The organism is Convivina praedatoris, from assembly GCF_933208495.1.
Taxonomy (GTDB): Bacteria; Bacillota; Bacilli; order Lactobacillales; family Lactobacillaceae; genus Convivina; species Convivina praedatoris.
The window spans coordinates 115343-230685 of the sequence record NZ_CAKOET010000001.1 but is presented as its reverse complement, the minus strand read 5'-3'; the positions used below and the strand labels follow the sequence as shown (position 1 = coordinate 230685).

General features: G+C 40.9%; 107 protein-coding genes and 1 tRNA gene (2 of these 108 running past the window's edge). 10 read left to right on the top strand and 98 right to left on the bottom strand.

Annotated elements, in window-relative coordinates; translation table 11 throughout:
- The 7 genes from mutL to gatC form a co-directional block, all read right to left on the bottom strand.
- Window positions 1-1865, bottom strand: the 5' portion of a protein-coding gene (gene mutL, locus M4974_RS01110) for a DNA mismatch repair endonuclease MutL (protein WP_248705574.1). It extends 94 nt beyond the left edge of the window; the window shows 1865 of its 1959 coding nt (coding positions 1-1865); the start codon lies at window positions 1863-1865; the stop codon falls past the left edge of the window.
- The gene (mutS, locus tag M4974_RS01105; protein ID WP_248705575.1) at window positions 1858-4458 is read right to left on the bottom strand and encodes a DNA mismatch repair protein MutS; all 2601 of its coding nucleotides are present in this window, start codon (window positions 4456-4458) and stop codon (window positions 1858-1860) included. The genes mutL and mutS overlap by 8 nt, the downstream gene beginning before the upstream one ends.
- A gap of 19 nt (window positions 4459-4477) precedes the next feature.
- Window positions 4478-5866 carry a 23S rRNA (uracil(1939)-C(5))-methyltransferase RlmD gene (gene rlmD, locus M4974_RS01100; RefSeq protein WP_248705576.1) on the bottom strand — a complete coding sequence of 463 codons (1389 nt, stop codon included), beginning with the start codon at window positions 5864-5866 and terminating at the stop codon, window positions 4478-4480.
- Between the two features lie 7 nt (window positions 5867-5873).
- A complete protein-coding gene (locus tag M4974_RS01095; RefSeq protein ID WP_248705577.1) occupies window positions 5874-6878 on the bottom strand; it encodes a diacylglycerol kinase family lipid kinase in 1005 nt (334 codons plus the stop codon).
- An 88-nt stretch (window positions 6879-6966) separates the two neighbouring features.
- Window positions 6967-8406, bottom strand: coding sequence for an Asp-tRNA(Asn)/Glu-tRNA(Gln) amidotransferase subunit GatB (gene gatB / locus M4974_RS01090; RefSeq protein WP_248705578.1), 1440 nt, complete (start codon window positions 8404-8406; stop codon window positions 6967-6969).
- Window positions 8407-8416: 10 nt separating this feature from the next.
- Entirely contained in the window at window positions 8417-9883 is a 1467-nt protein-coding gene (gene gatA, locus M4974_RS01085) for an Asp-tRNA(Asn)/Glu-tRNA(Gln) amidotransferase subunit GatA (RefSeq protein WP_248715715.1), read from the bottom strand.
- Complete coding sequence (gene gatC, locus M4974_RS01080) at window positions 9883-10188, bottom strand: Asp-tRNA(Asn)/Glu-tRNA(Gln) amidotransferase subunit GatC (RefSeq protein WP_248705580.1); 306 nt, start codon at window positions 10186-10188, stop codon at window positions 9883-9885. Before gatC ends, gatA begins: the two co-directional genes overlap by 1 nt.
- A 232-nt stretch (window positions 10189-10420) precedes the next feature.
- Between gatC and rpsO the strand changes: the two genes are divergently transcribed.
- On the top strand, window positions 10421-10690 hold the full coding sequence (gene rpsO, locus M4974_RS01075; protein ID WP_248705581.1) for a 30S ribosomal protein S15: 270 nt from the start codon (window positions 10421-10423) through the stop codon (window positions 10688-10690).
- Window positions 10691-10738: 48 nt separating this feature from the next.
- On the top strand, window positions 10739-10990 hold the full coding sequence (gene rpsT, locus M4974_RS01070; protein ID WP_248705582.1) for a 30S ribosomal protein S20: 252 nt from the start codon (window positions 10739-10741) through the stop codon (window positions 10988-10990).
- A 38-nt stretch (window positions 10991-11028) separates the two neighbouring features.
- On the opposite strand, the gene M4974_RS01065 is transcribed toward rpsT, so the two are convergent.
- The 32 genes from M4974_RS01065 to pepA form a co-directional block, all read right to left on the bottom strand.
- Window positions 11029-11445 (bottom strand): GtrA family protein, encoded by a 417-nt coding sequence (locus tag M4974_RS01065; protein ID WP_331473726.1) that lies wholly within the window; start codon window positions 11443-11445, stop codon window positions 11029-11031.
- 67 nt (window positions 11446-11512) lie between these two features.
- Entirely contained in the window at window positions 11513-12415 is a 903-nt protein-coding gene (locus tag M4974_RS01060) for a glycosyltransferase family 2 protein (RefSeq protein ID WP_248705583.1), read from the bottom strand.
- A 22-nt stretch (window positions 12416-12437) separates the two neighbouring features.
- Window positions 12438-14201, bottom strand: a complete 1764-nt coding sequence (locus M4974_RS01055; protein ID WP_248705584.1) for a 6-pyruvoyl-tetrahydropterin synthase-related protein — start codon at window positions 14199-14201, stop codon at window positions 12438-12440.
- A 47-nt stretch (window positions 14202-14248) separates the two neighbouring features.
- The gene (locus M4974_RS01050) at window positions 14249-15886 is read right to left on the bottom strand and encodes a glycosyltransferase family protein (protein WP_248715714.1); all 1638 of its coding nucleotides are present in this window, start codon (window positions 15884-15886) and stop codon (window positions 14249-14251) included.
- A gap of 41 nt (window positions 15887-15927) precedes the next feature.
- Window positions 15928-18036 (bottom strand): hypothetical protein, encoded by a 2109-nt coding sequence (locus M4974_RS01045; RefSeq protein ID WP_248715713.1) that lies wholly within the window; start codon window positions 18034-18036, stop codon window positions 15928-15930.
- A 66-nt stretch (window positions 18037-18102) separates the two neighbouring features.
- Window positions 18103-19047, bottom strand: coding sequence for a glycosyltransferase family 2 protein (locus M4974_RS01040; protein ID WP_248705587.1), 945 nt, complete (start codon window positions 19045-19047; stop codon window positions 18103-18105).
- A gap of 48 nt (window positions 19048-19095) precedes the next feature.
- Window positions 19096-20286 (bottom strand): UDP-galactopyranose mutase, encoded by a 1191-nt coding sequence (gene glf, locus M4974_RS01035; protein WP_248715712.1) that lies wholly within the window; start codon window positions 20284-20286, stop codon window positions 19096-19098.
- A 1-nt stretch (window position 20287) separates the two neighbouring features.
- Entirely contained in the window at window positions 20288-21061 is a 774-nt protein-coding gene (locus tag M4974_RS01030) for a DUF4422 domain-containing protein (RefSeq protein ID WP_248705775.1), read from the bottom strand.
- An 8-nt stretch (window positions 21062-21069) separates the two neighbouring features.
- Window positions 21070-21696, bottom strand: a complete 627-nt coding sequence (locus M4974_RS01025) for a sugar transferase (protein ID WP_248705589.1) — start codon at window positions 21694-21696, stop codon at window positions 21070-21072.
- Window positions 21697-21738: 42 nt separating this feature from the next.
- Window positions 21739-22776 carry a glycosyltransferase family 2 protein gene (locus M4974_RS01020; RefSeq protein ID WP_371831384.1) on the bottom strand — a complete coding sequence of 346 codons (1038 nt, stop codon included), beginning with the start codon at window positions 22774-22776 and terminating at the stop codon, window positions 21739-21741.
- A 17-nt stretch (window positions 22777-22793) separates the two neighbouring features.
- Window positions 22794-23621 carry an ABC transporter permease gene (locus tag M4974_RS01015; protein ID WP_248705590.1) on the bottom strand — a complete coding sequence of 276 codons (828 nt, stop codon included), beginning with the start codon at window positions 23619-23621 and terminating at the stop codon, window positions 22794-22796.
- Window positions 23618-24607 (bottom strand): ABC transporter ATP-binding protein, encoded by a 990-nt coding sequence (locus tag M4974_RS01010; protein ID WP_248705591.1) that lies wholly within the window; start codon window positions 24605-24607, stop codon window positions 23618-23620. Before M4974_RS01010 ends, M4974_RS01015 begins: the two co-directional genes overlap by 4 nt.
- 151 nt (window positions 24608-24758) lie before the next feature.
- Window positions 24759-25217 carry a hypothetical protein gene (locus M4974_RS01005; protein ID WP_248705592.1) on the bottom strand — a complete coding sequence of 153 codons (459 nt, stop codon included), beginning with the start codon at window positions 25215-25217 and terminating at the stop codon, window positions 24759-24761.
- A gap of 242 nt (window positions 25218-25459) precedes the next feature.
- Window positions 25460-26827: a magnesium transporter gene (gene mgtE, locus M4974_RS01000; RefSeq protein WP_248705593.1), complete on the bottom strand. Its 1368-nt coding sequence runs from the start codon at window positions 26825-26827 to the stop codon at window positions 25460-25462.
- Between the two features lie 28 nt (window positions 26828-26855).
- The gene (locus M4974_RS00995; RefSeq protein WP_248705594.1) at window positions 26856-27755 is read right to left on the bottom strand and encodes an RluA family pseudouridine synthase; all 900 of its coding nucleotides are present in this window, start codon (window positions 27753-27755) and stop codon (window positions 26856-26858) included.
- Between the two features lie 38 nt (window positions 27756-27793).
- Window positions 27794-28585: an NAD kinase gene (locus M4974_RS00990; protein ID WP_248705595.1), complete on the bottom strand. Its 792-nt coding sequence runs from the start codon at window positions 28583-28585 to the stop codon at window positions 27794-27796.
- A 21-nt stretch (window positions 28586-28606) separates the two neighbouring features.
- The gene (locus M4974_RS00985; RefSeq protein ID WP_248705596.1) at window positions 28607-29185 is read right to left on the bottom strand and encodes a GTP pyrophosphokinase; all 579 of its coding nucleotides are present in this window, start codon (window positions 29183-29185) and stop codon (window positions 28607-28609) included.
- Window positions 29186-29318: 133 nt separating this feature from the next.
- Entirely contained in the window at window positions 29319-30275 is a 957-nt protein-coding gene (locus tag M4974_RS00980; protein WP_248705597.1) for an ROK family glucokinase, read from the bottom strand.
- A gap of 122 nt (window positions 30276-30397) precedes the next feature.
- On the bottom strand, window positions 30398-30604 hold the full coding sequence (locus tag M4974_RS00975) for a YqgQ family protein (protein ID WP_248705598.1): 207 nt from the start codon (window positions 30602-30604) through the stop codon (window positions 30398-30400).
- A gap of 18 nt (window positions 30605-30622) precedes the next feature.
- On the bottom strand, window positions 30623-31213 hold the full coding sequence (locus M4974_RS00970; protein WP_248705599.1) for a rhomboid family intramembrane serine protease: 591 nt from the start codon (window positions 31211-31213) through the stop codon (window positions 30623-30625).
- Between the two features lie 9 nt (window positions 31214-31222).
- The gene (gene addA / locus M4974_RS00965; protein WP_248715711.1) at window positions 31223-34948 is read right to left on the bottom strand and encodes a helicase-exonuclease AddAB subunit AddA; all 3726 of its coding nucleotides are present in this window, start codon (window positions 34946-34948) and stop codon (window positions 31223-31225) included.
- Complete coding sequence (locus tag M4974_RS00960; protein WP_248715710.1) at window positions 34941-38447, bottom strand: PD-(D/E)XK nuclease family protein; 3507 nt, start codon at window positions 38445-38447, stop codon at window positions 34941-34943. Before M4974_RS00960 ends, addA begins: the two co-directional genes overlap by 8 nt.
- A 50-nt stretch (window positions 38448-38497) precedes the next feature.
- The gene (gene ntdP / locus M4974_RS00955; RefSeq protein WP_248705602.1) at window positions 38498-39067 is read right to left on the bottom strand and encodes a nucleoside tri-diphosphate phosphatase; all 570 of its coding nucleotides are present in this window, start codon (window positions 39065-39067) and stop codon (window positions 38498-38500) included.
- 48 nt (window positions 39068-39115) lie between these two features.
- The gene (locus M4974_RS00950; protein WP_248705603.1) at window positions 39116-39922 is read right to left on the bottom strand and encodes a RecX family transcriptional regulator; all 807 of its coding nucleotides are present in this window, start codon (window positions 39920-39922) and stop codon (window positions 39116-39118) included.
- A gap of 20 nt (window positions 39923-39942) precedes the next feature.
- Window positions 39943-40947, bottom strand: coding sequence for a DNA polymerase III subunit delta (gene holA / locus M4974_RS00945; RefSeq protein WP_248705604.1), 1005 nt, complete (start codon window positions 40945-40947; stop codon window positions 39943-39945).
- Window positions 40916-43210, bottom strand: coding sequence for a DNA internalization-related competence protein ComEC/Rec2 (locus M4974_RS00940; RefSeq protein ID WP_248705605.1), 2295 nt, complete (start codon window positions 43208-43210; stop codon window positions 40916-40918). The genes holA and M4974_RS00940 overlap by 32 nt, the downstream gene beginning before the upstream one ends.
- Window positions 43207-43845 carry a ComEA family DNA-binding protein gene (locus M4974_RS00935; protein WP_248705606.1) on the bottom strand — a complete coding sequence of 213 codons (639 nt, stop codon included), beginning with the start codon at window positions 43843-43845 and terminating at the stop codon, window positions 43207-43209. Before M4974_RS00935 ends, M4974_RS00940 begins: the two co-directional genes overlap by 4 nt.
- A gap of 106 nt (window positions 43846-43951) precedes the next feature.
- Window positions 43952-44428 carry a pantetheine-phosphate adenylyltransferase gene (gene coaD / locus M4974_RS00930; protein ID WP_248705607.1) on the bottom strand — a complete coding sequence of 159 codons (477 nt, stop codon included), beginning with the start codon at window positions 44426-44428 and terminating at the stop codon, window positions 43952-43954.
- 11 nt (window positions 44429-44439) lie between these two features.
- A complete protein-coding gene (rsmD, locus tag M4974_RS00925; protein WP_248705608.1) occupies window positions 44440-45000 on the bottom strand; it encodes a 16S rRNA (guanine(966)-N(2))-methyltransferase RsmD in 561 nt (186 codons plus the stop codon).
- A gap of 1 nt (window position 45001) precedes the next feature.
- Window positions 45002-45304 (bottom strand): YlbG family protein, encoded by a 303-nt coding sequence (locus M4974_RS00920; RefSeq protein WP_248715709.1) that lies wholly within the window; start codon window positions 45302-45304, stop codon window positions 45002-45004.
- Window positions 45301-46476, bottom strand: coding sequence for an FtsW/RodA/SpoVE family cell cycle protein (locus tag M4974_RS00915; RefSeq protein WP_248705610.1), 1176 nt, complete (start codon window positions 46474-46476; stop codon window positions 45301-45303). Before M4974_RS00915 ends, M4974_RS00920 begins: the two co-directional genes overlap by 4 nt.
- Window positions 46476-47546, bottom strand: a complete 1071-nt coding sequence (pepA, locus tag M4974_RS00910; RefSeq protein WP_248705611.1) for a glutamyl aminopeptidase — start codon at window positions 47544-47546, stop codon at window positions 46476-46478. Before pepA ends, M4974_RS00915 begins: the two co-directional genes overlap by 1 nt.
- A gap of 280 nt (window positions 47547-47826) precedes the next feature.
- Between pepA and M4974_RS00905 the strand changes: the two genes are divergently transcribed.
- Window positions 47827-49134 carry an NCS2 family permease gene (locus M4974_RS00905; protein WP_248705612.1) on the top strand — a complete coding sequence of 436 codons (1308 nt, stop codon included), beginning with the start codon at window positions 47827-47829 and terminating at the stop codon, window positions 49132-49134.
- A 42-nt stretch (window positions 49135-49176) separates the two neighbouring features.
- Here M4974_RS00905 and recN read toward each other — a convergent pair whose 3' ends face one another.
- The 5 genes from recN to xseA all read right to left on the bottom strand — a co-directional run bounded on the left by recN (window position 49177) and on the right by xseA (window position 54092).
- Window positions 49177-50847 (bottom strand): DNA repair protein RecN, encoded by a 1671-nt coding sequence (recN, locus tag M4974_RS00900; protein WP_248705777.1) that lies wholly within the window; start codon window positions 50845-50847, stop codon window positions 49177-49179.
- A gap of 61 nt (window positions 50848-50908) precedes the next feature.
- Window positions 50909-51730, bottom strand: a complete 822-nt coding sequence (locus tag M4974_RS00895; RefSeq protein ID WP_248705613.1) for a TlyA family RNA methyltransferase — start codon at window positions 51728-51730, stop codon at window positions 50909-50911.
- Window positions 51727-52605, bottom strand: coding sequence for a polyprenyl synthetase family protein (locus M4974_RS00890; protein WP_248705614.1), 879 nt, complete (start codon window positions 52603-52605; stop codon window positions 51727-51729). The genes M4974_RS00895 and M4974_RS00890 overlap by 4 nt, the downstream gene beginning before the upstream one ends.
- Entirely contained in the window at window positions 52598-52822 is a 225-nt protein-coding gene (locus tag M4974_RS00885) for an exodeoxyribonuclease VII small subunit (RefSeq protein WP_248705615.1), read from the bottom strand. The genes M4974_RS00890 and M4974_RS00885 overlap by 8 nt, the downstream gene beginning before the upstream one ends.
- Window positions 52806-54092, bottom strand: a complete 1287-nt coding sequence (gene xseA, locus M4974_RS00880; protein ID WP_248705616.1) for an exodeoxyribonuclease VII large subunit — start codon at window positions 54090-54092, stop codon at window positions 52806-52808. Before xseA ends, M4974_RS00885 begins: the two co-directional genes overlap by 17 nt.
- A gap of 363 nt (window positions 54093-54455) precedes the next feature.
- Between xseA and M4974_RS00875 the strand changes: the two genes are divergently transcribed.
- Entirely contained in the window at window positions 54456-54713 is a 258-nt protein-coding gene (locus M4974_RS00875) for a hypothetical protein (protein WP_248705617.1), read from the top strand.
- A gap of 7 nt (window positions 54714-54720) precedes the next feature.
- Here the strand turns inward: M4974_RS00875 and M4974_RS00870 are convergent, their stop codons facing one another.
- From M4974_RS00870 to efp, 14 genes are all read right to left on the bottom strand, one after another.
- Complete coding sequence (locus M4974_RS00870) at window positions 54721-55221, bottom strand: hypothetical protein (protein ID WP_248705618.1); 501 nt, start codon at window positions 55219-55221, stop codon at window positions 54721-54723.
- Window positions 55222-55297: 76 nt separating this feature from the next.
- Window positions 55298-56641: a dihydrolipoyl dehydrogenase family protein gene (locus M4974_RS00865; protein ID WP_248705619.1), complete on the bottom strand. Its 1344-nt coding sequence runs from the start codon at window positions 56639-56641 to the stop codon at window positions 55298-55300.
- Between the two features lie 16 nt (window positions 56642-56657).
- Entirely contained in the window at window positions 56658-57263 is a 606-nt protein-coding gene (locus tag M4974_RS00860) for a YdhK family protein (RefSeq protein WP_248705620.1), read from the bottom strand.
- A 71-nt stretch (window positions 57264-57334) separates the two neighbouring features.
- Window positions 57335-58711, bottom strand: coding sequence for a bifunctional UDP-N-acetylglucosamine diphosphorylase/glucosamine-1-phosphate N-acetyltransferase GlmU (gene glmU, locus M4974_RS00855; RefSeq protein ID WP_248715708.1), 1377 nt, complete (start codon window positions 58709-58711; stop codon window positions 57335-57337).
- An 8-nt stretch (window positions 58712-58719) separates the two neighbouring features.
- Complete coding sequence (gene purR / locus M4974_RS00850) at window positions 58720-59544, bottom strand: pur operon repressor (RefSeq protein WP_248705622.1); 825 nt, start codon at window positions 59542-59544, stop codon at window positions 58720-58722.
- Window positions 59545-59652: 108 nt separating this feature from the next.
- Entirely contained in the window at window positions 59653-60444 is a 792-nt protein-coding gene (locus M4974_RS00845) for a metal ABC transporter permease (RefSeq protein ID WP_248705623.1), read from the bottom strand.
- Entirely contained in the window at window positions 60437-61129 is a 693-nt protein-coding gene (locus M4974_RS00840; protein ID WP_248705624.1) for a metal ABC transporter ATP-binding protein, read from the bottom strand. Before M4974_RS00840 ends, M4974_RS00845 begins: the two co-directional genes overlap by 8 nt.
- A gap of 73 nt (window positions 61130-61202) precedes the next feature.
- A complete protein-coding gene (locus M4974_RS00835) occupies window positions 61203-61433 on the bottom strand; it encodes a Veg family protein (RefSeq protein WP_248705625.1) in 231 nt (76 codons plus the stop codon).
- Between the two features lie 86 nt (window positions 61434-61519).
- Window positions 61520-62413 carry a 16S rRNA (adenine(1518)-N(6)/adenine(1519)-N(6))-dimethyltransferase RsmA gene (rsmA, locus tag M4974_RS00830; protein WP_248705626.1) on the bottom strand — a complete coding sequence of 298 codons (894 nt, stop codon included), beginning with the start codon at window positions 62411-62413 and terminating at the stop codon, window positions 61520-61522.
- On the bottom strand, window positions 62406-62975 hold the full coding sequence (gene rnmV / locus M4974_RS00825) for a ribonuclease M5 (protein ID WP_248705627.1): 570 nt from the start codon (window positions 62973-62975) through the stop codon (window positions 62406-62408). Before rnmV ends, rsmA begins: the two co-directional genes overlap by 8 nt.
- A complete protein-coding gene (locus tag M4974_RS00820) occupies window positions 62968-63762 on the bottom strand; it encodes a TatD family hydrolase (protein ID WP_248705628.1) in 795 nt (264 codons plus the stop codon). Before M4974_RS00820 ends, rnmV begins: the two co-directional genes overlap by 8 nt.
- A gap of 90 nt (window positions 63763-63852) precedes the next feature.
- Entirely contained in the window at window positions 63853-64263 is a 411-nt protein-coding gene (gene nusB / locus M4974_RS00815; protein WP_248705629.1) for a transcription antitermination factor NusB, read from the bottom strand.
- A 5-nt stretch (window positions 64264-64268) separates the two neighbouring features.
- On the bottom strand, window positions 64269-64697 hold the full coding sequence (locus tag M4974_RS00810; protein WP_248705630.1) for an Asp23/Gls24 family envelope stress response protein: 429 nt from the start codon (window positions 64695-64697) through the stop codon (window positions 64269-64271).
- A gap of 46 nt (window positions 64698-64743) precedes the next feature.
- On the bottom strand, window positions 64744-65304 hold the full coding sequence (gene efp, locus M4974_RS00805; RefSeq protein ID WP_248705631.1) for an elongation factor P: 561 nt from the start codon (window positions 65302-65304) through the stop codon (window positions 64744-64746).
- Window positions 65305-65482: 178 nt separating this feature from the next.
- On the opposite strand from efp, the gene M4974_RS00800 reads away from it, so the two are divergent.
- From M4974_RS00800 to M4974_RS00785, 4 genes are all read left to right on the top strand, one after another.
- Entirely contained in the window at window positions 65483-65695 is a 213-nt protein-coding gene (locus tag M4974_RS00800) for a DNA-directed RNA polymerase subunit epsilon (RefSeq protein WP_248705632.1), read from the top strand.
- Window positions 65696-65698: 3 nt separating this feature from the next.
- Window positions 65699-67381, top strand: a complete 1683-nt coding sequence (gene rnjA, locus M4974_RS00795; protein WP_248705633.1) for a ribonuclease J1 — start codon at window positions 65699-65701, stop codon at window positions 67379-67381.
- Window positions 67382-67480: 99 nt separating this feature from the next.
- Entirely contained in the window at window positions 67481-68998 is a 1518-nt protein-coding gene (gene ppcA, locus M4974_RS00790; RefSeq protein ID WP_248705634.1) for a phosphoenolpyruvate carboxylase, read from the top strand.
- 53 nt (window positions 68999-69051) lie between these two features.
- A complete protein-coding gene (locus M4974_RS00785) occupies window positions 69052-69942 on the top strand; it encodes a hypothetical protein (RefSeq protein ID WP_248705635.1) in 891 nt (296 codons plus the stop codon).
- Window positions 69943-69982: 40 nt separating this feature from the next.
- Here the strand turns inward: M4974_RS00785 and metK are convergent, their stop codons facing one another.
- The gene (gene metK / locus M4974_RS00780) at window positions 69983-71149 is read right to left on the bottom strand and encodes a methionine adenosyltransferase (protein WP_248705636.1); all 1167 of its coding nucleotides are present in this window, start codon (window positions 71147-71149) and stop codon (window positions 69983-69985) included.
- A gap of 238 nt (window positions 71150-71387) precedes the next feature.
- Between metK and M4974_RS00775 the strand changes: the two genes are divergently transcribed.
- A complete protein-coding gene (locus tag M4974_RS00775; RefSeq protein WP_248705637.1) occupies window positions 71388-72152 on the top strand; it encodes a hypothetical protein in 765 nt (254 codons plus the stop codon).
- Between the two features lie 30 nt (window positions 72153-72182).
- Here M4974_RS00775 and M4974_RS00770 read toward each other — a convergent pair whose 3' ends face one another.
- The 19 genes from M4974_RS00770 to gnd all read right to left on the bottom strand — a co-directional run bounded on the left by M4974_RS00770 (window position 72183) and on the right by gnd (window position 98561).
- Window positions 72183-73322, bottom strand: coding sequence for a CamS family sex pheromone protein (locus tag M4974_RS00770; protein ID WP_248705638.1), 1140 nt, complete (start codon window positions 73320-73322; stop codon window positions 72183-72185).
- 17 nt (window positions 73323-73339) lie between these two features.
- Entirely contained in the window at window positions 73340-75376 is a 2037-nt protein-coding gene (gene ligA / locus M4974_RS00765) for an NAD-dependent DNA ligase LigA (RefSeq protein ID WP_371831385.1), read from the bottom strand.
- Between the two features lie 14 nt (window positions 75377-75390).
- Window positions 75391-77628, bottom strand: coding sequence for a DNA helicase PcrA (pcrA, locus tag M4974_RS00760; RefSeq protein WP_248705640.1), 2238 nt, complete (start codon window positions 77626-77628; stop codon window positions 75391-75393).
- Between the two features lie 104 nt (window positions 77629-77732).
- Window positions 77733-78359 (bottom strand): glycoside hydrolase family 73 protein, encoded by a 627-nt coding sequence (locus M4974_RS00755; protein WP_248705641.1) that lies wholly within the window; start codon window positions 78357-78359, stop codon window positions 77733-77735.
- Window positions 78359-80083 carry a thiol reductant ABC exporter subunit CydC gene (cydC, locus tag M4974_RS00750; protein ID WP_248705642.1) on the bottom strand — a complete coding sequence of 575 codons (1725 nt, stop codon included), beginning with the start codon at window positions 80081-80083 and terminating at the stop codon, window positions 78359-78361. Before cydC ends, M4974_RS00755 begins: the two co-directional genes overlap by 1 nt.
- Complete coding sequence (cydD, locus tag M4974_RS00745; protein WP_248705643.1) at window positions 80080-81810, bottom strand: thiol reductant ABC exporter subunit CydD; 1731 nt, start codon at window positions 81808-81810, stop codon at window positions 80080-80082. The genes cydC and cydD overlap by 4 nt, the downstream gene beginning before the upstream one ends.
- 77 nt (window positions 81811-81887) lie before the next feature.
- Window positions 81888-82901: a cytochrome d ubiquinol oxidase subunit II gene (cydB, locus tag M4974_RS00740; protein ID WP_248705644.1), complete on the bottom strand. Its 1014-nt coding sequence runs from the start codon at window positions 82899-82901 to the stop codon at window positions 81888-81890.
- Window positions 82901-84376, bottom strand: a complete 1476-nt coding sequence (locus M4974_RS00735) for a cytochrome ubiquinol oxidase subunit I (RefSeq protein WP_248705645.1) — start codon at window positions 84374-84376, stop codon at window positions 82901-82903. Before M4974_RS00735 ends, cydB begins: the two co-directional genes overlap by 1 nt.
- A 148-nt stretch (window positions 84377-84524) precedes the next feature.
- Window positions 84525-84824, bottom strand: a complete 300-nt coding sequence (locus tag M4974_RS00730; RefSeq protein ID WP_089938108.1) for a DUF1292 domain-containing protein — start codon at window positions 84822-84824, stop codon at window positions 84525-84527.
- A gap of 79 nt (window positions 84825-84903) precedes the next feature.
- A complete protein-coding gene (gene hisC, locus M4974_RS00725; RefSeq protein ID WP_248705778.1) occupies window positions 84904-85977 on the bottom strand; it encodes a histidinol-phosphate transaminase in 1074 nt (357 codons plus the stop codon).
- A 190-nt stretch (window positions 85978-86167) separates the two neighbouring features.
- Window positions 86168-86602, bottom strand: coding sequence for a Holliday junction resolvase RuvX (ruvX, locus tag M4974_RS00720; protein ID WP_248705646.1), 435 nt, complete (start codon window positions 86600-86602; stop codon window positions 86168-86170).
- On the bottom strand, window positions 86599-86850 hold the full coding sequence (locus tag M4974_RS00715) for an IreB family regulatory phosphoprotein (protein ID WP_089938077.1): 252 nt from the start codon (window positions 86848-86850) through the stop codon (window positions 86599-86601). The genes ruvX and M4974_RS00715 overlap by 4 nt, the downstream gene beginning before the upstream one ends.
- A gap of 76 nt (window positions 86851-86926) precedes the next feature.
- The gene (alaS, locus tag M4974_RS00710) at window positions 86927-89608 is read right to left on the bottom strand and encodes an alanine--tRNA ligase (protein WP_248715707.1); all 2682 of its coding nucleotides are present in this window, start codon (window positions 89606-89608) and stop codon (window positions 86927-86929) included.
- 251 nt (window positions 89609-89859) lie between these two features.
- Complete coding sequence (locus M4974_RS00705; RefSeq protein WP_248705648.1) at window positions 89860-91194, bottom strand: aspartate aminotransferase family protein; 1335 nt, start codon at window positions 91192-91194, stop codon at window positions 89860-89862.
- Between the two features lie 62 nt (window positions 91195-91256).
- Window positions 91257-92684 (bottom strand): APC family permease, encoded by a 1428-nt coding sequence (locus tag M4974_RS00700; RefSeq protein WP_248705649.1) that lies wholly within the window; start codon window positions 92682-92684, stop codon window positions 91257-91259.
- 134 nt (window positions 92685-92818) lie between these two features.
- Entirely contained in the window at window positions 92819-94417 is a 1599-nt protein-coding gene (locus M4974_RS00695; RefSeq protein ID WP_248705650.1) for an APC family permease, read from the bottom strand.
- A gap of 140 nt (window positions 94418-94557) precedes the next feature.
- Window positions 94558-95940 carry a gluconate:H+ symporter gene (locus M4974_RS00690; RefSeq protein WP_248705651.1) on the bottom strand — a complete coding sequence of 461 codons (1383 nt, stop codon included), beginning with the start codon at window positions 95938-95940 and terminating at the stop codon, window positions 94558-94560.
- Between the two features lie 54 nt (window positions 95941-95994).
- Window positions 95995-97536, bottom strand: a complete 1542-nt coding sequence (gene gntK, locus M4974_RS00685; protein ID WP_248705652.1) for a gluconokinase — start codon at window positions 97534-97536, stop codon at window positions 95995-95997.
- Window positions 97537-97649: 113 nt separating this feature from the next.
- Window positions 97650-98561, bottom strand: a complete 912-nt coding sequence (gnd, locus tag M4974_RS00680; protein ID WP_248705653.1) for a phosphogluconate dehydrogenase (NAD(+)-dependent, decarboxylating) — start codon at window positions 98559-98561, stop codon at window positions 97650-97652.
- A gap of 145 nt (window positions 98562-98706) precedes the next feature.
- Here gnd and M4974_RS00675 point away from each other — a divergent pair, with 145 nt between their 5' ends.
- Complete coding sequence (locus M4974_RS00675) at window positions 98707-99558, top strand: MurR/RpiR family transcriptional regulator (RefSeq protein ID WP_248705654.1); 852 nt, start codon at window positions 98707-98709, stop codon at window positions 99556-99558.
- A 20-nt stretch (window positions 99559-99578) separates the two neighbouring features.
- Here M4974_RS00675 and udk read toward each other — a convergent pair whose 3' ends face one another.
- From udk to M4974_RS00580, 20 genes are all read right to left on the bottom strand, one after another.
- Entirely contained in the window at window positions 99579-100208 is a 630-nt protein-coding gene (udk, locus tag M4974_RS00670; protein WP_248705655.1) for a uridine kinase, read from the bottom strand.
- A gap of 157 nt (window positions 100209-100365) precedes the next feature.
- Window positions 100366-100500, bottom strand: coding sequence for a hypothetical protein (locus M4974_RS07860; RefSeq protein WP_256465504.1), 135 nt, complete (start codon window positions 100498-100500; stop codon window positions 100366-100368).
- A 5-nt stretch (window positions 100501-100505) separates the two neighbouring features.
- Window positions 100506-100697: a hypothetical protein gene (locus M4974_RS00665; RefSeq protein ID WP_248705656.1), complete on the bottom strand. Its 192-nt coding sequence runs from the start codon at window positions 100695-100697 to the stop codon at window positions 100506-100508.
- An 80-nt stretch (window positions 100698-100777) separates the two neighbouring features.
- Window positions 100778-102127, bottom strand: coding sequence for an MFS transporter (locus M4974_RS00660; RefSeq protein WP_248705657.1), 1350 nt, complete (start codon window positions 102125-102127; stop codon window positions 100778-100780).
- A gap of 62 nt (window positions 102128-102189) precedes the next feature.
- Window positions 102190-104109, bottom strand: a complete 1920-nt coding sequence (locus M4974_RS00655) for an acyltransferase family protein (protein ID WP_407065371.1) — start codon at window positions 104107-104109, stop codon at window positions 102190-102192.
- 7 nt (window positions 104110-104116) lie between these two features.
- On the bottom strand, window positions 104117-105130 hold the full coding sequence (locus tag M4974_RS00650) for a substrate-binding domain-containing protein (RefSeq protein WP_248705659.1): 1014 nt from the start codon (window positions 105128-105130) through the stop codon (window positions 104117-104119).
- A 105-nt stretch (window positions 105131-105235) separates the two neighbouring features.
- Window positions 105236-105433 (bottom strand): hypothetical protein, encoded by a 198-nt coding sequence (locus M4974_RS00645; RefSeq protein ID WP_248705660.1) that lies wholly within the window; start codon window positions 105431-105433, stop codon window positions 105236-105238.
- A gap of 16 nt (window positions 105434-105449) precedes the next feature.
- Window positions 105450-105896 (bottom strand): SprT family protein, encoded by a 447-nt coding sequence (locus M4974_RS00640; RefSeq protein ID WP_248705661.1) that lies wholly within the window; start codon window positions 105894-105896, stop codon window positions 105450-105452.
- A gap of 76 nt (window positions 105897-105972) precedes the next feature.
- Complete coding sequence (locus M4974_RS00635) at window positions 105973-106224, bottom strand: acyl carrier protein (protein ID WP_248705662.1); 252 nt, start codon at window positions 106222-106224, stop codon at window positions 105973-105975.
- 60 nt (window positions 106225-106284) lie between these two features.
- Entirely contained in the window at window positions 106285-107313 is a 1029-nt protein-coding gene (gene plsX / locus M4974_RS00630; RefSeq protein ID WP_248705779.1) for a phosphate acyltransferase PlsX, read from the bottom strand.
- Window positions 107314-107336: 23 nt separating this feature from the next.
- On the bottom strand, window positions 107337-109367 hold the full coding sequence (gene recG / locus M4974_RS00625; protein WP_248715706.1) for an ATP-dependent DNA helicase RecG: 2031 nt from the start codon (window positions 109365-109367) through the stop codon (window positions 107337-107339).
- Between the two features lie 107 nt (window positions 109368-109474).
- Complete coding sequence (locus M4974_RS00620; protein ID WP_248705664.1) at window positions 109475-109789, bottom strand: SemiSWEET family transporter; 315 nt, start codon at window positions 109787-109789, stop codon at window positions 109475-109477.
- A gap of 124 nt (window positions 109790-109913) precedes the next feature.
- A tRNA-Cys gene (locus M4974_RS00615) sits at window positions 109914-109984 on the bottom strand.
- Between the two features lie 65 nt (window positions 109985-110049).
- The gene (locus tag M4974_RS00610; protein WP_248705665.1) at window positions 110050-110352 is read right to left on the bottom strand and encodes a hypothetical protein; all 303 of its coding nucleotides are present in this window, start codon (window positions 110350-110352) and stop codon (window positions 110050-110052) included.
- Complete coding sequence (locus M4974_RS00605; protein ID WP_248705666.1) at window positions 110336-111115, bottom strand: YibE/F family protein; 780 nt, start codon at window positions 111113-111115, stop codon at window positions 110336-110338. The genes M4974_RS00610 and M4974_RS00605 overlap by 17 nt, the downstream gene beginning before the upstream one ends.
- Entirely contained in the window at window positions 111102-112184 is a 1083-nt protein-coding gene (locus tag M4974_RS00600) for a YibE/F family protein (RefSeq protein ID WP_248705667.1), read from the bottom strand. Before M4974_RS00600 ends, M4974_RS00605 begins: the two co-directional genes overlap by 14 nt.
- Window positions 112185-112188: 4 nt before the next feature.
- A complete protein-coding gene (dnaI, locus tag M4974_RS00595; protein WP_248705668.1) occupies window positions 112189-113127 on the bottom strand; it encodes a primosomal protein DnaI in 939 nt (312 codons plus the stop codon).
- An 8-nt stretch (window positions 113128-113135) separates the two neighbouring features.
- Window positions 113136-114449 carry a DnaD domain protein gene (locus tag M4974_RS00590; protein WP_248705669.1) on the bottom strand — a complete coding sequence of 438 codons (1314 nt, stop codon included), beginning with the start codon at window positions 114447-114449 and terminating at the stop codon, window positions 113136-113138.
- Window positions 114450-114451: 2 nt separating this feature from the next.
- Complete coding sequence (gene coaE / locus M4974_RS00585) at window positions 114452-115048, bottom strand: dephospho-CoA kinase (RefSeq protein WP_248705670.1); 597 nt, start codon at window positions 115046-115048, stop codon at window positions 114452-114454.
- Window positions 115045-115343, bottom strand: the end of a protein-coding gene (locus M4974_RS00580; RefSeq protein ID WP_248705671.1) for a DUF975 family protein. 412 nt of this gene lie beyond the right edge of the window; the window shows 299 of its 711 coding nt (coding positions 413-711); the start codon falls outside the window, past its right edge; its stop codon occupies window positions 115045-115047. Before M4974_RS00580 ends, coaE begins: the two co-directional genes overlap by 4 nt.

The following is a 115343-nucleotide window of genomic DNA, read 5'->3' as shown; positions in this document are numbered from 1 at the left end:
AAAACTGGCCGACCATGCGGACAGTTATAGGGATTTTCACACTGAGCTAAATGAACTAAGAGTTGCCGGGCCTGAGCATCATTTAAGGCCATATTCGCCTTTATAGCCCGCTTACAACTCATCATGATGGCTGCTTTTTCACGAAATTGAGCCACCGTCAAACTACCTTCCCGTAAAATCCAATCAATCATTTCCCGGACAGTTGCTTCTTCTTGGCCTTTGATAAACCAAGTTGGATGCTCACGTAAAATCAAGCTAGTTGGTCCAAAACTTTCTAACTGCAACCCCACTTCTTGAAGTTGCTGCTGATGATCCATAATTTTTAAAACATCTGCCGTTGAATAATGCAAAACCAATGGGGTCAATAGCTGTTGTTGGTCACGACTAACCTGCCCAATTACCTGACGGAAATGCTCATAATTAACCCGTTCTTGGGCCGCATGTTGGTCAATTAAATACAGGCCCTGAACCGATTGTGCAAATAAGAAAGTACCGTGCATTTGACCGATATAATCCAAGACTGGAAAACCCGTTTCCTTGCTGGTATTAAAATCCAAATCCAACTGTTCATTAGCAGGACTACCACTCTGATAAACTTTAGGTTCTTGGGCTAATTGGTGAGTAGTTGGTTCTGGATTCTCATCAAAAATTGGCTTCCAATCTTCTTCTTGATATTTTTTCGTAAAGACCTGAACGGCTGGTTGAGCTAACTGACTAGCGTGTTCAATCAAAATAGCCGCATTCTCTATAGCCATTTGTGGCTTGATTTCAGTAGTCACTACTGGTTGAACAACTGGGGATAAAGGCTTACTAACAGTTGGACGAGGTTGTGAATCCTTAGGCCCATACAAATTTTCAAAGGCATCTGGGATTAAATTTTCCTCTCCCAAAGTATCTCGGACTGCTTGAACCACTAGCTGCGTCAATTCTCCCTCTTCGGCCAAGCGAATTTCAGATTTTTGCGGATGTACATTAACATCAACCAAAAGCGGATCTAATTCAACATTAATCACACCAACTGGAAAACGGCCGACCATTAGCTTGGAGCCATAGCCCTGCACGACAGCATTGGTAATTGAAAAATTTTTAACAAAACGGTGATTCACCAAAACCGTGAGATAATCACGGGAACTACGAGTTAAATCAGGTCGAGAAACCCACCCATCAATTTTAAAATGCTCACTTTTCCCGCTAATTGAACGCATTTTTTGCGCAACATCACGACCGTAGATATTGGCAATCACCTGCTGCAAATTACCTTTTCCGGCCGATTGGAAAAGTACCTGGCCATTATGAGCTAGATGAAAGGCGATTTTCGGATAGGCGAGGGCTAAATGGTTAATATTTTCGACAATCTTAGCCAGTTCGGTACTCTTGCTTTTGAGGTATTTTAAACGAGCCGGCGTGTTATAAAACAAATCCCGTACCGAAACTGAGGTCCCTAATCGACCATTAGCAGACTGACTACCAATCACTTCGCCCCCTTTAACCTGGTAGGTTAAGCCCTGTTCTTCATCCTGAGACCGGGAAGCTAAGGTGACATCGGCTACGGCAGCAATTGACGGCAAAGCCTCACCCCGAAATCCCAAAGATAAAATTTGAAACAAGTCATGCCGATTGGAAATTTTACTAGTAGCATGCCGCACAAAAGCTAACGGAATATCTTCTTGCTCAATTCCCTGCCCATTGTCAACTACTCGAATTAATTTTTTACCACCATCTTCTACTAAAACATGAATTTGGGTAGCTTTGGCATCAATGGCATTTTCGACCAGCTCTTTCACCACACTGGCTGGCCGTTCAATTACTTCTCCCGCCGCAATTTGGTTGGCAAGTAAATTGGATAACTCATGAATTTTAGCCATTTTCTAACCTCATTTTCTGCAGCTGATTTAAAGTATTGAGTGCTTCTAAAGGTGTTAATTCGTTAATTTTCAATTCATCGAGTTGCTTTAAGACTTGCTGACTGGCGTCTGGCTCTTCTTGAATGTTAAAGAGCGGAATTTCTTCAGCAAGGTGATTAGCAGTTGGCATAACTGGTTTAGAAACTGGCACAGTTTGACTGCCACCCGACTCTAAATCCTTTAAAATAGTTGTCGCATTTTGAATCAGTGGCTGTGGTAAACCAGCTAGGGCCGCCACATGGATTCCATATGAACGGTCGGCCGGTCCTTTTTGAACTTGATGTAAAAAATGTAGTTTACCTTGATCATCAACTTCAGCACCCACATGAACATTTTCAATATCAGCATAACGGTCAGCTAAGACTGTTAATTCATGATAATGCGTTGAAAATAGGGTTTTGGCATGAATATGTTGATCTAAATATTCGATAATTGCCTGAGCTAAGGCCATCCCGTCATAGGTTGCCGTACCACGACCCAACTCATCAAACAAAATTAACGAATGGGCACTGGCTTCTTGCAAAGCTAAATTAGCTTCAGCCATTTCCACCATGAAAGTTGACTGGCCGTTGACCAAATCATCATTAGCCCCGATTCGAGTGAAAATCTGGTCAAAAATAGGCAATTGGGCTTGATCAGCCGGGACAAAACTACCAATTTGAGCCATGACCACAATCAGCGCCAATTCCCGCATATAGGTTGATTTACCAGCCATGTTGGGTCCAGTAATTAATTGAATGTTAGTTTTCTCATCAAAAATCACATCATTAGCCACAAATTCGCCCGGTCCCAAAAGAGCTTCAATTACTGGATGACGGCCCTGGCAAATATTAATTTGGGCATGGTTTTGATAAAATTTCGGCCGGACATAATTTCGCTGTTCAGCCACATCAGCCAGAGCGGCTAAGACATCTAAACGCGCCACCTGCCGGGCCAGCTGTTGGAGCCGTTTAATTTCGGCCTTAACTTGGTCTCGAACCGCAGTAAAGACTTGGTATTCCCGTTCAGTTCGTTTGGCCTGGGCTTCGACAATCAGGCTTTCATGCTCTTTTAATTCAGGAGTCACAAAGCGCTCGGCATTCGTTAAAGTCTGCCGACGTTCATAGCGATCCGGTGCTAGTTTAGAAATATTAGCCTTGGTTACTTCCAAGAAATAGCCAAAATTTTTATTGTAGCCGACTTTTAACGAAGAAATACCCGTGGCCTGTCGCTCACTTTTTTCAAAACTAGCCACCCAGTCCTGATTATCCTTAAGGACCGAACGGTACTGATCGATGGCTGGTTCATAGCCATCCTTAATCAAATCCCCTTCCCGCACACTAATTGGTGGATCGTCAACAATCGCTGCCTCAATTAAATCTGCTAAATCAACTAAACCATCCAGGCTAATACCAGCCTTCTTTAGCAGTGGACTATCCGCACTTTCCAAGGCAGTCTTCATCGCTGGGATTGACCGTAAAGAGCGTTTTAACTGGACTAATTCACGGGCATTCATACTGCCCATGGCCGCTCGAGCGGCCAAACGTTCTAAGTCATAAACCGACTTCAACTGGTCTTGAATGGTACCCCGTACAAAAAATTCTTCGGTAAAAGCAGTTAACAAATCCAAGCGTTCGTTAATCTTATCCACAGTTCGCAAGGGGCGTAAGAGCCACTGCTTGAGTAATCGGCCGCCCATCGCCGTTTTACTTTGGTCAATTAAACCTAATAAAGAACCAGTTTTTTTCTTGGTCCGAGCATTTTCAACTAAATCTAAATTCAAGCGGGTCGCTTGATTAAACCGTAAATAAGCCAAGCGTTCATAAGCTTGCGCAGGCACAATATGCTCTAAATTTCGTCGTTGTGTTTCAAACAGGTACTGGAGTAACAAAGTCGTCACTAAGCGTTGCTCACTGGAATCCAAGGAATTAATTAGATAGCTAATGGTTGCACTGGCTTCGCCTAATTCTTCATGCGAAACCACCATTCCCCGCTGACCCAATTGGTCAGCTAAGCGTAATTGTGTGGTTTGCTCATCATTACGTAAAAGAACAACCTCCTTAGCTTCAATCGAGCTTAATTCATCCAAAGCATCCGCCAAATGAGTCATACTGGTAACTTTCAGTTCCCCAGTTGATAAATCAAGATAGCTTAAAGAAAAACCAGTTGAATTGGGATACAACGCTGCCAGATAATTATTTTCCTTACCGTCTTGGCCTTGGCCATTTAATTTGGTTCCCGGCGTGACTAATTGAACGACATCTCGTTTAACCATTCCCTTAGCGGCCGCTGGATCTTCCATTTGTTCAACAATGGCGACCTTGTAGCCTTGGTCAACTAAAATGTCAATATAATTTTGAGCCGCATGATGAGGGATACCAGCCATTGGAACTGGATTTTTAGAGTTTTTATTACGGGAAGTTAGGGTTAATTCCAGTAACTTAGCACCTAAAATAGCATCATCTTCAAACAACTCAAAAAAGTCCCCAAGCCGATAGAAAACAAAGGCATCGGGGTACTGTTTTTTTATTCGATGGTATTGTTCCATCATTGGTGTATCAGCGTTCTTTGGCATAACAATCCTCTCTTATCTATTAGGATTTTACAAAAGTAACCACGCATTCAACATGTAAGGTCTGGGGGAATTGATCAACCGGCTGGACTGGATTTACAATTTGATAACCTTGTTTAGCTAACTGGGCTGCATCCCGGGCCAAAGTAGCTGGATTACAGCTCACATAAACAATTTTTTTCGGTTGCATACTGACCGAAGCATCAATCAATTCCGGCGTCAACCCCTTACGTGGTGGGTCAACAAAAATCACATCCGGTTGCAAACCAGCTTGCGACCAGGTAAACATCTGCTCGGGCGCATCAGCTGTCACAAAATCAACATTTTGCACATGATTTAACTGGGCATTATATTGGGCATCTTTAATTGCTTCAGGCACGACTTCAACGCCGTAAACCTGCTTGACCTGATCGGCAACCGTTAAGGCAATTGTCCCAATCCCACAGTAGGCATCAATAACAGTATCACTGGGCTTTAACTGGGCCGCCTGAACGGCTAATTGATAAACTGTGGCCGTCGTTTGCGGATTGACTTGATAAAAGGAATTCGGACCGATTACATAGCGCTTACCCAAAAGTTCATCTTCAATGGCTGGCTTACCCCACAAAACATGGTTTTTAGCCCCCATAATGACGTTGGTTGGTGCCCCATTAATATTTTGAATGACACTGGTTAACTGTGGTAATTGGGTCTGTAATTCTTCGACTAGTTGATCAGCTTGAGGTAACTTGGCGGTTCTAGTAACTACTACAACCATCAATTGATGGGAATGGTAACCCCAGCGAGCCATAATATGACGAACAACACCCTTTTTACTTTGTTCATCATAGGCACTAATGCCCAGGGAACGCAAAATATCACGGGTCACTCGAACTGCCTGATCAACGTGAGCATCTTGAATATAAAAGCTATCCGTTGGAATTAAACGATGGGACCCCCGCCGATAAAAACCGGTACTCAATTGACCATTAATCATCTGCACCGGCACCTGGGCTTTATTGCGGTAATGGGTAGGGTCTTCCATCCCAATCGTTGGGGCCACGGTGACGGATAAATGTTGCTTTTTAAAAACCTCCTCTACTTGCCGCGTTTTAAAATCTAATTGAGCTGGATAGGCCAAATTCGCTAAGGGTGCAATTCCAGAGCTCAAGGCTACCTGATCAGTTAGCTCAACTCGCTGAGGAGAATCCTGTAAACGTTGCAAAACGCGACCAAAAGCATAGTTCTTTAAGACCTTAGTAATCTGAATTTTAACTAACTCATCAGGCAAGGCATCTAACACAAAAATTGGGAAATGATCGACTTTGACCACTCCCATCCCCTGATAACTCAAGTCAACGACCTGGGCTTCTATCTCATCATTTTTTTGTACTGGCGCTTTTAACTGAATCAAACGATTTTTTTTTGCCATTATTTTCCTAATTTTCTTTTTGTTCTTGTGCTTCTAATTTTTCAACTTCTTCGACAAATTGCTGCTTGGCGTTTTCCTCGATAGCACGGACAGACATTGCCGAACGATTCGCTACAAAACGAATATGCTGTCTCAAATTTTTAAAACTCATCGGCGCATCACCACCGTATTCACCATCCAAGTTAACTTTTAACTGTTCATCACTTAGCGGTGTAATTTCAACTTTATTCGTCTTTTTATAAATTAAATTCTCATTATCAATGTGGCGCCCACCATTGAGCGTTTGCGCCACTAACTCCATAATTTGGAAAATATTGGCCGTTTTCACAATCAACAAGGTAAATTTACCATCATCAAGCTTAGCATCAGGCACAATTGACTCAAAACCACCGACTGAATTAGTCAAAGCTAGGAAAATCATTGAAATACTACCCGAATATTCACCGCCATCATAACTAACGTGGGCGTTGACATTTTTAACTCGGGCAATCAACTCGGTTCCCTTAATTAGGTAAGCTAAGTAACCATACAGAGACTTCATAATTGAAGGGACAGCATAAGTTACCTCGCTAATCGTCCCTAAAGCCGCAATATTCATAAAATACTTGCTTCCATTTAGATTGTTCACCTTGCCAATGTCCATTTTTATATTTTCATTTTTAAAAATAACCTTAGCAGCTTCCAAGGGCTCGTCTCGGGGAATTTTTAACGCCCGGGCATAATCATTGGTCGTCCCAGCTGGAATAATGGCAATCATCGGGCGCTTCCGTAAAGGAGCCACACCGTTGACCACTTCGTTAATGGTTCCATCGCCACCAGCAGCCACGATTAAATCGAATCCATCCTTAGCGGCTCGTTCCGCCTCTTTAGCGGCACTGAGCGGATCTGGTGTAGTAGCAAAAGCAGAGGTTTCATAGCCAGCCTTTTCATAGACCGCTAAAATATCGAGCATCTCGCGTTTAATTACTTCACGACCAGAGGTTGGATTATAAATAATTCGAGCTCTTTTCATCTTTACCTTGCCATCGCAGCTCTTGGCTGGACCTTTCTTTCATTCTTACTAATATGTACGTGAACCAGCACGGTTCACTTAAATAAAATTAACGTTGCTTTAATTCTTGCATCAAAAGTTGATTCAAGACACCTGGATTAGCTTGACCCTTAGATTTCTTCATTAATTGCCCAATCAAGAAACCAACGGCACGATCTTTACCACCCTTGAAGTCTTCGATTGACTGCGGATTAGCGTCCAAGACCTCGGTTACCCATGGTAACAAGATCGCTGTATCACTGATTTGCACCAAACCATTCTTCTTGGCAAAGGCTTCGGGTTCTTCCCCATCCATAATCGCCTCAAAGACCTTCTTGGCTTGCTTAGTTGAAATCGTACCATCTTCAATCAACTTAACCATACCAGCCAAGTTAGCTGGCGTTAGCTTAGTTTCTTGTAATTCCAGCTGGGTCTTATTCAAATAAGCATTCACATCCCCAATCAGGTAGTTAGCAGCTCGCTTAGGATCTGCGCCTGCTTGAACAGTTTGGTCATAAAAATCAGCCATGGCCAAAGTTTGCGTCAAAACTTCGGCATCATAAGGCTCAATCTCCAAATCATCAACATAGTACTGACGCCGTTGCGCCGCTGACTTAGGCAAATTAGCGGCCACTTCATCAATCCAATCCTGGCTAATTTCAATGGGCGACAAATCAGGTTCAGGGAAGTAACGATAATCATCGGCAACTTCCTTTACTCGCATCGAAATGGTTGACTTAGTCGGTTCATCGTAACGACGGGTTTCCTGAACTAACTTTTCACCAGCACGCAAAGCAGCAGCTTGACGCTTTTCTTCATAAATCAAAGCATTACGCACGTAGTTAAAGGAGTTGACGTTTTTCATTTCAACTCGAGTACCATATTCCTTGGCCCCGTATGGACGAATTGAAATGTTAACATCAGCTCGCATCTGTCCTTCTTGCATCTTGGCTTCTGAAACGCCAGTAAACAAGATAACTTGACGCAACTGTTCCAAATAAGCATAAGCTTCATCTGGTGAGTGCAAATCTGGTTCAGAAACAATTTCCACCAAAGGCGTTCCCTGACGGTTCAAATCGACATAAGAATTTCCATCGTTCCCATGGGTATTTTTACCAGCATCTTCTTCGACGTGCAATTCGTGAATCCGCACGCGCTTAGTTTCACCATTTTCTAGCTTAACATCTAAATAACCGTTAGTTCCCAATGGTGTTTGTGACTGAGTAGTCTGATAAGACTTAGGATTATCAGGATAGAAATAGTTCTTACGATCCCAGCGAATAAACGGTGAAATCTTCGCATTCAAGGCCAGAGCTACGCGCATTCCGTATTCCAAAGCACCCTTGTTAGCAACTGGCAAAACCCCTGGATAGGCCCAGTCAATTACATTGGTGTTAGCATTGGGTGAATCCCCGTAGTGTACCGGTGAGGGTGATAATAGTTTGGAATTGGTTTGCATTTCAACGTGAACTTCAAGTCCAATCGTTGTTTCAAAATTTCCGTTTGCCATTTTTTCCTCCTCAGTACTTTTCTGCGACAGCAGGTCGCTTTTCAAACCAACGGGTTGCATCTTCAAAGGCCTGGGCAGCTTGATAGATTGTAGCTTCATCAAATGGCTTACCAATTAATTGCAAGCCAACGGGCAATCCATCTACAAAACCAGCATTAATTGACAAGCCAGGCAAACCAGCTAGGTTAACTGGGATAGTCAAGGCATCAGCCAAATACATGGCCTTAGGATCATTGATTTCTTCGCCTAAGCCATAGGCTGTTGTTGGGGCGGTTGGGCCAACAATCAAATCATAATCATTAAAGACCTTGTTAAAGTCTTCAACAATCAAAGTCCGAACTTGCGCTGCCTTTTTAAAGAAGGCGTCATAAGCACCGGCTGATAATGAGAAAGTTCCTAGCATAATTCGGCGCTTAACTTCATCACCAAAGCCTTCCGAACGAGTTTTAACGTAAACATCTTCCAGACTCTTAGCATCGGGGGATCGGAAACCATATCGGATACCGTCATAGCGCTGCAAATTTGAAGAAGCTTCAGAAGACATGATAATGTAATAAGCCGCTACCCCGTAACGAGTATGAGGCAAAGAAACTTCATCAACTGTTGCGCCCAGCTCACGGAGTTGCTCAATGGCACTCTTAACTTGTTGAGCTACCTTAGGATCAATTCCTTCTTCAAAGTATTCCTTGGGAACAGCAATCCGCATCCCCTTGATTCCTTGGCCCAATCGAGCCGTGAAATCAGGTACTTCGGATTCAACTGAAGTTGAATCCATCTTATCAAAACCAGCAATGGCATTTAAAACCAAGGCATTATCCTTGACCGTCCGAGTTAGCGGTCCAATTTGATCTAACGATGAAGCCATCGCAAACAAACCAAAACGGGACACTCGACCATAGGTTGGCTTAAACCCAACGATACCATTAAAAGCGGCTGGCTGACGAATTGATCCACCGGTATCTGAACCAAGGGCGTAAGGAATTTGTCCAGCAGCGACTGCAGTTGCTGATCCACCAGAAGAACCACCCGGAACCTTGGTGTGATCCCAAGCGTTAGTTGTTTTTTGGTAAGCTGAATTTTCAGTAGACCCACCCATGGCAAATTCATCCATGTTGAGCTTTCCAACAGAAATGGCACCAGCTGCTTGCAACTTTTGGACTACTGTGGCGTCATAGACCGGTTTAAAGCCAGCCAAAATCTTAGAAGCACCACTTGTTTCTAGACCCTTAGTTGATAAGTTATCTTTTAGTCCCATGGGAATACCAGCCAATGGATTAGAAAAGTCACCCTTTTCATCCAATTCCTGAGCTTGTTGCAAGGCTTCAGGTCCATTAGTACCTAGAAAGGCCTGAACGTCACCATCACTAGCTGCGATGTTATCAAGCGTTGCCTGTGTTAATTCTTGGGCTGTTAGTTCATGATTAAGGAGCTTTTGATGTAAATCACTCAAATCATGATCAAAGTAATTAAATGTCATTAATCATCTTCCCCCTTAATGATGGCTGGAACCTTAATTAGGTCCGCTGCTTCTTCAGGTGAATTCGCCAATAGTTCTTGTTTTTGATGCCAATTATCGGCGACATCTTCACGCAAATGATTCACATTTGGTGTAACCGAATAAGTTGGCTCAACGGCACTCGTGTCGACTTCTGATAGGGTTTCAAAAAGGGTTAAAATATCAGTTAATTGATCAGTGAACTGGTCTAATTTAGCCTCATCAAAAGCCAACTTTGCCAAGCTGGCAACGTGGGCAACATCGTCTCTGGAAATTGTTTCCGCCATATTTACCACTTTCATTTGAACTTGCTTTAAAACAAGCCGAACTACTATCCTTTCTAGTTATTGTTATACCTATCTATTTTAACATAGATTAGTTTTGCCCTAATTTGCTTTTTAAGGAAAAGTCGGTATAATTGAGAGCGTTGTGATAACACAACCGTCCGTTACCTTAGCTTAGCGTCTCACCGTCGTTTCACTCAGCTAGCGGAGACAAATTAGAAAGGTGGATATGATTATGGCCCTTACACAAGAACGTAAGAACGAAATCATTAAGGAATATGCCCGTCAAGAAGGCGATACAGGTTCAGTTGAAGTTCAAGTTGCAGTTTTAACTGCTGACATCAACGAATTAAACGGACACATGGCAGCTCACAAGCATGATTTCCACTCACAACGTGGTTTGATGAAGAAGATCGGTCGCCGTCGTAACTTACTACGTTACCTACGCAACAACGATATTCAACGTTACCGTGAGTTGATCCAACGCCTAGGTTTGCGTCGTTAATCAGTGGATTAACTCAAAACCTCGTATCAAATTTAAGGAGAAAGACATATGCCTATTATTGAATCTTCAATTCAACGTGTGCGCTTAAACCAAAAGCAACACGATCGTAATGAGCCACTACGTAGTGCTTACCGGACGACTATCAAGCGTTTGGAAAAGGCCGCTACTGCTGGCGAAGGTGATTTAGAAAAGCTTTACCGCGAAGCTTCTGCGGCTATTGACCACGCCTACTCAAAGGGCTTGATCAAGAAGAACAAGGCTTCTCGTCAAAAGTCACGTTTGTCAAAGTACGTTAAGTAAGATTTAAAAAACCTGGTAATCAATGATTACCAGGTTTTTTATTTGTCTTTGAATATATAAATCTTACTTAAGGCATAGTTAGAAACGATTACAAAGATGTTTTGAATACCATTCCAAATAAGATCATTCTGATGTAACAAATGCACACCAAACATTAAAATTAACCAACCTAAAATTCCAGTGACAATCCGGGCAAGATAAAATTGCCAAATTTCTTGGATAACCCCCTGCCAATCTTTAATTTGAGAATGAAAGACCCAAATCCGATTAGTAACATAGGCAAAAAGTACAGATAAGAACCAAGAAAGTACATAAGAAACAGTAACTTCCCAGTGAAATATTGCTGAAAAAATTGTATAAGTAACAATACTAACAACGGTAGTGGCTCCGCCGAAAAAGAGATAGAAGATGGCTTCTCGGTATTTTTGGAACAGATCCTTTACTTTATCAATCATGTGAACTCCAAAATCTAAGATGTATTTGTTATTATGCTATCGTATCAAAATTAAAATTTAATAAAAATTATTTATCTTCTAAATCATTAGCATACTCTACCACCGGATTAAATGACTGACCAGCCTTGATACCGCTTTTAAAAACTGCTAAACGTTCTTTACGCTGAGGAACTCTTGAAAAGTATAATTGCAAATATTCGTACAACATTCTCGCCCGAGCCCGATTTTTACGATAAACATCTCGTCGATTGGCATAGTACATCTTATTACGGTAAGAATAAAAGTAGCGTGGTATCCGTGCTGGCACATCATTTAAAATACTACTACCAACATTAGTAGTCATTTTATGAACCACCTTTGCACTAGGTACAAAATATCCTGGCGCTATTCGTCCTGCCCTTTCCGTATATTCAATGTCATCACCCCAGATGAAAAATTCAGTGATAGGCAAGCCAATTTGTTTAACTACTGAGCGTTTTAACAGTAAAGACACGAAAGTAGCATTCTGAAGTTGTACTGGCTCTACCTGATTTTCTGGAATGACTTGTAGGCGATTCATCGGTGCTGGACGATTCATCTTGGCACGATGTCCATCAGTCCAACGTACATCACTGGCCAAAAAACCAAAGTTTTGTTGTTGCTGGGCAAAATTTAACAAAGCTGTTAAAGTGTCGGGATAAGGTACTGTGTCATCGTCCATGAGCCAGACATAATCATCGTCAGTATGCTCCATAAAATGACGTACACCTCGATTAAAGCCACCAGCCCCACCAATATTTTCAGGAAGACGTAGATAATCAATTTGATTTCCTAGTGATTCCAGATAATCCTGCGTGTCCTGCTTACTAGCATTATCCACCACAATGATGTGACTTAATGAAGTTTGTTGATTTTGCAGACTATTAATTACTTCTTTTAACAAGGACAAACGATTATAAGTGACAATTACTGCACTAACCTTAGATTCCATAACATGCTCCAGATTGTAAATATTAATGTTTAATTTTAATTGAATGATTTTTTCTAAACAATTGGTACCATACTAACAGGAACAACCCTACTAATACTGAAATAAAGCTAATCAGTTTGGCAATTTTATAAATTACAGGGCTTTTAAATTGAATACGAACAGTATTATTTCCCTTTTGCAATGTAGTCATTGTAGAAGCCACATTCGTTTTTGAGTTCAATATATGCTGTTCTCCGCCATTATTTATTGAAATTACATAATGGCCTTTATTATATGTCCAAAATGGCAAGGTTAATTTCCCTGTTTTTTGTTCCAAACTTTTAACCTGATAAACCATCCCATTAGGTATCGGCTGTCTAACTGTATCTTTTCCACTTATAACTTGCTGGTCAATTAAAATATCCCCCTGATTAACATGCCTTTTAACCGTTGTAGTAGCAGTTGGCAGATAATCATCATAAATACTACCCGACATACCAAACCAATTTGCTTGTGAATCTACTCGTTTCGCCCAGCTATAGGCAACACTTTTTCCCTTGGATGCCATCGGTACTGCATGTTGCTGCTGAAAATAAATCACACATGATCCCATTGCCAATAAAATTGGCATCAGCAAGAAAATTAGGTATGTCACTTTCTTTTTATTCCCCAGATATACTTTTAAAAATCTTCCTTGTTCTGAAACAATGACGTAAATTAAAAATAAATTAGCAAATGGAATAAAACGGCTAGGCATTTGTATAACCGATAACGGTGTTTTAGCCAACATAGCCCATGGCATAATATCCGTGGATAATATTAAAAAAAGCAGTCCCAACATGTACATCCACTTGTTTTTAGGCTGTAACTTATTAAAGTTAATCCCTAAAATAACAATTCCTGTTAATACCAATACACCCACGGTAACGCCATTATTTTGTATATGATTACTTAGCGATACTTTAATAATTTCATCAAAGGAAGGGTCGATAATACTTGGTAATCCAAACCCATAAGGTAATTCAGGGTGCATTATATGTGTACCAATCAATTGGTCCACTAGTGGTACCCAAAATCCTAATGTCATTAATATATAAGTAATTCCAGCTAGTAATAATTGACAGAAAATATTTTTTAAATTATTAAAACCATAATTTTTTATGAAATAAACAATCATTAAGAAAAACAAAATACAAACTGTCAAAACAGTAGTCAGAAGATGAGAATACGTTACTAGAGTCAAAGACACGGATAATACTAACCAAGCAAAAGGCGTGTTCCTCTTCGAATTTAACACTATATAGAAACTAGCAAAAACAAGTGGCAGGAATAAAACAGCCATTGCTTCTCCAAGATCAAATCTAGGAATAGCATTGTAAAGCAAATAGGTAGAAAAAATATATGAAACAGCAAAAAGGAACGAGATTTTATCGCTATATTTTAACAATTTCATTGCCATAATACTGGCAGCAAAACCAATTACTGTACGTAAAAACGTTCCCCAAAATAGAGCATGAATAGGATTTTTTATGAGCAACATTGACACTAAAAATGGCCACAAACTACCAGTCGGATAGAAAAAATTAATCCCCTGTCCAGCCGCGCCAAATGTTGTCGTCATAATATAAGTTAAACTATGTTGCCTTAAATTAGTGTAGTTTTCAACTAATCGCATTAAGTGAAATATTCTATCCGAAGCTCCGCCCTGAACATAATTAAGCGATACAGTGATTAGTGTATAACATAATGATAAAAGTAAAATCCATAAAAAAATTTTTAAAAAAGAAGAATTAAATTTCTTAGACATATTTGTTCAAATCCTATTTATGATAATTCAATTAATTTATTAATATTCTAAACAGATTTATCTTTAGTGAGTAAAATAATCTTCAAACATACAAACAACATAGATGTAATACTAATAGCAAATGGTACATAATTTCTTGAACTTTCAGATTCCAATTTCACTATATGATGCCCTCTACTCAAATCTACTTTTAAAAGATTATTAGATAAATTTGTTACTATATTTCCATCAACTGTCACTTTATATTTATAGTTATCATACATTACAGCAGGTAACACAACAGTCTCATCATCAAGAGAATTAACTTTAAAACTTATTGAATTGATATCTTTACTAGTCACAGATGCACGTTTAAATTTAATTTCTGAATTAATTGCTGGTTTATTATCTACTTTATTAATGGGAAGATAATCAGCAAAAGTGGGAATCTTTCCCATTAGTTGATAATAATTAGTGGATGTTAAAGCATGATGATATGTCTGTTCTCCCAAATAACTCTTGTGAAATTGATAAATACCAGCAACGGAAAAAGAAATAATTAAACAATTTAAAATAAGTAAATTACTGATTCTTAATTTCCCTTTATTATGAGCACAATATGAAATAAATCCAATAGCTAAAAATAGAACAATAAAAATTGTAAATCTACTTAAAAATTGGAAATTACTAATAAAAGTACTTACCAGTATTTGCCAAGGTAGCCAATCCATCATTAATAGTAAGATAACATCACTAGCAACAATCCAACCAGCCCACTTTAAATTCCCCTCAAAAAAATACAATATTGTCAGAGTTATCAATAATATGAATGATGGTAGTCCTATTGTCCATGCATCATGTTCTGCCATGCTATTATCAAGGAGGGCCTGAAATGCTGCACTTGGAATCATTCCAGCTATCCCTCTGCCAGGCCCTATTAATTTTGCATTAATAAAGATACTTATAATATTGTATAGGGAGTAGAATCCAACAAGAAAAGAAATAATTGCAGCATACAATAATTGAAGGAGTATTTTAAAATTAAATTTCCTTGTTATTACTTTAATTATTTCAAAAATAATAACAAAGATTGTTGCAAAAACAAGCGATAGAATATGGCTATTAGCCAAAAGTCCCATGCCTATTCCTAAAGTCCAAATACCCATTTTTTTATTCTTATGTATTTGTAGTAGACCCAAAACAACAAGTGGGAAAAAAGCATATCCGAGTGCTTCTCCAATAGCAGTTCTAGAATATAAATCAATAAAATGAAAATTATTAAATTGATAAATTATTGTCCCCGTATATATTAAGAAACGATTAGAAGTAATTTCTGACATCAAAAAATTACTATTGATTATAGTAATTATATTAAGCAGGAAAAATCCTCCAGCAAATGCCATTAATGGATTATTAAAGATAAATCTGGGGATTATAAATAAAATTCCGGTCAACCATGGATACATTCCATTAATGGCCACACCAGCAAAACTATTAACAGATACATAGGAAAAATTAAACAATGAAGGTAATTCTCTAAATTTTAATGCCTGATAAATATTTTCAAATCGACTAAGATGATATAAACCATCAGTTGATAGATTATAAAAATGCCCTTTAAAAACTATAAAAGTTGATAAAAAAGCCAATGACAATATAAAAATAAAATTCAATAAATAATAATAAACCATTTTTTTCTTTATCATTTATACTCCTCTACTATTTAAGTAGTTTTCTACTAAGTATTCTAATTATTTTTTATCTGATATATTACATATAAACGATGCCATAAAAATAGTATTATCAACAGAACTACCACATGAAGTAATATGTACAGTTTCATGGGTATGATACTAACTCGCAAACTATTTTTGAGATCAAATATTAATCTCATACCTGGTATTCTTCTACCATCTTTAAGAACTTGTGGTCCTTGTAAACTACTAATACCAGATTGCTCGAGTAAAAATGTTGATTCAACTGGTGAATTGCCAGTTATCAGATTGACGTAATATTTCCCGCTTGGAATGGCTTGAGGTAAATCTACTCCACCATTCTTAACTGGCAAGATAGTTTGTACACCAGTTTTACTGTTAACCAGTGTAAATACTAAGTCAGTCATTTCCTTAGTAGCAATTTGTCCAAAGAAGACCGAATTAACCTTATCACTTAATACAAATGAATCCGTTTGATATTGCTGATTAGGTTCAATTAATTGCCTTTTTTCTGTTGGTTCAGCATAAGGCAAAAATCCAGACGAATAAACTAACCCATCTTGACGTACACTTTTAGAAAATTGGTTAAACTGACTGACACCATTTATAACTATTAGTACCACAGCCAAAGCACTAGCAGTATGAAGTAACGTTATTTTTGATATAAAGTTTGGTATTGCCAGGCCATCTTTTTTCAAACTAGCAATGCCCATTGCTGATAATAAAATTACAAATGGGAATATAGGCAACGCATACCTATCACGCACTTCCCACAAAAGAGCATGAAACATAACTGTCCCCAGCACAGATACGGCTGCAAAGAATACTACATCACTATACAATCCATGTTTATTATTTTTAAAATTGTTAAAAACTGTATAACAGCTGAATAATAGCATCACTATATACAACGGTTGGAATAGGTTAGTTAATACAGCATAAAACTTTTTAACTTTCCATTGTGGCATTTTAACTATGGAAGTAAACTGGACATCTTCCATATCTTGATATGGTAAACCAATCGAGAACATATACGCTATTTTTTTAACCATATGTTTGACGATTCCTATCGGCCCCAACTCTTTCAGTCGATGCTTCAATTCATGACTAAGTGCCTTACTTCTTTCCGCCTTGGGAAGTTCACTCCAATGCCACGCATCATTAACATCAATTTCACCCGATGTACCAGGATTCCAGGACATATTAACATAACGCATTGTTGGAGTCTCTTGATTCACATTCGGATGAAAATCACTATGAGAAGCAGCTATTCGAAAACCTAAAATGAACACGGCGCAAGTAGCAATCAGACTGACAATTAATATTAGTTTTTGTAGTGGTAAATATCTTTTAGACAAACTAATAGTTAAAACTAACGCAATTAGAATTATTACTAGATTTTGTCGGATAGCAACACCTAGCGAAAGGCTCCCAAAAGTAACAATATAGTAAATAATCTGTTGCATGAAATTAGACGTTAAGTTTGCCAGTATAAAACACGAAATACCGATAATTAGTAACGATACCGCAAAAATATCATTATATGGAAAAATAACGTACATAACCAATGGTGCATAGGCAAATGATAAAGTAACTACATACTTTCCCAATCCAGCTTTTAACTTATTTGTTGCATTAGCAAAAAAAATTAAACTAAAGTCGAGGATAATCAACTGCAACCATGGATAAACTATTTCATGATTAGATAAACCAACAAAATTTAATATTTTGAAAATGAATGCCCAAAATATAGTTATATTAACGTTATTAGGATATATCGTAAAATAATGAAACCAATCAAAGTTCCCGTTAGCCAGTCGCTCGGACATTGTTATCACATAGGCTGTATCAGTATGTAGCGGCCTTTGGAAGGCTAAAATAAAACATAATTGTCCACCAATTAACAGCAATAATAATATATAAAATAGTATTTTTTTAGTTCTATCCGTTAATTGTTTAAACGATAACAATCCTAAAATTACAGTTAAAGTGGCCCCCACTCTAAAAAATCTAGAAAAAAAAGGAGCAGTTAACCTAGTACCATTATTTTCTGGATACAAGAAACTAGCTACCATTAATAATACAAATAATGAAAAAGCAGACAACAATAAAAAGCTATTTTGAGTTTTTTTCAATATCATTTCTCAAATTCCTTAAACTTGTACTAAAAAGTTTCAAAACGGTCAAGCAAGTCAACTCAAGTTTGTTTATTTTTCCTCACGGCTAATATAAATTGGTCGTTTTTTTGTTTCTAAGAAAATTGCCGCAATATATCGCCCGATTACTCCCAAACTCAAAAGTTGAATCCCGCCAATAAACAGAATGATAGTTACCATTGAGGGCCACCCAGCAACACTAGTATTACTGATTAATGCTCGTATTACAATAAAAATTGCGCTAATAATTGAAACGATAAAGGACAAAAATCCTAGTACCGTTACCACTGTCAGGGGCACGGTTGAAAAGGAGACAATTCCTTCAATAGCATACTTAGTTAATGACCAGAATGACCAAGACGTGTTACCGGCTACCCGTTCACGGTTTTCAAAAGGAATATACTTCGTTCGGAATCCTACCCAAGTAAAAATTCCCTTTGAAAAACGTTGATTTTCAGGCAAAGCTAAAATAGCATCCACCATTTGACGAGTCATTACCCGATAGTCTCGAGCTCCATCAACCAAGTGAGTTTGGCTAATTTTATTCATCCACTTATAAAACTGCTCTGAGAACCAAGAACGTATCTTCGATTCCCCATCACGATTTGAACGGCGGGTACCAACCGCATCATAGTCGCCATTTTGAACACCAGCTAACATTTCTGGTAGTAACTCTGGTGGATCTTGTAAATCCACATCCATTACCGCCACAAAATCACCATCAGCTTGTTTCAAACCAGCGTAAAGGCCCGCTTCTTTACCAAAATTTCTGGAAAAACTAATGTAATGAACGTTGGCATCCTTAGCTGCTAATTTACGTAAAATTGCTAGAGTATTATCCGTTGATCCATCATCTATAAAATGATAATGAATTGTAGCTGGTAATTGTGGAGAAATTTTTTGAAGCTCTTGATAAAAAATGTTGATTGTATCTTCTTCATTGTGCACTGGTACAACAAGAGATAAAATGCTCATTTCTTGTGTTTGAGTATCCATATATCTTTCCATCCCCTATAAACATTATGTACGCCCTAACGGGCTTTTTTAATCCACCGTATCATGGGCGAAGTTAAACTGGTCATCGACCTTAAATTCGTCCCGGACAGTGTTAAAGGCGTCGTTAAACACCTGATCCATATCAAAGTAACGGTACTTCCCTAAACGGCCACCAAAGATAACCTCAGGATGGTTTTGGCGAGCTTCCTTGGCATACTGTTTATAAATCTCAGTATTTCGCTCGTTATTAACAGGATAATAAGCTTCCTTGCTACGATCCCAATCTTGTGGATATTCTTTAGTGATGATGGTTTTACCTTCATCAGCCAAACCATCAAAATGACGCCACTCCATCACACGTGTATAAGGAGTCTGGGCATCAGTATAGTTAATAACAGCATTCCCTTGGTAGTTATCACTATTCTTTGTCTCGCTTTCAAAGCGCAAAGAACGATATTCCAATTCACCAAATTTATAGTCAAAGAATTGATCAATCATACCGGTATACAAAATACGAGGGAATTCATCCATCAAAACTTCACGATGTTCAAAGAAATCAGTATCAGTCATGACATCAATCAGACCGTTTGAACGCTCAATCATCTTTTCAAAGATTTGCGTATAACCACCAACTGGAATTCCTTGATAACGGTGATTAAAGTAGTTGTTGTCGTAAATAAAACGAACTGGTAAGCGCTTGATAATAAAGGCTGGCAATTCTGTCGCCTTACGACCCCACTGCTTTTCAGTGTAGCCTTTAATCAACTTTTGGTAAATGTCAGTCCCAATCAATGAAATAGCTTGCTCTTCCAAGTTACGAGGCTGACGATCACCGAGTTCACTCAAAGCGGCTGCCTTTTGCTCTTCAATCTTAGCCTTGGCTTCATCCGGCGTCTTGGTTCCCCACATTTGGTAGAAAGTATTCATGTTAAAGGGCAAGTTATACAAATCACCCTTATAATTAGCAATTACCTGATTTTGGAAGCCATTAAATTCAGCAAATTGACGAACATAATCCCAAACCTCTTTGTTGTCAGTATGAAAAATGTGAGCACCAAAATCGTGAATCGTAATCCCCTCTTCAGTATGAGTGTGCGTATTTCCACCAATAAATGCACGCTTTTCAATCACTAGCGAACGCTTACCTCGCTTAGCTGCTTCATAGGCAAAAGTCATGCCAAAAGGCCCCGCCCCCACTACCAAATAGTCGTAATTTTTTGTGTTAAATTGATTTGTCATTTTAAAAATGTACCTTCTTCTTTGTATTAGGTAAAAATTTACGCTTTAAAAACTGATACCCTTTATCCAACCAATTCGTTTTTTCTAGATTAATGACTGGACATTCAACCACTTTCAAGCCCTTGGTATTAACCCAGGTATCCATCAATAATTCGCTAAGAAAACCAAATACCCGTTTTTCTTGCCCTTCTAACTGTTCAATATCCACCTGCTGCTCAACTTCGGCCAAGACCGCAAACACAAAGGTAGCGTACTCGTCAAAATAAGCCCGTGGCATGATAAACATATTAAAAAGATGGGCTGAAGTTGATTTTTCTAGCGCTTGAAATGCCGGACAATATTTTGGAAATTGTTTGGCCAAGACCGTCTTCATTATCTCATAAGGTTGATGGGCATGGGCATGAAGATAATGATCCTCTTGATTTTCAATGTAGTAGTTGCGCGCCTTGGGCAAGATGATATCAGCTTGATTCAGCAAGTTGTCAATCTGTTCTGTCGTCAAGCGATCCGCTAACTGATGGCCAGCTTTAGCACCCAGATAACGCCGATAATGGTCTAAACCAATCACCCTGGAATTTTGATCATTTTTCCAAATCCAGTACAGAGCGGTTAACTCGTTGTAGTTTGGGTTTTTGTTGGAAATATTATCACCAGTATTGTCAGGCTGATAACCGGCCGGAACTCCATTTTTCAGACTACTCCCGACAAAAATTGGTTGATAGAGTGAATCTTGGGGCATAGCGTATTCTTTATGGCTGGCAACATAAATTTTTATTTTAGTCATTAGAATGCTCCATCTTGTTTAAAAACCATAATCACATTCTTAAACAAAACATAAAAATCAAAACCCAAACTGGCATGTTGTACATACTCAAGCTCAATGGCTGCGCGCTGCGGATAATGTATATTACTACGCCCTTTAGCCTGCCAGAGGCCAAAAACACCTGGTTTAACTGATAAGAAGGTATCAACCTGACTACCATATTCTTTTAACTCATCACGCACAATTGGTCGTGGCCCAATAATACTCATTTCTCCCCGTAAAACATTCATAAACTGAGGAAGTTCGTCCAAAGAGGTACGCCGTAAAAACTTACCATAGCTAGTGATACGAGGATCTTCTTTGGTTGGTAATTTATAGCCATTATCCACAAATTTTTGATAAAGAGTTGGGTTACTTTTCAAAATACGCTCAGCATTATCTACCATGGTTTGAAACTTATAGATTTTAAATGGTCGACCGAAACGGCCAATCCGCTCTTGTTGATAAATGATTCGACTCGTTGTTTTATCAAACTTAATTCTTAAAGCAACTACTAGGAAAATTGGTGACAGCACAATCAAGGCCGTTAATGAAACAAGAATATCAAGGGCTCGTTTGGGAACAGCGTATAATATTTTTTTTGTCACTGTTAACCACCTTCAAAATTTAGACCGTTATGATCAGTCTATCTAGCCTTTCTCGATTAGGTTAATTTCATCATCTAAGAGAAGATTATCCTTAATATTGGCAGCTTTACGCTCTTTAATCAGGTTCTTCATTAATTTATTAATTGAACGTGGCTTAGTACGCTGCAAATCAGCTGCATATTCAATCTCAGGATTAAAGAAGAGTCCGCGAATACCACCCCACGAAACCATCCCGATTTTACGGAATCGGAAAGCAACCTGACGCTTTAGCATAACCCGTAGAAGGTCATGACAATAAATGCCAAAAAATGTTCTAAACATATCTTTTTTAGAAATGCGACGGGCAGTTAAAACTCGATTACGATACTCGTAGCGGTAACGCCAAAGTCGGCTGGCATCGCGTTCACGAATGATATCACCAGGTAAAGTGTTCTCTTTAGATTTATGGACAGCAATGGAATTGATAACCGTGTATCCCCGATAAACATCGGCTAAACGGTTGGTGTATTCCATGTCATCTCCCCAAATGAAGTATTCTTTTTGAGGAAGACCAACCATCCCCACCATTTGCCTAGAAAACATAACCGAAACAAAGGTCGCATTGACTACTTCAACGCCAGGATTTTCACGATCCAAATTCAAGGCCCAGGTAAAGCCACGCGGAGCCGTAACGTTCATCCATGATGGATTACCATCCAGAGCTCCCCAACGAACTTGAGAATTAACAAAACTAGTCTGGGGATGCTCTTCCATAAATTCAACTAAATACTTTAGGGCATCTGGTTCAACAACGGTATCGTCATCCATCAACCAGATGAAGTCATCATCTAACTCATTAGCAAATAATTTAACAGCTTGATTAAAACCGCCAGCTCCACCTAAATTATCCGGCGAGTTATAAATTACCAAACGAGGATCATCAAGTTGGTCTAAGTACTCAGCCGTCCCATCGGTAGATTTATTGTTGACAACAATCACATGGCTAAGGTAATCACTTTGAGCTAAGACGGCCGCCAAAGATTCTTTCAACAATTCTAATCGGTTATAAGTCACAATGGCTGCACTAACCGTTTTTGACATAATTTTTCTCCTAAAGTTTAGATGTAATCAATTAATTGATCTTTAAATTTCAGATATAAATGGGTCCCAATGACGGCAAATAAGGCGATTTCTAGCCAGAACATAGCCATCTGTAACGGTGAATCCCAAAACCAACTGTTAACTAAGAAAGTTTCCCGCCAGCCATTAACAATATAATAAAATGGATTAATTCGTGATATATAGAAAATAAAGGTATTAAATACATTACCCTTTTCTGGCTGAAATAAAATTCCAGACACAAAAAATAGTAAACGCAAAACCTGACGAATCGCCAAATCATAGTCAGGAATCAAAATATTAATGGTTGCACTGAAGATTCCTAAGAAAAAAAGCATAACTAAGGCTGCTGGCAAGTAGTAAAAGATTTGTAGCCAGTAGAGTGATGGATGAAATTGATTTTTCAAAATCATACTAATAGCTGCTACAACTGTAATTGATAGAACCGCTGGGAACACCTGTAAAACCCGAATCGTCGGTAAAATCGAGACCGGAAAACGAACGTTACGAACCATAAATATTTGGGTTTGAATCGAACGAATCGTATCACTGAAACCTTGGTTGACTAGGTACCAAGCTGAAAATCCAACCGACATCCAAACAAAATATGGAATGTTTTCCACTGGAGCAGCCGCTCGGAATCCACCACCAAAGATAACAGCATAGGTTAACACCTGAAACAAAGGATCTAAGATTTCCCACAAATTACCCAGATACTTATGCGCATTGTTAGCCCGCGTATCATAAATAGCCAAACGAATCGCCATTCCTAAGTGAGTAATTTGTTCTATAATCAGTTGCCCAATTGACTTTACAATCGTAATCATGGTTGTTGCCCCTTTGTTAGATAGAAATAGATCACAATCGCCATCAAACCAAAAATAATAATTAAGGTACTGTACAAAGATATGGCACTAAAGCCTTCAAAACTCCGAATTGCTGTTAAATTCCGAGCTTGGTCAAAATTTTTACCCTGCTGAACCAAGCGATCTTGTAACTGCTCCAAGGTAAAAATTTGTTGTCCTTGTTTTTGTTTTTCAACATATTTATCTCGGTTGGCTTCATCCAATTTATCTAAATCTTGCGTAAACTTCTGATATTCATCAGCCACAGCCTGAGTTGGCCCAAAAGCACGCATTTCGCCATATTGAACCCACATCACCTTAGTCGTGAATTCACGCACCTGGTCTAAATCATGGGAAACAAAGAAAATAGTTTTATTTTCGGCAATAAACTCCCGAATTTTACCCAAGGCTTTCTTAGAAAAATTACTATCCCCAACCGAAAGGGCTTCATCAATAATCAAAATATCAGGATTATTATGGGTAACAATTGAAAAGCCTAATTTAGCTCGCATCCCATTGGAATAATCCTTAACGGGTTGATCAATAAACTCACCTAATTCAGCAAAGTCAATAATAGACGGCATAACCGCAGTAATTTCTTTATTACTTTTACCCATCATTAACTGTTTAATACGGATATTTTCACGTCCAGTTAATTCCCAATTCAAGCCCTCATTAATCGCTACAACCCCAATGGACCCGTTTAACTTTAACTTTCCAGAGGTTTGTGGGATAACACCACTTAAAATATTAAGTAAAGTTGACTTCCCAGAACCATTGGTCCCAACAATGCCAATTACTTCACCCCGCTTTACTTCAAAACTCAAACCACGTAAGGCCCAGAAATTTGTTTCTGACTGGTTACCTAAAAAAGTTGATTTTAATTTTTCAGTTTGATTAGCATAAAGTTGAAAATTTTTGGTAATGGCCTCGGCCTGGACCATAATATCTTGATCACTTTTTGTCATAAAAACTTAAAACCGGTACTTTCTATTTAATGAGCCCACAATGACATACATATTTATTTTATCATATCTTAACAAATTCACCCTTTTAATCATGATAAAAAAATCGATAAGAATCGGACTCTTATCGATTTTTTAACTATATATTCCTAGATTAGGCATGAAAATTCGCGCGGGCATAGTCGACAATTGACACACCTTCTTGCGAAGAATTAGTAATAATTTTCTTGATATCACTTGGTGCCCACTGATCAGCTGGCAAACCGGCTTGAATAAGTTGTTGCTGAGCACTTTGAATCATCGTGGTGGTTACTTCAGTCCCATTTAAAGTTTTATTAGGATCATAATCAGCACCAGTTTGTGGATTAACAGCTGTGTCAGCTTGACTTTGGCTGCTGGCTGGCATGCTAGTCGAACTACTCATTTGATGACTACTTTGGGTAGCAGAACTACTAGAAGTTGAACTAGACTGACTGCTGCTTTTAGCGCTCGAACTGCTTTTAGTCTTGGTTTGACTAGCATGATTACTACTGCTTTGCATATAGGTATAACCAGTAGCACCACCAATTGCAACCACCACTACGGCTACGATACCTAAAATTATTTTCTTCATACTTCCCTCTTTAATTTATTTTTATGAGGATGAACTTGATTGATTAGCGTTAAATAATACCCGCTGCAAATCAAAATGAACCCCACAAACCATTAATTGGCATAATAATTTAGTAAAAGATACTTGTCCTTCAATCATTTGCTTAACTCACCTCCGTAAACTTTCCTATATGATATATAAAAATAATTTACTGAACGGCGCAGCTGGCATGAACGACTATGATTATGGCATATTTAACTAGTTTACGAACCGACAAAGTAAGTTAAAAATTGCTGGGCAATAATAAAGTATACTCCGACCGAAGTTAAATCACATAACGTAGTAATAAAAGGACCATTAGCTACGGCTGGATCATAGCCAAGCTTATCAATAATAACTGGAATAATAGCACTCAAGAGGCTGGCCAAAAAGATTGCAGCTGACATGGACAAACCAATGGCTGTGGCCAAGTCATTATTTTGACGCCAGAACAAGACCACTAAACCAATGGTAATTCCGGCTGCTAAGGCTAAAATAGCCGCTGATAACAATTCACTCAAGAAATTTTTAGCAACACTTTTATCATTGCCAACCGATAACCGTCGAATTGACAGGGCCAAACTCTGAGTACCAGCATTTCCGGCTGTTCCTGTGATTAAGGTGATAAATACCGCTAAGACTGGCGCTTGACGAATACTGCCTTCAAAACTGCAAACCAAGGCCGTTGTGGTTAGGGCAAGGACCAACAAGACCAATAACCATGGAATTCGTTTAATGGCTGAATGCCAAGGCGTATCATCAGTTTGACTAACATCAACGGCAGCTAATCCTGAATACTCCCCTACTGCTTCTTCATCAATTACGTCGACAATATCATCGACCGTGATAATTCCTAGTAAGTGTTGCCCCTTATCAATAACAGGAATGGAGAAGAAGTTATAATCAGCCACTACCTGAGCAACATCCCCCTGAGGATCTTCGGCGCCAACTGAGACAACTCGGGTGTTGGTAATTTCATCAATCAACATTTCATCTGGATGAGTTAACAAATCTCGCAATGAAGCCACCCCAATTAAACGTTGCTCGGCATCAATTACATAGATGTAGATGATTGATTCAGCTTCAGAGGCCTGTTCTTTGACTTTTTCTAAGACTTCAGCAACCCGCATCCCCTTTTGAACAGCTAAATATTCGGTCGCCATCAAGGCCCCAGCGGTTTGATCATCATATTTAATTAACTTGCGCATTTCTTGGGCATCTTCAGCTGGTAACAGCTGGAGATAAGTCGCCACCATTCGAGCAGGCATCGCTTGTAATAGGTCGGCCTCATTATCAGCATACATCCGTTCCAAAATGTCAGCACCTTTTTTAGGTGGTAACTCCGCCAACAAATCGACAACATCGCTATCTTCAATTTCTAAATTATCAAAGATGCTAGCTAGGGTTTCATCGTCCATGGTCCGCCAAGCCACTTCACGAACTTGGGCTGGTAAAGCAGCATACACTTTTCCCATTTCAAAGTCATGTAAGTTATCAAAGGCATTGATGAATTCTTCATCTTGACCAGATTCCAACAAGTCTGACAGCGAATGGACTGTTTCGTCTAATTGTTGTTCATTATCGATTTCCATGATAATTTTCCTCCAAAAATATTGGCAATTAAAGATTTTTTAAAGCTAATAGATCAGCTGGCAAATCAGTTGATAGCTGACGATTTTCCTCAATGAAAGGATCATAAAACTTCATTTGGTAGGCGTGCAGGGCCTGGCGCTTAAGACCAAACCACAGAGGCCCACCATACAAATCATCCCCGACTAAAGGATAACCCAAGTGAGCAAAATGAACCCGGATTTGATGGGTTCGGCCCGTATGTAGTTGTACTTTAATACGCGTCATAGGATGATTGGGGTCATCTTGATAACGTCGCTCAACCCAGTATTCAGTTTTTGAGGCTTTCCCGTCTTCGCGCACGATGCGCTTAATAAAATCACCGTCCATCCGACCAATTGGCTCATCAATCAGGCCGTGATTTTTCGGTAAAATTCCTTGTACATAGGCAATGTAGAACTTTTCAACCGAATGATCTTGCAACTGCTGGTCTAAAACAGCATGGGCAAAGCGATGTTTAGCCAGTAACACTAGACCCGAAGTATCACGATCAAGTCTGGTTACCACATGGGGTACCAAATCTTCAGCTTTTTCATCAATTAGATGACCTTTAACCTGATTAACTAAGGTATGTAACCGGTCTGCATGTCCCGGTACAGTCGTTACCCCATAAGGTTTATCAACAACGAGCCAATGCTCATTTTCAAAAATAATATCAAGGGGATGAAAGTCCGGCACCACTAAGTCGTTACTTTCTTCAATTGGCATCACAATCGTAACTTGGTCGCCATTATTAATATAGTCAGCAGTATACACCGGCTGACCATTTACTAAAATAGCACCCCCATTATGTTTCATCTGACTAAACATTCTATGAGAAACACCATGTCCTTGTAGGAAAGTCCGCACTTTGCGTTGCTCATCACCTTGATAGGTCCAAGTAAATTCCATAATTTGCTTTCCTGCTAATATGTAGCATTATCACTAATCTAGTTGCCTCGAATAAAGGCATTTTGCACTCGTTTCCAAAAATCCAAGTGACGATAGCTGGCAAAATATACCTGCTTATCGGCCACTCGAAATTCAACGGAAACTACATTTTTAGCGACAATTTCGAGTTGGTCACAAGTAATTAAAAAACGATCCGAACGGGGCTTCACCTGAATAGTTTGCCCCCGTGGCACAATCAAGGGCGATCCCAACGTTCGAAAGACCCGATTATTGATTGAGGCAATTTCAGACATTTGGATAGCCGCCAAATCAGGATGTAAAACCGCACCGCCATTAGCCTTATTATAAGCCGTTGATCCGGTTGGAGTTGAAACAGCCACTCCATCGCCTCGAAATAGTTCGAAGGTCTCAGATCCTAAACAAATATCTGCCACCAATGTTCCTACCGGTTGCTTAACCGTAGCTTCGTTAAGCGCCAAATAGGTTTTAATGGACCCATCTTGATGTTGAGTCTGCATTTGTAAAATTGGATAAGCAACCTTTTGACCACTATCGTGGACTAGGCTGTCGACTAATTCAGGTACTTCACTGCCCAGCCAATCCGTATAAAATCCCAAATGACCGGTATGTAAACCAACAAAGCGCACCTCTTGTGGTAAATCAATGTAGCGGTGAAAGGCGCCTAATAAGGTCCCATCCCCACCAACTGAGATAACCACATCGGGATTTTGATCATCTAAAATCAACCCCCGTTCGACAATTGCCTGCTTAAGATGGCTGACAATCGCCTGTGACTTTGCCAAATCATTATGATAAATCGCAATCTTCATTTATTTCAACCGATTTCCGGTCTAATGACCAGTACTTCGAATATCTGATAATTCCTGTTCTAATGTAAAAGTATTATCCGATATTTGGGTTAATTTTTCAGCCATATCAGGACTCAATTGTCCATGCTTATAGCGTAAATCATGTTCGATTGTAGCCCAAAAGTTCATGGCCATCGTTCGCACTTGAATTTCCGCTAAGACCTTTTTTTCTCCAGAATACAGCTGAACCGGATATTCAATCACAATATGATATGATCGGTAACCCGAAGGCTTAGCGTTCATCACATAATCACGTTCTTCTAAAATTTGAAAATCAGTTCGGCTACGTAATAACTCGACAACCGTGTAAATATCTTCAATATACTTAGTCATAATCCTTAAACCAGCAATATCTTGCAAGTCTAATGCTAACCGGCTCTCATCTAAGTGACGACGAACAATTTTTTCTTCGATTGAAGCCTGAGTTTTCACTCGACCCGTTACAAACTCAATCGGGGAATCTTTTCCAGCTGCTAGATATTGATCCCGTAGATAACGTAACTTAACTTTTAACTCCGATACAGTTTGGGTGTAAGGGAGTAAGAAACTTTCCCATTCCACGTAATCACCTCCAGGAAAATCATCTCAAAAATACACATATTCTAATTTTACCACAAGAATTTCTTATCTGTTTTGATGCCAATAAAAAAGCAACCCAGATAGTTAGGGCTGCTTTAAACTTAATAGTTATAAATTAACGAGCCAGCGATGCGGCTCCAATAACACCGGCATCATTACCCAACTCAGCCAACTTAATCCGGGTTGAAGTCCGAACAGTTGGAAAGGCAAAAGGCTTCCAATCCTTTTCAACACGCTCCCGCAGGAATTCACCAGCAGCGGCTACCCCACCACCAATAACAATGGCAGATGGGTTCAAAGTGTTAGCAATCATGGCACTAGCATAACCTAGGTAGTAAGCTACCTTGTTAACTGTTTCGTTAGCTAAGAAATCACCATCTTTAGCTAAATCAAAGATAATCTTAGAAGTAACCTCATCACCATTATCAATCATTTGCTTTAAACGAGATTGTCCCACATATTGTTCAGCAAAATCTTGGGCCAGGTGAACCACTCCAGTTGCCGAAGCATATTGCTCCAAGCATCCCCGGTTGCCACAGGTACATAGGTAACCATTTGGCTCAACAATAATGTGCCCAACTTCTCCACCAGCACCACCAGCACCGTGGATTAACTGACCGTTGGCCACTAACCCACCACCAACACCAGTTCCTAAGGTAATAAAGGAAACATCATCATCATTGTTTCCAGCACCCTTCCAGGCTTCACCTAAGGCGGCTACGTTGGCATCGTTATCGATTTTTAGAGAAAAACCGGTCCCAGCTTCAATTGCTTCTTTAACAGGTTGCTCAGTCGCCCAGTTCAAGTTATAAGCACCCTTAACTGTTCCTTCAGCGATATTAACCGTTCCCGGAGTTCCCAAGCCAATCCCAATGACGCGTTCGCGATCAAGTTGGTAAATATCCAAATGATGGTTAATTGACTCAATAATATCGGGCACAATGTACTTACCACCATCCAAAACGTTGGTCTGAATTGACCACTTTTGTTGAACTTCACCCTGATCAGTCAAAATCGCAAATTTAATGGTCGTTCCACCTAAGTCAACACCAATTAATTTATCTTTAGCCATAGTTCTGCCGTGCCAGTTATGTGATGTCCTGACACAATTCCTCCTAAAAAATTTTACAAGCCTATTCTAGCAAAAAACAGTCCCTTTGTGCAAACGTTTTCAATAAATCAAGTTAGCCTTGCTCAATCATTATTTCGCCGTTCTTCTAAATGATGTTCTCGTGCTAGTACTAACTTCATCTGGGCATATTCTTTTTCAGGTAAAACCCCTGATTTATAGAGGTTATCAACTTCTAAAGCCGCCATTTCAATGTCCCACAAACGTTTACCAACATGAATATAAACGCCAAAACGCTTCAGATATTTTAATACATCATAAAAATTTTGCACATTTTTTCTCCACTCACCTTATTGTATCCGTCGCTGGTAAAACATCACTATTGCTAAAATCATTCCGCTTACTAAGCCACCCAAATGTCCCCAAAAATCAATTGATGGGGTAAATAAATCACCGACCAAGTTTAACACTACAAAAACTAAAAATGTTTGTCTTTGGGTCTTTAAGGCTGAATTATGACGACCTTGATAGCCGATGTAAATTAACAAAGCTCCTAAAAGACCAAAAATTGCCGATGAAGCACCAGCACTAATTGCTTGGGGGGCCAACCAGTAAGACAGCAAGTTACCACCCAAACCACCAATTAGGTAAATTAATAGAAAGCGGATTGAACCAAACAGGGGTTCAATCATCAGACCCAAAAACCAGAGGGTCAATATATTTAAAATTAAATGGGACCAAGAAAGATGAATCAAAAGTGGAGTCAATAACCGCCAATACTGATGCTCTTGGGTAATGTAAGGTCCGTATTTAGCACCAAATTTAACTAAAAAGAAAACATTATCAGGCTGTCCATGACTTAACAATATTTCAACTAAAAAAACCAAGATCGTCATAACAGCAATAATCACCGTCACCGGTGCCTTTTTAAAATCAGCCATCCTTGCCCCCTAATCCATTTCCAAACTTTCACCGATACTCAAAGCCACCAGCCAAGTAGCCCCGATTCGATAGGCTGGATATTCTTGTGCCAGCGCCTGACGATACAAACTTAATTGCCCACGGTAGCGATTTTTGAGTTTGGCTAGATCTTCTTTTTGATGACTACCATGCCGAACATAGTCAGTCTTGTAGTCAAATAAAGTAATTGTTTTTTGACTTTCATCCAGAAAATACCCATCAATAATTCCGTGAATTAGTACCGAACTACTGTCGGCTAAGTCTTGGTAAATTTGATTGGCAGGCATAATCATGGCAAAAGTGGCCTCCCGTCGTAAAGTATCTTGATGATGGGCAATATCTTGTCCCAAGGATGAATTTAGAAAATCCAAAATATCATTTAGATTAATTAAATCAGCCACCTGCGCTAGCAATCGGCCTTGGGCTACCAACTCATCACGCAACTGTACCAATTCGGTTTCAGTATAGAGATGTTGAAAGTTTAAAAGTTGGAGTAACAGGTGGGTTGCTGTTCCAACCGCACTACTAGACGGTCGCTGACTCCCATTGGTCATAAAGTTTGGTCGTGCTAATTCTTGATTCAACAAGACCTTACGGTCACTGAGCTTACCATTTTCATCCAAATCTAAACTAACCATATTCATCTGATCTGGATCTTCAAAGAGTCGCTTAATTTCCGAAACAGATTGATAAGCCGGCGTCTGAGTCGCCAGTTGATTGGGATAATGATAGTTAATTAGCGCTTGAGCAGCTTGAAAATCAGCAACATCATATTGATTATTACGATCATTAGTCACTTCAGTGGAATCGTTTCTCGTTTGTTGCGGTGCTTTAATTTGATTTTCGGGTATTAAAGTAACCTGTACCTGCGTACTTTTAGGAGTTTGTGGGCCTAAATTACCGACGACATCAACCTCTCCCAGCCAATCAAGTAAAACGGAATTATCAGTCCGAGCTAAAGTAATATTTAACCAATCAAAATAACTGCTGGCCCGCAAACGCAAGCTTTCCGGTAAAAATGGTGTTCGACTAGTCCGAGCAACCTGCCATAATCCTTGCACGCGCTGACTCATTCCCTCTTCATTCACCTCAACCGTCGCCAATAGATATAACTGCTGCTTAGCTCGGGTTAAAGCAACATAAAAAAGGCGCATTTCTTCCGACCAACTTTGTTTTTTTAAAGCTTCTTTAACCCAAAGCTTTTGCAAAGTTGGCATCACTACTTGGGCCTGGGGTTGCAAATAATCTAAGCCAATTCCAGTCGATTTTTGAATTAATAAGCCACCACTTAAATCTTTAGTATTAAAATCTTTTTCTAACTCTGGTAAGAAAACAATCGGAAATTCTAATCCCTTGGAAGCATGAATCGTCATCAATTGAACGGCTTCTTCTTCAGATTCTTGCGCTACCTCGCCCAATTGTCCCCCATTTTTTTGTAATTCTTCAATGTAGCGAACAAAACGGAATAAGCCAGCATGTTGATTTTCCTGATATTGAGCAGCGTACTGGTAAAGGGCATGTAAATTAGCCTGTCGTTGGGCGCCACCGGCCATCCCGGCCATATAATCCAACCAGCCAGTATCTTCATAAATGGCCAGTAACAAGTTAACCAAATCATTTTGACGAGCTAGTCCTTGCCAACGCTGAATTTGCATTAAAATCTTAGCCCAATCTGCATTTTGGCTGGCTGCTGCTTGAAAAGCCGTCCAAAAATCATGTTCACGGTCTTGCAATCGAATTGTCGCTAAATCATTTTCATCCAAACCAAACATTGGTGATCGCAACATCGCTACAAGAGGAATATCTTGGTGCGGATTATCAATCACCCGTAAGGTGTCTAACATAATGTAAACTTCCATCGTTTGAAAGTAGTCGCCAACTCCCTCGGCTTGCACTGGTAAACCGGCTTCATGAAACATACGGACTAAATCAACATAACCCCCTTTGGAACGGGTTAAAATCGCAATATCGCTGTAACGGACGGGGCGCATTCCCCCACCATCGGGTAAACTCGGATCATATACTTGGCCACTTTGTTGTAGATCAATAATTTTTTGAATCAAATGAGCATATTGCCCCTGTCGCTTTTGCCAATCTCCTAAATCTTCAGCCTGCTCTTCATCAATGGTTTTGGCGCCAGTCCGTTTTTGAATAATATCTAGTTCAAAAATTGGTGACACAGTGCTGGGGTAATCGGCTTGAGGTACTAAACGAGCAGCATCTTGATAGGCAATATCTCCTAAATTTTGGTCCATCAACTGTGTAAAAATTAAGTTTGTCACCTCAGTCACATTTTGTTGAGAACGGAAATTATCAGCCAATTCAATCCGTTCATCGCTATCAGATAATTCAAAATCATGGTATTTGGCACTAAAAAGTTGTGGATCAGCCTGACGAAAACCATAAATACTTTGCTTGACATCTCCGACCATGTAAAGATTATGGCCATTTGATAGCGATTGTAACAGTCTTTCTTGGAGCTGGTTAATATCTTGATATTCGTCAATTAAAATTTCTGAAAATTGGCTGGCAATCAGGGTTCGACTATCTTCTTGGGCTAAAATTTCTAACGCCAAAACCTCTAAATCAGCAAAATCCAACAGATTTTCCTGACGCTTTCGCGCCGTAAAGGCCTGAATAAAGTCCCGGGTTACCATCACCAAAGTTTGTAATAAATCCTGTCCCTTTTGATTAACTAACTGCCACTGCTGAGCATTGAGACTAAAATAAGTCTGACTTAAATTGGTTAGATTAGCTTGGGAGCCGATTAAATCATTTTTAATTTGTGTCGCTGCCTGGACTAACTGACTTAATTCTGGTGTCTCCTTGATTTTTTTCGAACGGTTGGTATCTAATTTAATTTTTGGTGGATCAGTCACCAAGTGCTGTAACTGATCCCATCCCCCCGTCAATCCTGTTTCAATGGCGGATAAGTAACTTAATAGTTCACTTAAACCTTGTGCTGTTTTCTTCAGCTCTTCGACCCCGCTGACTTGAGATAATAGCGGTTCTAATAGGGCCTGCCCATTGCGGATTTCATTTAAAAATAATTTCTGAACATGCTTCCCCAAGGGCTGACTAGCCAACAAATCTTGATCTACCGGCCCACTGGCTTTTTGGACCTGCTCTTTAAGCCAGTCAAGCCCATCCGGGCGAGCTTGAGCAAATTCCGCTAGACGTAGAATTTGATCCTTAAGCGGATTATCATAGTTTGGATTAGCAAAATTATCCACCAGCTCCATAAAATCAACATATTGAGGATGTTTAGGATCATAATAATCACTAAATACTTCATCAACAACATCCTGGCGCAACATTTGCCGTTCGGCTGTATCTGACAGTAAACGAAAACGGGGATCCAACCCAATTTTGTAGTAATAATTTTCAATTAATTTCAAAGCAAAGGCATCAATGGTAGCGATATTAGCCACTGGTAAAAGCATTAATTGGCGCTGTAAATGTTGGCGCAGTTCTCCTTGGGATTGAACTAGTTGCCCCTGCAACGCCTTTTCCAAACGCTCCTTCATCTCTGCCGCAGCAGCATTCGTAAAGGTAACAATCAGGAACTTATCTACACTTTGCCCTTTTAAAATTTTTTGCAAAATTCGTTCAATTAGAACGGTGGTTTTACCTGAACCGGCCGAAGCAGCCACTAGAATATTATGCCCACTTGATTCAATGGCTCGTTGCTGGTTAGCAGTAAATTGTCTAGGCATCCTCTTCTCCTTGCAAGCGTTCTAAAATATCAGCTTTTTTGTTAGGACTAACCGGGCGATAACGATCCCCTAAAATTCGGTCAAAGCGCACAATATCTTGATATGGCGAATAAGCCAAGGAACCTTTAACCGGTAAAATTGGAAAAACACCGGCCTGAATTTGATGCCCAGCCCGTAAAATATTTTCTTGATTGCGTGCCAGCAGTAAGTCCAATTCGGCAGCTGATACCGTTTCACTGGCAGCAGTTAGCTGATCATCTTTGCGCTTTTTCAACTGATAGTATATGGCTTGTTCACCTGGTGCTAATACTTCCAAATTATCCAGATAAGCTTCATCTGAAAGCATTAAACCATGATATTTAAAATCAGGGCTAGGCAATTCTCCTGCCAACATGGCCACCAAATCACCCTTAAAATCAGTTAACTTAGTTTTGCTAGGCGCAATTTGAGCAAAGAAAGCCCCTCCAATTTCACTAACATTTAAGGCCTGCGCATTATTTTGGGCTGCTTGCCAATATGTTAGCAATTGCATTTGCAAACCGTCATAGGCCTGCCCCCACTCAAATTTTTTACTACTAGATTTATAATCAATAATCGTACCAAATTGGCCTTGCGGGTCTTGGCGGTCGAAACGGTCAATCTTTCCACGAACCATAATTTGTTGACCTTGGTCAGCCAAGCGCAACCCCTGCAACGCTCCCTTAGGAAAACCAAAGAGAGCTTCCACAGCGGATGGTCGGCTTTGATTATACGAAGCCGCCTGTTTTAACTGGCCCAAGAGTTGTTGGGCCACCTTAGCAATGTATTGTCCAATCGCCAGTCCTTGATTAGCTTCTTGCAAAAATTCAAAGGTTGGCTGAGTCAACTGAAAGTTGAGTGCTTCAGCCACTAAATTTTGAATGGTAACTAAATCAACATCTTTAAGGCTGGCCTCTTGCCCAATCAAATGACGAACTACCATTTCTAAAATCGCATGGTATAGGGTACCGGTTTGAGCCACATCTAAATCATGGCTAGGCCGTTCTTGTAAGCGGAGGCCATAGCGCAAGAAATATTCAAAAGGATCACGATAATAGGCCTCTAATTGTGAAATTGAAACTGCCAGCGGTTGTTTAAAGAGCGCCTGAGCTAAATCAGTTTGTAAGGGTGCTACTTGATTTTGATACTGATTAGCACTTAATACGCGATCTAAATTTGGTAAATTCGGCTGCTTTTTTAATAACCCGTACAAAGCCTGAAAGGCACTGCTCTCCTGTTGGCTGGCAGGTAGCTGCGCCAATTGGGATAAGGTTGCCCGGGCTGAACCAACATAATTTTTTAATAAGGTACTACCATTCATCGCGTGTGCTTTAACCAAAGTAACCGGTGCAGCAAAATGACTAATCAAACGCTGGTAATATGGTGAACATTCGGTCAATTGACCATTTTCATCCAAAATTGAATACGAAAAGGTCACTGCCATTTGACTGGCCATTAAAGCCCCATAAAACAATAAATTTTCACTCGCCATTTGCTGTTGAGCAGTGTCTTGCAAGTACCGTGGTTGTTCCTGCTGACTTAAGACTGGCTGAACTAAGAGCCGTTCAGCGTCATTAATCAGAGCTTGGTTTTTGACCTGCGCCGGTAAGTTCTGCCGACTACCGCCAATAAAATAGAGTTCTTGATACTGTTGGTTTTGTACAATTCCAGCTTCAGAAATCGTCAACTGATCCAATTGGTTAGGAATTCCGGCAAAACGAGCCCCCGAAAAGCCAGCCAAAAGTGCTTCCCGAAAATCATCCAATTCATAGGGCTGTTGTCCGGCCACTTGAACCATTTGATCTAAGGTTTGGGTAAACATTGCCCATACTTCTTCAACCTGCTGGCCCTTTAGAAGCTCGCCTTGATCAACTAATTGGTCACGAACCTGCAAAATTGCCTGGTCAACCTGTTGATCATATAACCAATTAACTAGAAAAGTTGCGGCCTCTTGTAAAGTCTGAGCTTGGTCTAATCCCTGTTCAAATTTATCTAAGGCATCTCCAATAAAACGCCGCAAAATATTCATTCGTTGATTAATTTTTTGATCTACAGGTGATAATTGATCATCTTGACTTTCAAATAAGACAAAGGGCCGGTCATAGGCATGCCAAATTTTAGCGCTTGGTTGATGGGCCGTAACGTAGTTATCCAAAAAAGCCACAATTTCAAAGTACTGTTGGTCGTCTAGTAAATGGCCATTTTGAATAGGCCGCAAAAATCCAGTCTTTAACAGGGCTAACAAATTCTGATAATAAAAGCGTTGACTCTGAGGCCTTAGCAAATTGGTAATCAGCTCAACTAAGGGATGGTTAAGCATTTTGACATCATTATCCAAAAAATAAGGCAGCTCAAACGCCTGCATCACGGCTGGAATATGGTTGGTATATGGACCCAAATCCCGGGCAACAATTAAAATATCACGTAAATGCAGGTCTGGATTTTTTAGCAAAGACTGTCGAATCCGGCGGGCTACCTCGTTTAATTCGGTTACCACGTTTTCGGCTTTAAAAAATTGAACCTGGTCTAACGGAGCCGCCTGCTCTATGGATTGATATTGTCCTAAAGATTCCCAGGCTTTCAGCAGCGCTTGCATATCTTGGGATAAGGAACGCTTGGCGGTAACTGGTTTAATTTCAGTTGGAATGCCATTTTGTTGTGCTAAATCTAATAAAACCTGTGCACTTTGTAAGGGTTTTTGGAAAACTGCCCCATCCATAGTTGGCTGAAGCGCATCACGATCTCCTAATAGGGCAATTGTTATGTCTGCTCGCTTTAATAATTGCTGTAAAACCGCCCATTCTGGTCCGGTAAAGCCATTAAAGCTGTCAAAATAAAAGACACTGTTGGTTAAACTTAAATGAGGTAATTCTTCAGCAAAAAAATTTAGCGTTTCAGCCTTAGTAATCCAGTTTTGATCTAAAACGGCATCAAATTCATCGGCCACTAGAGCAAGATCCCGTAACTTTTGACTAAAATTAACTTTCAAACCAGTTAAGTCAGGATTGGCTTGATCTAGGTTGTCCAAAACGGTTAGTAATTCTTTGGCCTGGACTTGGCTACTGCGTAATTCCACTAATTGCGCCACTAAAGCTTCAATAAATCCCCGTTTTGCTTGCATCCGAGCAAACACCGGTAACTTACTAGCCTTTTGCTTTAAGATATTAGCTACCACCATATAAAGGCCGGCTTCTTGCATGATATTAGGTTGAATTTTGCTAGATTGTTGCAACAAATGCCAAGCTAAACGGGTTAAGGAATAAACTTGTAATCGACTTTGCGCATAAACTTGATCTTTTGGCATCCGATTAAGGCGGGCAAAGCGCTCAAGCACATCGACTTCACTGGCAAATTTAATGTGATTGGGTACTAAATAATAGACGCTTAAATTCGGATTGCGCATTAATTTTTCCTGCACGTTCTGTAACATTGCCTGGCGAAAATCATGCTGTCCTGATCCCATTAAGATTGTTACTGCCATATTATCCTCACTAAATCTGTATTAAAAAAACACGCCTATGCGTGTTTTTGTCAACGACGATCATTTAACCGCTGCTGCATCAAATATTGGTAACGAGCATACCAAACGTCGATATAACCTTGCGAAAATGGTCCTTTACCTTCATTAATCCAATCTACTAAAATTTTGACATGATCCTTTAAAATCCGATCAATTTCAGGTGGATAATGCCATTTTTGACTATGGGTGGCATATTCATCGGCATCTAATAGATGCTTTTCACCACTAGGAAAAACCTTGATATCTAAATCGTAATCAATATACTTCAAGGCTTCCTTATCTAACACATAGGGGGTAGCTAGATTACAGTAATATGAAACCCCATTATCACGAATCATGGCAATAATATTAAACCAATATTTCTTATGGAAATATACTATTGCTGGCTCGCGCGTCACCCAACGGCGACCATTATCTTCAGTAACTAAGGTATGGTCATTTAGACCAATAATCGCATTTTCGCTAGTCTTTAATACCATCGTATCGCGCCAAGTACGATGCAGGGAGCCGTCATGTTTATAGCTTTTGATCGTGATGACATCGCCTTCGCGGGGACCGCGACTTGGTTTATCAACAACCATGCTAATCCAACTTTCCCGAAAAAAATTCCATTTCGATTATACCATAGTTTAAAAATCGTCACTAGTATCGACTGATTCACTGAGCACCCAGTCAATCAAATCTCCTTGATAACCTTTGGCGTATAATTGCTGCTTAATTCGATAACTTCGAGCCGATGGCGTTTCCTTTCGATAACGATGGGTTAATTTTTCCACTTGACGAATAAGGTTTAATTTCTCTTGTTCAGTATCAACCTGCCAATCATTTTCTTCCAAGACTTGCTGGGCAATTTCATACGAAAAACCCTTGGTCATTAGTAATTTAATCAACTTTTGTTTTCGACCGTAACTTGATTCCCGCTGATAACTACGTTGGGCATTGTCAATAATTTTAGTAGCGATTTCAATTTGGTCACTGGTTGAATAATTCAAGAGCCCCTCTTGAATTAGATTTTCAGCTACACCAGCCCGTTTTAATTCTTGAGCTACTATCAGGGGGCCTTTGGGGTTAATGATTTTTTTAGTGGCAATAAAGTGTTGCACGTAATCAGCATCGTCCAAATATTGCTGAGCTAGGAGTTGTTCAACCACTTCTGCCACAATGTCAGCATCAATCTCTTTGTTCAGCAGACGCTCTTTAACCTGATGAACCGTCCGAATGGTCGGCCCTAGGTAATCTAGAGCCATTTTTAATGCTCGTGCAACTTGGTCATCATGTTTAATGGCCGCAATCAATTCTTGCGTTAGTTCTCGTTCCTTAACCAGACCATACTTAACCAAGGTGCTTTCCATCAGACCAAAGGCGAAACGCCCATCAATTTCAACGTTATAACGGCCAACCCGTTTTTGGGTAGCGATTTTCGTTATTTTAGGCATGTCATCTCCTACTAGAACTTTTATTGTTGGTTCTGTTTTAAAATAAATTCTTCAAAGAGTAGGGCGGGATCAGCCTGTGAACTTTTTAAAGCAATTTCGATTGATTGAAGTGCTAAATACCCCGTCCGTAATTGACTGGGCCGATACTTATTTAAAGAAGCTTGCGCTAATTTAATTCGATAGGGATGGACATTTAACGTCCGTGCCTTACTGGCCTGATCACCCGTCAGTCCTGCTACTTGGAGTAAGAGACGAAACTGATTCAGCAAAAGGGTATTAATTTTTAAAGGAGCTTCCCCATTTAAAACCAGTTGCCGGTATAAGTGGAGGGACTCAGCTACCTTTCCTCGCATGACCGCATCAGTTAAATCAAAAACATGGGCATGAATACTTTTAGGTACCAAACCTTGAATGGCTGTCAAATCAATTTGACGGGAATCTTTTGCGTAAGCTTTTAACTTATCCAGTTGAGCCATAATATCGGTGTACGAAGCATTCGTTCTCAGCAATAATTCCTTTAGCGCCATATCATCAATATTAAAACCCTGAGCAGTTAATCGTTGCATGATAATACTACGTATCTGTCCTTCGGCAACAAGCGGTAAGCTAATTTTTTCAGATTGAGCAAGCACTTTTTTTGTAATCTTTTTACGTTGATCCAATTTTAAATCATTAGCCATCAACACTAAAATATTACCGGGGATTGGATTTTGAATTAAATCCAAAAATTGCTTTTCGGCAGTATTTGGCAGTTTAACTTTAGGTGATAAAAAAATTGGATTGTCAACAATAATTAACCGACGTTCCCCTAAAAAAGGCAGGGAGGCTAAGTCATCTAGTAAGCCATCCACCACGTCCTCTGCTAAATCGTAGTGGCTGTAATTCAAGTCCTGCTGATCAACTGGGATAGTTTGCATAAACAAGCGGCGAGATTGATCCAACAAAGCCCCTTCTTGACCTTCAACCAAGTATAAACTGGCTAAACTATCCTGTTTAATTTGCTCTTGGAGCTGACTTAATTTCATCGTTCAATTTCACCTCAAAATGACTATGATACTTAGTGTACACGTATTTTACCATACCATTATTTTGCGTATTGAAGAGGCCAATATGATAATGCTGAGCCGTTTCTAGGGTTTCTAAGTGAGGATGATGATAGCGATTATTGCGACCAGCTGAAATAATCCCCACTGCTGGCTGCCACCGAGCTATTACTTGATCATCAGTAGCCGTTTTAGAGCCGTGGTGTCCAAATTTAATAATATCGACTTTTAACTCTGGATATTGGTTAGCAATCGCCTGTTCACCTTTACGATCTAAATCACCGGCGGTAAAAATCTTGTTTGGCCCCAGTTGCCCATACAGGGCTAAAGAATCCTCATTTTCTCCCCGACCAGCTTGAAAAGGATGGACGAATTGCAGGGGTAAATTATCTACATGGGTTTGATTAGTCGCTAAAATTAAGCGACTTTTCCCCAGATACGGCTTAATCTTTTTGGTATATGCCACTTGTTTTTCCATACCGGCGGGAATAATTACATTCTTAACTTTAAATTGTTGCAAAAGCACCTGAGCATCCCCAATATGGTCCTGATCTTGATGGGTCAATACAAGATTATCAATTTGGCCAATCCCACAGCTATGAAGATAAGGGACAATCACCATCTCTGCTCGTGAACGCTGATAGTGACGCAGCTGCCAAGGTGCCTGATTGCCAAATTCAACTTTACCGCCTGTGTCAATGATGGTGACACTTTGATTCCATGGCGTTCGAATCAAGGCACTATCTCCTTGCCCAATATCAAAGGTCGTAAATTCGCCTTGATATGGAAAATGAACACTAAGATAACCCAGTAATAAGAGGCTAACCCAAATTATTTTAGCCCCACAACTAATTTTTCGATTGGCATGATAAACAAACCAACCTACTAAAAATAGGGCAATACTAAACACCCAGGGAAATTTACCAATTATAAAATTTCCCGGCAAGGTGGCAGAAAAATCAATCAAATTGGCAAAAATTCTTAATATGACATTACAGCAGCCACTAATCAAGGGCAATCCCTGACCGAGATATCCGACTAAAACTGTGGGAACAATGACTATTTCAAAAAGTGGTATAGCAATTAAATTAACTAAACTTTGTAAGATATGCCAGGTGAATTGGTGGGCAACAATTAATGGAAAAGAAATCAAGCCTAACCAGAGATTACGTTGCCAAGTCGTTAATTGTTTGACAAGTAGTAGGCCAAAAGTTAAAGCAAAGGACAGCTGGCCACCTAACGTTAATAGTAATTGAGGTGCTATTATAAGTGAACTCACCAAGCTAATTGACCAAATCTTAACGCGGTTAATACGCCAAGGGGTTATTTTAACCAATAAACCTAGTTCTCCAGCCACAATTGCCCGAATGAGAATTGCCGGGCTACCGGAAAAAATAAAATATAAAGGTAACAACACCATTAATAATCCCGCTACCAGTTCATACAAAAGACCCAATCGCTTGGTAATTGCAAAAACTATACTAGTCAGTAAATTAACTTGAAAACCAGACACACTAAATAAATGAATCAAGCCCATGGTCGAAATACCGGGATTATCGGCATAAAGTTCTTGGGAGTTGGCCCCCAAGATTAAGGATTGGGTGTAATAACTTAACGGGCGGGGTAATTGATTGGCTTGATTTAACAAGCTGGTATGCCAAGTCCGCAATTTAAAAATGAGGCTATCCCAAAAATTAGCACTTTCAACCGGTTTCACATGCCAATTTTTAACCTGCAATTGATGGGTAATTCCCTGCGTTTTGGCATAGAATTGTCCATCAAACTGATTAAAATTACTGGGTGCTTCCAGGGCCAACAAACTTCCTTGAGCCTCAAAATCCAGTACTTGTTGATTAGTCTGCCAATTCTTCTGCTGATTTTGACTGGAAATTTGACAGAAAAAACGTACTGTTTGGCCATTTTTAAAATGGGCTAGACCACTTAACTGCTGACCATCAACTGTTAACTCATCAGGTATTAACCGTCCGCGATAAGTCCCAGTTGATGGATAACTTTGACGAACTTGATCTTGTAATTGGACTTGATGACTGACAAAATACAAGCCAACTATCAAACTGAACAAGCCAACCCAAAGGAACAAGGATAGCGATTTTTGCCAGATAAGCAACGCCAAAACCAGGCTAGCTAAAAGGACGGTTAGCCCGTTGAATTGAAATATCAGCCCACTCATACAAGCAATCCATAAGCTGATTAAGAGCATATATTGGTCTGCCCTAGTAGTCATACACTAACCTTAGCTTTTAATTTTTCAAATCGTTTTTCCCCGATTCCTTCCACTTCTTTTAATTCTTCAATCTTCTTAAAACCATGCTGACTATTCCGATAGGCAATAATCTTTACGGCCTTTTTAGCGCCAACCCCGTCTAATTGCTGCAACATCTCTAAACTGGCCGTGTTTAAATTGACTGTTCCTGTACTACTATTCGTTGCGCTACTGGCACTAAAATCAGGATTCACTGGACTGTCTCCCTGACTTACTAAATAAATCGCCTGCCCGTCACTCAATTTTTGGGCTAAATTAATTTGTCGTTGGTCGGCTTGAGCTGTTAATCCCCCTGCTATTTGAATTAAATCGGCCAATCGTTGATTTTCTTTCAAATGATAAAGGCCCGGATGAACGATTGCTCCTTTGACATCAACGGTAATCGCCGTTGAATGACTAGCACTAACCCGACTGGTTGCATCAGCTGAACTAGCCGTCTCAACATTAGCTTTACTGGGCCGAACCACCGGTTGCCTATTAGTGCTAACAGTCGCCCAAGTTACTAAAACCATGATGCTCATAAAACTAATCACAGCCGTTAATGCTAAACGCTGATGGTCTTGCAACCATTGCCAACTTACCTGTAAAAATGCCATTTGCTACCTCACCTTTCTACTAGATAGTACGGTTTTAGTTTTCAAAACTATCACAAGTTAAAAATCAGCATAAAAAAACTCCTCAAGTTGAGGAGTTCAATGATTCTTATTTAAATTGTTCTTCCAAAGCCTTTACGACAATCGGCGGCACAAATTGATTCATATTTTTAGCCCCCATCTTACCGATTTCTTTGACCATCGAAGAAGAAATATTTTGATTTTCCGGCCGAGCCAACAAAAGTACTGTCTCTACTTCCGCTAAAACACTATTAACCCCAGCAATATCACGTTCATACTCAAAATCTTTACAATTCCGGAGGCCTCGAATAATGTATTTTGCATCCTTAGATTGCATAAAATCAACTGTTAGCCCAGCAATGGCCCCCACACTGACATTTGGTAAGTCAGCTACGGCCTCTGTCACCAGGTCCAGACGCTGTTGGGTAGTAAATAATCCAGCCTTATTAGTATTGGTTCCAACTGCTACAATCACCTCATCAAAAAGCTGACTAGCACGCCTAATAATGTCCATATGCCCATTGGTAAGCGGGTCAAAACTTCCTGGAAAAACTGCTTTTCTCATTCTTATATACCTTACTTATGATTTAAATATTGATAAAGCGTTACATAGGTAATTCCGTATTGCTTTTGTTTTAAGAGCTGAAAGTTATCACTATCCAAAGGCAACTGAGCCGCTTGATCACTTTCCACTAAAATAATTGCTTCTGGTTTAAGCAAATTTTGGTTAGCCATGGCTACCAAATCATTAGCAATCGTCTCTTTAGCATAGGGCGGATCCATTAAAACCAAATCAAACTGCTTACCGACATGAGCCAAACGGCCCAAAGCCGCCTTAGCTGGTGCTTTGATGATGGTAAATAAGTCCGGTGCATGCAACTTAGCAACGTTATTAGTGATGACTTGAATGGCTTGAAAGTTACGATCAACTAAACTCGCATGATCCATTCCTCGCGAGACTGCTTCAATACCTAAACCACCTGTACCAGCGTATAAATCCAGTACCTGACCACCTGATAAATACGGCATCAGCATGCTAAACATCGCTTCTTTAACCTTATCAGTCGTCGGACGAGTATTGGAACCCTTGACAGCTTCTAAATGCAAGCCCCTAAATTTTCCGGCAATTACGCGCATGTTAATCCTGCTCCTCTACCTTATTAACTTCATCACTGTAATCTTCAAAGAAAACATCATCGTGCTTATTTTCTAAATCCGGATTAATATCAGGACGTGGTGAAATTTTAATGTGCTTGACAAAGCGATACTGTCGTAATTTTTTGACCAAGGATTCTACCTGATCTTCATTAATATAAAGTTCAACCAAATTCATGGCTTCGGAAATATAGAGTACCTGACCAAACTTTTTTAACTGATTGACGTTTTTTAAATTTCTTAAGTAAACATAAATGGCACGACGTGCCTGTATTTCAAATGTCATCGATAATCCTTTTGAGCTATTACATCTTGGGGATTGGGTTGCAAAGGTTGCTTAGTTTTAGCGGCAATATTTAAAGCAAAGCCAATCGAGGCACTGAAGACAATAAATGATGATCCACCACCCGAAATAAAGGGGAAAACCACCCCCGTAATTGGTAAGAGGCCAATTACACCACCCAGATTAACAAAGGCTTGTAGGAGGAGCAAGGCCGATACACCAACCAAAAACAGGCGACGATATTGTTCTCCCTGACGAATGGCTAAGTATAACAGGCGACCAATTAACACTAATAGGAAAACTAAAACTGCACAAACAACTAAAGCACCTAATTCCTCTGTCGCTACGGCCATAATAAAATCAGTATTGGCCTCTGGTAAATAGGGCTTAATTAGGGAGTTGCCCAAGCCAACCCCAAACAGGCCACCATGGGCCACAGCATAATAACTATAGAGTAACTGCCGACTTTGGTCGATGTTAGCCCAAGGATCAACGAAATTAGTTAACCGTCGAATAGCATAGGAATGACTTGTTCCCAGATGAAAGAGTTGAATAATTTCTGGTAAAAAAATGAAGGACAACGCACCTAAAACAATCAGCCAAAATGCTACTTTGCGAGATACGCCCGAAGCCATCCACAATAACACGATAATTCCTAAGGTAATCGCCAAATTACCCAAGTCCGGCATGATCGTAATTAAAACTAAAATAACTAACGGTAAAAAAAGAGTGGTTATGTGGGGCCGCCAGCGTCGCCATTGCTGCGCCAAACTTAATTCTTGATGCCAAGGATATCGAGCAAAAAGATCAGCAAAGTAGAGAATTAAAATCACCTTACCCAATTCGACCGGTTGGATTGTAAAACCAAAGATTTGAATCCATCCGTGGGCCCCGTTAATTTCAGGTGCCAAACGCGCGAAAATCAACAAAATAATCGTCACAATCATCGACCATTTTAAAAATGAAGGTCGGCGAAGTTCTTTTTGGCTAAAATGAAAGGCTAAAAAAGCCATCCCCCAACCTAGTAAAACAAATAGTAATTGCTTTAAAAAATTGAAGAGCGGACTAGTATAGATATTTTCACTCGCCGAAAAAACCATTACGACCCCAATAGCACTTAAAGTCGCGTAGGGAACGGCAATCCAGTAGTCTAATTTTTGTAATTTTTTAAACATCACTTACCCATTATTAGTTCGTAATTACTTTGGTCTAAATTCTTGGCAATCGCTACCACAAAGGCCTGAGCTGATTCAAAATCAGCAATCGACCAAACCGTTTCATGGGTATGGATATAGCGTGATGCCACTCCTAAAGCAACTGAAGGCACCCCTTGTAAGGCCTTTTGAGCTGCACCAGCATCAGTGCCTCCCTGAGACACAAAGTATTGATAAGGGATATGGTTATCTTCAGCCACTGATAGCAAAAATTCCTTCAAACGCACCGGCGTTACCAGAGTCGGATCATAGACCCGCAACAAGGTTCCTTGATCTAACTTACCTTGATGACTCTGGGCACCCCGATTATCATCAGCAGCACTCGAATCCACCGCAAAGTAAATATCTGGACGCATTTGTTCCACTCCAGCTGTTGCTGAACGAAGGCCTACTTCTTCTTGAGTGTTAGCCCCCATAATCAAAGTATTGGGTGTTGCCACCCCTTGCAGCTGAGTCAAGGCTTCTAACAGCGTCACCAGACCAAAACGGTTATCCCAGGCTTTAGAAACAACACGCTTTTGATTAGCCAACATGGTTGTTTGGGTATCCGGTACTATAAAATCACCGGGGCGCACCCCAAATTCATAGGCTTCGGCTTGATCGACAAAACCGGCATCAAAAATCATATCTTCAATTTTTAGACCCGTGATTGCTTGGTCTTTTGCTAGTAAATGGGGTGAAACTGAAGCACTAACAATTGGATAAATCCCATTTTTAGTAAAAAGGCTAAAACGTTGTGAACTGACTGCTAACGGATTCCACCCCCCTAAGGCAACCACTTGGATGGTCCCAGTGGGCAAGATATCCTTGACCATAAAGCCAACTTCATCCATATGAGCTGCAAACATCACCCGCGGCCCAGTCGACTGGTTATTTTTCACACCAAATATTCCGCCTAAACCGTTTTGACTAACTTCATCCACTAAGGGGGTTAAGTCAGCGCGAAAGGCTTGGGCAATGTTAGCTTCCTGGCCAGACGTACCTTGCAGTTGGGTATATTTTTGAATGCGTTGCCAGGTTCTGTCTTCCATTTCACCGACTCCTTTATTTAAGTTAAACTTTTCTGTCTCTTATTATAACCTAGGCCGAAAGTAGAAAACAAAAGACACTGTAAGTTTCTGATAGTAATTAACTCGAATACAAAGTAAAACACGAACTATTCTTATATATAATTCTTGTTTTAAGGTAATATATCTATATTTTTATCTTAAAAATCAAAAAATAACCTTATTTCACGAAAAAAACCAACATATCTTAGCTTTTATTGTTACACTAGTTAGGTAGTCTTGTAACCAAATCTGGGAGGATTTTATGTCATCAATTGCGCGTTATTTTCAGTTTAGGGAATTAAAGACTTCCTACAAAACTGAAACTGTTGCTGGTTTAACAACCTTTGTCGCCATGGCCTACATTTTATTTGTTAACCCAACCGTTTTGTCAGTTGCTGGAATGGATGCCGGCGCTGTCTTTACGGCAACGGCCATTGCTTCGGGGATTGCTACCCTCTTTATGGGAATTGTCGCTCGTTATCCAATTGCCGTAGCACCAGGGCTAGGTGTTAACGCCTTTTTCTCCTACTCAGTGGTTTTGGGGATGGGCATTAAATGGCAAACAGCCATGGCTGGTATTTTAGTGGCCGCCATCATCTTCCTCTTAATTACTTTTTTTAAAATCCGTGAGAAGATCATCAACATCATCCCGCAGGATTTAAAAGTCGCCATTGCGGCTGGAATTGGCCTCTTTATCGCCTTTATCGGTTTGCATAACGCCGGTTTAATTGTCACTAACAAGGATACAATGGTTTCCTTAGGACACCTCAGCACCCCAACCACCTTGCTATCAATTTTTGGAATCGTGGTGACTTTGGTGCTAATGAGCCGTAAAATTCCGGCCTCGATTTTTATCGGTATGGTTTTAACTAGTCTATTAGGAATTGCGACCGGTATTATTAAGCTTCCCCACTCAATTGTGGCCCCAGCACCATCTTTATCCCCAACGATGGGTGCTAGTATCCATGCGTTAGGTACAATCAATTCCCTACAAATGGTTATTGTTATTTTAACCTTCCTATTAGTTACTTTCTTTGATACAGCTGGTACTTTGATTGGTTTAGCTGAACAAGCTGGCTTTATGAAGGATAATCAAATGCCTCGAGCCGGACGGGCCTTGATGTCAGATGCGGTTGGTATGACCGTGGGGGCCGTAATTGGTACTTCCCCAACTTCAGCCTTTGTTGAATCATCTTCTGGGATTGCCGTTGGTGGTCGAACTGGTTTTGCCAGTGTCGTTACGGGCGGCCTCTTCTTCCTATCGCTCTTCTTCTCGCCACTCCTATCCGTTGTTACCTCGCAGGTTACCGCTCCAGCGCTAGTTGTCGTTGGTATTTTAATGGCTGAAAACCTACGTAAAATTCACTGGCAGGATTTGGCCATTGCCGCCCCATGTTTCTTAATTGTAATTGGTATGCCATTAACCTATTCAATTTCAAACGGTATCGCCTTGGGCTTCATCGTTTACCCGATTACAATGATTGTTACTGGCCGGGCTAAAAAAGTCCACCCATTGATGTATGTTTTGGCCCTAGTCTTCTTAGTTTTTCTCTTTGCCTTAGATGCCTAGCCCTAATAAAAAAGCCGTTAGCTTATAAGCTAACGGCTTTTTTTATTGCTGTCGTAAAGCGCGTGCATTTTCTAAGGCTGCCTCGGTAATTTGATCTCCCGATAACATCCGAGCTAACGCCGTTTGACGGCCAGGTTCATCTAGAAGTTCTACCTGGGTAATCGTGCGTTCTGCCACGGCCTGCTTTTCAATGTAGTAATGATGATCAGCAGCTGCAGCCACCTGTGGCAAATGGGTAATGGCTAGGACCTGACAACGCTGAGCGATTGCCAACATCTTGCTAGCAATCGCGCCGGCTACCCGGCCCGAAACACCGGTATCAATTTCATCAAAAACAACCGTTTCAACCGGTTCTTGGGCAATTAAGGCCGTTTTCAAAGCCAACATCAATCGAGCAGCTTCCCCACCCGACGCGATTTTAACCAACGGAGCCATGGCTTCGCCTAGATTAGTTCTAACATGAAAACTCACCTGATCATTACCGCTGGGTAAAAAGCCATCAATTGGCGTTAACTGAACCTCAAACAAGGCCTCATTCATTAATAAATCAGCCAATTGTTGATTCACTTCCTGGGCTAGTTGCTCGCCAGCCGCCTGGCGTAATTGATGCAAGTGTTGGGCTGCAAATTGAACTTGCTCTTTAAGAGCGGCCTTTTTTTCAGTTAACTGACCTAAATCCAAACCGCTACTATCCCAATCGTCCAATTCTTTTTCTACCTGGCGTTGGTAAGCCAAAATTTCAGCGACACTGTTACCATATTTACGTTCTAACTGGTGTATTAACTGTAAACGATCATCAATGGCCAAAAGAGCACTTTCATCAAATGCTAGACTATCAAGACGCTCGTTTAAATCACGACTGGCTTCTTGCATGGCATAATAGCTATCCGTTAAGGTTTGGTTTAGATTTTGATAATCCCCATCAAAACCACTGGCTGTATCAACCGCATTTTTAGCCGTTCCTAGCTGATCAACTAGGCTAATCTCACTGTTCCCATTTAAAATTTCTTGTGCCAATTGCAAACTATCGGCAATCTTTTTGAAATTATGTAACTTAACCCGCTGCTCTAATAACTCGTCTTCTTCACCAGCTTGTAAAGCCGCCTGACTAAGTTCTTCTTGCTGAAACCTTAGGAGATCAAGTCGTTGATTAGTCGCCTGTTGATTATGCTTTAAATCATTAATTTGCTGATTTAATTGTTTAAATTGTTTAAAAATCCCCTGATACTGGTGCTTTACTTGCATCAACTCTTCCCCAGCGTACTGGTCCAAAAGGGGTAAATGCTCATCGGCATCCAACAAGCGCTGGGTATCATGTTGACCTTGGATATCGACTAAATAGCGGCCCACTTGCGCCAAAGTTTTAAGATTGACAACCATCCCATTAATGCGAATGGTATTACGACCTTTTAAATTAAACTCCCGGGAAATAATTAGTTGGTCATCATCAACTGTAATTCCTTGACTACTTAACAAGGCCAAAAGTTGACCGTCTGGGTTGTTTAAATCAAAAATGGCTTGTAATACTGCCTTTTGAGCACCCAAACGAATCATTCCTGAATTGGCCCGACCGCCAACTAGCATCGATAGAGCATCAATAATAATTGACTTTCCTGCTCCAGTTTCTCCGGTTAAAACCGTCATCCCCTCGTCTAACTTTAAATCGACTTTATCAATAATGGCAAAATTTTCAATGATTAATTCCGTTAAAATTTTAACCACCGACCTTTCTCGTTTTAGACATTCTTATTAATAGTACGAACTAGCAGTAGATTTATTGTTGGTCTAACTGGCTATGGGCCAAATTAACGACTTCTTGTGGATCAATACCCGGATTAATTTGAGCCTTGGAAGCGTGCTGCAACAAGGCCAAAAATTCAATATTTCCTTGTCCGCCCTTAATCGGTGAAAAAGTTAGTCCCTGCACCGTAAAGTGATTATCAATCATCATTTGCAAAGCTTTTTTTAATACAGCCAAATGAACGGTTGGATCCTTGATAATCCCATGCTTACCGACTGATTCGCGACCAGCTTCAAATTGCGGTTTAATCAAAGCAACTACCTGACCGGCTTGACTTAAAATCTGATCTAAGGTTGGCAAAATTAAGCCCAGCGAAATAAAGGAAACATCAATGGTCGCAAAGGTTGGCTGTCCATCTTGAAAATCAGCCAAATGAACATAGCGAAAATTGGTGTTTTCCATGACGGTCACCCGCGAATCCGTCCGTAATTGCCATACTAACTGATTGGTCCCGACATCTAAGGCATAAACGCGTTTAGCCCCATTTTGAAGCGACACATCCGTAAAACCACCGGTTGATGAACCAATGTCTAAAACAATTTGATCTTGCAACTTCAAATCATAATCTTCAATGGCTTTGGCCAATTTTAACCCACCCCGGGAAACATAGGGTAAGCGTTCACCTTTAAAGTGCAAACTAGTGATCACTGGAATCTTTTGTCCGGCCTTGTCCAATCGTTCTTCATTTTCACCCAGGATTTGACCAGCCATCACAGCTCGTTTTGCCTGTTCGCGTGAACTAAATAATCCCTGTTGAACTAAGAGGATATCAACCCGCTCTTTTTCTACCTTCACGACTTATTCTCCAATTGCTGTAAAAATTGATCCAATAACTCAGCGTTAAAATTCAAGTGACTTTGTGCCAATTTCCTCAAACAAAAACGGGCATCACTTAGCAGGTTAGCCTTGACGGACTGAGTCGCTGCCACCCCAATTAAATGTGGCAAGGAAGCAATCTCTTCGTCAGCATCCTGTTGATAATCATCAAGATCATCTTGAATTTGAAAGGCTAAACCAAAATTTTCACCATACTGTCGTAGTAAATCACAATCAGCAGCTGGCAAATCCAACAAGTACCCACCAGCCAAAAGGGCATGACTAATCAAAGCTGCTGTTTTGGGTTGATAAACCTTGTCTAATAACCATTCTTTAGTAATTGCTTGTCCTTGATGGTTTTGCATATCATAAAACTGACCCCCAACCATACCGGTCACACCAGCTCGCAGGGCTAAACTATTGATTACTTTTAAGAGCCGCTTAGGATTAATACTACTGGCTAACGTTCCAACCTGAAAAGCTGCTGTTAAGAGCGCATCCCCCACTAAAATCCCATTGGCATGACCAAACTTAGCATGAACACTAAGTTGCCCCCGTCGGTACTGGTCGTTGTCCATAGCTGGTAGATCATCATGAACTAATGAATAGCTATGCACCCACTCCACCATGGTCGCTACCCGTAAATCATCTGGGCTAATTTTAGCTTGAAAACTTTGTAAAACGGCCAAAGTTAATAGGGGACGCAGGCGTTTTCCTCCATTTAACAATGCATAGGCTAACATCGGCTGCATTTCAGTATTATTTCTTGATGGGGAAATTAATACCAAGTCGTCAGCTAGTTTTTGGTTAATTTTAGGTTGCCACTCTTGGCTAAACTGACTAAATTTATTCATTGGTTAACGCCAAATCGCTTAATTGGCCCTCATCATCCATTACCTTTGCCAAAGTATCTTCGGCATTTTTCAAAGTGGTCTGCAATTCCTTAGCTAAAACAACTCCTTGTTGGAAATCGGTCAGGGCACTCTCCAAGGGTCGATCACCCTTTTCTAGTGCACTTACAATTAGTTCTAATTGTTTTAATTTATCTTCAAAACTATTTGCTTCTGTCATTTTCTACTCCTGTAATTTCAGCCCGAACTTGACCGTCGGCCAAGCGTAAATCAACCTCATCGGCAACCTTTAGATCCTTTATACTATGAACAATAGTCGCATTGTCCTTTTGCACAATGGCATACCCGCGACCCAAAATCGTCAATGGACTAACTAGGTTTAATTTAGTCGCTAACATGGCTAACTTTTCTTGCTGAGGTTGCAATAGATGGCGTCCTAGTTGTTCCTGGCGCTGTCGTAAATTGCTCAATTGATTGCGATTAACTTGTAGGCGATGCGCCCAAACCCGAACCATTCGTTCATAGAGACCATCAACCCGTTGCTGATAGACAGTATATAGGCGATCAGGTTGGCGCATAATTGGCCGATTAACTAGTTGGTCTAAAAAGATTTGTCGCTGACGGATGGTCTGACTGGTGGCTGCCAACAAACGATTTTGTAAATCATTAATATGTTGTTTTAACTGCTGTTGATTAATCGGCGTAGCTAATTCAGCCGCAGCAGTTGGCGTGGCCGCCCGACAATCAGCAACTAAATCAGTTAAGGTATTGTCGGTTTCATGCCCCACTGAACTAATTACAGGCAGGCTTAATTCACTAATCCTTCGTACCAATGCCTCGTCGTTAAAGGCCCATAAATCCTCAATGGATCCACCACCACGACCGATAATCAAGACATCAAAATCCAAACCATCAATCCGATTTAACTGCTTAATCATCGATGGGGCTGCCTGATCTCCTTGCACTATCGCTGGAAATAAAACCACTTGAGCTTTTGGAAACCGACGTGCTACGGTTTTGGCAATATCTTCAATCACCGCTCCGGTGGGCGAGGTAACAACAGCAATTTTTTTAGGATAATTCGGTAAACGCTTTTTAGGATGGCTAAAAACGCCTTCTTGTTGTAAGCGCTGCTTTAACTGTTCATAGGCTAAAAACAATTCGCCAATCCCATCGGGCTTCATTTCATCCAAGATGATTGAGTAGGAACCATTCGGTTCGTACAATTGAACCCGACCAATGGCTAAAACTTTCATGCCCTCTTCGGGATTAAATTTTAAGCGACTGGCATAAGAAAACATGGCGGCCTTAATGACTGCCTGCCCTTCTGGATCTTTGATGGAAAAATACAGATGACGTCCCCGCCGGTTTCCTAAATTAGAAATCTCACCGGTTAGATAAACCTTGCCCAAGTAAGGATCCGCATCAAATTTTAATTTTAAATAGGCACTCAAAGCACTGACGCTTAAGTACTGATTTTTGTCGGCCATGGGACCCTCCTTGTCGTATTTTTATTATACCAGTCCCATTGGCACTGCAAAATAAAAAACAGCTAACTCGAAAGTTAGCTGTTAGTTTGGCATGCCAGATACGCTCCGACGGGCGTGATTAAAGTAAACTTCAATCAAACAAGTAACGTCACCTCAGTGTTACCACTGATAGTCATGGTGAGATAACGGAATTCCACAATTTCGTTACCACCTACACCTAATCCGAGATTTGTGATTGAACACAGTAGGCCGCTGATCGCGTTTCAATAACGCGTTCGACTCATCGCATACTTTGATTATAACAGATTAAATTGCTGAAGGCCAGTCCTTTATCCAGCCTAATTTCTCAGTTAAAATAAAGCTATGATTAAACTAACTGATATCCAAATCCAACCCCTACAAAAGCAGGGCGAGCGCACCCATCAACATTTTGATGATTTTTTACTCAGTGACTCAATCCAACCAAGTAAAAAAGCGCTGGCTCAAGCGCTCCTAACTGCTCTAGATTTAGGAGTCCTCGAAAGCGTTCAAGGACAGGAACGCAACCCAACCTTACAAGCTACCTTTACGCAAGACAATCAGCGTTTTCACCTCAAAGCCCGCATTCAAGTCGAAGATTAACTTGAACTTAGGCTTTTTTATTTTGATCTTCTCTTTCAGCTGCTTCTTCGGTAGCTAGTTGCTTTTGAACCTCAACAATGTGTGCTAACTGTTCATCAAACCATTGCGAAATTTTAACTTGTCCACCGGCTAAATCATCATGATAAGCAGTAACCGAGCTGACTTTAGCAATCTTAAAGTGGGACTGACTCACATCCATATTTTCAATGTACATATACAGATTAACATCATAGTCTTCTTCAACATAGACTAGCTTTTTTAATTGATTTTGATAACGCAAAGGCAGGTTAATGACATTACTCTCTAAGGTCAGCGTGGTTCCGCCTTCACTGACCCCGCCATTTACTGCCAAACTAATTGACATTAGCTGGGCATCCATCAAATGTTCATCAACTTTTTGAAACAGTTGATCCAATTCAATGGCCTGACCATCGGCCACAGTTAATGCCTCTTGATAATAGTCTTGTGCTTCTATAACGGCTAACATTTTTTCACCGGAGATTTGCATTTACGAACCCTTTCAACATAAAAACAGTGCGGCCGAGGTCACACTGTTCAAACAATCGCCCATTTACCTCTAATCACTATACTAAGGGTAACCGTCGTTGTAAAGTATATTCAATTGAAGGGAAGACATAAATTAAATCATTTAAGGCCTCCCGTGTCATTTTCATTTGAATGTAAGGTACCAAGGTGTTGATTGTATTATCAGCTTCATGTGATAATTCCGCTGCACCAACTAGTTGGTCATTGGCCTGCTTATCAAAAATCAATGATAGGTAAGCCCCATTTTCATTTTCAACCTGACGGAACCAATCCCCATCATAGCTGACCTGACTAACGTCATAGTGATCAGGATTAGCCAAGGCTTCATCCAAAGCAACCCCTACTTGAGCAATCCGAGGTGAAGTAAAGACGATTTCACTAATCACCGGATAGTGAATTGGTTGATTATTTTTACCCATAAACTTAGCGGCTAAGTAACGGGATTCAAAGGCAGCCGTGGGGGTTAACTTAGGCGTCTTTTTGTCAATTGCATCCCCAGCAGCATAAATACCAGGAACGTTGGTTTGCAAATTGTCATCAACGACAATGCCCTTATCGGTGTAGGCCACACCAAGAGCATCCAAGTTCAGCCGATCATGATTTGGAATCCGGCCAGTAGCATCAAGGACATAATCAGTTGTTAGACTAAATTCATGCATACCCTCCAACAAGATTTCCTGCCCAGCTGATTGTGCTGAGTTAATGGTCATGTTCGGAATAAAGCGCACACCCTGCTTTTTCAAATCAGCCTTAACCAAGGCGACATACTGCGCTGGAAATTGACGTAAAATTCGATCTCCTCGGGTAATCACATCAACCTTAACACCACAGGCACTAGCAATCGTTGCAAATTCAATGGCCACAAAACTACCGCCCAAAATCGTCATATGCTTTGGTAATTGAGCTAATGATAAGAAATCGGTACTATCGTGGAACAGCTCCTTACCAGGAATATTTAGTCGGTGAGGTCGCAATCCTGTGGCAATGACAATCTTATCCGCCGTATATTCTTGCCCATTAACAACAACCGTATGAGCATTTACAAACTCAGCTCGGCCAGTAATTGTAGTAATTCCAGCGTCAACTAGACGCTGTTTGCCATGATGATCTTGGGGGACGATTAGTTCATGTTTATGAGCCATTAAGTCAGCCCAATTAATCTTAGGAACTCCATCTAAGCCACGCCCTTGCATGGCCTTGATGCGTTCTACTAGTTCAATGGGTTTGTCCAAAATAATTTTGGCATTACACCCCTTGTTGGAACAAACGCCCCCATACTGGCTCTCTTCAATTACACCAACTTTGACTCCTGCCTTAGCCAAGGGTACGGCACCATTCCAAGTTGCCTGACCGCTACCAATATATAATACTGAAAAATCCATCATTATCCACCTTTAACTAGTTACGCGCTTCAATCTCATCTTGGGCTAAGTATAGATGATTCATAACCTTTTGACCACCATTAGTTGGCTGATAATTAACCGCATAAGCTGGACCGTTTTCAACCTGCACAATTTTAGCCTTAGCACCCTGCATACCAGCCATATGATCACTATCCAAGGTCACTTCATCGCCGACCTTATGGGCCATTTTATCGGTGAAATCAATCATCGTTAACCACTTATGGTCCTTAACCATTGAACCACCATCAGTTGGCATATAGTCAACAGCATATAATTTCGTATCATAGGCTGCAGCGATAGTTCCCTTAGCGTTCTTCATGTTGGCCATGTGAGTAGCCTTTAAGGTAATTTCTTGGCCAACTTTGTACTTAGGGTCTTGAGCAGTAGCTAAACCTTCTGGTAATTTGCCATCCATTTTCATCTGCATCGTACTACTTGATGACATTTTCATACTATCCGAAGACATGTTCATCCCCGACATACTTTGTTCTTTTTTAGTTTGATTGGTTTTTTGGTGAGCATTAGATTGCAACGTAATCACTACCCCAGCAATAACAACTACTAGAGCTGACACCACACCCAACATTATTTTTTTATTCATTTTATGCTCCTTTTTGTTATATTGGTATAGTTTATATTTTATCACAAAGATATATAAAAAGAGACAGTCCCCTATCCCTTTTTATGTGGCATTTTTTGCCAAAAATCTTCTTTATTCGTTTGACGGGAACGCGCAATCCCCATAGCGTGTCTTTCAATATCTTCAGTAATGGTTGAACCAGCCGCAGTAATAGCTTCTTCAGCAATTTTAACTGGGGCAATAATCTTAGTATTAGATCCGATAAAGGCTCGGTCACCGACCATCGTCTGAAATTTATTAACACCATCATAGTTAACAAAAATAGTTCCAGCGCCAATATTAATATCTTCACCCAGCGTTGCATTGCCTACATAGGTCAAATGTCCTACCTTGGTACCACGACCAATCTCAGCCGCCTTAACTTCCACAAAATTACCAATATGCACTTGATCTGCCAAGTGACTTTTAGGCCGCAAATGAGCATTTGGCCCAACTGTCACTTCGTTAGCAATCGTTGATTCTTCGATATGAGAACTGGTAATCACATTGTTATCGCCAATTTGACTATCTTTAATTACTGTTCCCGTTGTAATGTGATTAGCCTGACCAATCACCGTGTTTCCCTGCAAACTAACGTTCCCTTCAATGACCGTGTCCTGCCCAATTTCCACTTGGTCATCAATGTAGACAGTTTGGGGGTCAATAAACTCCACTCCCGCTAGCATATGTCGACGGTTAATCCGTTGGCGCATCACCTGGTTAGCCACAGACAAGGCTACGCGATCGTTAACGCCCAAAGACTCAGTAAAATCTTGGATTTGATGAGCACCGATTTGGTAGCCTTGAGTCCGCAAAATATCCAACGTATCCGGCAAGTAAAATTCTTGCTGAACGTTATCATTTTTAACTTCAGCCAAAGCACTAAACAAAAGCTGATTATTAAAAACATAAACTCCGGTATTGATTTCATGAATCCGACGTTCAGTAACGCTGGCATCTTTTTGTTCAACGATTTTTAAAACTAAACCATCATCGCCACGGACAATCCGGCCATAACCAGTTGGATCTTGAGCATCGGCCGTTAACACCGTGACCGCATTATTACCACGTTCATGTTCCTGAATTAATTCATTTAGGGTTTCAGTACGAAACATCGGTGTGTCACCGGCCATAATCAGGGTAACCCCCTCACTATTCTTTAATTCTGGATAGGCCTGTTGAACAGCATGACCTGTGCCCAATTGCTTTTCTTGCACCACAAAGTGACTGTCATTGCCTATATGTTCTTGAACTGCTTCAGCCCCAACGCCCGTAACAGTAATCAATTTATCTGGTTGTAATGGCTCAACGGCATCTAATACCCAGTCAATCATCGGTTTACCGGCCACTTGATGTAAAACTTTGGGTAAACCTGAATGCATCCGCGATCCCATTCCAGCCGCTAAGATTACAACATTTACTTTCTTCATGGTAACTCCTATTGATATATCTCTTGTTCAAAATTCCCCGGATTAACCCGAATTGGTTCCCCATTCGCTAGATTAGTTTCGACATGCAAAAGCGACGTAAAATTATCCAGCAAACGAACCGTTGAACGACCTTCTGCAAAAACCGCAGTTCCAACCACAGTTCCATCGAATTCATGCACCAGCGTCTGCATGCCTTGAATCGTACCACCAGCCTTCATGAAGTCATCGACAATTAAGACCCTTGCCCCTGGTTTTAAGGAACGCCGTGATAGGGCCATTTTCTCAACTCGTTTCGTTGAACCGGTAAGGTAGTTAACTGAGACCATTGGCCCTTCAGTGACCTTGGCATCATCACGGACAATCACAAAGGGTACATTGAGTTCCTCAGCCACGGACTGGGCCAAAGGAATCCCCTTGGTAGCAGCCGTCATAACCGCATCAATTTCACAGTCAAGATACTGACTAGTGATTAAACGCCCGGCTGGTCGCAAAATATCAGGACGACCTAAAATATCGGATAAATAAACGTACCCCCCCGGTAAAACCCGAGTGGCATCGGCCACCATCGTACAAAGACCAGCAACAAATTCTTGGGCCTCAGCCTGTGACATAGCCGAAATAAAGCGCACCCCACCGGCTGCTCCAGGAACCGTATGTAAAAGGCCAGTTCCTCTTTCATCAAAAGTGCGCTTAATAATGCTTAAATCTTCGGAAATTGAAGATTTAGCTGACTCATATCGCTGAGCAAAAAAAGATAGAGAAATCAACTGACGCGGATGCTCTAATAGGTACCGCGCCATATCGACCAAACGGTCGGATCGTCTTGTTTTCATGATGATAATGATGCTAAATCAGCACCTTACCTCCTTATAGTTAATAAGCGTACAGGTAATTATATCATTTTAATTAAAGAATAAAACGAACGTTCGGATATTTCATTTTCACTGACTAATTCTAAATTGCCACAAAGCCCCCAGGTAAATTGCAACTTCAATCACGGCTATAAAAAAACTACTTGGTAAATTCGTTAGATAGGCTAAAGTGAGGCCCATCCAGGTTCCAAATATGGCAAAGATAATGGCTAAAGACATCAAATTCGGTACTGTATCGGTAAAATATTTGGCACTAGCAGCAGGCAAAGTGACCAAAACAAAAATTAACAAAGAGCCGACCAATTGCGAAGAGATACTAACCGACAAAGCAATAATAATTAAAAATAAATAGCGACTTAGACGATTTTTACCACCTTTATGTAATAAGCCTGCTTCATCAAATGATAACTGCCGTAGTGACCGGAAATTAGTCAACAGCAAAACTAACACAAAGACTGCCAAAATCATTAAAATCAACAAATCTTGATGACTAATTCCCAACACCGAGCCAAACAAAATTCCCGTTGCCGCACTAGTGGAGGTGTGTCCCAAGGCCAAAAATAAAATTCCAAGGCCAATTGCTAAAGCAGATACCGCACTGGTTATATTATCTTGTTTGGTATAGCTCGCTTCTAAAGCCCCAATTGAAAGTGATGCTATCGCAGTCGCTAACATCATTCCCAACAAGGCCGGCCATCCAATCCAGAAACCAAAAGCGGCCCCAGCAAAACCAATCTCACTTAAAGAATGAGTCAAAAAAGCATAGTTACGCGCAACTACGAAAGTGCCCACCATGCCTGCGATAATACTAACAATTGTCCCTGCCAAAAAAGCATTTTGCATAAAGGCATATTCAAACATTATGAACCTCTTCTTCCTGTCCATGGCTAATTGCATTGGCTGGTAACTGGTCAATTGGTCCAGCCGTTACCTGTTGGTCGTGAACCCATAAAAAATAATCGGCGTATTTTTTAACCCAACTGGTGTCGTGAGTAATCCAAAGCACGGTCATTTGGTGTTTTTGTTGTAATTTAACAATGGTTTGCACCAATTCAATACTATGGCGGGCATCTAAACTAGCGGTGGATTCATCCAAAATTAATAAATCCGGTTCCTGTCCTAGGGCTTGGGCAACAAAGGCCCGCTGCTTTTGCCCACCAGAAACCAGTCCCAAACGATTATCGGCCAAATCAGTCAAATCCACTTCGGCAATCGCTCTAGTAATGGCCTGTTTTTCGCTAGCACAATACCAAGGCTGCCAACCATGATTAAAACCCAACCCCACAAAGGAACGAATACTGAGTGGATAGTCCCGCGAAATGCTTCGAAATTGGGGAACATAGCCAATTTGACGGGCCTGCGTGGATAACTGGCCCGTAATTGAGCGGTTTTGCCCCAATAAGGCTTTAATGAGGGTTGTTTTCCCAGCTCCATTTTCACCTAAAATTGCCACAAAACTTTGCTGGGGTATGGTGACATTTACGTCGTGTAAAATGACTTTTTCCCCGTATTTAACGGTTAAATCCTTGGCAGTAATCACGTCCATGCAAAACTCCAATCCAAATTTCTCAAGTAAAAATAACTATAATAAAAAACCCTTCCGGGTTTTTTATGTAATCTTAATCAGCAAAAGTAATGTTTACGCTGTGCGTTAAAATATCTGCATAACTGTATGAAGCACGATCAAATTGTGAATCATCACTTAACTCAACTACGAAAAGTGATGGGAAGGTTGACCGTAAAATGCCAGAGCGCTCTGTAACTTTTTTCCGGCCTGCCTGTGAAATAACTGTAACTTTCTCGCCAATATGCGCGTCAAGGCGCGATTTAATTTCTGCTAAAGTTGCCATAGTGAACCACCTTTCCAGTGCCATCGTTTACATTTTATCATAATTACTGGAAAAATCCAAATCTAGAACAACTAAGGGCTAATCTGTCAAGACCTAAATTTAATATTTTGAGCTTTTAATGCCAAAAATAACTGGTAAAAGTTCTCTAAATCTAACCGTTCAGCCCGAATACCTGGTTCAATTGTCGCCTCAGCCAGCGCACTGGTTAATTTCTCTTTCACCTCAGCATCCTTACCAAAGGCCTGGAGCAGATTATTCCACAAACTTTTCCGTCGGTGGGCAAAGCAAATTTTAACAAGGTTAAATAATTCTTTCGGCTGTTGGACCTGATAAGGATGATTTTTAGGTTGTAGGCGCACAACGGCACTGTCGACACGGGGCGCTGGATTAAAGGCAGTAGCTGGAACCTTAACTGCCAGTTGTACTTGTGCATAATAGGCCATCATGACGGTTAAAACGCCATACTCCTTAGTCCCGACTGGTGCCGTGAGGCGATCGGCCACTTCACGTTGCATCATGACCACCATCGTGTCCCAGGATAAGCCAGCTTGTAAGAGCTGCATCAAAATCGGCGTCGTAATGTAATAGGGTAAGTTGGCTACAATTTTAACCGCAGGCACCTGGCCCCACTGTTTTTGAATTGTGTTTTTTAAATCCACCGTTAAGACATCGGTTTCAATAACCGTAATATTATCATAGGGACTCAAAGTGTCATTTAAGACACGAACCATTTCTGGATCAATTTCAACCGCTAAAACAGCCTTGGCTTGACGGGCTAATTGTTCGGTTAAACCACCAATCCCCGGCCCAATTTCAATGACGTAATCGTCATCACTTAAATCAGCCGTATCAATGATACGATCGATGATATTTAAGTCAGTTAGAAAGTTTTGACCGAATTTCTTTTTAGCCCGTAAGCCATAACTGGTTAAAATCGCCTGTGTCCTAGTTGGCGTAGCGATGTCTAATGGTTCAACCATTGTAAATTCCTTTCATGACCCTTAATACTTCAGCTTGGCTAATGCCAAAGGCCTGTAATTTTCGGTATAACTGCTTGCCATTGGTATGACCAATTTTTAACGCAACTCCCAGCTCTTGACGATATTGAGCTGCTAATGGCCCTCCAATCAAGCCCAGTTCTTGTAAAAAAACAAGCGTCACATCAGACGATGCCTGTTGATTAAAACTAGCTGCCTGCTGTAAGGCCTTTTTTAAAACCGATAAACTGGCATGCTCTACCCCTAAAGACTTATGCGGATTATCCCGCTGCGCTCGACCTTGTCCCTGACTGATATAGGCCTGTTTAACCCCAGGTACCTGCTGAGTGATAAGGCGTCGCAACCGTTCGCCATTAAAATCTGGATCCGTAAATATAATTGCTCCACGAGTAGCCACTGCATGCTTAATGGTTTGAATCGTGGCTTGATTTAAAGCACTGCCACCGGTTTCAATCGTCTCAACCGGCCCTAAACGGCGTAGATTTTGGGTGTCAGACCGCCCCTCGACCACGATGAATTCTTTAACATTAAGAGTATCAGTCATGATTTAGGAAAAGACGACGGGCATTTTGACGGGTAGTTTCAGCTAATTCATCCGCTTTCATACCTAAAGTTTCTGCCAAATCATCCACAACATATTTAACAAAGGCTGGCTCATTTAGCTTGCCACGCATGGGTACCGGCGCTAAATAGGGAGCATCAGTTTCCACTAAAATACGGTCTAACGGCACAGCTTGAGCAGCCTCCCGAACTTCTTCAGCCTTTTTGAAGGATACCACGCCACTAAAGGAAATATAAAAACCAAGATCGACAAAGGCTTGCGCCTGTTCGGGTGTTCCTGAAAAACTATGCATCACTCCCCGGGTAATTCCGCCAGCTTTAAGCATAGCTAAGACATCATCAAATGCTTCACGATTATGAACAACCAACGGCAAATCGTGTTTTTTAGCTAATGCCATATGTTGAATAAAGGCCTTTTTTTGAATTTCAACTGGAGTATCCCAATGATAATCAAGACCTGTTTCACCAACGCCAACAACCTGATCTTGACTTAGAGCAGCATCAAGTTCGGCCAAAGCAGCTTCATCAAAATCCGGCGTATCTTCGGGTTGATAACCCAATACCGCTCGAATTCCTTCATATTCTTGAGCAATTTTTAAGGCACGCTGGTTACTTTGCTGATTGTAACCAACCACATTCATCTCCATCACCTGAAATTCATGGGCTCGGCCGACGTAAGCGGGCACATCCATATAAAGTTGATCATCATTTAAGTGAGTATGAGAGTCATAGGTTGGAGCAGGTCGTTTGGTAGGATCATATATGGCCATTGTTATCTTCCTTACTTTTAATATTCACTAACATCCAATTGTAACACATCCATTTTTTCCAATAAAAAAGGACCGCTTAGCGATCCTAACTTATTTTTCTACTCGGGCAAAGTGCTTTAAGATCCCATTGACGAACTTGGCATCATCTGGATTAGCAAATTCTTTTGCCAGTTCAATCGCTTCATCGATTGCTACCTTGTAGGGTATTTCTGGCATATAAAGTAACTCATAAACTGCCATGCGAAGAATAACTAAATCAGCACGGCTAATTCGCTTGATACTCCAGCCGTCAACTAAATGTTGACTAATGGCTTGATCTAATTCGCGCTGACTCCCCAAAACACCATTGATAAATTGGGGCAAGAAACTATCAAACTCTTCATCACCTAGCACCATTTGGTATAAACCATCAAGTTGATCTTCTTGCGGTACTTCTTTAGCGGTTGCAAAGAGAATTTGAAACACCGCTTGTCGCTCACGGTGTCGGCTTATTACAGTCATGCTTTTCACTCCCCATCCTCTGCTTGGTCAAACATGTGATCAGGATCAATGCCGTGTTCATAGCGATTGGGGATAATGCCACTAATGTGAACATTAACCTGATTAACAACTAAACCAGTCATCGAAGCTACTTGAGTCATGACAGCCCGTTGGATATTTAGAGCGACTTGTGGCACTGTAACGCCATACTTCAAAAATACATAGGTTGAAATTTCTAAGCCCTGATCGTTATTGGTTAACTGAACCCCTTTACCACGTGCTGATGAGCCAAATGCCCGAACCACACGATCAGTTAGATTACCCCGCATTGAAAATACACCTTCAACATCTTGGGTAGCCTTTTGGGCAATAATCTCTAACACTTCTGGTGTAATCATCGTTTGACCAGCAACCGAACTACTGGTTGCCAAGACAAAATTCTTATTTACTGTCATATTCCGCCTTACCGCCCAATATCAATGTAATTTTTCCAGGCCGACTTTATGCCCGGCCCTTATAAGAACCATCTTCAGTGTTAACAATGATGGTATCACCTTCGTTAACAAAATCAGGCACTGTGATAGTCGCCCCAGTTTCAACTGTAGCAGGCTTACCACTACCAGTGGCTGTAGCCCCCTTGATTCCTGGTTGTGTTTCCGTAACCTTAAGCGTAACACTGGATGGTAATTCGGCACCAAGCACTTCACTACCATACATAGTAATCTTAACTTCCATACCTTCAAGCATAAACTTCAAAGCATTTTGCAAGTGATCATCACTGATATTAATCTGATCATAAGTTTCAGTATCCATGAAGACCCGGCCACCATTTTCAGCGTACAAATACGACATTGGGCGCGTCGTAATTTCGGCTTGCTCAAACTTATCACCAGGACGGAAAGTTACTTCGTTGACTGCTCCAGTCCGTAGGTTCTTTAACTTTGACCGTACAAAGGCAGCTCCCTTACCAGGCTTAACGTGTTGAAATTCAATAACTCGCCAAATCGAGTTGTTATATTCAATTGTTAAACCAGTCTTTAAATCATTCATGCCAATTGCCATGAGTTAGTATCCTCTTCAATTCATTGTTTAACTTCCATTATAGCAGAAACCAGCTCAATTGCCAGCAATAACCGCCTTGTTCTTTTAGATGTCCAGACCAGTTCACCCCTAAATATGGTATACTTATTCTTAAGGTTTTCGTTCGTGACAAACAAAAAAATATTATTGGAGGAACATTATGGTTTTTAAAATTTATTACCAGGATGATATCGATCGCAATCCCAAGCGTGAAGACACACACTCTTTTTACATTGAAGCTGAAAGTCTAGCGCATGCCCGCGAAATCGTTCAAAAGAATACTGATTACAACATCGAATTTATCGAAGAACTCTCAGATAAGGCCCTAACTTACGAGCAAGCTGGTCCTGACTTTGAGATTAAAACTTTTTAACATATGACATATTCAGTTGACATTAAATCTAACGAAGTCGGCGTTTATGCACTTGGTGGTCTAGGTGAAATCGGTAAAAACACCTATGGCATTGAATACCAAGACGAAATTATTGTTGTGGATGCCGGTATCAAATTTCCGGAAGATGAACTTTTAGGAATTGATTACGTTATTCCTGACTATACTTATCTCGTTGACAACATTGACAAGGTAAAGGCACTGGTAATTACTCACGGACACGAAGACCATATTGGTGCCATTGCCTACTTTTTACAAGCTGTTAATGTTCCTGTTTACGCTGGCCCACTGGCCATGGCCTTAATTCGTAATAAGCTAGAAGAAAAGCAATTACTTAATCGAGCCGAATTACACGAAATTGCCGACGGTAGTGTGATTGATTTTGACAAAATGAGTGTTGAATTTTTTCGCACCACCCACTCCATCCCCGATGTCTTTGGCGTAGCCGTACACACACCGGTCGGTACCATTGTAGAAACCGGTGATTTCAAGTTTGACCTAACTCCTACTACTAAGCAGCCACCTAACCTTTGGTCCATGGCTCGTATCGGTCATGATGGTGTTTTGCTTCTATTAAGTGATTCCACCAATGCCGAACGACCAGAATGGACTAAGTCAGAAGCTTGGGTTGCTAAATCGGTTAACCGGATTTTTGATCAGTTACAGCATGGTCGAATTATTTTTGCGACCTTTGCTTCCAATATGAATCGAATCCGAATGGCAACCGATGCAGCTATTGCCCATGGTCGTAAAATTGCTGTTTTCGGTCGTTCTATGGAATCAGCCATGACCAATGGCCGTGCCCTAGGCTACTTAAATATTCCTGATGAATATTTACTAGAACAATCCCAAATTAAAAACGTACCAGATGATGAACTATTAATTTTATCAACTGGTTCCCAGGGAGAGTCAATGGCGGCCCTGGCTCGAATTGCTGAAGGTAGTCATAAGCAAATTAAGTTAAAGCCTAAAGATAACGTGATTTTCTCCTCTTCTCCTATTCCTGGTAATACAGCTTCAGTTAACGCTGTTATTAACAAGCTAGAAGAAGGTGGCGCTAATGTTATTCACGGTAAACTTAATAACATTCATACTTCTGGTCACGGTGGCCAAGAAGAGCAAAAGTTAATGTTGGCCTTGATGAAACCTAAGTTCTTCATGCCCATTCACGGAGAATATCGGATGTTAAAAGTTCATGCTGGCTTAGCCCACGAACTTGATATTCCAACCGACCATACCTTTATCCTACAAAATGGTGATGTTTTGGCTCTTGATGGTGAAAGTACTCGAGTTGCTGGCCATTTCCCAGCCGAAGATACCTATATTGATGGCTCTGGTATTGGTGATATTGGTTCGGTGGTCTTACATGATCGCCAAAAGCTATCTCAGGATGGTTTGGTGATTGTCACTGCCACCATTAACCTCAAACGCAAGGAAATCTTATCTGGGCCAGACATCTTATCACGCGGATTTGTTTACATGCGTGAATCTGGTGACCTCATTAATGAAGGTCGTCGGGTAATCTTTTCAACCATTCGTCGCGTGATGAATGGCAAAAATCCCAACGAGTCTGAAATTCGTCAAGCCATTATTGATGACTTAGCTCGTTATCTCCATCGGGAAACTGCTCGTAAACCGATGATTTTACCAATGTTAATAATGATTTAAGAAAGTATGCTCTATCACTTAGAGCATACTTTTTATTATAACTTTCTGGTATATTGGAACTGATGCAAATCAATGAAGTTATTTGTAAAGGAGTTTCCTATGAGTGATCGTCATATTCCGGCCGTAATGGGTACGCAGCATCCTGATAATGCCAATGCACCTTTCTGGGACAGTTCCCAACAGCCTTTCATCAGCGCTTACCGTGAAACACGAGAAGCCTTTGAAAATTTTAAAATTTTAGACATTGAAGAATATATGTGGGATTGGGAGGGTAAGCATGCTGATGCCGCCGTTATTGATCGGCTATTTTCCACCCACTATGAGTATTTTAAAGATCATCAATTAGGACGTGACAAATTTTTAACCTTCCGTTTCCCTAACATATGGGAAGAAAAGGGCTATAACCTCATGCAAGCCATGACCGCTTTTTTGAGTTCTGAAGATTTTGCCCATGATCTTGGTTTTGATCAACGACCCCTCTTTGAAGCAATTTTACCGATGGCTAAGCGAGCTGATCAAATTATTGAGATGCAAGACCTCTTTCAACGCTTGGCTCAATTTAAATCTTCAACCTTTACACCTTCTGAGGCTAATACACCTTACATTGAAATGATTCCTTTATTTGAGGAATTTGAAACCCAATACCACGCTCCTGAAATTTTAAAAGAATATTTACGCTTACATGAAAAGCACTTTGGTTTCCGGCCTAAATATCTTCGAGTTTTCTTAGCCGGATCTGATTCGGCTTTATCAGCCGGTTTTATGAGTTCCATTGTTGGTAACAAACTCGCTTTGGCCCGCCTGCATCGCTTTGCCGAAGAAGAAGGTATTGCAATCTATCCAATTTCAGGAACGGGCTCGCCAATTTTCCGTGGTGGTCTCTCTCCTCGCCGAGTGGAACGTTATTTAACAGAGTTCCCTGGCGTTCGAACTGCCACGGTGCAATCAGCCTTTCGTTATGATTTTCCAATCGACGAAGCTCAAGCGGGTATTGCCTACCTCAAAGAGCATTTACCACAGGCTAAGCCTCTAGAAATTAATGACAGCGATGAGCAATTATTAATTGAAGTAGCCGAAAAATCAACCAAATACTATCGTGCTACACTTGATCAGTTAATTCCCGATATGCAACCTATTTTTAAGGCCTTTCCAAAACGACGTGATCGCCGTCAGCACGTCGGGGTCTTAGGTTATTCACGCTCAGTTGACAATATTGAGCTTCCCCGAGCCATTAATTTTACTGGTGCCTTTTACTCAATTGGCGTCCCACCTGAATTTATTGGCTTTGGACGTGCGCTTCAAAGCTTAGATGCAACCCATCTATCCACTTTGGTCCGGCACTATCCAAGTATGAAAAAAGACTTTACGGAACTGGCTCGCTTTGTTAACCTAGACGCACTGGCAATCTTAAAAACCCATAGTTCCGCCTGGGCCGAGGTTGAAGAAGATATTTTGTTTTTGCAAGAGCTCTTTGACTTTGAAATTAAACCAGAAACCTTAGAAGAGCAACAGCATCATGAAATTGCCCTACAAGTCGTGCAATTCCAGCACAGTGCACCCGTTGCCCTAACCGCCTTGATTAACTCAATGGCTCAACTACGACATTTCTTAGGTTAAAATAAAGTCGGTACTTTCAAAAGACTACCTTTAACTACCAAATGGAAACTATCATGCAGAATTTTTATGTACTATACAGCAATTCTGAATCTGAGCACACACAAGATTCCTTGCTGACGCAAATTCAAAATATATTTACCCAAGAAAACCGCTTAGGTTCTTGGACCCAAATGACTGATGACACGAATCCATTTTTTTGGGCCAAACGATTGGGACGCCAAATTCCTGATACAACTGCTGATTCAGCAGTTGTTTTAGTGATTGGTTCTGCCACCCTATTGACCGAAGTTATCAATGGTCTGATTGCTGCTAAAAGGACCTATCAATTGCCAATAGCTCATCTTCAATTTCCAACCACGATTGAACCCGAAGCTACTAATCAACCCAACCCCTTAATTACACAAAGCCAATCTTTACTACAAGTTAAGCAGTCACACACCCAATATCTGGCTCATGTAGTTGGTGCTCTACCCCAAAAATCCGACCGATACTTTTTAAATCGTCTCACGGTTGGTATTAGTTTGGATCTATTTGAATCGAAACTTCCCGTCAAGGGTAATCTTTTAAATCAATTCTTTTCTTGGTGGCGTTGGTTGGAGCAGTTTAACCTGCAAACTTCCTTTCCAACCTATCTAGGTTTAAAAAACCGCTATTTGAGCCACCGTAAAACCCTAACCTTTACCCTAACTAATCATCCAGATAGTGGTAAAATTACGGCTCTAATTGTGGATAAAATGAATTTCATTGGGATGTTTTTAGCTTTTTGGCAGCTCCAACGTCAAAAAGCGCCCGCCCAGGTGCACGGCTTTGAAGAAACCGAAGTTTCAGCTATGACTACCGTTCACATCGCTGATATTCAAACGGCTATGGCCGATGAGAAACGATTGGGTACCGGAACCTTTGCCTTTACTGTTGATTCTTATGCTTATCCTTTTTGGTCTTAAAATCACAAAAAAATCACCTACGTATGTAGGTGATTTTTGTTTAGGCCAAATGGGATAATTGTTTAATCTGATCCACCTTACCTAAACGTTCCCAAGGTAGATCTAAGTCATTTCGACCAAAATGGCCATAAGCAGCAGTTTGCTGATAAATTGGCCGACGTAAATCTAACTGATTAATAATCGCCAATGGTCGAAAATCAAAGTATTCTGACACAATTTGGTCAATTAAGGCCAAATCAACGTGTTCTGTGCCAAAAGTTTCAATATTAAGAGAAACTGGCTTAGCAACCCCGATAGCATAAGCAGCCTGTAACTCAAGCTTATCGGCTAGGCCGGCTGCTACTAGGTTTTTGGCTACATAACGGGCATAATAAGCAGCAGAACGATCAACCTTAGTGGCATCCTTTCCAGAAAAGGCTCCTCCCCCATGATGAGCTGCACCGCCATAAGTATCAACGATAAGCTTACGACCAGTCAAACCGGAATCTGCCTGGGGTCCGCCCAAAACAAAGCGACCAGAGGGATTAATATAGTAATTAGTTTGATCATCTAGTAAATCACTCGGCAATACTGGGTCGATAACCTGAGCTTTAATATCAGCCCGTAATTGTGGCAGCGAAACATTTTCGGCATGTTGGGTGGAAAGGACTACGGCAGCAATTCGTTGCGCGTGGCCCTGATCATCGGTCTCAATGGCGACTTCCCCCTTAGCGTCGGGTCGCAGATAATCTAATTGTCCGCTTTGACGAACATCGCGAATTTGACGCATCAATTGGTGGGATAAATCCAAGGCCAGCGGTAAGTAGTTATCGGTTTCATTAGTCGCATATCCGTAAACCATCCCCTGGTCACCGGCTCCCAATTGTTCGGGATCATCTTCGGCTTGATCAACCGCTTGGGCGATATCACCAGATTGTTCAACAATTTTATTAGTTACATTGATGGAATCAGCTGAAAAGCCCAACTCAGGTCGGTCATAGCCAATAGCGCGGATTGTATCAGTCGCAATTTGGCGAATATTGACATAGGCACTGGTACTCAACTCCCCAAAAATAGTAACATCGCCCGTTGAAGTAGTGACTTCAATGGCGGCTCGCGCCTTAGGATCTTGTTTTAGAACGGCATCTAGAATTGCATCAGCGATTTGATCGGCAATTTTATCCGGATGCCCATTAGCAACTGATTCAGAAGTATGGTATTTTGTCATGGTAATTCCTCCAAGGTAATTGTCGAAATAAATGCTATTTAAAAACGCAGCCAGACAACTGGCTGCGTTTAACAAGTTGTCTATCTTACAGAAGTACCACCGTGCAATTGCCGGCTGGTGTAGGGTCTTAATGCTGTATCACTCGCCTACTCTTGATAGCTATTTAATTTCACTAAAAAATTTTACATGATAAAATAAAAAAAAGCAATTATGTCATCTTTAAGAAGGTTTTCAATCAATGCCCCGATCACAATCAGTTTCTACTAACCGCATTCCTAGTCGCTCCAACCGACATTTATCAGTCAGACAACATCATTGGTTAACAATCATTATCATGGTGTTGTGTTTAAATGTTATTTGGTGGCAACAGCCAATTTTTTACGAACATTTTTTAGCTCAAGCTCAACACTGGGATGTTTGGCCATTAGTCGGATACAGTTTCAGTGCCAGTGTGGCCATTGCCTTGATGATTCGCAGTAATTTCACCCACCGGGCTAGCTACCTGTTTCTAGTTTTAAGTATGCTAGTAATTGCTAATTCTCAGATTCGAACCCGATTTGAAATTTTATTGCTGTTGCTATTGTTTATTTGCTTTTTATTCATGATTCCACAGAAAATTTTCCAAATTAAAAATGCGTTGGGACTCCTCATTTTTAGTGTTTTAGCCACTTACGCCATTCCAGTTTCAATTTATTTTTTGGCTAATAACTTTATCACCCAACTCTTTTTACATCAATCTTGGATTATGCTCTTTGCCTTTTTATATTTTTTCACCCCGCTATTTTTACCAAATGCCCGTGGCAGGTTACTTAGCTTAGCCACAATTTTATTCTTTTGGGTGACTGTTCTAGTCATCCACGGCGTCAATTTTAGTAGCTTTTTAGCCATATTCATCAGCCTACCGCCCTTCTTATTACAATTTAGCAAACGCTATTTTAAACGCTGGGAACCGATGTGTGCCCTTATCTGTTTAATGCTAGCAATCTGCCTCTTATACCAATAAAAAAGGACTTCCTCTGGAAGTCCTTTTTGTTTATAACATTGTTACGGTGAAGTTTTTATCATCACTATTTCTAACCAAGATGGCTTGCATTTCATTAGCTGTCTGAACCACAATGCGAATTGGCACTGAGTTAGGTAGAAACTTTAATGCAGAAGCGGCCACATAGTTAGTAAAGCTATCAATTTCCGTTTGGGAATAGAATTGGGTGGTAACCGTTACATTCATACTTGATAACTTATCGCTCTTATAATGAGCCACTGCTGTTGCTCCAGCAATATTAGGAAAGAAGTTAGCAATATCAGTTTTAAAGTTGGTAAATCCATTGTTTTCATCATTACCAAGGGAACTACTGCTAGTTGATTCCTTAGGTAAGACCACAGCTTCTTCGGAAATATCAGACCAAGCGGACAAATCATCGCCCTTACGGCTAGTGGCTTGAGAGTAAAAACTACCTGGTGCTAGAGAATCTCCAGGAGCATTTTCATACATCGCTAGGACGATTGGAACATTATCACCTACACCCTTTTGTGCTCGGATTTCTTTTAATAGCTTAGGCGCAATTTTCTTACCGTAGGCAATCCGATCCTCTTTTGAAATACTTTGATAGTAGGTACTACCATACTGCTCTTTTTGGTAAGCATCTTGAGAGTTCATCGCCACACCCACGACCATTCCAGAAAGTTTCAATTGATCCCCTTCTTTGGTCATGAAATCTTGTTCCGTCAGCGTTTGCACATAAATCGGTGCCCGTGAGTTATCAGTCTTACCGTTATCTTCGGGGTTTAAACCATCACTATGATCTTTCCCTTGTCGAGCTAACAAAGATGAAACCTTATCAGCCGACAAATACTGTCCTTCTTGGAAGATGTAACGGCCCGTTTTAAAATGTGATTTTGATAAATCTAACAAAGAAGATTCAAAATTTTTCACATCCAAGGTATTAGTTTCAGAAGTGGCAGTAATACCACGGGCGGCACTAACCAGATAACGCCCATCTTTAATCACCGTTTGATACTGGCCTTTAGCATTTTGAGTTAATTGAACCCCTTTTTTCGTCTGGGTGGTTGGTGTCACCTGTACCACATTGAAAAAATATAAGCCTGCCGCAATCAGGGCTACTACCCCAACAGCAATAATAATATATCCGCGAACACTAATTCGTTTTAGCATGACGATTCCTTTTTTGCTTAATTACTTGCCTGGGCCTTTATAAAATCTTGTTCATCCCAAACTAAAATATTCAGCTCTTGTGCCTTTTCAAGTTTACTACCGGCATCTTTTCCAGCAATCACTAAATCGGTTTTAGCTGAAACTGATCCAACGACATTGGCCCCCCGGTCAGTTAACCACTGAGTTACCGCCGGACGGCTGTTAAACTCTAGTTTACCAGTAAGTACGACCTTTTTACCATAGAAAAACGAATTTTCATCGGCGATTGTTTGAGTCGAAATAAATTCCTGATTAACGCCAGCTGTCTGTAATTCATTGATTAATTGTTGCGATTCTGGTTTAGCAAAATATTGCACAATTGAGTCGGCAATGGCTTCGCCCACCCCATCAATACTAGCCAATTCTGCCACCGAAGCCTGGGCGATAGCAGCCATCGTCTGGAAACGCTGAGCAATCAATTGAGCCGCCTTGGCACCCACTAGGCGAATACCTAGCCCAAAGAGCAAACGCTCCAAAGAGTTAGCCCGTGAATTATCAATAGCAGTTAACAAATTATTGGCTGATTTTTCCTTAAATTTATCCAATTCTAATAATTGAGGCAATGCCAAATGGTAAATGGAGGCAACATCTTTAACAAACCCGGCGTTTAATAGCTGGTGAACCACGCGTGGTCCCATGCCATCAATGTTCATAGCATTTCGTGAAGCAAAGTGGGTTAAGCCTTCTTGAATTTGAGCTGGACAGAACGGATTAATACAACGTAAGACTACTTCGCCTTCGACATGGACCAAATGCGCCTGACAGGCCGGACAGGTCGTGGGAATGACATAGGGGTGACTATCGCTAGGACGCTTACTTAGCACCACCTGGCCGACCTCAGGAATAATGTCCCCCGCCTTATGGAGCGTGACTGTATCGCCTATGCGGATAGCTTTTTCCATTAAGTAATCCGGATTGTGTAAACTAGCTCGCTGCACGGTCGTTCCGGCTAGTAAAACGGGATCCATGACTGCTGTTGGCGTCACCGCCCCAGTGCGACCAACCGTCCATTCAATGTCTTGGACAATGGTCGTGGCCTCTTCTGGCGGGAACTTATAGGCAATCGCCCAACGTGGAATTTTTATGGTATTTCCTAAATCGTATTCTAAATCTAAGGAATTAACCTTAACCACCACGCCATCAATACCATATGATAGACCATCACGCTTTTGAGTATATTCGTCAATATAGTCACTGATTTCAGCCATTTTACCGATGACTCGGTTATGGTGATCAGTTGGTAAGCCCAGCTGGGCAAAACGTTGCAAGACTTGGTCTTGATGAGTGGCCGAAAGGACTTCCGGTTCAGCCGTGTAGTAAATAAAGGCGGATAAATTGCGCGACCTGGTAATGGCTGCATTTAACTGACGTAAGGAACCGGCAGCCGCATTACGAGGATTAGCAAAGGGTTCTTGCCCATCCGCTTCGCGTTCCTCATTTAATTTAACGAAACTGGCTTTGGGCATGTAAATTTCGCCCCGGACTTCAATGTTTAGTGGTTCAGTTAATTGCTGTGGAATCGCCTTAATGGTCTTAACGTTTTGGGTTACGTCTTCACCGATACGTCCATTACCTCGGGTCGAAGCCTGAATCAAACGGCCGTTTTCATACCGTAACGCAACTGCCAGACCATCAATTTTTAGTTCCAAATTATATTGAGGTTGTTGGCCATCTAGCGCTTTTTTAGTGCGGTCTTCCCATTCTTGCAACTCAGCCAAACTAAAAACATCCCCCAAAGATAGCATGGGTGCTGGATGCGTTACCTTGGCTAAATCTGACTTAGTCTGAGCCCCACCGACATTTTGCGTGGGAGAGTCTTGTTTAATAAACTGCGGGAAATGATTTTCCAAAGCCACTAAACGGGCATATAACTCATCATATACATGATCTTCGACTACTGGTTCATCTTTTTCATAGTAGGCAATCCCATATTCAGTTAAAAGGTCTTGTAGTTGGGCAATTTCGGTGCGCGCTTGGGCCACCGTCATTTGATCAACTGGTAATTTATCTGCCATTAAACGCATTCCTCCTACTCTTCCGTCACTTTAGTAATGGGCGCAAAAGCGGCTAATAACTGCTTAACTCCTTCTTGAGGAAAGGCCACTTGTAGCTCTTGATCATCTTGATTACCACTAACTGACACAACGGTACCGATACCCCATTTTTTATGGGAAACTTTGTCGCCAGCCTGCCAACTAGTATTTTCAGCCCCCGTAGTTGCCTGAGTTACTTTTTGGACAGCACTAGCCCGATAGGTAGTAACGGTAGCTTGTTGCAACCGACGACCAAGACCTGGATTAGGATTTTGCCCGCCGACTTGTTGGTCTAATAAATTGGGCGAAATTTCATCAATAAAACGAGAAGGTGGATTGGCCTGGGTGCGACCGTATAGCAGACGTGAATAGGCATTGGTCAAGAAGAGCTTTTGCATTGCTCGAGTGATGCCCACATAGGCTAGACGTCGTTCTTCTTCCAGCTGATCTTCGTCCTGACTGGCCCGACCCAGTGGAAAAATTCCTTCTTCTAGTCCAATCAAAAAGACCACTGGAAATTCCAGTCCCTTAGCAGCATGTAAGGTCATTAAGGTGACAATCCCATCATCTTGTCCAACATTATCAATATCAGACATTAAGGCTGTAGACCCCAAAAAATCAGTCAATGGATCAATGGCATCCGGATCATCAGCTTGATATTTTTGATCAAATTCTTTGGTAACTGACAAAAATTCGTCCAAGTTTTCCAAACGAGATTGACTTTCAGGATCACTTTTACTGGCCAAACTCTTGCGATAACCACTTTTTTCCATAACCGTTTCAGCTAATTCCGTAACTGATAGAAATTCAGCCTGGCGCTTTAAGTCATGCATCATTTCTGCAAAAGTTAAAAGCTTGGTGGCACTGCTGGCCCGAATATCAGGTGCTAATTCAATATTATCAATAGCCTTTAGGGCTGAGTAAGCCATTTGATTAGCAAAAGCATAGAGACGATCGACTGTCGTAGTCCCAATACTACGTTTAGGAACGTTGACAATTCGTTCAAAGGCAGCATTATCATCCGGATTAGCAATCAGGCTCAAATAGGCCATAATATCCAAAATTTCTTTCCGGTCATAGAACTTATGTCCACCGACGATAGTATAAGGAATATTGGCTTTGACTAAAGTTTCTTCAATTCCACGTGACTGGGCATTAGTTCGGTACAAGACGGCAAAATCGCTGTAAGAAGCCTGCTCATCGTCATGGCGTTTTTTAATTTGACTGAGGACAAAATCGGCTTCATCGTGCTCACTTTGGGCCCGATAATAGGTGATTTTTTCACCACTACCATTTTCAGTCCATAATTTTTTAGGAATACGCTCGTTATTGTGATTAATTACATCGTTGGCAGCATCCAAAATCGATTGTGTCGAACGGTAATTTTGTTCCAACATGACCGTCTTAGCATCGGGATAGTCCTGCTCAAAGTTCAAAATATTGCCCATGTTAGCGCCACGCCAACCATAAATTGACTGATCAGCATCCCCGACAACCGCCAAATTATGATGACCCTGAGCTAAAAGATGAACAATTTGGTATTGAGCATCGTTGGTGTCCTGATACTCATCGACATGAATGTACTCAAATTGTTGTTGGTAGCGCTCCAAGACCGCTGGCACCTCTTGGAAGAGTCGGATAGTCAGCATAATTAAGTCATCAAAATCAACACTTTGGGCTTGTAATAAGGCCTGTTGATAATTTTGATAGACTTCAGCGACCGTTTCTTCATAGTAATTTTGAGCTTGTTTTTTAAATGCTTTAGGTTCGATTAGTTCATTTTTAGCATTGGAAATCGTCCCTAAAATACTACGGGGATCGTACTGCTTAGTATCCAAATCTAAATCATTAAGCACTCGTTTCATTAACGTCCGCTGAGCACTAGTATCTAAAATTGTAAAATTACGAGATAGGCCAATTTGTTCCCCATCGCGACGTAAAATTCGAACGGCAAGGGCGTGAAAAGTCGAAACCCAGATGGACTGAGCTAATTCTTGATCAACTAATTGACCGATTCGTTCCCGCATTTCACGAGCAGCTTTATTGGTAAAAGTGATCGCTAAAATTCGCCAGGGGGCGATGTTTAAATCTTCGACTAAATGGGCGATTCGATGAGTCAAAACCCGGGTTTTCCCAGAGCCAGCCCCGGCCATAATTAGCAAAGGCCCCTGCGTGATAGCCACCGCTTCGGCCTGTTTATCATTCATTCCTTGAGTTAATTTTTCAACGGTCATAATTACTTCCTATTCCAGAATTTCCATCCTCAATTTTATCATAATCAGGGGCGAACATCAGTTTGGCATTTGATCGAAAAAAGCCAGCAAATCCCTTGCTGACTTCAAGTAGGCAAATCAAATCGTTGTAAATGCCAAGTTTCAATAATATTAATAATCTTTTGAGCATAAGCTGGATCAGTGGCATAGCCATCAGCTACTAGGGCCTGGGCAGCCTTTTTATAATCCTTAGCAGCCATCACGTGCTGGTATTGCAGTGCATTCCAAGGAGTTCCCTCTTTTAATAAACGGGCATGGTCTTCCATGCTGGCCTGCCAATTAGGATAAACAGCAAAATTATCTTTAATCACCAGCCACTGCCCATTCTCATATTCACTGGTTTCGATTAAAATACTAGCCTGATTGCCATGCGCTTTAACACCATACAAATTATGATACTTTTGGGCTAACTCACTTTGATTCCAATTTGATTCTAAAATAGCTTGAGCCAAACTGATTGAAGCTAAAATACCATATTTCTTTTGCATTTGACGGGCATTGGGAGCCCAGCTAGTAATTAATTCCTGATGCTGCTTGGTTTGAGCCGTTAAAGTCGGATTAAGATTAGGGCCAGGTTGGCTGGGCGTTAAAATGGCTAAAATCAACAATCCCAATAAAAAACCGGCCACAATTAAATAAAGCTGACGCTTCTTCTTATTTTTAGGTAATCTAAGAATTTTCCCTTGGCTCATTAAAATTGATCCATTGCGTATAGTTGTTGAAAAGCTTCCGAATGTGCTAACAATTCTTGTGGAGAACCAGCCATGGTAAAGCGTCCATCGTTTAAGAAATAAATATGATCGACAGCTTCAATGCCAGTTAGGTGGTGCGTTACCCAGATAATCGTACGATTCTTTAAGGCCGTGAAAATTTGTGTTAACACCGCCGCCTCTGTTTTAGGATCTAAACTAACCGTGGGTTCATCTAAAATCACAATTGGTGCATCTTGGAGCAAAATCCGTGCTAAAGCAAAACGCTGGCGCTCGCCACCCGAAAAACGTTGCCCGGCTTCTTGCATTGGAGTTTGATAACCCTGTGGTAAAGAAGCGACTAAATCGGCTAATCCAGCTTGTTGAACAGCTTGCTGGACTTGATCTTGACTAGCTGTTAGATTGCCCATTCGAATATTATTTTCAATCGTGGTATCAAATAAATAAGACTGCTGATCAAGTACGGCTATTATTTTTGGTAATTCATCACCTAATTTATTGGGATTTAATCCGCCAATTGTAACTCTACCATTCATCGGTTGTAAATCACCCGCTAATAATTTTAAAATGGTCGTTTTACCAGCACCTGAAGGCCCTAACAAGGCCATTTTTTGGCCAGCTAATAGGTCAAATGATACGTCATTTAAAACTAATTTATCACCATAGGCAAAGGAAACTTGATCAAAAACGACTGTCGTTGTTTGGGGTTTAATCCCTGCAGTTGACTTTGCACTGGGTTCAGGCAAATCATTCAAACGCTTAATGCTATCTTCATAAAATGATGACTCACTGACTCCTTGATTAACCGCAATAAAACTATCAATTAATGGAATAATAGCCAAGGTAAAGGCCGCAATATAATTACTAGCAAAAAAACTATGGCCAAACTGATGCGTCGCCCAAATCATAATCAAAACCATCAGTAATAGGGATAAAAGTTGAATAGTAAAATCTCGCCACCAACCAAAAGCCATCAACTTCCCCTTGACTCGAGAAAGTTTTTGCATTGTTTGTCCTTCTTTGGCAACTAAATCTGCCTGACGACCAGATAACACCCAGTCCTGCATGCCTAAAATCGCATCTGTTGCATCAGTATATAAATCACTTTGTAAAGCTTTTTGACGGCTAACTTTCGCCCGATTTAACGTTAAACTAGCCAAAGGAATCACAATTAAAATCAAGGCTAAAACCAGCATCCACAGTAACATAAAGGCCCAGTTAAACACCCCTAACCCAATGCTACTAATCAGGTACAAAAGCATTCCCGCCCCTAGGGGAAATAGAGTTCTTAAATATAAATTCTCTAATTGTTCCAAGTCTTCGGCCAAAATACCTAAAACTTGACCAGTTTGTAACCGGCTTCTGATGCTACTAGCACCCCGAGCGGCACTTTGATAAAGGCGCTGACGTGATTTAGAAACGACCCGTAAAACCCAGTTATGAGAAACCAGGCGTTCAACATAGCGAAAAACGGGTCGGGCAATTCCAAATCCACGCGTTAATACGATGGGCACATAAATCAATAAGATATTACTTGGATGTTGGGCCGACCTAGAAATCAAATAGCCGGAAATAAACATCAAAGCTGCTGCTGCAAAGGTTGTCATGAAACCTAAAACAATCGAACTCCACAAACCACGTTTTTGTTGACGGAGAAAGGGCATAACCCAGTGATCATGGGCTAATAATTTTTTTAGTTCTTTCATAGCTTTACCCCCTGATGCAAGGCATCGCGCAATACGTTTAATTGACTATCAGCTTGCGCCAATAGTACCGCTGGCTGTCCTTGCTCAACTAAATGACCATCCCGCATCACTAAGACATAGTCCATTTGCTTTAACCAGTGTAACCGGTGGGTCGCAAACAGGACTAAATGATCTTCAAACAGTGGTGCCATACTTTCTTTTAGCGCTAACTCAGTTTGAACATCCAAATGGGCTGTCGGCTCATCAAAGAGCAGCACTCGCCGCCGAGGGTCCAAAAACATTCGAGCCAGGGCAACTCGTTGAACCTGACCGCCCGATAATTGACGACCGCCCTCTCCAACAATGGTGGCCAAGCCATCAGGTAACTCAGCTACTAATTCCGTTAAACCAGCCTGTTTGATGGCTAAGTCAAGGGCTTTTTGGTCAGCCTGAGGGTAATAAAACGTTAAATTATCCTTTAAAGAGGCATGAAAAATATAAGGGGCTTGGGGCAAATAGAAAAATTGCTTTTGCCAGTCCTGTTGGGCCAAATGAGGTAGTTCTTGACCATCAATGCTAATCTGACTATCTACTTGTGGTAATAACTGACCGCCGAGCAGATTCAAAAGCGTTGATTTCCCGGAACCACTTTCACCAACAATTGCAACTCGTTCATAACCCCGTAAATCAAAATTTAAATCAACTAAATTGGGTTGATCCTGATAGGAAAAATTCAAGTTTTTTACCTGTAAATTACTAGTCGCCCGCCATTCTGCCAAATGCAACTGATTTTGGTCAGTCATTTCCGGCATATCTAGCACTTCTAAAACCTCGGCATAGGCATTTTTACCATCCAAGGTCGCATGATAATCATCAGCAAAACTCCGAAGTGGTAGAAAATATTCTGGCGCTAAAATCAAGATTGATAAGGCAGGAAACAGGGTCATGCGGCCGTTTAACAAATCCAACCCCAAGAAAACCGCCAAAACAGCGATTGATAAGGTGGTAAAGAAATCTAAAGCAAAGGTTGAGGTAATGGCAATAATTAAAGTCCGCATCGTCGTTTTGCGGTAATCTTCAGAAATTTGATAAATTTCTTGTCCATAGGCTCGTGATAATCCCAATTGCTTTAAGGTTGGCAAGCCCCGTAAGCCATCGACAAAGCGATTATTTAAATTTTTGAAATTTTGATACTCATCGTCAGCTTTTTTTTGGGCCGCCAAACCTAAAATAATAAAAAAGATAATAATAACTGGAAAAATTAGCAGCAAAAACAAACCTTGAATCCACTTAAAATAGGTAATTGCAATTAATACAATCCAAGGAATAATCGATAAATCCCCGACTTTAATCAAAATTAATTGAAAATAATTTTTCACATTATCTAACCCGGCAGCTAGTACGCTTACTGCCTGACCCGTCCCGAATTTAGCAATTAACGGACTGCCTAATTTAGCATACTTTTCTAGCAGGGCAATCCGATAATTTTCGACGGTCTGATCAGCAAAGTTCGCCATAACATAGTTCTTTACAACTACCAGCAACTGACGTAGCCCAAAAAACAAAGCAAATAAAAGCACCGGAATGGTAATACTACTTAGTCCCTTACCCTCCCACAGCCACACTAAAGCTTGGGAAAGACTAATCCCCTGACCCACAATGGCTAGTGCTTGAATACCAGTCAGCACAATTAAGTAAAGGAGGGTCACCTTAATTTTAGGAAGCGCCAATAAGCGTCGATCGAACATGAAATCACCTATTTCTTTTTTAACTAAATATGTACAAAAACGTTTACAACTAAGTTGCAAACGTTTTTATTTGATAATCATTCTACCACTTTTTTAGCGATAATCCGCTTCCGGAAAACCCAGAAACTCCAAATTTGGTAGCCCAAAACAATTGGCAAAACCGTCAATGAAATAATGGTCATAACCTGCAAAGTGTAGGGACTAGATGAGGCAGATTCAATTGTAAGGGAGTGCAAGGGGTTATTAGCAACCATCACGCGTGGGAATAGACCGACAAAGAGTAAGATGGCTACTTCAACTAACGTCAACCCAGAGGTGATAAAAGGCAAAACCTCTTTTTCCATCTTAACCGTCATGAACCAACCCAAAACTGTGGTGGCCACAATCACTACCAAAATTAATAGCACAGGAACTGGCTTAGTTTGAATAAAGTTAGTGTAAAAGAAGAGCAAGACCGCAAAGAGCGCTTCCCCAGCCAAAAGCAAGGGGTACAAGACCTTCAACTGACAAGCCGCCCGCTGACGCATTGGCCCATCAATTCGGATACGAGTATAGTTTAAACCGTGGACATAGCTCATCAAAGCAACAGCAATACCACCAACCAAAGTAAAGAGCGTAAAGTAATCAAAGAATCCGGCTGATACATTACCCTTGGCATCCATTGGGGTACCAGACACCATGGCCGTTAGGATAATACCCAAGAAAAACGGTGCAAAGAAAGAAGCAATCGCAATCAAACGTTCCCAAATTGCACTTCCTTGTCGAGTGGGCATATGCTCGCGGAATTCAAAGGAAACGCCACGATAAATTAAAGCCAACAACACTCCTAGTAATAGGAGGTAAAAACCGGAGAAGAGAGAAGCATACCAGTAAGGGAAGGCCGCAAAGGTTGCTCCTCCAGCCGTTACTAACCACACTTCGTTTCCATCCCAAGTCGGACCAATTGTTTTGTATAGGGCTTCACGTTCGTGATGATCACGAGCCAGCGTCAAAAATTGCATGCCGACTCCAAAATCATATCCTTCTAAGAAAAGAAAGCCTGACCACAAGACACCAATAAGAACAAACCATAAAAGCTGTAATACTGACATTAGACCTGGGCCTCCTTTCCTGCCAAATCGTCATAAGGATCACGATCAGTTTGCGTTGCTTCCTGCTCATAGTAAGGTCCTTGGTGCAAAACGCGCCGTGATAACCAAATCATAACACCACCTAAGGTACTAAAGGTTAGGAAGTAAACAATATTTGAGAACAACAATGAAGCTACCGAAACATTTGGTGAAACTGCATCGGCAATGGTCATCAAACCATAGACAACCCATGGATAACGACCCAATTCAGTAACTAACCAGCCAGCTGTATTGACTACGAATGGGAAGAAGGTCATAACCCCCATTACCCACAAGAACCAACGCTGAGTCAAAATCAATTGTGATTTCTTTCGGTTAAACCACAAAGCTACTATGGCAACCAAGGCTAGCAAACCAGCCCCCATCGCCATGACCCGGAAGGAATAGAAAAGCGTATTTTCAGGAACATAATAGTCCTTAATGTCGCCCTTAGTCTTACCGTACTTGGCTTCAAATTCTTTATTTAATTCAATCGTACCCTTGGTCGTTCCACCAGTTAAGCTGTGGTTACCCAAAATTGACAAGGCATACGGAACTTCAATCTTAGCAATTGACTTGTGGGTCTTAGGATTGGTTACCGCAATAGCTGCCCAAGGCTGAGCCTTATCAGCTCGCTTAGAAGAATTAATGGTTTCATCGACCCCTTCCATAGCGGCATACTTCATTGGCTGCATTGATTGTAATTCAAAAGCATGTTGGTCACCAGTGATAAAGGCCCCGCCTAAACCAACTAAGCCAACTACCAAAGCGATATTAATTGATTTACGGAACAAAGGTACTTCAGGGTCATCTTGCTTTAACTTTAACAACTTAAAGGCTGACATACCAGCCACAATGAAGCCGGCAGTTACTAATGTACCAACGACCACGTGGGGAAACTCAATCCACAGCTGCTTGTTTAACAACAAGTCACCAAAGTTAGTTAAAACGGCACGTCCCTTTTCGTTATCAATAGCATACCCAACTGGGTTTTGCATGAAGGAGTTAGCTGCCAAAATCCATAACGAAGAAATCATAGAAGCTATGGCTGTAATCCAAATGAAGATTACATGTACTGCTGGCTTGAAGCGATCCCAAGTAAAGGACCACAAACCAATAAAGGTCGACTCAGCGAAGAAGGCTACTAAGGCCTCAACGGCTAAGGGTGCCCCAAAAATATCCCCAACATATCGTGAATATTCTGACCAGTTCATACCGAACTGGAACTCTTGAATCAAACCAGTCACAACCCCAACGGCAAAACTAAGCAAGAAAATCTTACCCCAGAATTGCGTCATCTTTTTATATATTTCGTCTTTTTTGATGACATAGAGTGTTTCCATTACCGCTACCACAATTCCTAGTCCAATTGACATTGGCACAAAGAAGAAGTGAAAAATAGTCGTCATGGCAAACTGGAAACGCGCTAAATCAACGATTCCCACTAAAGCATTCATAACTTTTCCTCCAAAAATTTCCAAAAAGCCTATTAAATTAGACTCACTACTAGAGTAGTTTATCACTCGATAAGCAACTTGACCAGCTTTTTACAAACTTTTAATATTTGTCCATATAAAAACCACTACCGCCCAGTAGTGGCCATCCTTAATTAAAATTACTGTCGTCATCTAAGAAGGTATTTAACACTTCTTCAACCATATCCCATTCTGCATCATCTTCGATTGGAATTAAATCATCTTCAGTGGCATCGCCGTTTTCATCGGGCTTGAAAATATAAGCTTGAACGTCAACCTGCTCATCTTCTTCGACACCGTCAGGTACTAACAGGATATAGTCGCGATCATACTCCTCGGAATGAAAGGTAAAGAGCACCTCAAAGAGTGCTTCGTCACCATTTTCATCTACTAAGGTGATCTTATCGATTTCCGGGTTGTTTTCAGTCATAGTTTTATCCCTACCTAAATTTAATACGTTTATTATAACTTAGCTCAGGACAAAGACCAAGCGCTATTTTTAAGTGCAATCACTTAGCTAAGATTTGACCTAAAATTTTCTGAATTGCATGATTTTGAGCAGAGGTTCCCAAAGTAATCCGTATCCATTCTGGATTTAATCGCGCATTTATCTGATAACCATTTTCTAAAAGCTTTTGACCAACTAAATCAGCATCCCCAACCTTAACCCAGATAAAATTCGTGGCCGAAGGATAAAAAGTCAGGCCTAACTTAGTCAGGTAGGTTTCAAAATCTTGACGTTCCTGACTGACTTGTTGCACCACTTTTTGCAGGTAGCTTTGATCAGCAACGGCGGCCGCACCGCCAGTAATTTGGTAAGTCGATAAATTATAAGGCAGGCGAACTGCTTGTAGAATATCAAAAAGTTGATCCGGCACAATACCATAACCCACTCGCAAATTGGCTAAGCCATAAGCTTTGGAAAGTGTACGTAAGACCACTAAATTATCATATTGCTGAACCAGTGGTGCACAGGTTGCTTCCGGATTATTGGCAAATTCATAATAGGCCTCATCGACAACTAAAATGACATCTGCCGGTAGCTGATCCAAGAAAGCCCGAATATCAGCCGTCTTTTCTAAAACACCGGTCGGATTATTCGGATTGGCTAAAAAGATTAAGGCGGTTTGATCGGTAATGGCTGCCAATAAGGCGTTAAAATCAACATACCCACTTTGCGCATTAATTGGTACCTGGGTTGTTTTAGCCGCTTCAATTTGAGCATGGATGGCATATTCACCAAAAGTTGGTTGTGGCACAATCATCTCGGAACCAGGCGTTAAAATGGTTCGAGTTAATAATTCAATCAACTCATCAGCCCCGTCACCAAAAATCAAACTCTTCACCGGCACTTGTTCGACTTTTGCGACCGCTTGCCGCAAAGCAGTCGCCTGGCCATCTGGATAATAATTTAAGACAGCAGGGTTAACAGCTTGTAATGCCTGGACTGCCAAGGGTGACGGTCCATAAACTGATTCATTGGCTGATAGGCGCGCTAACTCTTTTAAACCATAACGTTTTTTGACCAGTTCGGCCGGTTCTTCGGCCTGATAAGCAGTCAAATCTTTGATAAACTTTTTCACCATCTTAACCTCCTAGGAAATAGTGATAGAAAAAAAGCGCCACCGGCCGTGGTTAACTTTTATAACCACTTATTATTCAAAACCAACACCTGGCTTTATCCAAATAATCCGACAACGTTTCTTGACTACCATGGTGGGAATAGCATGTATGAGTATGTCCATCTTTTTTAAGCATGTACACTCCCTTACTTTACTTAACTAACTTCCCCTTAGCATCTAGGTAATTTTGCAAAATAAATTCAGCGGCAATCTTATCAATTACCTTTTTTCTTTTTTTACGGGAAACATCTGCCTCTTCAATTAGCATCCGTTCCGCCTGCACCGTGGTTAAACGCTCATCTTGAAAATCAGTCGGTAAATTAAAATTGTCCTCGACCATTTGCGCATAATCCCGGGCAGCCTCAGCTCGTGGGCCTTCCGTATTGTTCATATTTTTAGGCAGGCCAATCACAACCCCCGTAACCTTATGTTGATGAATAATTTCACCTAAACGTTCTAGGCCAAATTCTTTTTCATCTTCATTAATTCGGATGATTTCGACCCCTTGGGCAGTCCATCCCATTGGGTCGCTCATTGCTACCCCAACTGTTTTACTACCAACATCTAATCCTAATATTCGCATCATTTCCTTAAATAGCTATGCACTAATTCTTCAATAATTTCATCACGTTCATGGCGTTTAATTAAATTACGGGCATCATGCAAACGCGGAATGTAGGCTGGATCACCTGACATCAGGTAACCCACAATTTGGTTAATGGGATTGTATCCCTTTTCCTCCAATGCGCCATACACAATATCTAATGTTTCATGAATATTTTTGGGCAATTGATTCCCAAAATCAAAGATTGCCGTCTCGTCACTTACACTCATCGTAACTCTCCCTTCCCTTCATAGCAGGTACTGCCCATATTATAGCAAGTTCCAGAAGTTTATACTAATTTAAAAATTATCGTTCTTTAATAAAAGTCTCAGCAGCACTGAATGCATCAGCAATACCAGCCGGATTCTTACCACCGGCTTGGGCCAAATCTGGTCGACCACCACCGCCACCACCAACTAGTGGGGCAATGTTCTTAATCAAATCTCCAGCTTTTAAACCAGCCTGATTAGCATTCTTATTGGCAGCCACCAACAAATTCACCTTATCATCGATGGTGGTAGCCAAAACTAAGATGTCAGAAGGCTGCTTTTCCTTCCAAGTATCAGCCATTTGACGCAAAGCCCCACTGTTAGCAACCTTGACCTGGACCATAATCGTTGTAAATTCACCAATTGTTTGAACTTGATTAAAGATTTCTCCAGCACTTAAATTAGCCACTTGGGCCTGCAAAGATTCAATCAATTGCTGACTAGCCTTCAAATCATTTTGCAATTCAACTACCCGACTTGGCAAATCCAAAGGCTGGGCTACCTTTAAACTCTTAGCAGCTGCCGTCAAGGCATCTGATTGAGCCTGAAAAGCCGCTACAGCTGGTAAACTCGTCAAAGCTTCAATCCGGCGAACTCCAGCACCAATTCCTGATTCACTGGTAATCTTAAAGAGACCTAATTCAGCTGTGGATTGAACGTGGGTACCCCCATCAAGTTCACGGTTAAAATCACCAATTGACACTACTCGAACCTTTTGCCCGTACTTTTCGCCAAAGACGGCAACTGCACCCATTTTCTTGGCACTTTCAATGTCAGTTTCTAGCCAAGTGACGGGAAGGTTTTCAGCAATTTTTTGATTAATTAAATCCTGAATTTCTGTCAAAGTAGCTGAATCAACTGGTCCCTCATGGGTAAAATCAAAGCGCAAGTAGTCTGGTTCAACCAAAGATCCGGCCTGATGAATATCACCACCAATGATGTTACGCAAGGCTTGATCCAACATATGGGTAGCAGTATGATTCCGAGAAACATTTAGATGTCGTTGCAAATCAACATGCAAATTAACTGTGTCTTCCAAGGCAAAATCGGAAACAACTGCTACGGTATGAATATATTGACCCTTAGGCCCTTTTTGGACGTTAACGACCTTACCTAGTAGTTGACCCGCTTGACTCAAAATTTGACCGTGATCCGGCACCTGTCCACCCATCTCAGCATAAAAAGGTGTTTGGTCAAAGACTACCAAGACCTCCGTATCAGCTTCTGCCAATTTTTGTAGGCCATCAACACCGGCTTCATCTTGACCAATGATAGCGACAACTTCAGCACCATCGACAGCCGTTTGCTGCCAACCAACATAGGTTGAATCAACGGCTAAGTCAGTTAAGACGGCATTTTGAACTCCCATTGATTTATTATCACTTCGAGCAGCTCGAGCGCGATTACGCTGAGCTTCTAGGGCAACTTGGTATCCAGCCACATCAACAGTCAAACCAGCTTCACTAGCTTGCTCCTGGGTTAACTCTAAGGGGAAGCCGTAGGTATCAGAAAGCTTAAAGGCATCTTCACCACTAATTTGACTTTCATGATCGTTTTTAGCTTGCGCAATAACTTCAGACAACATTCCCAAACCAGCATTTAAAGTCCGCTTGAAGCGAGTTTCTTCATTATCAATGGTCTTTTGAATCTTAACTGTATTTTGACCTATTTCAGGGTAATAGCTAGACATGATGTCAGCTACTACTGGGACGAGATTAGCCAAGAAACTTTCTTGAATACCTAACTTTTGACCGTGCAAAACCGCTCGACGCAACAAACGGCGAATGACATAGCCACGCCCTTCGTTAGCTGGCAAGGCGCCATCACTAATGGCAAAGGAAACTGCCCGGATATGGTCAGCGATGACTTTAAAGCTAACATTATCCTCGGTATCTTTACTTTGATCATAATGACGATTATCGGTCAACTTTTCAGTTGCATGGATAATTGGCAAGAATAGATCCGTATCAAAGTTGGTCCGGCCATTTTGGAAAACAGATACCAAACGCTCTAATCCCATCCCCGTATCAATATTTTTATGAGGCAATTCCGGATACTGGCTATTATCCGTCAAACCAGGTAAATGATTAAATTGGGAAAATACAATATTCCAGATTTCTAGATAACGTTCGTTTTCCCCACCAGGATACATTTCAGGGTCATCGGCTGGTAGATCAGAAAAAGCTTCACCTCGATCGTAGAAAATTTCCGAATCAGGTCCCGAAGGGCCCTCTCCAATATCCCAGAAGTTATCTTCAACTTCAAAAATATGTCCATCTGGTAGATCAGTCTTTTCAGACCAAATTTGCTTAGTTTCTTGGTCCTTAGGGTAAACCGTTACGTATAATTTAGACTTATCTAAGCCATACCATTCCGGACTAGTCAACAATTCCCAAGCCCAAGGAATAACTTCGGCCTTAAAATAATCTCCGATTGAAAAATTACCCATCATTTCAAACAATGTATGGTGGCGGGCTGTCTTACCGACATTTTCAATATCATTAGTCCGAATCGCTTTTTGAGCGTTAGTAATTCGATTTTTAGGTGGCATAACTGAGCCATCAAAGTATTTTTTAAGGGTGGCCACACCGGAGTTAATCCACAATAAGGTTGGATCATCCTCGGGAACAAGGCTTTTAGAAGGTACAACTAAATGTCCCTTAGAAGCAAAAAAATCTAAGAACATTTGCCGAATTTCAGCTGAAGAACGTGATTCCATTTTTTCTCCTTTTATCTTGTAAAACAAAAAAACACCACAAATGCGGACGCGTTACCGTGGTACCACCGCAATTTGTAATGATTTTCATCTTTACCTCTGCTCTTGTAACGCCGAGCCGCGTAGATTTATTTGTCATTAATCTGGGAGCACAGTTAACAGCTACTGACACCTTTCACCAACCGGTACCTCGCTTAAAGTAGTTTATCATCTGCATATCCAGAATTAAAGACATTATACCATATACCATATAATTACCAACCAATATGATTAGCCGTTTGAGGTAAGGCCAATTTACCAGCCGCTAGTTCACTAAATGCTTGATCAATAATGGCTAGGCTCTGATCCAACTGCGCATCCGTCATAACCAATGGTGGCTGAAAACGTAAGGTTGAGCCCCGTAAACTGATCATAATGGCCCCTAATTCGTAAATGCGATAAATCAATTTAGTGGTAGCCTTAACGTCAGGTCGCCCATCCGCATCCACAATATCAATACCACCATTAAATCCGTATAAACGGACATCCCCAATGAAATTATATTTTTTGGCGGCATCTTCAAAGAATTTTCGAGCTTTTATACCTAGCTGGTGTGAACGATCAGCTAGCTTCTCTTCCTCAATTACATCCAAAGTAGCCAAGGCAGCAGCAGCGGCAACTGGATTTCCCGCCGTCGTATAGACGTTAGCAGGAGCATCGAGGCTTTCCATTATTTCTTTACGGCCGATAACGGCACTCAGTGGTAACCCACTGGCAATCGACTTACCCACAGCAATCAAGTCTGGGGCAATGCCAAAATTATCAATTGACCACATTTTACCTGTTCGACCCAGTCCTTGATTGACTTCATCAACCGCAAAGACAATCCCATGTTGACGAGTGAAATCATAAACCAAATCCATGTAGCGCTGTGGTGCCTTCACAATGCCACCATCCCCTTGAATTGCTTCAATTTCAACCAAGGCCACTTCATCAGCGGGTAAATAGGTTTCAAAGGGTAAACGGAACTGTTCAAACATCCGCTCAGAAAATTCATCATCACTTTCACCAGTGCGACGCTGATGTTGGTCAGGATAAGGTACTTTAACCATTCCCGGCAAGAGTGGCCCCATTTTACGAGTCATATTTAAACTAACGGCTGACATTGACATCGATCCAAAGGTAGAACCATGATAGGCACCTGTAAAACTAACTACATAAGGCCGTTTTGTATAGGCTCGGGCAAACTTAATGATGGCATCGTTGGCATCTGAACCAGAATTACCAAAGGCCACTTCTTTTTCAAAATCACCTGGAGCAATGGAGGCTAGACGATCCACTAATTTAGCGGTAGCCGTGTTTGAAAAGTAAGCTGGTGTATATTGAATTAATTTTTGAGCCTGTTTAGTAATCGCTTCAACCACTTTAGGATGAGAGTGGCCAGTATTAGTCGCACTGGCACTGGCCAGTAAATCCAAATAAGTTTTACCATCAGCATCAGTAACGGTTGCACCCTGCCCATGATCAATGACAATATCAAAATAATTAATTCGGGTTGCATCTGCTAAGTACTGAGATTCATTTTGTAAAATCGATTGATTTTTATCCATTTTTAACCTCCAAACTGCTTTAATTGGACAAAAAAACTCCCAAGAGTGGGAGTTTTTTTACATTAATCACGTAGGTTACTCCGACGAGAACCATAAAGAGCATACACAACTAATCCTAGCAAGAACCAACCACCAGCATAAATTTGAGCTTGAACATCCAATTGAGTGAAAATCCAAATTGATCCAGCTGCCCCAAGGGCTGGTAATACTGGATAAAGTGGCATACGGAAACCTGGCACTGGAATATCTTTTCCTTCACGAGGACGTAGCGCATACATACCAAGAGAAACCATAATGAAGGCGATCAAAGTCCCAGCGGAAATCAGAGCAGCTAATTCGTTAAAGCTAAAGACTGAACCAATCAAAACTGCAATAACGGTCAATACTAACAAGGCATTGTTAGGTAATCCCTTACCGTTAACATCACCCAAGAACTTTGGCAACAAACCATCACGACCAAAGGCGTATAGCAAACGGGAACCAGCCATCATCATTCCGATAATCGCCGTAAACATACCGGCCAAAGCCACAACTGAAAGCAAGTTAGAAACATAAGGATGACCAGATTCCAACAAGGCCCAAGCAGCTGGAGCTGCATTATTAGCGTACTTAGTGTAGTGGAACATACCAACTAGGACCAAGGCCACGGTCACAAACAAACCAGTCGCAATCACCAAGGAACCAATGATTCCACGTGGCATGGTCTTTTGGGGATCCTTAGCTTCGGCTGAGTTAGCTGCAATTGAATCAAAACCAATATAGGCCAAGAAAATCTGAGCAGCACCAGCTGAAATACCTTGCCAACCACCAAAATCAGTTCCAGGCTTGTGGGTTGGAATGAAAGGTACATAGTTACTTGGATGGATGGCTGTTAAACCAACCGCAATAAAAATCAAGATAACTAACAACTTACCAACCACTAAGGTGTTTTCCACCGCAGCAGTGGTATGCGTACCCTTCCAAAGCAGAGCTGCCACAATCAAAACGGCCAGCAGTGAAAACAAATCAATCAACCCACCGTTACCAGCAGCAAAGGAACCATTCAAAACATTAGGCAGAGCCAAATGGAATGATGACAAGAAAAGCTTAAAATTAGCTGACCAGCCAGAGGCCACAAAGGCCACGGCGATAAAATATTCAGCTAACAAGGCCCAACCAGCAATCCAGCCAAAGACTTCTCCAAAGACAACACTGGCCCATGAATAAACGGACCCAGCAAAAGGCAAAGCTGAAGCAAACTCAGCATAGGCAAAGGCCGTTAATCCAGAAACAATCGCTGCAACAACAAACGACAAGGCCACGGCTGGCCCAGCGTGGTTAGCCGCCACAATTCCTGGCAAAGTAAAGATAGCGGTTGAAACAATGGTTCCCAAGCCCAAAGCCAACATTTCTTTAGTTCCCAAAGTTTTCTTCAAATGGGCATCGCTTTGCTCAAACTTAGATGGATCAGCACGGTGAAACCATCCACCGCCTGGACGCTTATCTGACATATTTTCCCCTCCAACAAATGCAATTAAATTTATGTTCCTTTTATATTAACATTTTCTCATATTCCTGTCAATTTCTTCATAAAAAAATAAAAAACCTACCCAGAACAATAATTTGAACTAGATAAGTTTTAATTTTAATCTTCGTCAACTTTATCGTTGACCTTGCGAGCTTGCCGGAAGTATTTAGTTACTAGACGACTATCAGTTCCCCATCCATAAAAGCCAAGAGCTACGACAATTACCATGATAAAGTCAAATGGATAGTGGATTAAACCAATCCCGTTAAACTCTTTACTACCGATGTAAGACATAATCGAAAGTACAACTAGATAAGATATCATCCAAGAACTACCAGCCACTTGCTTACGTGAACGTTCACGATCCCATCCCTGACGCCATTCATAATAGAAATAGAATGGCAAACCAAGTGCAATAATCAAAATAACCTCAATCGTTGTCGGCCACATCGCCCAGTAAGTTGCCAGAGAAGCCAAAACGAAAGCCAATGGTGCCATAAATCGAAGATTTTTTGATTTAACTGGCCGATTAAAATTAGGTGCCATCTTACGCAATGATACAACGGTCACTGGACCAGTTAAGTACGCAATCAGGGTTGAAGTCGAAATCACACTAGCAAGAGTACCCCATGAACGGAAAATAGATACCATTAACATACTTAAAATGGCATTGGTAATCATGGCTAAGCGAGGAATGCCATACTTTTTATTGATTTTACCCACAAATTGTGGAATATGCTTATTAGAAGCCATTGCAGACAAGGCACGAGCTGTTGAAGCTGCAAAGGAAACTCCAGTTCCAAATGGTGAAACGAAGGCATCCATATAAAGTAATACAGCCAACCAATGAATACCAAGTAAAATAGCTAAATCAGCGAATGGCGATTGGAAGTCAAGTCCATGCCAACCATATTTGGCCAACATAGCTGGATCGATAGAAGTGATATACGTACTTTGAATCAAAATATACAAAACCGCACTGATTCCCAAAGATAAAGTAATTCCTAAGGAAATATCACGTTTAGGATTCTTAACTTCGCTTCCCATATTAATAATGGTCTGAAAGGCATTAAAAGAGAAGATAATTCCTGAAACAGTCGTCGCAGCAAATATAGGTGCGCTACCGTAAGGCATAAATTCATGCAAAGAACTTCCATAGTTGCCTGGATGAAAACCAGACATTGTCAACATCACAATCGTTAGAAGGGGCACACCCAACTTAAAGAAAGAAATAAAACTGGTAAAGCGAGTCAGCAAGCTCACTGACCAAAAGTTCAAAAGTGTAAAAACAATGATGAAACCAAAAACTACCAGTAGTCCTGGGGTCGTAATTGACCCATTAACCACAAAGTGTTTCGTCCAATTTGCCCACGACCAAGGCCAAGTACTCATGTATTGCACAGCCGCCACGGCTTCAATCGGAATCAGAGTTACTAATGACACCCAATTAGCCCACGAGGCAATAAATCCTAGCAATGAACCATGTGTATACTGGGCAAACTTACTCATTCCACCTGATTCAGGGAACATTGTCCCCAATTCAATATAGTTATAAGCAATGACACTGATGACAACTGCCCCGATTACCCAAGAAATGATTGCAGCCGGTCCAGCGACCATAGTAGCTTCCCAAGATCCAAATAACCATCCGGATCCAATTAATGAGCCTAATCCCAACAAGACAAGTTGTAGAAGGCCGATTTTATTTTGCTTCATGTGTTCCCTTCCAAATTATTATTCAAGCCACAAAGTGACCACTTTTTTTTATTAAGCGATGGTCACTATTTTACAGGTTCACTTTTTAAATTGCAAATATAATCAAAAAGCCATCCAAATTGGATGGCTAATCAATGAATTTAGGCAAAGATAGCAGTTAAAATCAAAATAACGATTAAACCAGTAACCGAAATAATAGTTTCCAAAACTGTCCAAATTTGGAAAGTTTGCTTAACACTTAGGTCAAAGAATTCTTTGAAAATCCAGAAACCAGCATCGTTTACGTGAGAAGCAATCAAAGAACCAGCTCCAATGGCCAAAGCAACAAATACTAATAGCATGCTGTTAGTGGCATTGGAAGCCAAGATACCGTTGACGACCCCAACAGCCGTAATACCAGCCACAGTGGCTGAACCAACGGCAATTCGTAGCAAAGAAGCCACTGCCCAAGCAAAGAACACAATCGCTAGCGGACTCATAGCACCATTGGATTGGAACAACTGGGCGACTTGGTTTGACAAACCAGAAGTAACCAAGACCCCACGTAGAGCTCCACCACCACCAACGATTAGCAAGATACCAGAAACGGCAGCCATTCCTTCGTTTAGAGAAGCGCCAATCACCTTCATATCCTTGCCCTGCAAAATACCCATAGTATAAATAGCAAAAATTAAAGAGATTGTCATCGCTACAGCAGGATTGGCAAGGAAATCAATAATTTGATAAACCATGCTTGGATGGAGTGGTGTCTTTCCACCCGTCACAACCAACTTATATACCGTGGCAATAATCATAAAGATCAGTGGAAAGACTGAAGTCAATACTGACAAAGCAAAACCAGGGGTTTCCTTTAGGTCATATTCTTTCATTTCACCGACCGCTTCAATGTGGTCCGTAAATTTAAAAGCATCCGGTGCATAACGCTTAGCTAATGTAGTAAACATTGGTCCGGCAACAACGGCAGTAATAACAGCCACTAACAAACCAAAAATCAACATCAAACCAACATTTGCATGCAATTGTGAAGCCACCGCAGTTGGTGCTGGTTGAGGAGGTAAGAAGCCTTGGGCTGAACTCAAGGCCGCCGTCATAGAAATACCTAAGTACAACAAAGGTACGCCGGCTTCAATCGCTACGGCAAAGACAATTGGAATTAGCAAAACCATTCCAACCCCAAAAATCATCGAAATACCGATAATAAATGAAGCTAATAGGACGGCCCACTGCAAGCGCTTAAGACCAAACCAATCAATCAAAGTCTTGGCGATTCGGTAAGAACCACCTGCATCAGCAACTAAACGACCAATCATACCACCAAAAATGAAGATGACGGCGTTTGATCCTAGAATATTGCCCATTCCTTCCGATCCAAGGACCGCATTAGGAATTTTCATTGGGGGCATACCCAGTAACAAGGCCAGGATAAAGGCCGTAATTACTAGAGATACGAAGGTATTCAATTTTAATTTTGTAATCAATAAGAGCAAAATCAAAATTGAAATGAATAACATTACAAAAGCCATAGTATGTGTTTGAAGTACAAGACTTCATCTCCTATTTATAAATAAAAATAACAATTACTTAACATTGTGCTTACGTTGGTAGTTAGCAATATTGTCGTATTCAGTTTGCAATTGACGGGACAAACGAATGAAAATTGGCGCTAATTCACGGTATGCTTCATAATTTTCAGGGTTCGGTTGATAAGTAGCCGACTTCCCAACGTATTTAGAGATCTCGTACAAATCGTCAATCTCCCCCAAAGCTTTTTGAGCCACAATCACGGCTGCCAAGGCACCAGATTCGATTGATTCTGGCACAGTGACTGGTTGCTCAAAGATATCAGCAAACATTTGGCGCCACAATGGTGAATGAGCAAAACCACCGGTGGCCTGAATAGACTTGAGACTACCCACAACTTCTTCAAGGGCCAAACTAACCATGTAAATATTAAAGGTAATACCTTCCAAGACTGCTCGTAGCATGTTGGCACGGGTATGACTATGGTTCAAACCAAAGAAAGAACCACGAGCATTAGCATCCCAAATTGGTGCTCGCTCACCACCCAAATACGGATGGAACAGCAGGCCATTTGAACCAGCTGGAATCCGAGAAGCAATATCTGTCATCAAATCATAGGCGTCACGACCTAACAAAGCTGCCGTTGACTTCTCGGCATCAAACAAGTTATCACGAGCCCAGCGGAAGACATCTCCACCATTGTTGACGGGCCCACCAACCACCCAGTGATCCTTATCCAAAGCATAAGTAAAGGTCCGACCCTTTGGATCAATCACAGGTTTATCAGAAACAACTCGAATGGCACCAGAAGTCCCAACAGTAATAGCAGCCACACCAGGTTTAACGGCATCAACCCCGAGGTTAGACAAAGGACCATCGCCGGCACCGTAAACAAAGGGTGTGTCAGCTGGCATACCCAAAACAGCAGCATATTCAGCAACCATCTTGGTTTCATACTCATAAGGTGAAACTGGCTTAGGCAACTGTTCAGGCTTTAGGCCAGTCAATTCTAAGGCCTGAGCATCCCACTCCTGATTGAAGATATTAAATAGTCCCGTTCCAGAAGCGATGGAAATATCCATCTTATTGGTCCCAAACAAACGGTGGAACAAATATTCCTTAATACCCAAATAGTGGGCCGCCTTTTGGAAGATATCTGGATGAGCATTTTTCAGCCACAAGAGCTTTGACAAAGGTGCCATGGGATGAATAGGCGTACCAGTTTTACTGTAAATTTCTTGTCCAAGGCCACTTTTCTTTAAATCATCAGCAAATTCGACAGCGCGCGTATCAGCCCAAGTAATTACCCGAGTTAATGGTTTCCAATCTTTGTCAAAGGCAATCAACGAGTGCATTGCTGACGAGAATGAAACGGCTGTGATTTTGTTTCCCTCGGCTAAATTAGCCTGACGAATCACTGAACCTAAGGCGTTAGAAAAGGCTACAAAAATTTCATCCAAATCTTCTTCGGCCATGTCTGGTTCGTCACGATAAAGGGGATAACCATAGTTAGCCTGTGCAACCACTTGATTTTGATCATCAAAGAGCACGGCCTTGGTTGAAGTTGTGCCTAAATCGACACCAATCATGTATTCCATCATATACTCCATTATCTAGTTACCCATTTAGTCCTTGTAAATGACCCGTGGTAACGTTCAATAAGTTTTAGAATAAAAAAGCCCCCACTGGGAGCTTTTTCGAAGAACCTAAATTATTTCTTAGCAGCATCCATGGCGTGTCCGCCAAAACCATTCCGCAAAGCTGAAACAACTTTTCCAGTGAAGGTATCTTCTTGCAATGAACGATAGCGCATTGCCAATGAAAGATAAATAACTGGGGCAGGTACTTCCAAATCAAGAGATTCTTCAACTGTCCACTTACCTTCACCAGATGAGTGCATACGTCCTGAAATAGCAGAAAGCTTTGGATCCTTAGCAAACTGCTCTTCAGCTAATTCCATCAACCATGAACGAATAACCGAACCATGGTTCCACAACTTAGCAACAGCTTCATAGTCATAATCGAATTGTGAAGCTTCAAGAACTTCAAATCCTTCAGCAATGGCCTGCATCATACCGTATTCGATACCATTGTGGACCATCTTCAAATAGTGACCAGAACCAAGACGACCAGTATACAAGTAACCATCAGGTTCAGCGATTGACTTAAACAATGGTTCGATAACCGTCCATGCTTGGGCGTCATCGCCACCAATCATGAAGTTTCCACCATTACGAGCACCGTTCATACCACCAGATGTTCCGGCATCAAAGAACTTGATACCAGCGGCAGTAGTCCGCTTGTTTTGCTCTAAGTTATCCTTATAGTTAGAGTTACCACCATCAATGATGATGTCTCCAGCTTCCATCTTATCAATTAAAGTATCGATGGTTGAGTTAGTTGGTACACCGGCTGGAACCATTACCCAAGCAACCTTAGGTGATGGCAACTTTGCCAACATATCATCGATGCTGCTTGCAGCTTCAATCTTGTCAGAATAATCAGCAGCTTCCTTGACGAATTCAGGATTCAAATCAAAGGCAACTACCTCATGACCGTTATCAACGGCGTTTTTAACTAGGTTAAGACCCATCTTACCCAGGCCAATCATCGCAAACTTCATGTTTACTACCCCTTTTTTATTTTTCTATAACTAAACTACTCACTCATTATATGAAAATAATTTACACAATGCAAGCGCTTTTATTGAAAATAATTTTCTAATTCGGTATAGTTAGGGCTACCGATGTTTTCAAGGGAGAATATTTATGGTTAATCAAGTTCTGGCCCAGCTCAGCGCCCAAAATCATCACTATAACCAAACTGAAAAAAAGCTCATTAATTTTATTACCCAACAACCCCACTTAGCTGGTGAATTAACGATTCGCAGTATGGCTGATCAAACTGGGGTATCCACAGCGACAATTTCACGGTTTGTAAAAAAAATTGGTTTTGCTTCCTATCGTGATTTTTCTTTGGCCCTAGCCAGTCGAACGACACCCAATCCACCCGTAGATTTATTCGGTGAAATTGCTGACGATGACAATACCCAAGCAATTGCTAATAAAGTTTTTTCAGGAGCTAAAAACGCTCTAGATACAACCTTAGACCAGTTAACCGCCAGTAAGTTAGATCAAGCAGCGCAAATCCTCTTACAGGCCCAACACGTTGGTTTCTTTGGCATTGGTGGCTCTTCAATCGTCGCCTTTAACGCCTACCATAAATTCCTCCGAACTCCTTTAAATGTTGTCTCCCATCCAGATTACGATATTCAATTAATGCAGGCCGTTAAACTTACCAACCAAGATGCGGCCATCGTGATTTCCCATTCAGGGCGCAATGAAGATACCCTCCTAATTGCTCAAATGCTTAAAGAGCATGGTGTCCCGACGATTGCCATTACTTCTTTTTTTGACTCACCCCTCACCCATTTAGCTGATTTAGTACTTTTGTCACTGGCTGAAGAAGTTAATTTTCGTAGTGAATCAATGAGTTCATTAATTGCCCAGTTAACCATTATTGATACCCTCTTTACGTTGGTGGGATCCCAATTGCCGCAAGAAACTCAAATTGTCGTCGATAATTTACGCCAAGTGATTGAAGAAACTCGGCAAAAATAAAAAGCCCTTCCGGGCTTTTTTTACTGATTACTATTAACAATTGCCAAGGCTTGGTTGACCAGCATATCAATGGCAATGAAGTTCTGACCACCTTCGGGCACGATGATGTCAGCATAGCGCTTAGTTGGCTCAACAAATTGATTATGCATGGGCTTCACCGTGGCTAAATATTGTTCAATCACGCCTTCAACCGTTCGACCGCGTTCATGGGTATCCCGTTGTAAACGGCGAATAAAACGAATATCATCATCGGTATCAACATAAACCTTTAAATCTAATAGATTACGAATATTGACATCGTTAAATAACAAAACACCATCCACAATGATTACGCCAGTTGGCTGAACATGCACAGTCTGATTTGAACGGGTATGCTGCTCATAATCATAAACTGGCACATCAATAGCTTGATTGCGCAGCAAGCGTTCCAAATCGGCAACAAAGAGATCATTTTCCAATGAATCTGGATGATCATAGTTCGTCTTAATTCTCTCGGCCATAGGTTTGTCCGATTGATCGCGGTAGTAAGAATCTTGCTGCAATAAAACAGGATGATGAGTCGCTAAACGGGTCAAAAGGGCCCGACTAACCGTTGTCTTTCCGGAACCAGATCCCCCGGTAATACCAATTATTAATGGCTTATTTGTCACGACTTCCTCCTCAAATAATAACCGTCGTTAGGCCGAGCAAAAAATTTACACTTTTTTTATTTTAGCAAAAGTAATGAAAATTGCTACTATTTTTATTAAAAAGACCAAAAGAAAAGCAACTAGGAATCTAGTTGCTCTAGCTACAGTATACTTAAGCTTACTGATCAGCCTTTTCACGTTGTTCATGAGAAGATTCAACAAATTCTGATTGCTTATCCAAACGCTCAGTTTTACGCTTAACATCTTCTACTTCACGGGCATCAGCTGCTTCAAATTCGTGTTTTTTCTCCATCGTGATTAACCCTCAATGTCTTTCTTTTCTTGTTCAAATGCTTCTTTTTCGTAACGAGCATCCTTTTTTTCAGCGTGGAGAACGTCAGTACTTTCCGTATGTTCGTGTTGTTGTGCTACCTTTTTCTTAGCTAGCTTGTCATCTTCACGTTCAAAGGATTCTCGATTCTCTTTGGAACCATCTCTTAATGTAGTCATCTCAATCCTCCCGTTTTCTATAAGGACAATCTTAGCACAATTTCATCAAAATAAAAAAGTTGACTAAAACTCAAAAACACTTATTTTTCAGTTTTAATTTGCGTTGATAATAGCAGCCCCAACACTGGCACAAAGATAAACCAAGCACTGGTTTGACTCAAGGCGGTTCCGTATGAAACGTTCTGATTAAAGGAAGTAATCAAAATTGATGCTACCACCACGCTACCGGCACCGATAACCTGCCGTAAAGTCGTTAAAATTGCTGTCCCGTGAGCAACTAAATCTTCTGGTAAAGCATTATTAGCCGCTGTAACCGCTGGCATCATGATAAAGGCGTTACCACCTTCTAGTAACATGGCAGCCACTAAACCAACCCAGAAGTTAGCTTGCCCCATTAGGGCTAAGAGGCCGTAACCCAAAACCATCATCGAAGTTCCAATCCGAACTAAGCGCTTCAAACCAATCTTTTGTAACAGATATCCGGCCTTAGGATTTAACAAGCTCAAGAAAATAGCGGCTGGTACCATTAGTAGTCCAGATGCTAAGGGATTAAAATGGAACACCTTTTGATAAAAAAGGGGCATCAAAACCGTGGCAGTAATTAAACCAGAATAAGATAAACCGGTCAGAATCATGGCTGGTAAATAACCATGATAATGAAAAACCGACAAATTCAAGAATGGTGTCGTTAATTTAAGTTGACGGGCAACAAAAATTCCTAAAATAATGGTACTGATCACCATCATAAGCCACCATTGGGCGTTAATTCCCTGAGTTGGAATTACTGAAATACTATACAAAATCCCACCAAATCCTAATAGCATGACAGCAGATAACCAGTCAAATCGGTAAGGCTTAAGGGTATGCACATTTTTAATTTGCTTTTGAATTAAGAGCACTAGCACAATCAAAACAATAAAGAAAAAACCAAATAATTGGCGCCAAGATCCCCACTGTAAGATAATACCCGACACAATTGGCCCAACTGCTAAGGCTGATCCCATAACCAAACCAACGACACCCATGGAAGGCCCCCGCCGATCTTTAGGTGTACTTTCTAAAATAACAGACTGAAAAGTTGGAAATAAGGCCCCCACTGCAATTCCTTCCAGCAAACGACCAATGATAATACCTGTAAAATTAGGGGTCACAATCGCCCAAGCTGTCCCAATTAAAAAGACAATCACAATCCCATTTAATAAATAACGAAGAGGAATATTATCTAGTAACCAAGGACTTAGCGGCATCACTAAGGTCATAGTTACCATAAAGCCCGTCGTTAGCCATTGGACTGTGCTGGCACTGACATTGAAACTGTGCATTAAAATTGGATAGGCCGTCGTCATGGTTGATTGACTAATTGACATAACAAAGGCAATGAACAATAGCACCAATGAAAACAGCGTTAACTGACGCAAAGATTTAAACATAGCTTCTCCTTTAGAATCATTCTACTTTTCATTTTAAATTAAAATTAAAAAAAAACAACCATCTAACGGCTGTCCTTGCAAATTGATTGAACAACTAAACGAGCATAATGGTGATTTCCAGTAGCTTCAGGATGAACACCATCACTAGCCAACCATTCTGGATGATTTTTAACTAAGGAGTACCAATCAATCACATGAAAATTACGATTATTTTGCTTAGCTTCATCCAGCTCACGATTATTACTATCTTGCCAAGGTTTAGTAACCACGTAGTTATTAACCCAATAAATTTGACGTTGTTTACCGGCGGCTGCCACTAAAGCGTCAATATCACTAGCGCGAATATTCCCGTTCGTACCCAGACCAATTAAAATTGTATCGGCACAATGACCAGTTTTAATCTGATTAATTAGGGCAGGAATAGCATCGTCAGCCTGACGACCAACCTGTGCATCAATACTTAAGTGGTCATTTAGTTCTTGTAGGTTAGGAGCAACATCTAACATAACTGAATCACCAACAACCGTAATGGCTAATTGACTAAAATAGCGATACTGGTCAGTTGTAATCTGATAATCTTGAGTTAATTTACTTTGTTCCGGTGTTAAGGCAGTATCTGCAGCCTCATCATGCTGTTTTTGATTCGTATGACTTTTTTGTTGAGCTAGATCCTTTTGCGCCTTTTCTAAACGTTTTTGTAAGTCACTTTTAGGTGCAGCCATCCCCGCTTCGGGCCGTACTAAGCCACCAGCAATGGTTATCAGGAACAAAGCAGCTACCATTGCGGTCGGATACAAAAGTAATTTACGCCGCTTAAACCACTGCCAAGCCTGTTTTCTTTGCTTAGGATGTCGGAAGAGTGTTTCCACATAACGATAGGAAACTTCGCTAATAGCTAAGACCAGAGCAACTTCAATTAGAGCCTGCCAAATTGAAAAATGAAAATTACCCACTAGTTTAGGATAAAAAACAAAAACTGGTAGTTGATACAGATAAATACTATAAGAACGTTTACCAATGTAATTCAACCAAGACTGATTTAAAAGATGATTCAAGAGTGAAACCGGATGAACCACGATAGCTAAAAAGATTGTCATGATTAAGGTTAAGGCAAACATCCCACCTTTATAGACAAAGGGTGCCTGTCCATTAATTACCAAAAAGGCTAGGATGGTATCTACAGCTGCTACTAAACCAATGACATTGATGTAAAAGCGCATCTCCCGGTCTAAACGAGTTGTTAAGCGATAGGCTGGCCAAACAAAGGCTAAGGCTGCGCCTAGTAAAATTGCAAAAATTCGGGTATCAGTTCCATAATAGACGCGGTTAAGGTTAGCACCACTATAAAAAAGGCCCATCAACAACGCACTTATACTGGCCCCTACCACCAAGAAAGCACTAATCACAATTTTTTTCAAACGACTTTTTAACAGTAACCAAACAATCCCCGGCCACAACAAATAAAATTGAGCTTCAATCGATAGTGACCATAGGTGCGTAAAGGGCGAGGCGCCATTGATTTGATCAAAGTAAGAACCACCATGGCCCATCGCCCAAAAGTTATAGAGGTACAGTAAATTTGAAAAAACAATATAGCGTAAATTATATAGTTGCTGAGGGGCTAATAATAAAATTAAAAACACCGTCAGCAGTAACATCACCACTAAAGGCGGATATAATCGTCGTAAACGTCGACCCCAAAAAGGCAAGAAGCCAATATTACCTGAATGCTCATACTCCTGAATTAATAAGGTCGTAATTAAATAGCCTGAGATAATAAAAAAGAGTGGCACGCCTAACCAACCACCACTGACCCAATTTGGTAGTAAGTGAAAAGTAATAACCCCAATCACCGCCAGTGCTCTTAGGCCATCTAGGCCAGTTATATAGCGATGATTGGGCCGGCTAACTGCGTCACTTTTTTCAATATTTTGTGAATTGATAGATAACCTCCTAACTACTTGACTGACCAGAGGTATCAAGCTTGAACTAACTCAATTCATGTGTCGTTTGACGTTGAACAATCGCATGTGGTAACTTGACGGCTTGTTCTTTCAGGTCTTCATTATTCATTAATTTAGTTAACATCCGCATCGCTACGGCCCCAATATCATACTTAGGCTGAGCAATGGACGTTAACTGCGGACGAGAAATAATACTATAGTTGGTATCATTAGAGGTCACTAGCTCCATCTGACCTGGTATATCAAAATGATGATCGTGTAAATAATTTAAGAGCGCAACTGCGACAACATCATCATAAACAATCATCGCTGTTGCCCCACTAGCAACAACTTTCGGTGCTAGTTCTAAGGTCTTTTGATAGTCACGCCCGGTAGTAAATAGGAATTTTTCATCAATTTGACGACCAACTTCATTTAAAGCCTTAGTATAACCAGCTAAACGATAATCTCGATTAATTGCTTCGTCCAAACTGCCCATTACCAAGGCAACATTTTCATGTCCATGTCGCAACAAACTAGCGGTTATTTCATAAAAGGCATTAATATAGTCAATATTAACACTTGGTAGCTTTTTTTGCGCATCAACACAGCCAGCTAGGACAACTGGAATATTTAGCGCATCGATGGTTTTCATGACCCCCTGGTCCAATTCATTTCCCATGAAAATAATGCCATCAACCTGTTTACTTTCTAAACTATTGATCGCTAAAACATCGCGAACCGGATCATCATCAGTATTAGTCAGCAAAACATCATAGTGATACATATTGGCCACATCGTTGATTCCCCGGGTTAATTCAGCATAGTACAAGTTGGTCACATCGGGCATAACAATCCCAATAGTCGTCGACTTTTTAGAAGCCAAACCACGAGCAACTGCATTGGGCTGGTATCCCAACTCGTCAATAGCCTTTAAGACCTTTTCTTTAGTTGAATCACGTACATTTTTATTGCCATTAACAACTCGTGAGACTGTGGCTAAGGAAACGCCAACTCGATTGGCAACGTCGTAAATAGTTGCATTTTGTTTTTTTACCACATTCCTATCCCCCACTACTTTCAAAAGTGTTTCTTCGTCTAATATTATAAGCATAAAAGGTAGTTACTGCAAACGCTTACAATAATTTTCCAAAAATTAAAAATTTTATTTAGATTGATCTTTTTGACAATGTTTTTGGTAAGCAATCACAGCAAAACCAAGATTAACTAAAATCACAATCACAATCATGGCTAAAATTTTCCACCAAATTGGCCAGCCCTGATGATCACTCAACCAAAATAAGCCGACAGGTAAGACCAGCCCTAAAACAATTAAAATAATTTGTTGTAATTTAATTGGCACGCCTTTCCTCATGATTTCATTTTTTTACTGTTATTAACTGTAACGGTTGACCACAACGACCACAAACATAACGGTTAGTATTAATTCGGCGCTGTCGCTTAATCAAATGTCCTTGCTCACAGCAATAGGTTAAAACTTTTGGGCGGCACTGTCTTAGACCAATATCAGGGGCATAACGTGAACCCTTGACTCGAGTTAAAAGTTCTTTAAAATCGCTATCCCCATGACGATAGCCTTGATGGTTTAGGTGAAGATGATAGTGAACTAATTCATGCTTAACAATCCCCAAAAATTCTGGTAAATCACCCATTTTCGGATTAAATTCTAAATTATGGTCAGCTAACCGGTAACGACCACCGGTCGTTTTTAAACGTCGATTAAAGTAGGCTTGATGCACAAAGGGACGCTTAAAATATTGCAGTGACACTTGTTTAACGTAGTCTTGTAACTGCTTTTCATCCATTTTTACTATCCTCAGCCATTAAAAAAACGCTTCGGCTTCAAGGCTAAAACGTTTTTAATTATTTTATTGACCTTAATTAATCTTCTTGGTGATCGTAAATATAATCAACCGTTTTTTGTAAGGTATCTAACTTCTCAACATCATCGTCGGAAATTTCGACATTAAACATGTCCTCAACTTCCAAAACTAACTCTACGAAGTCAATTGAATCGGCATTAACATCGGTGATTAAATTAAGATTAGGCTCAACCTTATCACGTGGAACGTCAAAACGTTCAGAAACTTCATCGGCCAATTTGTTATAGATTGCCTCTTTTTCTAATGCCATCTTTATCTCCTCTAATGTTATAACCCTAATATAATAACACAATTTTAAGGCAAGGCAAGCTTAATTTGCCGACTTTTTAACCTTTAGGGCTTCATGATTTTCAACAATAAAGGCCGCTGTATCGGCCACTAGGTCTTGATCAATCATGGTTTTAATCTGCCCCATCGTATTAGCAACTGCAGTTGCCTTAGCTGAACCATGGGTTTTAACGACTGGAGCCTTGACTCCTAGCACGACCGCCCCACCCTGCTCATTAAAGTCTAACTGCTGAGCCATTGATTTAAAGGCCGGCTTTAACAAAAGACCACCCAATTTTCCACGCCAACCAGCACCTAAAATAGCCTTTTTAAGTTGCTGTAACATCGTCAAGGCAGTTCCTTCTATCGCTTTCAATGCTGTATTACCAGAAAAGCCATCGGCAACGACCACATCAGCTGAACCATCAAGGAGTTCACGGGCTTCAACATTACCGACAAAATTAAAGGCCTGAGTATGCAACATCAATTGATGGGCCTCTTTGTGTAACTCGTCTCCTTTATCCTCTTCGGCGCCGTTATTAAGCAAACCAACTCTTGGATTTTCATAACCTAGGACGTCAGAAGCATAAAAACTACCTAAAATACCATATTGGTATAAATGATTGGGTTTATTTTCAGCATTTGCCCCTAGATCCATAAAAACAAATTGGTCGTGCTGAGTACCAAAAGAAGGCAAGGCCGTGGCCAAAGCTGGTCGATCAACACCCTTGATTCGACCAACAATAAAAATTGCACAAGACAGCAAAGCCCCAGTATTACCAGCACTAAAGAGAGCATCGGCCCGGCCATCGTGAACTGCTTGGGCCGCTTGAACCATGGAAGAATCCTTCTTTTGACGCATAGCCTTAACTGGTTCATCGCCCATCGCAATCACTTCACTAACCGGAATAAATTCAATTCGTTCTGAATTTTGAATTAGTGCCGGTACTTGATCGGCCAAACCATATAGTTGAAATGACAAATCTAAATAGCGGTCACGGGCAGCTTCGACCCCTTTAACAATTTCACCAGGGGCGTAATCGCCACCCATCGCATCTACGGCAATTGTAATCATGTATATTTCCTCAATTATTATTAATCAAAATGGCGGTACTGAGCCATTGACTGTGATAGATACTCTACTAATGCTTGATTTTCTGGTTGGTTATCCCAAGTTGGCTCTTCCACGGTAGCTATGGCCTCTTGTTGAGCAATGGTCAACATGATTAAATCCTTGACCGGATCGCCAACCCGAAACTCAGGTACACCCGACTGTTTTGTCCCTAGAATATCACCTGGTCCTCGCAGTTTTAAATCCTCTTCGGCCAGCTTAAAACCATCATTAGTCGCAACCATCGCTTCCAAACGCGCGCGACCATAATCAGTCTTAGGATCGGCAATCAAAAAGGCATAAGATTGACGCTCTCCCCGACCAACCCGACCTCGGAGTTGGTGTAATTGAGCCAGGCCAAAGCGATCAGCATCTAATATTAACATGAAACTAGCATTCGCGACATCAACCCCAACTTCGACCACCGTGGTGGCAACTAAGATTTGAACCTGATTGGCTTTAAAATCAGCCATTAAGGTTTGTTTTTCAGCATTGGATAAACGTCCATGCAGCAATCCAACCTGATATTTTGGAAAGGACTCAGTCAATTGACTGGCTACGGCTTGGGCATTTTGAACGTCTAAGACTTCTGATTCTTCAATCAGCGGGGCGACTACATAGGCTTGCGCGCCCTGGGCTAGTTGCTCAGCCATAAAGGCTAAGGCCAGATCTAGCTGACCATGGTTCAACCAACGGGTCTCAATCGGTTTTCGACCGGCCGGTAATTGATCAATAATGGAAATATCCATTTCACCATAGGCCGTGATGGATAGAGTTCTAGGAATAGGGGTCGCCGTCATGGCTAACACATCTGGATTAACCCCACCTTCTCGCAGCTTGGAACGTTGATTAACACCAAAACGATGTTGCTCATCAATGACAACTAGACCAAGATGATGAAAATGAACATCTGGCTGGAGCAAGGCGTGCGTCCCTATTAAAATATCAATATCACCCGCTTCTAAATCAGCTAAAATTTGACGGCGCTGACTGACTTTTAAGCCTGCTGTTAACAATTCAACCCGTAAATCCACTCCCGCTTGGTCAAATAATTTAGCCAAACCCTGGGCATGTTGTTGGGCCAAAATTTCTGTTGGAGCCATTAAGGTAGCCTGTAGCCCTGCTGTCACCACGGCGTACATGGCTAAGGCGGCCACCACCGTCTTACCCGAACCGACATCCCCTTGCAGTAAACGATTCATGTGCAAAGGTCGTTGCTGATCATGTAAAATCTCACCAACAACCCGTTCTTGAGCGTCTGTTAGCTTAAAAGGAAGCTGACTTTTAAATGTTTGCCAGCGCTGAACATCGACTTGAATTTCTTGACCGGCAAAGCTTTGATCACTTAATTTTAATAGCTGAAGTCGCATTTGAAAAATATAAAACTCTTCAAATGCCGCACTGCGACGGGCTTGTTTGGCGTGATAAGTATCTAATGGAAATTGCATCCACTCTACCTGCTGATTACGGTCTAAAAGGCGATATTTAGTCCGAATTGATGCGGGTACCAAGGATGGCAAGGTTCCTCGAACCTGGCTCCAAGCTAACTCGATTAAATTTTGAATTGTCTTGGCGTTAATTTCCTTGCTGGCGGGATAAATCGCAGCTAACTCGTCACTACTAGCCGTCACCAATTTAATTCCCGTCAACGACGCCTTAGTGGCATTGTAGGTGCCATAAACAGCTAATTCTTGGTCAACGACAATATTTTTAGCCAACCACGGTTGATTAAAAAAGTTAACCCGAATATTAGCCTGATCAACCATCAATCCAAAATAAGTTTGCGAGCGTTTTCCAAACCGGCGCATCACGGCTGGGGTACTAACAATTCCTTTAAAGGTAACTTTATCACCATCCATGGTTTCTTGGGGCAATCGGATTGCTAAATCTTCATAACGATAAGGATAGTAGGTAACTAAATCCTCAATTGTAAAAATATTTAAAGCATGCAAGGCCTCTGCCCGTTTGGGTCCTACCCCCGGCAGGGTCTCCACTGGGTCTTGGTAATTTGCCATCCCAATTTGGTCCCCCTTGTCAGGATTTTCTGGTTAAAAATCTTTCCCATTTTAACATTAATTTTCCAGAAAATTAAATAAAAGGCACCCAAATGGATGCCTACACATTAATGAATATAAACAGTGATTAAGGTTACTAAACCAAAAATTACTCCAGGGACATTGGCGATAATAATTGGCCAATCACGATAGGTTTTATACCAACCATAACCCGTCCATAAGATGGCGTTAATCATTGCCACAGCTGGCTGTAACGGATTAACCGGATTACCGCTAAAATTCGAAATAATTTGTGGAATATAAGAAACATACATCAAAATACAAGTTAAGGTCGCTAATTTACTTAACGTTTTTAACGCTTTAATTCGACCTTCATCAACAGGCTTCTTTTGATCAGCTGGAACATAATTATCAACACGCATGTAAAATCAAATCTCCTCTCTGCATTATATAAATCACGATACGAGGTATATTATAACACAATTAGAAAAATCAATTGCTTTATGAAAATAAAAAACAGTAAAGTCTAAACTCCACTGTTCTAAGAGGTGGTAACCGGAGTCGAACCGGCGATCACGGTTTTGCAGACCACTGCCTTACCACTTGGCTATACCACCATAGTCAACTTGTCGTTAACACAATATTTAATTATAGAAAAAAATCACGAAAATTACAAGCTGAACTATCCGAGTTTATTATCCAATAAAATCATTTTCATTTCAGTAGCGATATCATCTGGTAAATCCCACTCTTCCCAGCCATCATATTCTAGAGGCCGCTGCGGATAATGTTCATTGATATAATGTTCAATGTTTTCAACATGTTTAGACCGGGGAATATTCATTTTCAAAATACGAACCATTTTAATAAAGCCATGGTCAGCAGCATACTCGGCCCGGCTATTTTCACTAACATTCGCTAGCTGATAGTAAATACTACCATCGAGCCGCGTAATTTCTTCAATTAAGTCAAAGGTCTGTTTCATCAATTAAACTCCTTCCCTTATTTTTAAAGGTGTGTACCACCAACCAACTGGCCAACCAAATACTTAATAAAATGCCTAACATTCCCAGTAGCATGGTCATAATTTCCATTAATAGTAATTTAGCATTAACCAATAGAGCCGGAGAGTAGCGAAGACGCAAAAACCAAATTAGCAAGGGTAAATTGGCACCCAGCATGCCAAAAAACAAGGTATTAATCGCCGTGCCTAAAATCTGTTGCCCAATCGTATGGGCCTGAGCTTGGAGCCCTTGGACCGTAATCTGGGGGGAACGCTCAATCACCTCAAATAAATCGGCGGTTATGGCCATGGCTGCTTCAGCCACAGCGCCTAAAACTGAAATGACCATGACAATCATGGCCAAATGACCAAAGGCAATCCCAACATTTAGGGATAAACCTTCCAATTCATCCGAATTTTCCACAGCAAAGCCCTGTAATTGACCAAAATGTTGGACTACAATGGCTAACATCATGAGACAGGCCACGACCATCAAACTAGTTTTAAAGGAAATATTCATCACTGTGATGCGATCTGAACTCAAATAAATAGCAATGGCTAAAATAACCACGGCTAAAATGGCGGTCACAAGATAGGGATTAAACTGCCAATTAATTAAAATAATCAACAGAAAAATCACCAAAAAATTTAAGACCAGGCCAATAAATGACTTCAAACCTTGCCGACCAGCAATCAAAATTAATAGAAAAAATAAAATTATTGCTAAAACACTAATGGCGTTCATACTTTTGCCCCCGTGTCAGTAATTGTGCCGTTATTAAACTGGTAATCGGGACTGCTAGAACAATTCCGATGGCTGAAACAACACTTTGCAAAATTCCCAGATTCATAATTTGATCTAAAATATAAGACCAGTTATTGTTATTTCGTAACATAAGAATAACCATCGGAATCGTTTCGGCAATAAAAATCATAAAGAGAACATTAATCAGAGTTCCTAAAATTTCACGGCCGACTGATAGACCACCTTGCCAATAATCATGAAAACGATGTTGATCAGATTCACGTCTAAGCCCAAATAAACCGGCCACAATATCCGAAGATTCATCCATCACTGCTCCCAATACACCAATAACGGCCTGGGCATAAAAGACCGCCGCCGGTACTTGGGTCACATAAGACATAGTTTCGAAATGGACCCCTTCATGATGGGTTAAGTTTAAGACGAGCATCATAATGCCCAATGCTAGACTGGTCGATAAAATGGTAGCCAGCCAGGTGATGAGAGCCTGTCGATTTTTCCCCAGTACCATCAACAAACTGATTCCAGCCAACAAAGCCGCCGTGATGGTAAATAAAGCCACGACATTAATATTTTTAATATGAACATCTAAATATAGAGCCGTAATAAAAATGATAATGTTGACCAGCATGCTTAGTAAAAGCCAACTAGCCCGCGCCGGCCGCAAATAGACAACCAAGAGGTAAATTAACAGCACCAGTAGGACTGCTAAAAGGCTATCACGTTTAAGACTGACCACCTGCCAGGATCCAGAACGCTTGGTTAAGAGAACCTGATTACCAACTTGATAATGCTCACTAAGTGACTGGGAATCAGTATATTGATTCTCCAACTTGATTTGCCCAGAACGATTTAAAAATTTGATTTGAACTTGCTGGATATGCACATCGTCAACATTCCCATGCTCATCGGTTACATCACTGCTACTAAGCGTCTTAGTAGCAGTCACTAGGCCCACGGGCTGCTGGTAAAGGAAACTATCATGCTCGACTAGTACCCAAGTTAGTATTAATAGCAATCCTAAAATTAGCCATTTTGATATTTTCTTCATAATTTCAAGACTCTAATCGGCGATTTCTGCCGGCCATCGTTACGGGACGTGCTAAATATTTAATCCGCTGCATCAAACGCGCTGCCTTGACTGGTTCCTGACCATCACGAGTTTGAGCTAGATATTGTTCTAAACTTTCCAAGTTAAAATTAGAGGTAAAACAAGTCGTTAACTCATTTTGCATCCGATATTCCAAAATAACACCCAAAATATCATCACGACTCCACGCCGTCAACGTATCGGCACCAATATCATCTAAAATTAAAACCGGCACGGTCTTGGCCTGAACCATTAAGTCTTCTAAACTTTGATTGGGCTTATTAAAAGTGGCCTTCAGATTATTAATAAAAGATGGAAAATGTAACATTAGAACACCAATCTGATTGGCTGCCAGAGCATTGGCCAAAGCACCCATCAAATAGGTCTTACCAACGCCAAAATCACCTGCTAAATATAGGCCGGGAACGTAATGAGCCTCACCAGCTACTAATTTTTTCAACACCTGAATCGTAGCTGTTAATGCCGGTGTTCGGTCGCCATCCTGAGCACTTTCTTCGGCAATTTGAGCCAAATCGGCTTGAGCAATCGCTTTAGGAACTTGATAGGTTCGCAGTTTAGCCTTTTGATTGAGCTTTTTTTGCATCTGCTCGCTAGGCTGATAGACCACCTGCGGGTAACCCTTTTCGATTGCTAATTGAGCCTGATAACCCGGATATAAACTCGGTAGACCTTGGGCTTGAGCATTTTTTTGCTGGATATATTCAAATAAATCCATCATTTTAACTTCAAAAGCATCGGCCTTCATTTCATTTTGATGGACCTGCCAAAAATCACGTAAATCTTGATCCTGACTAATTTTTTGAATAACATCAGCCACCATTGTATCTCCTGGTAAGGGATGCTTTTGCTTAAATTCAGTTAATACATCTGCTAAGTTTTTCAATTGAAACCTCAATTCTTAGTTTTCAGTTGTTTCAAATCTGCCAAGGCCGCTGTTACATCAGCCGTTGTTTGAGAAGTTGTTCTTGGATTGGCACTATTTTTAACCATGGTTGGTTCGACTTTTTTAGCCGGACGATAGCTCTGCTTTTCCTTAGTCTGGGTTGCCTTTTCCTGCCGTTGTTTGATGAAGTCTACAGCTTGTTGAGGAGTTTCCAGTTTGGCTTTGGCCCAGGAATTAGCAATGGTATCAACCAAATTACGGTTCAAAGAAGCATTGTCCATGCCCACCAAAACTTGATAAATCAAAATATTAATCACCGCACGACTTAGAATCTTTTGGTTGATTAAATCTCGTAATATCCGCTCTTCCCCTCGACTTACAAAACCACCGTTATTACTTTTAATCTGGGCAATAAACTGCACTGGTGAGAGTTGCTCAGCGGCTTGATACAAACTAGCCAGCGTTGATGTTACTGGTTTTGAATTGGTTTGAGCTGCCTGGATTGGAGCCGTCACATCAGTTGCATTGACCGAATGATTGGCGAAATTTTCCAATAGAAAGGCCATAACCCCCTGCTCATTTAAATCATGATAATCCAAACTAATGTTGGCATTAATTACTCGGGCTAGCTGGCTTTCATTTAGACCGTATAGAGCGTGCTGAGCTAAAATAAATTCACGATGCTGAGTCAGGCGTTCCTTGCTCATCCCCCGAATAAGCAGAGCTAAATTATCAAAATCAAAACCACCCTGCTTGCCCACTGGCTTAAAAATATTTTTTTCCAAAAGATTTTCAGGTAAAACAGTTTCTTCCTCACGACTAAATACCTGTAAGAAATTCGCTGAAATATTAGTGCCCTTTACTTCAGCAATGCCAATCCTACCGTATCGTTTTTGGAGGGTTACAAAGCGCTCTTCTCCCACAAACTTAAATAACAATCCCGCTAGTAATTTTTCATTAAAAAAATCACTGGCTGCTAGGGCAGGCCGTAGCTGATAAGTATAGGCTTCCCCCAAAGCATCCTGATAGTAACTAGTCTTTAGTAGACCAACTGCTTCCAGACGCCGGCGTAATTTAACAAAATTAATCAAATTTACATTGAGACTGTCCAAAATGAAATTATGATCCTGCCCCGATAGTGTGTTTTTGCGATCATTTAATTCATTAATGAGCAGTTGGTACAAACTAAAACCACTGGGGCCAAGAAATGGTAAGTAAAGATCAAAGGTGCGGTTTAAATCGGCTGTGCTGATTTCTTGGTTTGCTTGCAAAAAAACACCCGCCTGCACATGAAATTCAATTGTCAAAGCCGATTCCGCCATATTTACTCCTTAATTTGCTTGATTAGTGCTAAAACTTGCTCTTGTAGATGCTCACTATCGCCATTGTTATTAATGACATAATCGGCCCTTTGAACTTTTTGATTTAAGTCTAATTGACTGGCCATCCGTTGACGGGCCTGAATTTCGTCCAAATGGTCACGTTCCATCAACCGTTGAAGTTGCTGTTTAGGATCAATGGTCACAACCACGATTTTATCGAAGAAATCTTTTTGGTCATATCCCCGCTCAAACAGTAAGGGCACATCTACAATCACTATCGGCACATTTTGTAAGCGCCAAAAAGCCAGCTTATCCTCAATGGCGCTGGCAATGACAGGTTGGATAATTTCATTTAATTGATTCAAAGCTGTCCGGTCACTAAAAACAACTTTCCCAAGTGCAGCGCGATTTAAAACACCATTGTCAATGATATGCGGGCCAAAGGCCAATTTCATTTTTTCCAGCGTAGTTGTCCCAGGTTCAACCACTTCACGAGCCACTCGATCCGCATCTACAATAGGTAAGCCATTTTGTTTGAACAAGGCACTGACACTACTTTTACCAGAGGCAATGCCCCCCGTTAATCCGATAACTTTCATCCTTTGAGCCTCCCCATTGCCCGATTAAATACCTGACTGGAAAAAACGACCCGACTAGCATTTAAGTAAGGCGCAACGTAAATATAGGCCAAACCACCACTTAGTAGACCCAGTAAATGCCAACCAAGAAAACTCACTTCTAGCTTAAAGAGTTGCAATTTGTTACCATCCATCACCCGCCGACTAATCGTAATATAATCCGTTAGCGATTGCTGTCGCCGCTTAAACAATAGGTCCATTTTATAGGCGTAATAAGTTTGCGAATAGGCAAAATACTTGACTACACCCGGAATGA

Bases quoted from the DNA above. Each gene is read 5' to 3' on its own strand.
- mutS (WP_248705575.1), bottom strand. From the start codon at position 4,458: ATGCCAAAGAACGCTGATACACCAATGATGGAACAATACCATCGAATA.
- rlmD (WP_248705576.1), bottom strand. From the start codon at position 5,866: ATGGCAAAAAAAAATCGTTTGATTCAGTTAAAAGCGCCAGTACAAAAA.
- M4974_RS01095 (WP_248705577.1), bottom strand. From the start codon at position 6,878: ATGAAAAGAGCTCGAATTATTTATAATCCAACCTCTGGTCGTGAAGTA.
- gatB (WP_248705578.1), bottom strand. From the start codon at position 8,406: ATGGCAAACGGAAATTTTGAAACAACGATTGGACTTGAAGTTCACGTT.
- gatA (WP_248715715.1), bottom strand. From the start codon at position 9,883: ATGACATTTAATTACTTTGATCATGATTTGAGTGATTTACATCAAAAG.
- gatC (WP_248705580.1), bottom strand. From the start codon at position 10,188: ATGGCGGAAACAATTTCCAGAGACGATGTTGCCCACGTTGCCAGCTTG.
- rpsO (WP_248705581.1), top strand. From the start codon at position 10,421: ATGGCCCTTACACAAGAACGTAAGAACGAAATCATTAAGGAATATGCC.
- rpsT (WP_248705582.1), top strand. From the start codon at position 10,739: ATGCCTATTATTGAATCTTCAATTCAACGTGTGCGCTTAAACCAAAAG.
- M4974_RS01065 (WP_331473726.1), bottom strand. From the start codon at position 11,445: ATGATTGATAAAGTAAAGGATCTGTTCCAAAAATACCGAGAAGCCATC.
- M4974_RS01060 (WP_248705583.1), bottom strand. From the start codon at position 12,415: ATGGAATCTAAGGTTAGTGCAGTAATTGTCACTTATAATCGTTTGTCC.
- M4974_RS01055 (WP_248705584.1), bottom strand. From the start codon at position 14,201: ATGTCTAAGAAATTTAATTCTTCTTTTTTAAAAATTTTTTTATGGATT.
- M4974_RS01050 (WP_248715714.1), bottom strand. From the start codon at position 15,886: ATGATAAAGAAAAAAATGGTTTATTATTATTTATTGAATTTTATTTTT.
- M4974_RS01045 (WP_248715713.1), bottom strand. From the start codon at position 18,036: ATGATATTGAAAAAAACTCAAAATAGCTTTTTATTGTTGTCTGCTTTT.
- M4974_RS01040 (WP_248705587.1), bottom strand. From the start codon at position 19,047: ATGGATACTCAAACACAAGAAATGAGCATTTTATCTCTTGTTGTACCA.
- glf (WP_248715712.1), bottom strand. From the start codon at position 20,286: ATGACAAATCAATTTAACACAAAAAATTACGACTATTTGGTAGTGGGG.
- M4974_RS01020 (WP_371831384.1), bottom strand. From the start codon at position 22,776: ATGTCAAAAACGGTTAGTGCAGCCATTGTGACTTATAACCGATTAGAA.
- M4974_RS01015 (WP_248705590.1), bottom strand. From the start codon at position 23,621: ATGATTACGATTGTAAAGTCAATTGGGCAACTGATTATAGAACAAATT.
- M4974_RS01010 (WP_248705591.1), bottom strand. From the start codon at position 24,607: ATGACAAAAAGTGATCAAGATATTATGGTCCAGGCCGAGGCCATTACC.
- M4974_RS01005 (WP_248705592.1), bottom strand. From the start codon at position 25,217: ATGAAGAAAATAATTTTAGGTATCGTAGCCGTAGTGGTGGTTGCAATT.
- mgtE (WP_248705593.1), bottom strand. From the start codon at position 26,827: ATGGAAATCGATAATGAACAACAATTAGACGAAACAGTCCATTCGCTG.
- M4974_RS00995 (WP_248705594.1), bottom strand. From the start codon at position 27,755: ATGGAATTTACTTGGACCTATCAAGGTGATGAGCAACGCAAAGTGCGG.
- M4974_RS00990 (WP_248705595.1), bottom strand. From the start codon at position 28,585: ATGAAGATTGCGATTTATCATAATGATTTGGCAAAGTCACAGGCGATT.
- M4974_RS00980 (WP_248705597.1), bottom strand. From the start codon at position 30,275: ATGGCTAAAGATAAATTAATTGGTGTTGACTTAGGTGGAACGACCATT.
- M4974_RS00970 (WP_248705599.1), bottom strand. From the start codon at position 31,213: ATGGCTGATTTTAAAAAGGCACCGGTGACGGTGATTATTGCTGTTATG.
- addA (WP_248715711.1), bottom strand. From the start codon at position 34,948: ATGCCTAGACAATTTACTGCTAACCAGCAACGAGCCATTGAATCAAGT.
- M4974_RS00960 (WP_248715710.1), bottom strand. From the start codon at position 38,447: ATGGCAGTAACAATCTTAATGGGATCAGGACAGCATGATTTTCGCCAG.
- ntdP (WP_248705602.1), bottom strand. From the start codon at position 39,067: ATGGTTGTTGATAAACCAAGTCGCGGTCCCCGCGAAGGCGATGTCATC.
- M4974_RS00950 (WP_248705603.1), bottom strand. From the start codon at position 39,922: ATGCCTAAAATAACGAAAATCGCTACCCAAAAACGGGTTGGCCGTTAT.
- holA (WP_248705604.1), bottom strand. From the start codon at position 40,947: ATGAAATTAAGTCAGCTCCAAGAGCAAATTAAACAGGATAGTTTAGCC.
- M4974_RS00940 (WP_248705605.1), bottom strand. From the start codon at position 43,210: ATGACTACTAGGGCAGACCAATATATGCTCTTAATCAGCTTATGGATT.
- M4974_RS00935 (WP_248705606.1), bottom strand. From the start codon at position 43,845: ATGGCATTTTTACAGGTAAGTTGGCAATGGTTGCAAGACCATCAGCGT.
- coaD (WP_248705607.1), bottom strand. From the start codon at position 44,428: ATGAGAAAAGCAGTTTTTCCAGGAAGTTTTGACCCGCTTACCAATGGG.
- rsmD (WP_248705608.1), bottom strand. From the start codon at position 45,000: ATGCGCGTAATTGCCGGAAAATTTAGGGGCTTGCATTTAGAAGCTGTC.
- M4974_RS00920 (WP_248715709.1), bottom strand. From the start codon at position 45,304: ATGACATTTGAAATACAGGCACGTCGTGCCATTTATGTTTACTTAAGA.
- M4974_RS00915 (WP_248705610.1), bottom strand. From the start codon at position 46,476: ATGTTTAAAAAATTACAAAAATTAGACTACTGGATTGCCGTTCCCTAC.
- pepA (WP_248705611.1), bottom strand. From the start codon at position 47,546: ATGGAAGACAGAACCTGGCAACGCATTCAAAAATATACCCAACTGCAA.
- M4974_RS00905 (WP_248705612.1), top strand. From the start codon at position 47,827: ATGTCATCAATTGCGCGTTATTTTCAGTTTAGGGAATTAAAGACTTCC.
- M4974_RS00890 (WP_248705614.1), bottom strand. From the start codon at position 52,605: ATGAATAAATTTAGTCAGTTTAGCCAAGAGTGGCAACCTAAAATTAAC.
- M4974_RS00885 (WP_248705615.1), bottom strand. From the start codon at position 52,822: ATGACAGAAGCAAATAGTTTTGAAGATAAATTAAAACAATTAGAACTA.
- xseA (WP_248705616.1), bottom strand. From the start codon at position 54,092: ATGGCCGACAAAAATCAGTACTTAAGCGTCAGTGCTTTGAGTGCCTAT.
- M4974_RS00875 (WP_248705617.1), top strand. From the start codon at position 54,456: ATGATTAAACTAACTGATATCCAAATCCAACCCCTACAAAAGCAGGGC.
- M4974_RS00870 (WP_248705618.1), bottom strand. From the start codon at position 55,221: ATGCAAATCTCCGGTGAAAAAATGTTAGCCGTTATAGAAGCACAAGAC.
- M4974_RS00865 (WP_248705619.1), bottom strand. From the start codon at position 56,641: ATGGATTTTTCAGTATTATATATTGGTAGCGGTCAGGCAACTTGGAAT.
- M4974_RS00860 (WP_248705620.1), bottom strand. From the start codon at position 57,263: ATGAATAAAAAAATAATGTTGGGTGTGGTGTCAGCTCTAGTAGTTGTT.
- glmU (WP_248715708.1), bottom strand. From the start codon at position 58,711: ATGAAGAAAGTAAATGTTGTAATCTTAGCGGCTGGAATGGGATCGCGG.
- purR (WP_248705622.1), bottom strand. From the start codon at position 59,544: ATGAAAACAAGACGATCCGACCGTTTGGTCGATATGGCGCGGTACCTA.
- M4974_RS00845 (WP_248705623.1), bottom strand. From the start codon at position 60,444: ATGTTTGAATATGCCTTTATGCAAAATGCTTTTTTGGCAGGGACAATT.
- M4974_RS00840 (WP_248705624.1), bottom strand. From the start codon at position 61,129: ATGGACGTGATTACTGCCAAGGATTTAACCGTTAAATACGGGGAAAAA.
- M4974_RS00835 (WP_248705625.1), bottom strand. From the start codon at position 61,433: ATGGCAACTTTAGCAGAAATTAAATCGCGCCTTGACGCGCATATTGGC.
- rsmA (WP_248705626.1), bottom strand. From the start codon at position 62,413: ATGGTTGAACCATTAGACATCGCTACGCCAACTAGGACACAGGCGATT.
- rnmV (WP_248705627.1), bottom strand. From the start codon at position 62,975: ATGACTGATACTCTTAATGTTAAAGAATTCATCGTGGTCGAGGGGCGG.
- M4974_RS00820 (WP_248705628.1), bottom strand. From the start codon at position 63,762: ATGGCCATATATGATCCTACCAAACGACCTGCTCCAACCTATGACTCT.
- nusB (WP_248705629.1), bottom strand. From the start codon at position 64,263: ATGACTGTAATAAGCCGACACCGTGAGCGACAAGCGGTGTTTCAAATT.
- M4974_RS00810 (WP_248705630.1), bottom strand. From the start codon at position 64,697: ATGACAGTAAATAAGAATTTTGTCTTGGCAACCAGTAGTTCGGTTGCT.
- efp (WP_248705631.1), bottom strand. From the start codon at position 65,304: ATGGCAATTGGCATGAATGATTTAAAGACTGGTTTAACAATTGAATAT.
- M4974_RS00800 (WP_248705632.1), top strand. From the start codon at position 65,483: ATGGTTTTTAAAATTTATTACCAGGATGATATCGATCGCAATCCCAAG.
- rnjA (WP_248705633.1), top strand. From the start codon at position 65,699: ATGACATATTCAGTTGACATTAAATCTAACGAAGTCGGCGTTTATGCA.
- ppcA (WP_248705634.1), top strand. From the start codon at position 67,481: ATGAGTGATCGTCATATTCCGGCCGTAATGGGTACGCAGCATCCTGAT.
- M4974_RS00785 (WP_248705635.1), top strand. From the start codon at position 69,052: ATGCAGAATTTTTATGTACTATACAGCAATTCTGAATCTGAGCACACA.
- metK (WP_248705636.1), bottom strand. From the start codon at position 71,149: ATGACAAAATACCATACTTCTGAATCAGTTGCTAATGGGCATCCGGAT.
- M4974_RS00775 (WP_248705637.1), top strand. From the start codon at position 71,388: ATGCCCCGATCACAATCAGTTTCTACTAACCGCATTCCTAGTCGCTCC.
- M4974_RS00770 (WP_248705638.1), bottom strand. From the start codon at position 73,322: ATGCTAAAACGAATTAGTGTTCGCGGATATATTATTATTGCTGTTGGG.
- ligA (WP_371831385.1), bottom strand. From the start codon at position 75,376: ATGGCAGATAAATTACCAGTTGATCAAATGACGGTGGCCCAAGCGCGC.
- pcrA (WP_248705640.1), bottom strand. From the start codon at position 77,628: ATGACCGTTGAAAAATTAACTCAAGGAATGAATGATAAACAGGCCGAA.
- M4974_RS00755 (WP_248705641.1), bottom strand. From the start codon at position 78,359: ATGAGCCAAGGGAAAATTCTTAGATTACCTAAAAATAAGAAGAAGCGT.
- cydC (WP_248705642.1), bottom strand. From the start codon at position 80,083: ATGAAAGAACTAAAAAAATTATTAGCCCATGATCACTGGGTTATGCCC.
- cydD (WP_248705643.1), bottom strand. From the start codon at position 81,810: ATGTTCGATCGACGCTTATTGGCGCTTCCTAAAATTAAGGTGACCCTC.
- cydB (WP_248705644.1), bottom strand. From the start codon at position 82,901: ATGTCAGTATTACAGCTTTTATGGTTTGTTCTTATTGGTGTCTTGTGG.
- M4974_RS00735 (WP_248705645.1), bottom strand. From the start codon at position 84,376: ATGAATGCTTTAGTGGGAATCGTTGATTTAGCGCGTTTCCAGTTTGCC.
- M4974_RS00730 (WP_089938108.1), bottom strand. From the start codon at position 84,824: ATGACTGAAAACAACCCGGAAATCGATAAGATCACCTTAGTAGATGAA.
- ruvX (WP_248705646.1), bottom strand. From the start codon at position 86,602: ATGATGCGAATATTAGGATTAGATGTTGGTAGTAAAACAGTTGGGGTA.
- M4974_RS00715 (WP_089938077.1), bottom strand. From the start codon at position 86,850: ATGAGTGTAAGTGACGAGACGGCAATCTTTGATTTTGGGAATCAATTG.
- alaS (WP_248715707.1), bottom strand. From the start codon at position 89,608: ATGGAATCACGTTCTTCAGCTGAAATTCGGCAAATGTTCTTAGATTTT.
- M4974_RS00705 (WP_248705648.1), bottom strand. From the start codon at position 91,194: ATGGATAAAAATCAATCGATTTTACAAAATGAATCTCAGTACTTAGCA.
- M4974_RS00700 (WP_248705649.1), bottom strand. From the start codon at position 92,684: ATGTCAGATAAGCGTCCAGGCGGTGGATGGTTTCACCGTGCTGATCCA.
- M4974_RS00695 (WP_248705650.1), bottom strand. From the start codon at position 94,417: ATGAAGCAAAATAAAATCGGCCTTCTACAACTTGTCTTGTTGGGATTA.
- M4974_RS00690 (WP_248705651.1), bottom strand. From the start codon at position 95,940: ATGGCTTTTGTAATGTTATTCATTTCAATTTTGATTTTGCTCTTATTG.
- gntK (WP_248705652.1), bottom strand. From the start codon at position 97,536: ATGGAATACATGATTGGTGTCGATTTAGGCACAACTTCAACCAAGGCC.
- gnd (WP_248705653.1), bottom strand. From the start codon at position 98,561: ATGAAGTTTGCGATGATTGGCCTGGGTAAGATGGGTCTTAACCTAGTT.
- M4974_RS00675 (WP_248705654.1), top strand. From the start codon at position 98,707: ATGGTTAATCAAGTTCTGGCCCAGCTCAGCGCCCAAAATCATCACTAT.
- M4974_RS07860 (WP_256465504.1), bottom strand. From the start codon at position 100,500: ATGGAGAAAAAACACGAATTTGAAGCAGCTGATGCCCGTGAAGTAGAA.
- M4974_RS00665 (WP_248705656.1), bottom strand. From the start codon at position 100,697: ATGACTACATTAAGAGATGGTTCCAAAGAGAATCGAGAATCCTTTGAA.
- M4974_RS00660 (WP_248705657.1), bottom strand. From the start codon at position 102,127: ATGTTTAAATCTTTGCGTCAGTTAACGCTGTTTTCATTGGTGCTATTG.
- M4974_RS00640 (WP_248705661.1), bottom strand. From the start codon at position 105,896: ATGGATGAAAAGCAGTTACAAGACTACGTTAAACAAGTGTCACTGCAA.
- M4974_RS00635 (WP_248705662.1), bottom strand. From the start codon at position 106,224: ATGGCATTAGAAAAAGAGGCAATCTATAACAAATTGGCCGATGAAGTT.
- recG (WP_248715706.1), bottom strand. From the start codon at position 109,367: ATGGCAAATTACCAAGACCCAGTGGAGACCCTGCCGGGGGTAGGACCC.
- M4974_RS00620 (WP_248705664.1), bottom strand. From the start codon at position 109,789: ATGCGTGTTGATAATTATGTTCCAGCTGATCAAAAGAAGCCTGTTGAT.
- M4974_RS00610 (WP_248705665.1), bottom strand. From the start codon at position 110,352: ATGAAACAGACCTTTGACTTAATTGAAGAAATTACGCGGCTCGATGGT.
- M4974_RS00605 (WP_248705666.1), bottom strand. From the start codon at position 111,115: ATGAACGCCATTAGTGTTTTAGCAATAATTTTATTTTTTCTATTAATT.
- M4974_RS00600 (WP_248705667.1), bottom strand. From the start codon at position 112,184: ATGAAGAAAATATCAAAATGGCTAATTTTAGGATTGCTATTAATACTA.
- M4974_RS00590 (WP_248705669.1), bottom strand. From the start codon at position 114,449: ATGGCGGAATCGGCTTTGACAATTGAATTTCATGTGCAGGCGGGTGTT.
- coaE (WP_248705670.1), bottom strand. From the start codon at position 115,048: ATGAAAGTTATCGGATTAACGGGGGGCATTGCCTCTGGTAAAAGTAGT.